Here is an 83,771-nt window from a genome sequence, read left to right as displayed (position 1 = left end):
ATCGATCGCGTCCTCGAGCTCGAAACCAAAGTGCAAATGGCTGCCTGAACATTCACGAAAGAGATGTGAGCCGGAGATCCAAGATGAAGACCTGTTTGGTGGTTGACGATTCCAGCATCGTACGCAAGGTCGCGCGCCGCATCGTCGAAGCGCTGGGCTTCCAAGTCATTGAGGCGGAAGACGGCGTCGAGGCGCTGGTCCATTGCAAGAAGGCCATGCCGGAAGCCGTCCTGCTGGACTGGAATATGCCCGTCATGGACGGCTTCCAGTTCCTGGGCACGCTACGCCGCATGCCCGGCGGCGACGAGCCCAAGGTCGTGTTCTGCACCACCGAGAACGGCATCGACCACATCACCAAGGCGATGGGCGGCGGCGCCAACGAATACATCATGAAGCCGTTCGACAAGGAAATCGTGTTGGCGAAGTTCCAGGAGGTCGGACTGGTCGCGCGCGAAGAAGAAACGGCAGCCTGAAAATCCACTGGTTAGTAGCGTCAAGAGGTATCCTGTGAACTCGCCCGACTACGAGTATCTGCGTAAGCTGCTGAAAGAGCGCTCCGGCCTCGACCTGTCCGCGGACAAGCAATATCTGCTCGAAAGCCGCCTGTTGCCGCTGGCGCGCAAGGCGGGCCTGTCCGGCATCCCCGAGCTCGTGCAGAAGCTGCAAGGCGGCTCGAGCGCGCTGATCACAAGCGTGGTCGAAGCCATGACCACGAACGAGACCTTCTTCTTTCGCGACAAGGTCCCGTTCGACCATTTCCGCGACACCATCATGCCCGAGGTCCTCAAAGCCCGCGCGGCTCGCCGCAGCGTGCGGATCTGGTGCGCCGCAGGCTCGACCGGGCAGGAGCCCTATTCGCTCGCCATGACCCTGAAGGAAATGGGCGCGGCGCTGACCGGCTGGCGTGTCGAGATCATCGCGACCGACCTCTCGCAGGAGGTGCTGGAGAAGGCCAAAGCCGGCGTCTACAGCCAGTTCGAGGTGCAGCGCGGCCTGCCGATCCAGATGCTGATGAAACATTTCAAGCAGACCGGCGAGACCTGGCAGATCAATCCCGAGCTGCGGGCGATGATCCAGCACCGCCAGCTCAATCTGCTGCAGGATTTCTCTCACCTCGGCACGTTCGACGTCATCTTCTGCCGCAACGTCCTGATCTATTTCGATCAGGAAACCAAGATCAACATCTTCAACCGCCTTGCCCGACAGATCGAGCCCGACGGCTTCCTGGTGCTCGGCGCGGCGGAGACCGTGGTCGGGTTGACTGATACGTTCAGGCCGCTCGCCGATCGCCGCGGCCTCTACCGACCGAACGATCCGCGCACTGCCGCGGCAAAGCCGGCGGTCGACGGTGTCGCAGCGCCGCGCGTGGCGGCAATGGCAGGACGATAGGCATGGCCGAGGATGGCAAGGGCGTAGAGCGCGTCACATTCAGTCGTGGTTATGATGTCTGCATCATGGCCATCGACGGCACGTGGCGGCGCGACTGTACGCTCAATGCAATTTCCGACACCGATGCCATCCTCACGGTTGAAGGCTCGATCCAGGGATTGAATCTGAAGGAGTTCTTCCTGCTGCTGTCATCGACCGGCCTTGCCTACCGTCGCTGCGAGCTGGTGCGCGTCAACGGCGCCGAGATGGACATCCAGTTTCTGCGCGGCAAGAACCGCAAGAAGCGCGGCGCGGCCAACGGCCATGACGCAGTGGCGTGATAGCCACGCGCTCCCTGCTGCCCTTTCCTGACGTGTTGCTTCACATTTTCTGAAAACATCCGACCGAATTCGCCGTCCCGGCTTTACGTCGTTTAAGCGCGGACCCTGTATCCATGACAGGTCGCAATTTCAGGGTCCGGCCATGCCAAGAAGCTCCCTCTCCCCCATCCCGTCAAACCTGCCCGACGTCGCCGAGCGGCGCGCGCTTCAGCTCCTGGTGGTCGATGACGACGCCACGCAGCGCAGTCTGATCACGGTCGCCGCCAAGCAGGCCGGCCATGAAGTGGCCGTTGCGCCGTCGGTTGCGGAAGCCATCGAAAAGCTGCGTACCGCGCGCTTCGACTGCGTGACGCTCGACCTCGTGCTGGAGGATGGTGACGGCGTCGACGTGCTGCGCGAGATGGCGGCAGCCAAATTCACCGGCTCGGTGATCATGATCAGCGGCATGGACGGCAAGCGCCGCAGCGCCGCTCGCAGCCTCGCCCGTTCCGTCGGGATCGAGCTTCAGAGCCTGCCGAAGCCGCTGGATCTTGCCGCGCTGCGCATCAGCCTCGCCAATCTCGGCAAGACCGCGATGGGGCTGCCGACGATCCATACCTGGGGCGGCGTTGCGAGCGACGCAATCGTGGAACGACACCGCGCCTAGAGGCGCGGAGCTGCCATGGTCGGCTGCGGCAAATCGGCCGCTCTGACTGCCATCTAGGCAGGATTGCCGGATTCCGACAGCAATTCCAAGGCGTGACCGAGCTCCGCCCGGCACGCATTGAGGGCGGCGCTCGCCGTGGCAAAACGGGGCGTCACATCGTCGAGCACGACGATCTCGCTGGAACCCAAATCGGCGCTATCGTCCTCCGGCTCCATATCTTCCGAGGACATGGCGGCGTCGATCAGGCGCATGCCGATCTCGATGCGCGCGATCAGGGAGCGAATTTCAGCCGCGATCAACTGACGGCTGTCCGTTTCAGCCATTGCGGCGAGCGGGGGTGTGCCGGCGTATTTTAGCATGGATATTCTCCGTCACCCGCAATAAGGCACCTCAGCGCTACTTGTGCGTTAAGTTCATGTCCCGTACAAATGCGGGTGGGCTGAATCTGCGCCGAAAGCCGTAAACATCAGGCGCGGACGCGGGTCCTTGAATGCCGGCGTGGCTTGGCGAATGGACATGGCACATGGTCGAACAAACCTCCCGTGGTGAGATCTTCGTGGTCGATGACGACCCTGCTGTTCGCGACACCTTGTCGATGGTGTTGAAGGCGGCGGGCTATGAGGTGATCTGTTTTGCGGACGGTGCGGCCCTGCTGTCCGTCGCGCGAAACCGGACACCGGCTGCGATCCTGCTCGACGTGCACATTCCCGGAAAGTCGGGCCTCGATATTCTGAAGGAGCTGCACGGCGAGGACTATCCGGCGCCGATCTTCATGATCTCCGGGCAGGGCGACATCGCGATGGCGGTGGGCGCGATCAAGAGCGGCGCACTGGACTTCATCGAGAAGCCGTTCCGAGGCAGCGAGATCGTCGGCCGGCTGGATGAGGCGATCGGCGCTTATGCACGCAGGCAGGCAGAGAACGCCTCGCCGAAATTCGGCTCACTGCATTTCCCCGGCCGCGAGCCGCTGACCCGCAGGGAGCGCGAGGTGCTCGAGCAATTCGCCGCCGGTGCGTCCAACAAGGAAGCCGGCCGCACGCTCGGCATCAGCCCGCGCACCATCGAGGATCACCGCGCCAACATCATGAAGAAGCTCGGCGCCCGCAATGCCGCCGACCTGATCCGCATCGTGATGACCGCAGCCCAGCGCGCGTCGTAGCGTTATATGTGAGATGCCGTAGGGCGGGCAAAGCGAAGCGTGCCCACGATTTTTACGTGATGTAGCAAGAGATCGTGGGCACGGCGCAAGTGCGCCTTTGCCCACCCTGCGAGAGCTCGCGACCCCGCTAAGTTCAGGCTCGTGCAGGCCGCAACACTGTCCCGGATTTCGCTGCGCTCCATCCGGGCTACGGACAGTCGCCTCAGCCGCTCAGCGCCCTGCGGATGATCCGCGCCAGGTCGGATTTGCGATAGGGTTTGGCTAGCAGCAGCACCCCCGAATCCAGCCGGCCGTGATGGATGATCGCGTTCTCGGTATAGCCTGACGTGTAAACCACCTTGAGATCGGGCCGCGTCTTCAGCACCTCGTCGGCAAGCTGCCGTCCGTTCATGTTGCCGGGCATGATCACGTCGGTGAACAGCAGATCGAACGGTGTGTCGCTGGCAACGATCGCGAGTGCCTCGGCGGCATTGGCGGCCTGCAGGGTGACGTAGCCCAGCGAATGCAATTGGGCCAGCACATAGTCGCGCACCAGCCGGTCGTCCTCGACTACGAGGATGGTCTCGTGCCCGCCCTCGATCGTAACCGGAGTCACGCCTTCGGCAACCACCGCAGGTGTCTTGCCCGGCGGCAGGTACATCTTGATCGTCGTGCCGTGGCCTTCCTCGCTGTAGATCTTGATGTGGCCCGCGGACTGCTTGATGAAGCCGTAGACCATGGAGAGGCCGAGGCCGGTGCCCCTGCCCGGCCCCTTCGAGGTGAAGAAGGGGTCAAATACGCGCGCCAGCATGTGGGACGGAATGCCGGTCCCGGTATCGCTCACCGCGATCAGCACGTAGTGACCGGGCGAGGCATCATTGGCGCTGGCATAGGCCTCGTCGAGATAGGCGGCGCCCGTTTCCACGATCAGCTTGCCGCCACCGGGCATCGCGTCACGCGCGTTGAGCGCGAGATTGAGGATGGCCGTGGTGAGCTGGTTCGGATCGACGATTGCGACGCAGCTCTCGTCCTCGAACACGGATTCGATCTGGATCTGCTCGCCCAGCGTCGGCCGCAGCAGCTTTGCGGTGTCGATGATCAGCGAATTGATGTCGATCTCGCGCGGCTGCAGCGGCTGCTTGCGGGCAAAGGCGAGCAGGTGCTGGGTCAGCTCTGCGCCGCGTCCGGCAGCCTCGTCGATCATCTTCGTGATCGCGGCAAGCCTGGGATCCTTGGCCACCGCGTCGGCCAGGATTTCGATGGTGCCGGTGATGACGGTGAGGATGTTGTTGAAATCGTGCGCCACGCCGCCGGTGAGCTGGCCGACCGCCTCCATCTTCTCGGCATGACGGATCCGCTCCTCGGAGGCGATCTTGTCGGTGAGGTCGCGGTAGAACCCGTTGAACAGCATGCCCTCGCGGCGCCTGAGCGCCGTGACGCTGAGCTCGGCCGTGAACTCCTTGCCATCGCGGCGTCGGACCATCAGCTCGCGGCGGCGGTTGATCGTCTGTCCATCGGCGGGTTGCAGGAAGCCTGCAATGCCGGCCCTTACCCTCTCGCGCTCGCTCTCGGCGATGATCAGGTCGAGCGCGTTCTTGCCGAGCGCCTCGTCCCGCCGCCAACCGAACAGCTCCTCGGCCCGCGAGCTCCAGTTCAGGATGGTGCCGTGTTCGTCGTTCTGGACGAAGGCGTCGAGCGCGGTCTCCACGATGTTGCGCGCAAGCTGCTCGCTGTCACGCAGGGATTCTGCGGCCAGCCTTGCCTCGGACATGTCGCGTCCGACAAAGAAGAAGCGCTTGGCCGGATCCGACCAGTTGCCGAGCCAGGACAGCCAGACCTCGCGGCCGTCCTTGTGGAAGCAGCGCGTGTCGGCGATCTTCGGATGCCCGCCGCGCCGAAGCTCGCGCATTTCCTCGCGGGACCGCTCGAGATGGGCGGGATGGATGAAATCCTCACCGCTGCGTCCGATCATCTCCTCGGGGCGATAGCCGAGGATGGTCTCGCTGCTCGGGCTGATCTGCGCGATATGGCCGCGCGAGTTTATGATCATGATCAGATCCTGCGAGGTGTCGAACAGCTGCCGCCGCTCCTCCAGCTGCTGCTGCAGTGCCCGCTCCGCCCGCCGCGCCTCGGTCAGACTGCGCGCGGATCCGGAGGCGCCGATGATCTCGCCCGACGGCCCCCTGATCGGCGACAGGCCGAGCGATATCTCGACCGGGGTGCCGTCCTTGCGCAGCCGGACCGTCTCGAAGCGTTCGACAGTCTCGCCCCTCGATATCCGCGCCAGATAGTCCTTGCCCTGCTCGCGGCGGTCGGGCGGGACAATGATCGAGGTGGACTTCCCGATCGCTTCACTGGCGGAATATCCATAGAGCCGTTCGGCGGCGGGATTCCAGCCGGTGATGATGGCGTCGAGCGATTGCATCACGATCGCATCGTCGGACGATTCCACGGCGGCGCTGAACAAGAGCTCGCGCGTCGCATGATGGCTTCGTGCGGCCTCGGTGCGGCGATGCTCCTGGACCTCGCGTTCGAGAGCGGCTGCTTTCGCGCGCGTTTCCTCGACCATCCGGGCAAAAGCCCGCGCCAGCGCGCCGGTCTCGCCGCTCGCGTCGACCGGAATGTCCGCTGGCTGTCCGTTGCCGATAGCCTCCACGGCCCTGGTCAGGCGGGTGATCGGGCGCGTCAATGAGCGTGCGAGCAGCACTGCGAGTAAAGCTGCGGCGAAGACCGCAAGCATGCCGACCAGCAAGGACGTTTTTTGAATCGCGGCCGGCACGCGGCCGAAGACGGCCGGAGGAATCGTCTCGATGATCCCAACCCAATCCGCATTCGCGAGCAGCGCCGGCGCTATTGCCGCGCCACTCGGCCGGCCGGCCGCATCGGTGCTGAGCTGCGTGGACACATCCCGCGTGCCGGCCAAGGCTGCAAAATAGGGAAAGTCATCGCGCCAGTTGGTAGAGTGGCCACGCAATGAACCGAATTCTCGTGCGCGATCGGGATGAACGAGATAGTCGCCGCGCGCGTCCACGACGTAAATCTCCCCGCCTGAGCTCGTTGTCGAGCGGATGCGGTCGAGCGGCGGACGCATGTCGATATTGGCGATGATGATGCCGAACGGCTTGCCGTCGGGTGTGAACAGCGGCGTCCCGACCCGGAGAGTTGGCGTGTGCAAGTCTGTGGTGCCGCCGCGGTGGGTCGCCAGCTCGATTGGCGAAACATAAATCTCGCCCGGCGCGAGCCGGATCGTTTCCTGAAAGTAGGCTCGCTCGCTCTTGCGCTCCAACTCGCTGTTGGGGATGATCCGCGCCGTTCCGTTCGGGCCGGAGCGATCGACGCGAACCAGCTCACGCTGATCGTCGTCAAGACCGATGATTCGAAACTGCGCGTAGCTGGGTTTGGCCTCGATTTCGGCTGCGAGCCGTGTCGCGATGCGATCGCGCCAGGTTTGCTCGGACACGCCGTCATCAGGGTCAATTCCCCCACCGGCGTGAGCACGGATCAGACCGTTGATAGCCGCGGCGGAGCGGTAGCCGACCAAATCGCCGCGGGCTCCGGCAACATAGGATTCAAGATTATTGGCGAGCAGGCGCGACTGCGCTTCGACCCGCTCCAGGACGCGGGGAATGACGGCCTGGGTGATGTTGCGGTAGCCCAGCCAACCGACCGCCGCCACCGTAACCGCCACCAGCAGAATCATCGCCACGGCCAGTCGTGTTGCGAGCGTCATGGGAATTCCTACGGGACTCCCTGGACGATCGCGCCTGTTCTGGCTCTTGGCGGCGGAGATGCTCCTATCACCGGCGGCTGGCATTGACATCGGGCCCCTCCGACTCGCCCGCCTTCAGGCAATTGTCGACCGCTGCCAGCAGCGCGTCGGCCCGGAACGGCTTCTGCAGACTCGCGACGGCGCCAAGCTTGGTCGCCATCTTCAGGAAATCCGGCTCGGCATAGGAGTCAGGCGTGATCGAGCGGCCGGAAATGACGATGATCGGAATGGCAGGTCTCAGGGCCCGGACGTGGCGCATCGTCTCCAGCCCGTCCATGCCCGGCATGTAGATGTCGAGGAACAACAGGTCGAACTCGTTGATCGCGAACAAAGCGAGCCCTTTGCGGCCGTCGCCGGCGACGGTCACATGGTGGCCGGCCCGCTCCAACAGCAGCCGGATTGTCAGCTGAGCCGCCGGATCGTCATCCACGATCAGGATGTTGGCCACTCTGAAACCCTCCGGGGGGTCGGATCGGATGCTCCCTACGACCCAGACCAAAGCTCCAAATGCGAAATTGTTGCGCGGATTCCCATCTGCCTGCAAGCACTTCGGGGCCTCGTTGAGATCAGCCGCCCGATATTGCGGCGCACCTTGGATCTAAGCACGTTTGCGTGCATATCAGGTAAAAACCGGTTGTCCCGTGCCTTGCGGGTCGTGAACATCCCATGAGAAGAGCGGGGCGGATTCCCTGACGGAGAAGGCAAGTGAGTAACAAGAAGAAAACACCCGACCAGCTCCGCAGCGCGCGCTGGTTTGCGCCTGACGACCTTCGCTCGTTCGGTCACCGTTCCCGCGCCATGCAGATGGGCTACGCCCCGGAGGAGTGGAAGGATCGGCCGTGCATCGCGATCATCAACACCTGGTCGGAGGCGCAGCCCTGCCACATGCACTTCAAGTCGCGCGTCGACGACGTCAAGCGCGGCATCCTGATGGCCGGCGGCCTGCCGGTGGAATTGCCGGCGCTGTCGCTGTCGGAATCGCTGCTGAAGCCGACCACCATGCTCTATCGCAATCTGCTGGCGATGGAAGCGGAGGAGCTGCTGCGCAGCCATCCGGTCGATGGCGTGGTGCTGATGGGCGGCTGTGACAAGACCACGCCGGCACTGCTGCTTGGCGCGACCTCGATGAACATCCCGGCGATCTACTTGCCGGCCGGCCCGATGCTGCGCGGCAACTGGAAAGGCAAGACGCTCGGCTCCGGCTCCGACGGCTGGAAATATTGGGACGAACGGCGTGCCGGAAAGATCTCCGACAAGGACTGGCTCGACATCGAAGCCGGCATCGCCCGCAGCTACGGCACCTGCATGACCATGGGCACAGCCTCGACCATGACGGCGATTGCCGAAGCGATCGGCATGACGCTGCCGGGCGCCTCCTCGATTCCGGCGGCCGATGCCAACCATATCCGGATGGCCTCTGAATGCGGCCGCCGCATCGTCGAGATGGTGTGGGAGGACCTGACGCCGAAGACGATCCAGACCCGCAAGGCGTTCGAGAACGCCATTGCGGTGGCGATGGCAATGGGCTGCTCGACCAACGCGATCATCCATCTGATCGCCCAGGCCCGCCGCGCCGGCCAGGATATCGGCCTCGACGATTTCGAGATCGCGAGTCGCAAGGTGCCAGTCATCGCCAACGTCCGCCCGAGCGGCGATACCTATCTGATGGAAGACTTCTTCTATGCCGGCGGCCTGCCGGCGTTGATGGGCCAGATCAAGCAGCATCTGCATCTCGATTGCATCACCGTCACCGGCAAGACCCTGGGCGAGAACATCGACGGTGCCGAGGTGCACAATGCCGACGTGATCCGCTCGGTCGCCAATCCCATCTACCAGGAGGGCGCGCTTGCGGTGCTCAAGGGCAATCTCGCGCCCGACGGCTGCGTCATCAAGCCGAGCGCCTGCGCGCCGCGCTTCCTCAAGCATACGGGCCCGGCGCTGGTGTTCGACGATTATCCGGCGATGAAGAAGGCGGTCGACGATCCCAATCTCGACGTGACCGAAGATCACATCCTGATCCTGCGCAATGCGGGGCCGCAAGGCGGGCCGGGCATGCCGGAATGGGGCATGCTGCCGATCCCGACCAAGCTGGTGAAGCAGGGCGTGCGCGACATGGTGCGCATCTCGGATGCGCGCATGAGCGGCACCAGCTATGGCGCCTGCATCCTGCACGTCTCGCCGGAATCCTATATCGGCGGCCCGCTGGCGCTGGTGCAGAACGGCGACCGCATCACGCTTGACGTCGCCGCGCGCACCATCAATCTCGATGTATCAGAAGCCGAGCTGGCAAAACGCCGCGCTGCCTGGAAGCAGCCGGAGCGCCGCTTCGAGCGCGGCTATGGCTGGATGTTCACCAAGCACATCAAGCAGGCCAATGAGGGCTGCGACTTCGACTTCCTCGAGACCGATTTCGGCGCGCCGGTCGGCGAGCCGTCGATTTATTAGGTTCACCGTCGTTCCGGGGCGCGAAGCGAACCCGGAACCTGGAGATTCCGGGTTCGGCTTCGCCGCCCCGGAATGACGATCAGAGAGAGCACACCAATGTCCAAACTGTCCGAAGCCACCCGCAACAAGCTCAAATCCGTCTCCACTGCCACCGTCGCCACCGCGCTGTTCAAGCGTGGCCTGCGCATCCAGATGATCCAGGACGTGCATCCCGTCGGCCCTGACAAGCCGACCATGGTCGGTGAGGCCTTCACGCTGCGCTACATGCCGGCGCGCGAGGACCTCAATACCATCGAGGTGTTCAAGGATCGCTCCCATCCGCAGCGCAAGGCGGTCGAGGATTGCCCGCCGGGCGCCGTGCTGGTGATGGACAGCCGCAAGGATGCGCGGGCGGCGTCGGCCGGCGCGATCCTGGTGACGCGATTGATGAAGCGCGGCGTCGCTGGCGTCGTCACTGATGGCGGCTTTCGCGATTCCGCCGAAATTGCAAAACTCGGCATCCCCGCCTATCACCATCGCCCGTCAGCGCCGACCAATCTGACGCTGCATCAGGCGATCGAGATCAACGTTCCCATCGGCTGCGGCGATGCGCCGGTGTTTCCCGGCGACGTCATCCTCGGCGATGCCGACGGCGTCATCGTGATCCCCGCGCATCTCGCCGACGAGATCGCCAACGAAACCTTCGAGATGACCGCGTTCGAGGATTTCGTCACCGAGGAGGTTGGCAAGGGCCGCGGCATTTTCGGCCTCTATCCCGCGACCGATCCGCAGACGCTGACCGACTTCGCGGCATGGCGGAAGAAGAACGGTCGCTGATTTCTTCGCCTCTCCCCGCGCGCGGGAAGAGGCGAAGCCCCGCAATCTGAGCTGCCGTAGGGTGGGCAAAGCGAAGCGTGCCCACCCCTCCCTCAAATATTTAGAGAGGGTGGGCACGGCGCTACGCGCCTTTGCCCACCCTACAAGGCTGCGGCCATCGCTACACCCTCGCCGCCGCCATTCCCGTTGCCCACAGCGCGAATGCATAGACGATCGCGACTTCATCGAGCCGGTCAAACCGGCCTGATGCGCCGCCATGGCCGGCGCCCATGTTGGTGCGCAGGAGCACCGGGCCGCCGCCGGTCATAGTGGCGCGCAAGCGCGCGATCCATTTGGCGGGCTCCCAATAGGTGACGCGCGGATCGGTCAATCCGCCCATCGCCAAAATCGCCGGATACTCCCTCGCCGCGACGTTGTCGTAAGGCGAATAGGACAGGATGGTGCGGAAATCCTTTTCGCTCTCGATCGGGTTGCCCCATTCGGGCCATTCCGGCGGCGTCAGCGGCAGCGTGTCGTCGAGCATGGTGTTGAGCACGTCGACGAACGGCACTTCCGCGACGATGCCCGCGAACAATTCGCCGGCGCGGTTGGCGACCGCGCCCATCAGCATGCCGCCCGCCGAACCGCCATGGCCGACAATGCGCTTGGCGCTGGTGTATTTCGCATCGATCAGCGCGCGGGCGCTGGCGACGAAATCGTCGAACGAATTGGTCTTCTTCTCGCGCTTGCCGTCGAGATACCAGCCCCAGCCCTTGTCGGCGCCGCCGCGGATATGCGCGATGGCATAGACAAAGCCGCGATCGACCAGTGACAGGCGGTTGGCGTTGAACGAGGCCGGCATCGCCATGCCGTAGGAGCCGTAGCCGTAGAGCAGCAGCGGCGCCGTACCGTCGAGCTTGAGGCCGCGGCGATGGAGGATCGAGACCGGTACTTCGGCGCCGTCATGCGCCTTCGCCATGATGCGCGTGGTGACGTAATCGGCCGCGTTATGGCCTGACGGAATCTCCTGACGCTTGCGAAGCACGCGCGTCCGCCTGGCCATGTCGTAGTCGTAGACCTCCGACGGCGTCGTCATCGATGAATAGGCAAAGCGCAAATTCGTGGTGTCGAATTCGTAGGAGCCCATCGTGTCGAGCGAATAGGCGGCCTCGTCGAAGGCGATCGCGTGCTCTTGCCTGGTGGCGAGATCGCGGATCACGATCGACGGCAGTGCGTTGGCGCGCTCCAGCCGCACCAGATGGCCGGCATAGAGATCGATGTCGATGATGTAGATGCCGGGGCGATAGGGGATCAGGTCGCGCCAGTTCTTGCGATCGGGCGAGCCAAGCGGCGCCGTCACGATCTTGAAATCGATGGCATCGTCCGCATTGGTCAGGATGAAGAGCTCGTCGCCGCGATCGGCGAGCGAATATTGCACGCCCTCTTCGCGCGCCGCGACCAGGCGTGGCGGCGCTTCGGGGTTGGCGAGATCGATCAGCCGCTGCTCCGACGTCTCGTGATCGCCGCCGGCGATCACGCAGAAGCGGCCGCTGGTGCTCTCGTGCAGATGGGTGAACCAGCCGGCATCCTGCTCCTCATAGACCAGCGTGTCGTCGGCCTGTTTGGTGCCGAGCCTGTGCCGCCACACCTGCATCGGCCGGTGATTGTCGTCGAGCTTCACATAGAAGAAGCTTTTGGCGTCCTTGCTCCAGACTACGCCGCCGTCGGTCTCCTCGACGATGTCGTCGAGATCTTCACCGCTCGCCCAGTCGCGGACGCGGATCGTGAAATATTCCGAGCCCTTGGTATCCGCGCTCCAGGCCTGCAGCTTGTGGTCGTTGGAGTGGCGGCTGCCGCCGAACTTGAAATATTTGTGGCCTTTTGCCAGTTCGTCGCCGTCGAGCACGATGTGCTCAACGCCGCCATCGCGCGGCATGCGGCCGAACAGCTCGTGCTGCCCGCCTTCGCGAAACCTGCGGAAATAGGCGAACGGCCCGTCCGGCGACGGCACGCTGGAATCGTCCTCCTTGATCCGCCCGCGCATCTCGCGCACCAGCGTCTTTTGCAATGGTGCGGTATGGCCGAGCAGGCTCTCGGTGTAGCCGTTCTCCTCATCGAGATATTTGCGGATGTCCGGATCGAGCACTTTGGGGTCGCGCAGCACCTCCTGCCATTTCGCGTCCTTCAGCCAGGCGTAGTCGTCGCTCACGGTGATGCCGTGCCGGGTGAAGGAATGCGGCCGGCGCGGGGCGACGGGGGGCTGGGAAGCTGTCTTGGCCTGGGTCACTCGATCCTCATTGAGAAGTGTGTTCCACCTTATATCGTTCCGATTCCACCAATTGCCAGCGCCGCTGCTTCACCTCGCCGGGTTGTTGATCGGTCCCTTCTATGCTTTAGGCTCGATATCCCGCCGCCGGTTCAGCCTGATGCTTTTCAACTCCTACCCGTTCATCCTGCTGTTCCTGCCCGTCGCGCTGGCCGGTTATTTCCGGTTGGGGCGGCGCAGCAATCTTGCGCCGGTGATCTGGCTGGCGCTGGCCTCGCTCGCCTTCTATGCCATCGGCAACGGGCAGTTCGTGGCCCTGTTGCTGCTCTCGATCGCCTTCAACTACGGCATTGGCCAGCTCCTCATCGTGGCGAAGCTCGGCCCCTCGCAACGAAAAGCCGCGGTCATTCTCGGCGTTGCCGGCGATCTCCTCGTGCTCGGCATCTTCAAATATGCCGGCTTCGCCACCGAGAACGTCAACGCACTGCTCGGCACGCATTTTGCGGTCCACATCCTGCTGCCCATCGGCATCTCCTTCTACACGTTCACGCAGATTGCGTTCCTCGTGGACGCCTATCGTGGCCAGGTCACGGCCTGCGCGCTGCCGCATTACGCGTTGTTCGTGACCTACTTTCCGCATCTGATCGCGGGGCCGATCCTCCACCACAAGGACATGATCCCGCAATTCGAGCGGAAGGAGACCAAGCATCCCGACGCGCATCTGATCCTGTGCGGCATCATCGTCTTCGCGATCGGCCTGTTCAAGAAGACCTGCCTTGCCGACGGCATCCAGCCGCTGGTCGCACTCGCCTTCGAGGCGCGCTCGCCGAGCTTTGACCAGGCCTGGCTTGGCGCGCTCGCTTACACCTTCCAGCTCTATTTCGACTTCTCCGGCTATTCCGACATGGCGATCGGCATCTCGCTGATGTTCGGCATCTTCCTGCCGGTGAATTTCAACTCGCCTTACAAGGCCACCAGCATCGTCGAGTTCTGGCGTCGCTGGCACATGACGCTGTCGCAATTCCTGCGCGACTACCTCTACATCCCGCTCGGGGGCAACAGGCGCGGCCCTCTGCTGCGCTACGTCAACCTTATGATCACGATGCTGCTCGGCGGCCTCTGGCACGGTGCGGCCTGGACCTTCGTGGCGTGGGGCGCGCTGCACGGCGCTTATCTCTGCGTCAATCACGCCTTCAATGCGCTGGTGCCAGGCATCCCATCAGCCCTAGCGCGCCCGGCCCGCATGGCCGGCGCCGTGCTGACGTTCCTGGCCGTCGTCATCGCCTGGGTGTTCTTCCGCGCCGTGAGCATCGACTGGGCGCTGCGAGTGCTCCGCGCCATGGCCGATCCTTCGAATATCGTCTTCGGCCGCGACGAGGTCGCCGCAATGGTGCTGATTGCCATCTATGCCGCTCTGGTCTGGCTGGCGCCGAACACGCAAACCATCATGGGCTATGATCACGGCAATCGTCGGGTGGGCGAGGCGTGGCGGGCAGGGCGCGTGCGGCCGCTGCTGCTCTACGGTGCATCGCTGGTGCTCGCCTTCGGCATTCTGGGCATCCAGAGCCACAGCGAATTCATCTATTTCCGGTTCTGATGCGCTGGGCCTTCACACATTTACGGCGTCTTCTGCTCGCGAGCGTCGCCTGCGTGCTGGGCGCGGCATTGCTCACCTTTCTCGTCGATCCCCTGCAGCTGTTCCGCCCCTCGCAGCTGGCCTTCTACTCCGACGACACGCGCGTGCAGAACGCCGGGCTGATCCGCAGCCAGGCGTTCGACACCGCCTTCATCGGCACCTCGCTCGCCATCCATTTCCGCCAGAGCGATATCGATCGCGCGCTTGGCGTGCATTCGCTGAAGCTGGCGATGACCGGATCCAATTCGCGCCAGCAAAGCTTCGTGCTGGACCAGGCGATCGCCCGCGGTGCCAAGCGCGTGATCTGGGAGATGGATGATTTCATCTTCGTCGATGCCGCCGACATCGAGGCCGATCCTTATCTCCCCGTCGATCTCTACCGCAGCACGACGAAAGGCATCGCGTCCTATCTGTTCAGCGCTGCGATGGCGAAGGAATCCCTGTTCACGCTGTTGCGATCGATGCCGCCGTTGAAGCAGCCGCTGACACAGGCGGCGCCTTATCTGCCGGTCAAGTTCGCGCTGCCTGATGTCGACGACATCTATGCCCTGCCGCGGGATGTCGACGTCGCACGTGACTACAACGCGAACAGGGCGCTTGCCGCCTTCGCTTACATCACGAGTCCCGTGCGCAGCCGTTTTCTCGGCGAAGGCTATGGCTATGAGGCCATGATCAGGCATTTCGAGCAGGATGCCGTGGGCCTGATCACGCGTCACCCCGACGTGACGTTTGACGTCTATTTCCCGCCATACTCCATCCTGCAATTCGTCGCGATGCGCGATGCCTCGCCCGGGACGTTGAAGATCGTCATGGATCTTACCGCGGTGATCGCGCAGCGCCTGACGCAGCTGCCCAATGTGCGCCTGCACGATTTCCGCGCGATCAAGGCGGTGACGCACGATTTGAGCAATTACGGCGACGTCATCCACCATTCGCCTGACGTGGATGCGAAGGTGTTGCAGTGGCTGGCGAGCGGGGAATATCGGGTGGACCCGAACAAGCCGCTTGCGTCGCTGCATGAGCTGAAGGCGCAGGTGGATGCGTATCGGCTGCCACAGCCGTAGCTCCGCCGGGACGACAGTGAATTACGCCCCCACCTGCTCGCCAAGATACGACACCGCAGCCTCGAGCCCGCCCTTGCCATGCGGGATCTTCAGCGCATTCAACCCGACCTCGATGACCCCGAGCGTGCCGAGCAGCATCGGCGCGTTGACATGGCCCATATGGGCGATGCGGAAGGCCTGGCCGGAGAGGTCACCGATGCCGGTGCCGAGCACGACGCCGCACTTCTCCTTGCAATAGCGTTGCAGCACCGCGGGGTCGTGGCCGGTGGTCATGGTCACCGTCGTCACGGTGTTGGAGCGCTCATGCGGTTCGGCAACATTGAAACCGAGCACCTGGCCTTCCGTCCATGCGCTGACCGCGCGGCGCGCGGCTTCGCCGAGCAAGGCGTGGCGACGGAAGGCGTTCTCCAGGCCTTCCTCGTGCAGCATGTCGATCGCCTTGCGCAGCGCGAACAGCAAATGCACCGGGGCGGTGCCGGCATATTTGCGGTAGTTCTCGGTGCCCTCGCGCTCGCTCCAGCTCCAATAGGGCGTGGACATGTTGGCCTTCTTGTGGACCTCCTGCGCGCGGGCGCTGGCCGCGACGAAGCCGAGGCCGGGCGGCGTCATCAGGCCCTTCTGCGAGCCGGACATCGCGACATCGACGCCCCATTTGTCCATCTCGAACGGCATGCAGCCGAGCGAGGCCACGGTGTCGACCATGTACAGCGCCGGATGGCCGGCTGCCTTGATCGCCTTGCCGATCGCCTCGATGTCGTTCTGCACGCCGGAGGCGGTGTCGATCTGGACAACGACGACAGCCTTGATCTTGTGCTCGGTGTCGCGGCGCAGCCGCTCCTCGACCTCGTGCGGGCGCACCGCGCGGCGCCAGTCGCCCTTAAGCACCTCGACCTCGGCGCCCATCAGCGCTGCCGCGTTGCCCCAGCCGATGGCAAAGCGTCCGCTCTCCAGCACCAGCACCTTGTCGCCGCGCGACAGCACGTTGCTCAGCGCGGCTTCCCACGCGCCGTGACCGTTGGCGATGTAGATGTAGGACTTGCCCTTGGTTGCGAACAGACCAGAGATGTCGCGGAGCAGGCTTTCGGTCAGCTCGAGCATCTCCCTGGAGTAGATGTCGATCGCCGGACGATGCATCGCCTGCAGCACCGCGTCGGGCATCGTGGTGGGTCCGGGGATGGCCAGAAATTCCCGGCCCGCGCGAACGGTCATTGCTATCTTCCTTGTGTCGTGAAGACTGTCTGGTGGGTCGCTGATTTGTTCTTCTACGCGGCTGGGCGCCTTGAGAAAAGTACGCAAAACGCAGGTCTGGGGCGGTTTTTTGTTGTGAGCATGGTCTTGCCGGAAAACCGCATCACACTTTTCCGGACCATGCTCTATCGTTTAGTCTCCCGGCAGCCGGCGGCCTCCGCCTCCTCGACCGAGCAGAACCAGCGGGTGCCCTTGCTGATCTTCATCTTGATCTGGGCGTACCAGCGGCTGGTGGGCTGATGGTAAATGCACTCGCCCGACGAATTGACGTTGCCCTTGATGGTGCAGTCAGGCGAGGGCGCGACCGGCCCGGAGGCCGAGGCGAGCAGCACCGCATGGGCGCCCTCGGGCGGCTTGGTGGCGCCCAGGATCGCAGTCTTCTTGTTGCGCACGCGCCAGTCCCAGGGCGCGATGAAGGCGCCCTGCCACATCCCGGCCTTGGCTTCACGCGCGGCCGCTTCGTCCGCCTCGTAGTCCTTGGAGACGCGGACATAGGCCAGCGCCCAGCCGTTGCGCACCAGCCATTTCTGGATGTCCTCGCCGCCGACCTCGCAGCGCGCCACGGTGCGGCCGCGCCGGTCGATCGAGCGGGCATGGCAGACCCAGGTCTTGCCCTCGGCGTATTTGGCGAGCTCGTCGCGCGCGGCGACGCCGCAAGTCCAGCGCTCGCTCTTGGTGTTGAGGCAGAGCTGGTCCGCCGAGGGCGCGTCGATGCCGCCGAGCCGGATCCGCGTGGTGCCGATCACGACGGAATCGCCATCGCGAACCTTGGCGGTGCCGGTGATGTCGGCGGCCAGCGCCAGTGAAGGCAAGCCGAGCAAAGACAGCGCAATCAGGAATTTTCGCAACGGGCCGGTCCGCATTGTCTCAAGAACACCTTGATAAGCCGCGCAATTGTGGTCGGCTTTGGGCTGCACGGCCAGCCTATGCCGAACAGCGAGGCTTTCAATTTCACGTCATTGCGAGGGAGGTCTCGTAGGGTGGGCAAAGCGAAGCGTGCCCGCCATAAGCAGATGGTGGGCGCGGCGCGAAGTGCGCGCCTTTGCCCACCCTACGAGACCGGTGCCCGCGGCACGCGTGCGACCAATCTCACCCCCGCGCCATCGCTCGCTTCGCCACGGCCAACCCCATCAGCACAAACGCCGACGTCACCTCCGGCCCCCCGACCAGAATCCGCGTCGGGGTCTTCATCTTGTTCCATTCATAGGCGCAGAACGGGCCGCGGCGGCCGCCCTCGCCGACGGCGTTGACGATCACGTTCAGCGCCGGCGCGAAGGCGCGCGGATCGGCACCGAGATGGCCGAGCGCGATCAGCGCCAGCGCGGCGTCGAACACGTTCATCTCCGCGGCCATCAGCTCGCCCTTGACGTAGGAGAGCACGCGATGGCGGATGAAGTCGAAATCGCCGGCGGGATCGATTGCGGCCTGCGCTGCCAACGGCAACGCCAGGAAGGCCGCATAGCAGCGGCCGAAATAGGCGCTGTAGAGTTCCGGCAGATAATAGATGTGCGAGCGCGGATTGGAAAAGGCGCCGCTCGCAGCCAGGCGCTTCTGGAAACCGATGATGCGATGCACGGTCGCGAGCCGCGCCGGCGTCTCCAGAATCTTCCAGCGTTTGAGGTTGCGGAAGCTCACCTCGAGAATGTCGAGATTGAGCGTCGGATCGAGATCGTTGCCGTAGGGACGCTCGCCTTTGAGATTGTCGATCCAGGTGGCAACGCCGCCTTCGTAGTCGATGTTATCGTTGAGCGGCACCGTCACGCGCGGCTCGTTGACGCCCGTATGCACCTGGTAGGTGGCGTAAAAATCCAGGAGCGGCTGGTCGATGATCGCATCAAGGCAGCCGGCCTGCGTCGCTGCCGAGATCGAGCACGCCGTGGTGTCGCAGTCGGGCACATAGACGCCGAAGCCGAGGTCCTGCTTGATCTGGGCGAAATAGCGCGAGAAGCGCGGATGCGGCGCCGGTGCCAGCGCGGTGATGACGTTGAAGCGCGCGCCGTCTGCCCCCTCGACTTCCTCGCGGCTGATATTGACGCAGAAATCGACCATGTCGGCGATGGCGCCCTCGGCCGCGATCTTCTCCGCCGGTGCGGCGAGCCCGCTCTCGACATAGCTGAGCAGCGCCTCGATGAAGAACGCATCGTAATAGGCCGAGCGGTGGCGGATCTGCACCGGCTCCCACATCGGCTCGGCGACCCCTCGCCAGGGCGGATTGACCACGGCGCGCGCGGGCGAGCGCGCGATGAAGACGCGGGCGAGGTTGAACAGCAGCGAGGAGTTCTTGTAGCCGCGCGCATTCAATCCTGACAGCGCCATGATCAGCTCGCGCCCGCGAAAGTCGGGATCGCCGATCAGGTTGAAGGCGGCATAGGTCGGCAGGAAACCGTTCTTGCGGTAAGAGCCGAGCAGATGCTGGGCGCAATCGCGGATGATGCCGTCGATCTGTGCCGGGGCAGGCATCGCGCCGACGAACGCGGCCGGCGGCGGTTGGGGATGGTCGAGCGCGATGGTGTCGACGAGCTCGGCGATGGGCGCGCCGACCGCCGTCCAGTCGGGCTCGGCATCGTCGCGGGCGCGGACCAGAGCCTCGCGCAACCGGGCGAGCTTCGCCTCGCCGCGCAGCTCGGGGAGGCCGGCACGGCGCAGCAGCAGGCGCAGCGCGGGATTGCCGAGCGCAGTCTTGTAGAATTTTGCCAGATGCGGATCGCCCCTGGCAGGACCCGACAATACGGGATCGCAGACGTCGTAAAGCGAGGGGCCGTCCTTGCGGGCTGTCAGCGCCCGGCACGCGGCACCTGCGAAATAATGAAAGCTCATGAAATACCTGGTCGCGGGGGACTTATCCGGAGGCAGGCCTGCGACCCGCCCCCGCAAGTCGTTGAAAAAGCTACCCGGATTCGCAGGAAATACAAATGTGATCAGCGTCACGAAAAAGGCGGCACGGGAGCTGCATGATCAGTCCCCGGAAGGGTACGGGGGAACCAAAAGGCGCGAATCTCGTTAGAGAAATCAGCCAATATTTTCAGCGGCTTAGGTCAAATTTGGGATGATCTATTGCCGGGCTGGCGATCTCGGGTTAAGGGTTTGTTTGGTGCGGCGCCGCAAATTGCGCGCAATTCGGGGGCACTCCCCCGGCCAATCCCTCAAACCTAAAGACGCCATCGCGCTACTCAAACAGTGTGCGCGCGCTTGGCAGGTCTTTGGCACTGACAGGAATGAAGCGAGATGAACCTTAGGCAGCTCGACATTTCCAGACGCTCGATTGCGTTCGCCGCGGCGCTGATCGGCACCGTGTCGCTGGCGATCGGCGCCCATGCTGCCCTCAACATGCGTGCGCTCGACGCAGCCAAGGCCGTTTCGACCGAGGTCACCGGCTCGGTCGGCCAGACCTCGCGTCTCGCGCTCGTCATCGGCAATGGTCATTACCCCGACGCCAGCGCGCCGCTGACACAGTCGATCAACGACGCGCGCGCGCTCTCCTCCAGTCTGCGCAAGAACGGTTTCGACGTCGACATGGTGGAAGACGCCAGCAAGGACGACATGGTCCGTGCCGTCAATCGGCTGAAGTCCCGGATCAAGCGCGACACCACCGTCATGCTGTTTTTCGGCGGCTATGGCGTGCAGGCCGGCCGCGAAAGCTACATGCTGCCTGTCGATGCCGTGATCTGGAAGGAAAGCGACGTCCGCCGCCAGGGCATCTCGATCGAGGGCGTGCTCGAGATGATGAAGGAGCAGGGTGCCAAGGCCAAGCTCGTCGTCGTCGATGCCTCGCGCCGTAACCCTTACGAGCGTCGCTTCCGGTCCTACTCGCACGGTCTCGCGCCGATCGGCACGCCCGACAATGCGCTGATCCTGACTTCGGCCTCGCCTGGCAAGGTCGCCGACGACGGCAAGGGCGAGCACTCGACGCTGGTCAGCGAGCTGCTCAACAACCTCAATGCGCAGGGCACCGCCGAAAGCGTCTTCAACAAGACCCGCGTCGCCATCTCCCGCGCTTCCGAGGGCGACCAGGTCCCGACCGTGTCATCCTCGCTGCTCGAGGACGTGCATTTCGACCAGGCCGGCGGTTAGTTTTTCTCCGCTCTCGTAGGTGGGCAAAGGCGCAACGCGCCGTGCCCCACCATCTCTCCGATATTTCGCGAGAAAGACGTGGGCACGCTCCGCTTTGCCCACCCTACGACATGCGTGTGTGACGCACGTCTGCCTCTCCACCGTCATTGCGAGGAGCTCTTGCGACGAAGCAATCCAGGATCTTTCCGCGGAGAGATTCTGGATTGCTTCGCTACGCTCGCAATGACGGATGACGCGCGCCCTTACTTCGCCGCCTCGCTCGCCATCACCGGCCGCACCGGATCGCCTTCGCGCAGAAGCGCGCCGGCGCGGGCGACGACGATGTCGCCTTCGACGAGGCCGTCGCGGACCTCGATATTGCCGCCCGACATCAATCCGATCTCGACGCGCTTGGTCTCGACGCGGTTGCGGCGGATCACCTGCACCACGGTGCCGGCGGATGAATATTGCACCGCTGTGAGCGGTACCGCGACATTGCAGCTCTGACCGGTCTTGATCAGCGCGCGGCCGCTCGCATTCAGCAGCAGCCGCTTCTGCGGGGAAGAGATGCCGATATAGACCATGCCCTGCTGGATGTTCGGCTCGACGGTCGGACCGATGCGGCGCACCTTGCCGTCGATATCGCCGGCGCCGGCAATGCGCACGGTGACAGGCTGATTGACCGCGAGCTTGCGCATGTCGGTGGTCGCGACCAGGCCGACGAGATCGTATTCGCTGCGCGCCACGATCGTGAACAGCGCCTCGCCCTTGGCCGAGGCGAGGTTGCCGATCTGTGCGGTCGAGGTGGCGATCACGCCGGCCACGGGCGCGGTGACCTGGAGCGTGCCGCCTTCGGGCAGCGCCAGCCGCGCCATCACCTGGCCGGCCGTCGTGGTGTCCCCGGCCTCGGCCAGCACCTCCGTCACCTTCAGCCCCGGACGCTCGGGCCGCACCGAGGTCTCCTCGCGCGCGATGATCGTGCCGGTGGCCTCGACGATGTCGGAGAAACAGGATTTGGCCGCCTTCAACACCGTGACCGCCGGCCCCTTGGGCGCGTCGTCATCGGCCGCGCGCACGGGCTGGACAGAAATCAGCGCCAGGCCGGCAAGGGCAATGAAGGTCTGGGACAGGGAACGCGCAGGCAATGAACGCATCGGTCATTCCGGTTGGCCGCAAGGAGGCTTGCATCGATAGCAGAAGCGGCAGCACTGGGCCATGGGCTGACCGGGTGAGAATTGCCGCAGCGCAGGCGGCGCAATGCCGCCCGTTGAATTGGTCGCTGCAAGAGCGAAGAGGTTCGCTGTCTGCGCCCCCTCTCCCGCTTGCTGGAGAGGGCTGGGGAGAGGGTGTCACCACGAAGGGACAATCCCCAAGAGGAAAGAACCCTCACCCGCCACGCTCTGCGAGCGTGCATAGCCGAGGCTACGCCTCGGCGTCTTTTAAGGACGGCCGCCGAAGGCGGCCTATGCTCTCCCGCAGGCGGGAGAGGCGGAGCAAGCCCGCGGACCTCACGCTTCACTGCAACGTCAAAAACTCCACCCAGTTCGGCTTCTTGCCGGTGGCATAGGACTTCAGCTTGCTGAGCGCGCCGCTGCTCTGATCGATGGCGTAGACCGTCATGGCGTCGGAGAGTTCGCCCACCGTGGCGAGATAGCGGCCGGTCGGATCGATGTTGAAGCCGCGCGGCTGCTTCTCGGTCGGCACGCTGCCGACGGTGGTCAGCTTGCCCGATGTCGCATCGACCTTGTAGGCGGTCAGCGTGTTGGTGGTGCGCTCGGAGGCATAGAGGAAGCGACCGTCCGGGGTGATGTGGATGTCGGCGGCCCAAGGTTTCTGACCAGAGTCTTTTCCGTTGAAGCCTTCCGGCAGCGCGGTGGTGCGCTGGATCTCGCTCCAGGCCCCGCTCCCTGCCTCATAGCTGTACGCCGCGACGTCGCCGTTCAGCTCGTGGATGAGATAGACGAACTTGCCATCGGGGTGGAACACGAAGTGCCGCGGCCCGGATTTCTCCGGCGTCTTGACAGCAGGCTCGCTCGGCGTCAGCGAGCCGGCGCTGGCATCGAACGCAAAGCGCAGCACCTGGTCCGAACCGAGATTGGTTGCGAACACAAAACGGTTGTCGGGCGAGGGCAGGAAGGCGTGTGCGTTCAGCCCGGTCGGGATCACTTGCTTCGGCTCGGCGACGACGCCGTTCGCAGGAAGCGGATTCAACGCGACCTTGTTGCCGCCATAGGAGGCGCTGAACAGCACCTTGCCGCCGCGGTCGGTCGCGATGTTGGCCATGCTGTCGGCGAGCGGCCCGTTGCCGATATGGTTGAGGAGGCCGGTCTTCGGGTCGATCGCAAAGCTCACCGCCTGGAAAGGCTGCGAACGGACGCCGGCGATCAGCACGCGGTGGTCAGGCGTGATCGCGAGCGGCGTCGAGGCGCCGGGCTTTTCGATGCCGGTGAAGGCGGCGGTCTCTACCAGCGTCATCTCGCCGTTGTCGGCGAGCTTGAACACGCTGATGTCGTTGCTGTCGGCATTGCCGACATAGGCGAAGGTTTCGGCCATGCCGGCACGGGCTCCCAAGACGAGGGCAAGAGCGGTGAAAAGGGTGGTCGCGATCGCAGCGCGCGGCAATTTCGATGTGACTTGGCGTCCCGGTCCGATCAAGGGCGTCCTCCTGCCGATGTGGCGTTATCGTTTTGCGGCAGAGGATAGCGGCTGGCATTCCCTTGCACCAAAATCCAGATGGGATCGATCGATGCCGAAATTGCATCGTTTCATTGGCTCGCCGCTAGCGCACCGCCGCCGTCAGGTCGTGCGAGTGCAGATGCGGGGCGGCCGCATGGTCGGGCGGTCCGAGCACGGTCCACACGGCGACCGCCACTATGGTGGAGGTGAGGATGGTCCAGGCGACGAGTTGCTTCCGCATCAGGCCAAATCCGTCGGTCGAGACATCGGTGCGCTCTGGCCATTCTGCACCGCAAAAAGCGATGCGGCTGTGAACTCGTTCACAGCGCAAATAGTGCGCGAACCATTGCCGGCGCTGTGCATTGACCCGGCATGCCCCGCGAAAACGACCTCGAAGGCAAGCCCGACATGGGCGGCAAGCACGGCGGCCAGGCCGGCCAGCCGAAGCCGCCGCCGCGCCCGCGCGAAGGCGCTCGCGATGAAGATGTCGTGGCAAAGCGCCACACCGGTCAAGCCGACCAAACCGGTCGTAAGGTCTCGCCGACCAACACATCAAAGCGCTAAGCTTTGCCTGCTATTGCTCAAGTCGCAGGCCCCGGCCACGCGATCGTCAGGGAACGGCAGCCCCTTCGCGCCGTTACCCCGGTCCTGCAGGCCGAGGACACAACGGAGGCTGGTAAAACGGAGGCTGGAAGTGTTTTGGATCTATTGGGACACCGCTTGGTCGCTGATCATCAGCGGTATCATGTTCACCACGATCGTGACCCACCCGGACGCCGAGTTCGCCGAGATCCGGGCCGGACGACAGTGACATTCCAGGCGAAAGCCTGAATAACGTCTGAAACATCCATCCGCGCGGGTGCCATTCAACGCGTCTCGCGCGTGGGTAAGCTGGTGAACCAAATCTTAGAGGCCGCGCGGTATTTTTCTGCATCATTTTCTGATTCAGAGGCCCGGCGCTCCCTATGGCATTGTTCGGCAATCCTTCGATTCGTTCTGTTCTCGGCGCCATCATCGGTGTCCTCGGCCTGTTCCTGGTCGGGCAGCTCGCAAGCGGGCTGTTCGGTGCGGTCGAGCGCAACAGCGCCGCGCAAAAGGTCGAGCGCTATGCCGGCACTGACCAGCAGCTCTTCACGGCTCTGCTCGGCTTCCGGATCGAGCGCGGCACCTTCCTGTCGGCGCTGGTTGCCGAAGAGCCGGCCAATTCCGCTGCCGATGACCGAATCGCGGCCAACCGGCAGACGTCGGAAGCGGCCTACAAGAGCGTGCTCGAACGCCTCGACGGCGTGTCCGATTCCCGCCTTGCCGGCCTCCTGGGCAAGCTCGTTGCGCTCCATGATGCCTTGATGCCGCTGCGGACCAAGGCCGAAGGCCTGATCCATCAGCCGAAGGCGGCGCGCGACACCAAGCTGGCCGACGAGTTCCGGAAAACGGCGGCGGACTATCTCGATGCCATCCTCGCGCTGACCGTCGATCTCGAGAACGCGCTCAAGCTCACCGACCCCGTCGTCGATCATTTGCTGGGCGTCAAGCAGTCGGCCTGGGCCGCACGCAATTTCGGCGGCCTCATCGCGATCCGTCTCGAGGCCGCGGGTGCCGCCGCAAAGCCCTGGACCGCCCAAGACATCGTCGGGGCGGCCGAGGACGGCGGCCGTGCCAAGCAGGCCTGGAGCCAGGTGCAGGATGCGGCCAGCCGCGCTGACGCCCCGGCGAGCCTCACGGACGTCATTGCGCGTTCGAAGGCTGGCGATGCCGTTGCCATGGTCGAGCGCCAGCAGGGTCTCATCAAGGCGCTGAGCAACAACCAGACCATCGACATCAAGGGCGTCGAGCTTGCCAAGCTCAACACCGCCATCCTCAATTTCTATGTCGAGGCCGGCCAGGCGGCGCTTGCCGAAATGGTCGCCCGCGCCGGGCAGCAGAAGACGGCCGCGATATGGAGCCTCGCCTTCAACGGCGCCATGATGCTGGTGGCGCTCGCCATCACGGTGTTCGGCTTCATCCTGGTTCGGAGCCGCGTCTCGACGCGATCCGCAAGCTGACGCAGGCGATGCAAAAGCTCGCCGAGCGCGACTATGAGATCGAGCTCGCAGGCATCGAGCGCGGCGACGAGATCGGCGAAATGTCGCGTGCCGTGTCGGTGTTCAGGGAGAACATGATCACGGGCGACCGCCTCGGCGAGGAAAAGGCGGCCGAGCAGGCCAAGAAGGAGCGGCGCCAGCTCGCGATCGACCGGCTGATCGAGCAGTTCGAAAAGACTGTCACGGAATCGCTGCACACGCTGGCCTCGGCCTCGGGCGAGCTGAATGCCACGGCGCAGTCGATGTCCTCGACCGCCGAGCAGGGCTCGTCCCAGGCCGCCTCCGTCGCGAGCCTGTCGGGCGATGCCTCCTCCAACGTGCAGACGGTGGCGGCGGCGACGGAAGAGCTGTCGGCTTCGATCAGCGAGATCAGCCGCCAGGTCGCCGAATCCTCCAGCATCGCGGGCGCCGCCGCCAGCGAAGCCGAGCGCACCAACACCGAGGTGCAGGCGCTGGCCGACGCCGCCCAGCGCATCGGCGATGTCGTCGCGCTGATCACGGGCATTGCCGAGCAGACCAATTTGCTCGCGCTCAACGCCACCATCGAGGCCGCGCGCGCCGGCGAGGCCGGCCGCGGCTTCGCGGTGGTCGCGTCCGAAGTGAAGAACCTGGCCACGCAGACCGCGAAGGCGACGGAAGAGATCACCGGCCAGGTCGCCGCGATCCAGGGCGCCACCAAATTGTCGGTGACCGCGATCCAGTCGATCGGCACCACCATCCAGCGCGTCAACGAGATCGCAGCCGCGATCGCGGCGGCAGTCGAGGAGCAGGGCGCCGCGACGCGCGAGATCGCGCGCAACGTGCAGCAGGCCTCGCAAGGCACCAACGAAGTCTCGCGGCATATCTCGGGCGTGTCGCAGGCGGCCGGGCAGACCGGTGCCGCCGCCGGCGAGGTGCTCGATTCCGCCAAGATGCTGGCGCGCCTGTCTGACGATCTCAAGCGCGACGTCGACCGCTTTGTCGGCGATCTCCGGGCGGCGTAGGTTCGTCGTTATCAGCCGTTAACGGTTCCAGTCCGAGGCGAAATCGCTTTGAAGTTTGTTAAATTTTGCTGGGTACCTCTCCCCTGGTAGCGTGATCCGGGGAGAGTCATGGGTAAACGGGCCAAGCGTGGAAAAGCGGAGACGATCGCACTCCCCATGGCCGCGCGAGTCGCAATCGGCGCCGTAGCTCTCGCCGCATTGGGCTATGGCTTGCTGTCCGGCCCGGAGAACGTTCAGCCGATACGGAAGCCGGCCGCGCACCAGGCTCTCGCGTCGTCGACGCCCGTCTACGTGGCAGCTCCAGCTCATGCATCAGCGCCGGCGCCGGCTCCCGCCCCAGCTCCGATTCCGACCCCGGCGCCTCTGGTCGAACCACCAAAAGCCGCTGACGGTCCCGGTGCACTCGTCCGGCAGGTGGTCGACTACGCCAGCCACCAGACGCCGGGCACCGTGATCGTCGATACCAAGAACACATTCCTCTATTTCGTCCTGAACGACACCCAGGCCCTGCGCTACGGCATCGGTGTTGGCCGCGAAGGTTTCACCTGGTCCGGTGAACAGACGGTGGCCCGGAAGACGGAATGGCCGGACTGGCGTCCGCCTGCAGAGATGCTGGTGCGTCAGCCTTATCTGCCGCGGTTCATGGCAGGCGGTCCCGGCAACCCGCTCGGCGCTCGGGCGATGTATCTCGGCGAGACCGAATTCAGAATCCACGGCACCAACAAGCCCGATACGATCGGCAAGCGGGTCTCGTCCGGCTGTATCCGGTTGACCAACGACGACGTCGTGGACCTCTATGAGCGGGTGAAAGTCGGAGCCAAAGTGATCGTGCTGCCGGCAGTCGCGCCGTCACCTGGACCGAAGGTCGCCGAGGTCCAGTAATTCGCGCCACTGTCCCCGCTGCGTATCACTGCATCATCGCCGCCGCGATCTTCTCCGCCGACATCAGCACCGGAAAATTGGTGTTGGCGCACGGCACCACCGGGAAGATCGAGGCGTCGACGACGCGCAGGCCCTGGATGCCCTTGACGCGGCCTTGCGTGTCCACCACCGCCATTGGATCGTCGGCCCGGCCCATGCGGCACGAGCAGGAGGCGTGCCACACGCCGATGGTGGCCTTGCGCACGAAAGCTTCCAGCGCCTCGTCATTGTTGATCACGTCATCGAAGGTGAAGCCCTCGACCACGAAATTGTCGATCAGATAGTGACGCAGCGCCGCCGGCCCATCCATCAGGGCCGCGGCGATCCTGGTCAGGATCTTGTTCTTGGTGTTGACCACGCCGATCTTGCGGACCCTGTCGGTGTAAGCGGCCGGAAACGGCTTGTCCGTCACCTGCCTGACGATATCGCTCATCTGAATGGCCGCCATCTTGCGGAAGCCGCTCATCAGGCGGTCGAGGTCGCGCCGGTCCGACAGGAGATTGAACTCGACGATCGGCTCGACCGTGGGATCGCGCGAGGCGAGCTTGACCTGCCCCGTCTCCGAATAGGTCTTGTTGACGAAGGTGAGCAGCGAGCCGATCTGCTCGCCGACCGCGTGCCAGGCCGATTTGGAGAGCACGATGACGAACATGTCGCCCTTCGGCACGCCCGGAAGCCCCGACGAATAGCGCAGGCCGAGCTGCACCTGCCGCCTGGTGTGCTCGTTCATGCGCGCGCCGCGGCGAACGAAGGACGACAGCGAGATCGAGGGATGGTCCATCAGGCGCTGGCCGACGCCGGCGAGCCCCATCCGCACCGGAATGCCCATGTCCTTGAGGTGGCCGACCGGGCCGATGCCCGCGCGCAACAGATGCGCGGGCGAATGGATCGCGCCCGCGGACAGAATGATCTCGCGACCCCGGAACTCCTGCTCGCGGCCATCGATCATGGCTTTCACGCCGACGCAGGCCGTGCCCTCGAACAGCAGCTCCCTCACCTCGGTGTTGGTGGAGATCGTGAGATTGGCGCGCTTGCGAGTGTCGCGGTCGAGATAGCCCATCGCCGCCGAGACGCGCTGCTCGGCCTCGTTGGAATGCGTCACCGGGAAATAGCCGTCGACGAACTCGCCGTTCTGGTCTGCCACATAGGGATGGCCGGCTTGATCGAAAGCATCGGCGACCGCTTGCGAATGCTTGGTCCAGTGCTCCCGGGGAATGCGGCGCACGGGAATCCGGCCGTTCTTGCCGTGATACGGCCCGTCGAAATCGAGGTCGCGCTCCACCTTCTTGAAGAAGGGCAGCACGTCGGCCCATGCCCAGCCCTCCGCGCCACGCCTCTGCCATTCGTCGTAGTCGGTCGGTGCGCCGCGATTGGCCATCTGGCCGTTGATCGACGAGCCGCCCCCGAGCACGCGCGCCTGCTCGTATTTGCGCATGGGCGGACGCGCTTCGTGCGGATTGTTGTGGCTAACGACCTGGGTCGTGACCTTGAGCTCGGTCCAGTGAAAGCGCGGGTCGAAATAGGCGGTGCCCGGATAGCTGTCCCTGATCTCGGCCGGCTCGTTGCCGGGTGGCGTGTCCTGTCCGGCTTCGCACAGCAGGACCTTGTTGGCACTCCCAGCGGAGAGCCGGTGGGCCAGCACGGACCCCGCCGAGCCGCCGCCCACGATAATGTAGTCGTACACGATTGGCGTTTCCTCTTGCTCTTGAGACAAGAGGGTAGCGTGGAAATATCGCGAGGTCACGCCCCGGCCGATGCAGGCGGGGGCTGCGTCAAGACGCTATTGCAAAACCTCTATTGCAAGACCTCTATTGCAAGACCTTGGGCATCACGACGACGACGTCGACCTGCTTGTTCAGCACGCGCGAGGCCACGGCGGCGATGAGCGGCGAGTAGCTGTCCTCGATGTCGGAGGCGACGTCCTCGTTCCTGGCGAAAGCGTAGAGCATCGTGCCCTCGATTTCGTCGAAGCGGATGCCCGCGAAGACGTGGTCGAACGCCTCGGCGCCGACAATGCCGGCCATCAGCGCCTGAATGGCGTGGTCCTGAACGCGTGTGAGCTTCATCATGCCGATGAGATATGGAAGCGCCGCGCGAATACAAGGTGCGGTGAAGCAGTCGCGGGCAGCCTGTAGGGCGGGCAAAGCATCCCGGCGCTCGCAGAGCGGCGCGCTTTGCCCAACCGAAAGCTGTCATTCCGGGGCGATGCGCAGCGTCGAACCCGGAATCCGTCGAGCCGCAGCGCCCGTGGATGAATGGATTCCGGGCTCGCGCCTCGCGGCGCGCCCCGGAATGACGACGGAGGATATGGCTGCGGCGGAGCTCTAACCCACCCTATGAGCTGAAAACCTCACGTCATGCTGCCGGGCATGAAGCAACGGATCAAGGTGCGACCGCCGACGTAATAAGGCCAGACCATGGTGCGCCCGACGCGGTTCGGCTCGGTGATCACGGTGTCATCGGGCACCTCGATCCAGTCGCCGAGAATCCTCACGCGATAGTGTCCACCTCGCGTCTCCCAATCGACGTCGTCGAGCGCCGTGCCGTCGGCATCGGCGCAGCAGGGACCGCCGCCCTTGCTGTGCAGGCTCTCGAACCAGCCCTTGAGGGGGGAGTTCGCAAAGCGACCGTCGTCGCGCGCCTGCGCGGCGAGGCCGACCATGGCTGCGGCTGCTATGAGAGGAATCATCCTGAAAGTCACGATCGCCATATCGCCTCGCTCGATGTGCACGCGCGCCCGTTCGCAGACGACAAGCCGCCTGCGATGCGCGTGATGCAATGTTGACTAATTCCCGATCGGCCGGAGTTCCCGGTCGCCTCAGCAGCGCGATAACGGCAATGTGCGAGGTTTGATCCTATTTTCGGAACGGGGGCGGCGATGGTCCGAAAACCGCAGGCGGGGCAACAGGCTCAAGCCGCGGCCGCCTGCTTCGACAGCAATTGCTTCAGCTTCGCCGCCGGGATCGCCGGGCTGAACAGCCAGCCCTGCATCTGGCTGCAGCCGAGCTGCCGCAGCACCTCGCGCTGGGCTTCGGTCTCGACGCCCTCGGCCGTCGTCGCCATGTGGCGGGCGGCGGCCATGTGCACCACGGCCTGCACGATCGGGGAGGAATCTTCTGGTTCGCCGATATCGCTGATGAAGCTGCGGTCGATCTTGATCTTGTCGAAGGGGAAGCGGTGCAGATAGCTCAGCGACGAATAGCCGGTGCCGAAATCGTCGAGCGCGATGCGCACGCCGAGCTCGCGCAGCTGCTGCAGGACGGTCAGCGCCTCCTCGTCGTCGCGGATCAGCACAGTCTCGGTGATTTCCAGCTCGAGCCGTTCCGGCGCCAGACCCGACTCGGCGAGCGCAGCCGCAACCTTCAGCGCCAGTGTCTTGGAGCGGAACTGGACCGGGGAGACGTTGACCGCAATGTGGATGTCGCCGGGCCATGATGCGGCCTCAAGGCAGGCCTGCTTCAAGACCCATTCGCCGATCTCGCCGATCAGGCCGGTGTCCTCAGCGACTGGAATGAAATCTGCGGGCGAGACCATGCCGCGCTCCGGATGACGCCAGCGCAGCAGTGCTTCGCAGCCGGTGACGACATTGGCGGAGAGATCGACCAGCGGCTGGTAATGCACCTCGAACTCGCCGCGGGCCAGCGCCTGGCGCAAATCGAGCTCGAGCTGGCGGCGCTGGCGCGCCTTGGCATCGTATTCGGGAACGAAGATGCGGAAGGTGCCGCGCCCTTCCGACTTCGCCGCATACATTGCGAGATCGGCGCGTTTGAGCAGCTCGTCGATGATGTCGCCATGGTCGGGCGCGATCGCGATGCCGATGCTGGCATCGGTCGTGATCTCCTGGCCCTTGCAATCGACCGGCATGCGCAGCGATGTCAGGATCTGTTCGGCCAGCGTGCTCAGCCCGGCCTGGTCGGAGGTGCCGGCCTTGACGATCGCGAACTCGTCGCCCCCTAACCGCGCCACCAGATCGTTGCCGCTGACGCAGGCGCGCAGGCGGCTTGCGACCTGGCGCAGCAATTCGTCGCCGACCTCGTGTCCCAGCGAATCGTTGACGCCCTTGAACTCGTCGACGTCGATATAGAGGATCGCAAACGGCTTGCCTTGGGCCAGCTCCGCGACGCGGCGCTCCAGATGGCCGCGCATCAGCACGCGGTTGGGCAGGTCGGTCAGCGCATCGTAATGCGCCATATGGGCGATGCGCTCGTCGGCCCGGACGCGCTCGGTGACGTCGTCATGAGTGGCGAGCCAGCCGCCGGCCGCGCCGGGATGGTTCTTGACTTCGATCAGGCGGCCATCGGAGGTCTCGACGATGCTGCTCTGCGTCAGCCCGACCTGGCTCAGGATCCTGTCACAATATTCGTCAACGTCGCCCTCGAACGAGCCGGTGTCGGCGCGATGCTGGATCACGTCGCGGAAATGGACCCCGGGCTTCACCGCATTGGTCGAGAGGCGGTACATGTCGATGTAGCGGCGGTTGCAGACGATGAGCCGTTCGTCCTGGTCGAACATCAGGAGCCCCTGCGTCATCGTGTTCATGGCGGTGTCGAGCCGCTGCTTCTCCAGCGAGAGGCGGTTGGTCACCTGGCGGAAGATCAGGAACAGGGTGAGCACGAGCAGGCCGATCGACAGCACGGCCACGGTGACGAAGAACTTGGTTTGGGTGCGCCAGGTGGCGAGCGTTGCGTCCAGCGACCTGGTTGCGATGATCACGAGCGGCTCGCCGCTCAGGAGGCGCGAGGCGACGATGCGGTCCTTGCCGTCGATCGGGCTGGTGAGCCTGGTCGTGATGGAGGTGTGCTGGAACACGGCCTTCTGCTCCGCCGAGCCGATGCGATAGTTCTGCCCGATCATCGCGTCGACATGCGGAATGCGCGCGAGCAGCTGGCCGCTCTGGTGGTACATCGCGACCGAGGAATCCTCGCCGAGCCCGGTCGAGGCGAAGAAGGATTCGATCTGCTCCGGCGCGATCGCGCGCGTGACGATGCCGAGGAAATCACCATGCGGACCCGACACGCGCCGCGCCATCACGATCGCCGGACCAGTGCCGAACCGGCCGGGTACGACCTCGACCTCTTCCTGCGCTGCAGGATCATTCCTGAGCCTGATGAAATAGTCGCGATCCGACACCGAGATGTCGGCGACGGGCCAGCGCTTCGTCGAGTTGATCAATACGCCGCGCGCATCGAACACATTGGCGCCGGCAATGTCGGACCAGCCGCTGGCCTTGGTGCGCAGCACCTCGTGCACGGCGAGCGTGCCCATCTCGCTGCGGAAGACATCGGCGGATTCGATGCCGTGGCTCTCGAGTTCCGCGATGATGCTCTTCTGGAGCACCGCGAAATCCTCGAACTCGCGGTCGAAATGGCGCGCCAGCAGGCGGACGGAGCTTTCCAGGCTGTCGCGACCGCTCTCGATGGCGTTCTGGCGGAAGCGGTCGACGGTGAGCGCGGTGCCGACAGCGGTCGCGGCCATCAGCACGAAGCCGCCGACGATCAGCCACGCCAGCGGCGCGCCGCGCCATTGGCGAAGCAGCACGCGCAGTCGCGCGGTCCATCGGATTGATGCGCCCATCCCAGCTCTCCCTTGGGATGCAGGATGCAGCAAAACCGACAAGACCCGGTTACCATTGAGGGTTAGGGAACTATGAATCGGAACAAGATCAGAGGCTTGAGCGCGGCGCCGTTAGACGCGGTCCTGTAGGGTGGGCAAAGCGTCAGCGTGCCCACGCCATATTCGCGATCGAGACAGATGGTAGGCACGGCGCTGATGCGCCTTTGCCCACCCTACAAAGCTAAGAAGCTGCCGTCACTCTCGCTTCACTTCCCATTTCAGCGCTTCCGCATTCTCCTTGGCGAAGATCTCAGGCAGGTCGAATGTCCCGGTCTTCAGATCGTAGCGGCATTGCCAGCCGCCCAGCCCCTTCATGATGGTGTTTTTCGGATGCTTGTCGTATTGGCCGGCGAGGCTGATCACGAGATAGCGGTTGTTGGGCCAATCCACGCCGAGCCAGCGATAGGCCTCTTCCGTGCCCTTCAGCAGGTTGGCCGAGATGTGGAAGTCGAGCTTGGCGAAGTGCTTTGTCTCGGGACGGCCGTAGAAATAGGCCCAGGCGAGATCGCTCAGCGATTTCCTGGTCGCGCTGACAAAGGTGCCGTTCTCGGCATGATAGAGAAACAGATCCTGCTCGCCCGAACCGGTCTTCTGCATCCGTACCAGCCATTGCGAGTCCGCGGTGAAGCGGAAGCCGGCCCCATAACCCTGCTCTGGCTTCAGCTCGGTCATCTGATCGCCGCGACGGGCCCAGACCTGCCATTTGACCTCCCAATCGCCGGCGTCCTTCACGTATTGTTCGAGCTTGGTGGCGCCGTCGGGCGAGGTGAAGGCGAGGTCGGCATCGTCGCTGAGGACAAATCCCGGCGGCGGGCCGGAGGCGGCAAGCGCCGGGGTGGCGGCGAGTGTCAGGGCAAGCGCCAGCCATGGCGCGGCGCGGCAAAATGCGATCATGACGAAATTCCTAAAAAATGGCCGCCAGAATAGGTTGACGGCCTCGCTGGTTTGACGCCGAGAGGGCCGGCTCGGTTCATCCCTTCGAACGTCTTGCTGCCGCAGCCAAAACGGCGCAATTTGCCGAGGCTGATTTGCGACCCAGGGATTTTTGATCAAGGCTTGAGGACTGATGATCACCGCAACCAAGGCCTTCATCGCATTCTGTCTGCTTGCTGTGGTCGGCACCGTGCTGGTGATCGGCCCGACCGAGCTGCGCCACATGCTGCCGGGCGGCGCGAACACCGAAATGGCAGGGGTCGCGAAGCCCGAAGCGAAGGCTGAGGGCAAAATCCAGCCCAAGGTCGAGGCCAAGGCCGAAACCAAGGCCGAAACCAAGGTTGAGGCCAAGATAGAACCGAAGACAGAACCGAAGACGGACGAACCGAAGCTGGCCGCGGTTGCACCCGCGCAGTCCGCCTCGCCTGTACCGGCCGATGCGCCGAAGGCGGGCGCGCTGGCCGAGACCCAGAAGCAGGTCGCCGCGCTCGCTGACCTCGCACCGGCCAAGCCGCAGCCTTCAGCTGCGGACACCGCTCCCCGTTTCGACGTCGCCCGCGTCGATGCTCAGGGCGAGGCCGCCGTGATCGCGGGCCAGGCGGCGCCGGGCGCCAGGGTAGAGCTGCTGCGTGACGGCCAGCCGCTCGACAGTGTGGTGGCCGATGCGTCGGGCCAGTTCGTGATGACCCCGCCAAAACTTCCCGCCGGCAGCTACGAGCTGACGCTGCGTGCCAAGGCACCCGACGGCACCGTCATGCAATCCAGCCGCACCATGCCGGTCACGATTGCCGAAGCCGCGCCGCCGCCGGCGCGTGTCGCTGTGGCCGCGAAGCCCGAGGCAAAGCCGCAAGACGCAAAATCTCAAGAAGCAAAACCCGTCGACAAGTCGGACGTCGTCGCCTCGCTCCCGGCGCCGCATCTGGCTTCGACCCCGGACCGGTCCTCGGCGCGGCCGCGGATGATGGGCACGGCCAAACCGAAGTCCATGGCGCGCGTGCCGGCGGCAGGTGCGACGGTTGCAGCGGCCTCGCCCGCGGAGGTGCTTAACACCACACCGGCAGAGACCAGCGGCACAAGGGTGATTTCCAAGGGCGACAGCCTCTGGGCCCTGAGCCGTCTCGCTTATGGCGACGGCGCCCGCTACGCGGTGATCTTCAATGCCAACCGCGAAAAGATCCACAATCCGAATCTGATCTATCCCGGCCAGACCGTCACGGTGCCGCAAAAGACGCAGTGACCGGCCGTCATTCCGGGGCGTCGCGGAGCGACGAGCCCGGAATCTATCGTGCCACTGTTGTCGCCGCCCAATGGATTCCGGGCTCGCGCCAAGGGGCGCGCCCCGGAATGACGGGGTCCTGGTCGGCGGCGCTTCGATCGTTACAATCACGCACCATCATCGCCCGTCTCGCCGCGGAACATTTGGTTCCCCAGCGCGTCTTCTCCTACGACGCGATGCGTGTGTGGGAGGACAACGCGGTGGTCAGCTCAGCGCTGATGTCGAGATCACGCTTGCGACTGGCGCTGGCCGGCGCGGTCCTTGCGATTGTGACAGTGCTGCTGCCCGATAGCGCCGAAGCACAGTTCGGATTGCGCGGCGGTCCCCTCGGCATTGCCCGCTTCGCCGTCGGCCATGTCATCGGCCTGTCGCGATTGCGCCACGCCCGCATGGCGGCGCGCGGCAGCCGCTATCGCTCCGCGGCCATGAGCCCGCAGAATCCAAACGGAGCCGAGCGCGGCCAGCCCACCAATCCTTACGTCTTGCGCGCCGCGCTCACGGCGCAGGCCGCGCTGTCGGGCTGGCACGGCGGCCGCCGGCCGCAGGGCTGGTGGCGTCATCCTGATGGCAGCTATGGCTGGATCGGCCCGGTGTTCTGGCCGTTCGCGCATGACGATCTCACCACGGCCATCATCTTCGGCGATACGACCAGCCTGTCGCTCTATGGCTATGGCGATATCTATGCCGCGATCTTCGCCCCCTATGCGGCGCCGGAGCTCGCCGCCTACACCGCGCCGCAAGGTCGCCGCGGGCGACGAGTCCCATCGGCGGAGATGGTCTGCGACAGCAGCGACACCGGCGGCTTGCCCGTCGACCGCATCGCTGCTGTCGTGCAGCCGAACGAGATGCAGCGCACCGCGCTCGATGAGCTCGCAGCCGCCTGGACTGCAGCGCGCGATACCATCCGCGCTGCGTGCCCGGCGCAAGCGCCGATGACCGCGGCGGAACGCCTCGGCGTGATGCAGGCGCGGCTGGATGCGATGATCAAGGCCACGGACGCGCTGGCAGCGCCGCTGAATAAGTTCGTTGGCCTCCTCGATGGCGGCCAGAAAGCAAAGCTCGAATCCCTTGCGAACGAACGCCGCGCCGCGCTGGCCTCGGCTCAGCACAAGGATGCGCAGGCGGCCCAAGCAGCGCAGGAGGCCAAGGCCTGCGATCCCAACTATGATCCCCGTTATGACGTGCAGGCCCAGCGCCAGTATCAGCAGCTCGTGCGACAGCAATGGCCCGCCTCGGACATCGTGTCCACCTTGAGGCTCGACGACACCGGCAGCGCCCGTCTCGACGTGCTCCAGGACACCACGCTGCGCACCATGCAGACGCTGAGCTCTTGCCCGATGAAGCCGGAAGCAACCCCGCAAGCCCGCCTCGCCGCCGTGAAGACGCGGCTGCAGACGATGCAGCAGGCCGTGGGTGGCGTCACTGATGCGCTCGACGACTTCGAAGCGGATCTCAGCGACGAGCAGAAGGCGGCGTTTGAGGCGATGGGCCCGAAGCGGGCGATGTGATTCGTTACTTGTCCCGACCGTAACCTCTTGAAGCGCAAGGGTAACTCTCGTATGATATACAGAGGCTTTTGTATATCATGGAGGTTCCATGCTGGTTTCCAAATGGGGGAATAGCTTGGCGGTCCGGCTGCCCAAGGCTCTCGTTGAAGCACTTAAGCTATCTCCAGGCGACGAACTCAATGTGGTGGAGGCCTCGAAGGGCCAAATCGCAGTTGAGAAGATCGACAAGCGAGCGGAGTTTCTCAGGCAGGTGGAGCAGTTTCGTTTTCCTCTGCCCGAAGGCTACAAGTTCGACCGCGACGAGGCGAATGAGCGGTGAGCGCGTTCTTTGACAGCAACATCTTGATATACGCCTATTCGAGCGATGCGAGGCGTCAGCGGGCGCTCACCACGATCGCTGGCGGCGGCGCGATCAGCGCGCAAGTGCTGAACGAATTCACCAATGTGTTGCGCAAGAAGCAGAAGCAAGAGTGGCCGGTCATCGAAGCCGCGGTGCAGTCCCTCCGCTTCCGCTTCCCTGACGTCGTGCCGCTGACGTCAGACACGCACGCTGCCGCGATTGAACTCGCTCGCGATCACACACTTGCCTTCTACGATGCCCTGATCATCGCCGCGGCGATCGAGGCTGGCTGTAACACGCTTTACAGTGAAGACCTGCAACATGGCCGCAGCATCGGTGGGCTCATCATCGTCAATCCGTTTCTCGGTGGTGGAACAGGGCGGTCGTAAACTCACCCGCACGCCCAGTCGAACTTCATATCCCTGAAGTCGAGCTGCGCGTTGCCGCCGCCGAAATTGTAGCCGCCGAAATATTCCTCGAACTCGATGTAGAACGGGCTCATCTCCGGCACCGCCTGGCACGGCCGCATGGTGCCGCCGAGATGGTTCGGCGCGTGATCCTTGCTCCAATCGTGCAGGCGGAAATTATCGCGGCTCACGACACCATCGACATAGTAATAATAGGGCTGATACCCGGTCGGAGACCCTCGCTTCACATGCGTATCCTGCGGGCCCTTGCCGGCATTGGGATCCTCCGCGCGGGGCGTCAGCACGATGGCACGGTTCTCGGCGAGCTCGGTGCGCGGCGTCGTCGGCAGCAGCTTCCTGGCGTAAGGGGCTGCGGATTCGTGGAAGGCGCTGGCGCCGCCGACATCGAGCCAGCGCGGCCGCTCCGCGGTCGCAAGTGCAAGCGGCGCCGGCGGCGTTGCGAAGGCGCCGTCATATTCGCACCTGGTCAGAAGGATCGCGGCATATTCGTAATCGAGAATGTCGGTCAAGCGCGACAGGCGCGGATGCGCGGGGCGCGCCGCCACCGCCTCGCGGATTTCAGGATCATCGGGCGCACCGCCGTCATTGTGATCAGGCGCGGTCGCAAAGAACGACACCGCAACGATGTCAGCGCCGTGCACGCGGTAATCCTCCGGCAGCAGGAGCGTAAAGCCGTGCATCAGCGGATAGCCGGTGACGGGATCGAGCGGCCATTGCTCGCTCGCAATGCCCGGCGGCAGGCCGAACACCCAGCCATGGTCGCGCGCACGCTCACTGGGACGGTCCTGCATCTGCAGGTCGTAGGCACGCGAAGGCATGGCAAACACCACAGGCCGTCTCCCGTCCGAATTCCCGCCTCGTCGTTGAGGCCTGGGTTGGTCGCGGTGAGCAGCAATGTGGTTCGGGGGCGGGTTATGGGGAAGTCAGCGCCACAACCTCCTTCGCCGGGACGACCGCAACCGGCGGTCACGCAGATGTCAGTGCTTGGTGAGATCAGGCACAAACGCCCGATGATGCCACCATACCACTGTTTTGCCCGACGCCTCAAGGCAAATTTCGTAAAATCCGCAACTGCATCGAAAATGCGCGGTATCCCCTTAGCCTTGGCTACTGTGCATGGGGTTGTTTTCTACGTCAGTGGCGATGATCATCCTCGCCGCCGCGCAGCGGCCGCGTCAACGACGTTATCCACCTCCTCACGCCACGACAAAATCTCCATCGCCAGCACGGGATGATTGAAGCCCTTGAGCTGGAGATCGTCGAGCGCGCGGGCCTCGACCCATGGCTCGACCATGCCGTAGACGCGGCGGCTGACCACGATCTGGTTGGGCTTGGCCTCGGCGCAGAGGCGCGAGGCGAGGTTGGTAACGCTGCCGATCGCGGCATATTCCAGCCGCTGCTCGAAGCCGACCTGGCCGAGCGTGGCATAGCCGAGCGCGATGCCGATGCCGAAGCCGAGGCTGTGCCCGCGGTTGCGCCAGCGCTCGGTCAAGGGACCGATCGTGTCGCGCATCTCCACCGCCATCTTCACGGCGCGCTTTGTGTGGTCCTCGAACTGGATCGGCGCGTTGAACAGGATCATCACGCCGTCGCCGGCATATTTGTCCAGCGTGCCCTCATATTTGAAGATCAGCTGGCCGAGCGCGGCGTGATATTCGCGCAGCACGTTCATCGCCTCTTCCGGCTCGGTCGCTTCCGTGAACGCGGTGAAGCCGCGCAGATCGCAGAACACCACGGTGACCTCGCGGCGCTGGCTGGTGAGCAGCCCCTCCGGGCTGTCGGAGGAGGCGATCAGTTGCGCCACCTGCGGCGCCAGGAAACGCTCGAGCTTGCGGATGCGCTCGATCTCGCCCAGCTGGGTCGCGACGCGCTCTTCCAGCGACTTGTTCCAGTTCTTCAGCTGCTCGGTCTGCTCGCGCAGCTTGTCGGCCTGGGCGCGCACGGTCTCGTTCGCGGTCTCCAGCGCGTGGCTCTTGTGGGCGACCTCGGTGAACAGGCGCGCATTGCGCATCGCCAGCACGGCCTGGTTGGCGAAGGTGCGCATCAACCCGGTGAGGCTGCCTTCGAATGCGCCGCTGGCACGGCGCAGCACCACCAGCGCGCCGAGCGTGCCCTGCTGGTCGACCAGCGGCACCACCAGCACGGAGTGGAAGCCGGCGGCGACCGCGACGTCGCGCAGCGGCTGCTCGGCGGCGTGGTCGAGATCGGCAATCGCGATCGGCTCGCCGCTTCTGGCGGCATCGCTCAGAACATTCTCGCCTTCGTCGATGCTGACATGGCCGCCGGTGGCCGATTTGTCGATGCCGTTGGCCTCGACCAGGTTGAAGCGGCGCGGCTCGGCCTCATAGCCGTAGATCAGCACCGCATCGGCATGGCTGATCTCCAGCGCGCGGGCGGCGATCGTCGGCAGCACGGCGTTGAGGTCGAGCGAGGACGACAGCGCGCGGCCGACCTCTTCCAGCACTTTCAGCTCGTTGATCGACTGCGCGAGGTCGCGGGTCCGCGCCTCGACCTTGGTTTCGAGGTCCGTATAGGTCTCCTGGAGCTGGCCGGCCATCCGGTTGAACTGGCCGGCGAGATCTTCCAGCTCGTCGGAGGTGTGCACGTCGATGCGGTGGCTGAAATCGCCCTCGCCGAGCTTGTGCGCGCCGTCGCGCAGCGCCGTGATCGGAATGATCATGCGGCGCGCCAGCAGCGTGCCGGCGAGGATCGCGACCAGGAGCCCCATCCCGATCAGAAGCGCGATGCGCACGAGCTGGTCGCGGATCGGCATCAAGGCCTGCGTGGTCGGCTGCTCGAACAGGACCGTCCAGCCGAGCTTGGGCACCGCGCTCGCGGCCGCCAGCACCGAATGGCCGTTGAAGTCCGTGCCTGACATATCGCCCTCGCCGCCGGGCGCAATCGCAGCTGCGACTTGCGGCAGCTTCGACAGATCCGTGCCGACATCGGGCCCCTTCGACGATGTCGCCAGCACGCGGCCGCGCGGATCGACGACATAGGCGAAGGCGGCCTTGCCGACCTGGTTGTCCGACAGGTAGTCGGAGAGGAAGCTGAGATCGACCTCGGCCACGGTGACGCCGGCATTGAAACCGGAATGCGCCACCGAGATCGACATCATCGGCCTGCCATCGACGAAACTGGCCGGCGAGAAGCTCACCCCGCGCGCCACCGTGTCGGTGAAGCGCATGTCGCGGGAGAGGTCGGCGTTGCCGCCTGATGTGGTCGACTGGCGCGAGACGCGCAGCACCTCGCGGCCCTCGCCATTGAGCTGGTACAGCTGGGTGACGACCGAGACCTGATGCAGCAGCTGGGCATAGCCGGTGCGGCGCTTCTCGAGCGTGTCCTGGCTTGCCGCCGTGACCCAGCTGATCTGCCGCTCGAGCTCGGAGATCGACTGCTCCATACGACGGGCGGCGGCCTGCGCCTTGTCCTCGAGCCCGCCGGTCAGCTGGGTCCTGGTGGCGCGATAGGAGATCCAGGTCTCCATCGCGCCGTTGACCGCGAGCACGAACACGACGAGGCCGACGAGGGAGACGACATATTTGGCGAACAGGCCCTCGCGCAGAACCCAGGTCTTGTCTTTCGCTCCCGCCATCCGGATCCTCTCGCGCCGCGACCGACGCCGGCGCTAAGGGGCGTACGGGCCCCTTGGCCCTTCTAGCACAATTTGGGTGCTTGGACCGGCAAGGGGCGAGGAACGGGCTGGTGTGGTTACCTATCGGGGAATGCCGGGCCGACCGGGCGGTGAATTGTCGCAGCTGGTTACGGGCGAAGTTCGACGCCTTGATCCGCCCATCACCGATTGAACAGCTGCCGCATCACGTCGTTCATCGGCTGGCTGTCCTGTTGGGCCTGGGGCGGATCCTGGATCGGCGGGGCGGGTGAAGCCTGCGGCGCCGGGGTGGTTGGGTTGCCTGGCAGGCCGCGGCTTCGGCCGCTGCCGCTAGCGGCGCCACTCGAGAGCCCCTGCTGGATCAGATTGCCGATCGCCTCGCCCAGCTGGCCGCCGAGCAGATTGTTCTGCCCCTGTCCTTGCCCGGGCTGCTGGACTTGCGGATTGGCATTGCCGGCCGCGTTCCCGCCGCCCGGCACGGTGCCGCCGAGACCAAAGCTGTTCAGGATGTTGCCAAGCCCGGCGCCGTCAGGGCCGAACAGGCCCTTGCCCATCTCGCGCAGCTTGGCATAGGCGGCCTCAGGATTGTCGAGCACGCCGGCCATGTCGGGATAGATCCGCGGCTGCGACCATGGGCCCGTGATCATCACGGGAATGCCAAAGCCGACAGGCTCGGAGGTGCGGCCCTGGCCTTCCGTCGTCATCACCAGCTTCGGTTCGACGCGAAAGCCTATCATCTTGGTGTCGAGCGCGATGGTGCCGGCGCCGGTGACGCGTACCAGCGGCCCGATCAGATTGAGATCGGTCGTCACCGCCTGGCCCTTGTCGATGCGGAACGAGGCGGAGAGTTGCGACAGATCCGTGCTCTGCTCCTGGCTGGAGCTTTGGTTGGGGTTCAGGTTGTCTTGCCAGCCGGTCAGCGTGCCCGAGGTCAGCGAGCGGATCATCTGCGCGATATTGATGCCGCGGATGGCGCCGTCCTGGAAATTGACGAAGGCGGTGCCTTGCATGTTCGCCATCAGCGCGCGCTGGCTGGTGCCGGCGCTGCGCAGGGCGAGCTTGGCCTGCAGCTTGCCGTCGATCCGGTCGAATTCGGCAAGGCCCTGGAGCAGCGGCAGCGCGCGCACGCCGACCAGGTCGGAATGCATCGCGAAGCTCGGCGCGCCGCTGGTTGCATCAAGGATCACCTCGCCCGAGACCTGGCCGCCATAGGCGCCGAGATTGGCGGTGCCGGCCTTCAGGATGCCGCCGGCGAGCTTCGCATCGAGTGCCAGCGGCGCAAGACGGGCCTCACCGATGACGGCTTCGTTGGCCGAGATCCTGAGCTGCGCGTCGACATAGTTGAGACCGGATACGTCGATCGGTGCATCGCTCCAGGCCTGTCCGGCCGCGCCGTCGGGCGATTTGGCCAGTGGGATTGCGAGGCGCTGGAAATCGAGATCGAGCTTCACCAACGGCTTGCTCGCGATATCGACCGAAGCCCAACCGTTGAAGGAGCCGTCGCCGAGGGTGCCGTTGACCCCGTTGATCATCACGACCGTGCCGTTCAGCCGCAGCTCGGCATGGCCGGCGAGCTGCGATTTCAGCACGTCGGGCATGTCGACGGCGAAATCCACCGGGACGGTCTGCCGCTCGATCGGCGGCGCCGGGCTGGTCGCCTTGATGTCGAACTTGGTCGGGTGTTCGCCGATGCGCGCGGTGCCGAGAATGTTCACCTTGCGATCCCGGCCGGTGACGACGTCCGCATTGATCGCGCTGATGCGGCCTTCGACGCGATCGCGTGCGCGCGAGAATGCGACTTCGCCATTGGTGATCTTGACGCGATCGATGGTTGCGCCGTCCATGTTGAGCGCGAGCGGTTTTGGCGACGCGTCCGCGTTGGGCAGGCGCTCACGCAGCAGCGGCTGGTACAGCACGGGATGGCTGACGACGATCTCGCTGATCTCGGGATGACCCGACCACACGCTTGCGAGCGACATGTCGGCCTGCACGGTGTCGATGGTCACGCGTGTCATGCCGCTGCGGTCTTTGGGATCGGCAAGCGTGAGGTCGTTCAGCGTGACGTTCAGCGTCGGCCACAGGCTGATCCTCGTGGTTCCGTCGATCGACAGGCGATATCCGGTCGCCTGCTCGACGCGCGAGGCGATCGTCGCAGCCAAAAAGCCCGAGGGAACCCCGATCACCAGCAGCAGAACGATCACGATGATGATCGCGGCCACCGCCGCGCCGGCGAATTTCACTGCTCTCATATCGACTTTCCAACGACGGACGGGCGGCTTCGCATCAGGCGGATGACCCGTCCTTTGCACCTTAAGTTTATCCCGGGACGGGATGCCGCACCAAGCGACTAAAAATATTCGAGAGGTGCTGCAAAGTTATGTGACTTATGACACACTTCTCCGGCGCGGTATTACGCGATTCTGACGTTCATGCTTCCAAGCGATTTGCCTCGGAAATTGACGAGTGAATTCACAAGGACGTTGAAATGAGCAAGCAGGCCGAATTTGCGGTCATTCTGAAAATGAATGCCATGTTCGCCGATCTTGGCGCGGACGAACTCCAGCGTTTGTCCAATCTCTGCCACACCCAGCATCTGGCGAGTGGTGAGGTGCTGTTCCAGAAGGGTGACCCGGGCAACGCGCTGTTCGGCGTGCGCCGCGGCCAGGTCCGCATCGAGACCGGCGCCTCCGACGGCAGCCGGCTGACGCTGAATTTCATGGGTCCGGGCGATCTGTTCGGCGAAGTCGCGGTGCTGGACGGCCAGAGTCGCACTGCGGATGCGACTGCGGGTGAGGCCAGCGAATTGTTCGTGCTGCGGCGCGAGGATTTCCTCGCCTTCCTCGAGCGCGAGCCGAAGGTCGCGATCAAGATCATCGCGCTGCTGTGCCAGCGGATCCGCTGGCAGAGCGAGCGCATGGAAGAGTCGATGTTGCAGCCGCTTCCGGTGCGGCTGGCGCGGCGGCTCTGCGCGCTGGCCGCCGATTTCGGCTCCGAGGTGCACATCTCGCAGGAGCAGCTCGGCGTCTTCGTCGGCGCCGCCCGCGAGAGCGTCAATCGCCAGCTTCAGGCCTGGCGCAAGGAAGCGATCCTGGACCTGCAGCGTGGCCGCATCCTGCTCAGGAACATGACCAAGCTGACCGCGATCGCCCGGAACGAGTAGGGGCGGAGCGCCGCCGCTACTCCGCGGCCGGATGCACAACGCTCTTCGGCATTGGCGGCGCCTCCGCCGGCGTGGTGCCGTGATGATCCCCCGACTCTGCATCCGCACTGTGCACGATCAGCCGCTTGCCGAAACGCCAGATCAGCGCGCCGATGTCGTCCATCACCATGAACATCGCGGGCACGAATACCAGCGACAGGATGGTCGAAAAGATCAAGCCGCCGATCACCGCGAGCGCCATCGGCGAGCGGAACTCGCCGCCGGCGCCGACCGCGAGCGCGCTCGGCATCATGCCGGCGGCCATCGCGATCGTGGTCATCACGATCGGACGGGCCCGCTTCATGCCGGCGTCGATCATCGCCTCTTCGCGCGGCTTGCCGCCGTGGATGGATTCGATGGCGAATTCCACCAGCATGATCGCGTTCTTGGTGACAATTCCCATCAGCATCAGGATGCCGATCCAGACCGGCGTCGTGAGCTGCTTGCCGGTGACGAGCAGCGCTGCGATCGCGCCGCCGATCGAGAGCGGCAGCGAGAACAGGATGGTGATCGGCTGCAGGAAAGTGCCGAACAACAGCACCAGCACCGCATAGACCATCATCAGGCCTGCGGTGATGGCGGTGGCAAAGCCGTCGGAGAGCTCGTTGAGGCTTTCGGCGTCGCCGGAGGGGGAGACCTTCACGCCCTTCGGCAAACTCTTCATGACCGGCAGTTCGTAGATCTTCTTGGTGGCATCGCCGAGCGCTGCGGAGCCGACGAGGTCGGCCGCGACGGTGGCCTGCCGCTCGCGGTCGTAGCGGTTGATGCTGGTCGGGCCCTGGTCGAGCTTGACGTCGGCGATGACTGCGAGCGGCACGCCGCCCTTCTCGCCGTGCTCACCGAGCGGAACACGCAGTTGCTCGAGCGTCTTGAGATTGCCGCGGGCGGCATCCTCGAGCTGCACGCGGATCGGCACCAGGCGGTCGCCGACGTCGAACTTTGCGAGCGCCGGACCGACGTCGCCGATGGTCGCGACACGGATGGTCTGCGACAGGCTTTCGGTCGAGACGCCGAGCCGCGCGGCAAGATCGGCACGCGGCTCGATGCGCAGCTCCGGACGTTCCAGCGAGGTTTCCGAGATGACGTCGGAGATGGTCGGAATCCGCTTCATCTGCGTCGCAAGCTCGCTGGCGACGTTGTTGACGATATTGGGGTCGACACCGGTCACCACCAGCGAGATCGCGCGCAGGCCGTTCTCGTCCAGGAACCAGAAGCGGATATCAGGGACGTTCTCCAGCTCCTGGCTGATCGAAAATTCGAGCTCGCGCTGGGTGATCTTGCGGTCGTTCTTCGGTGTGTAATTGATGATCAGAGAGGCGCGCCGGACTTCCTGCGTGCCCGGTGGAACGCGTCCGCCGTCAACGAAGATGCTCTTCACCTCGGGCCGCTGGCGCAGACGCGCGACGATGTCCTCGGTGACTTTCTCGGTATAGGCGAGCTGCGTGCCCGGAGGCAGTTCGAGGGCCAGCAGCGAGCGGGCGCTGTCCTGCGCCGGCAGGAAGCCCTGCGGCAGCAGCGTGATGCTCCAGATCGAGGCCGCGAAGATGCCGAAGCCGATCAGCACGGTGATGAAATAGTGCTTCACGGACCACGAGACGATGCTGTGATAGGTGCGCAGGATGCGGCCGGGCGGCGGCTCTTCGTGATGGCCGTGCTTGAGGAAATAGGCCGCCAGCATCGGCGTGACGAAGCGTGCCGCGAGCAGCGAGAAGAACACCTGCACCGAGACGGTGATGCCGAACTGCTTGAAGAACTGCCCGGCGATACCGGACATGAAGCTCGCGGGCGCGAAGATCGCGATAATGGTCAGCGAGATCGCGATCACGGCGAGGCCGATCTCGTCGGCGGCTTCCAGCGCGGCGCGGTAGGGCGATTTGCCCATGTTCATGTGCCGCACGATATTCTCGATCTCGACGATGGCGTCGTCGACCAGGATGCCTGTCGACAGCGTGATGGCGAGGAAGCTGACGAGGTTGAGCGAGAAGCCGAGGATGTCCATCGCCCAGAACGCCGGGAAGATCGACAGTGGCAGCGAGACCGCCGCGATGATGGTGGCGCGCAAATCGCGCAAGAACAGCAGCACGATGACGACGGCGAGGATGGCGCCCTCGAACAAGGTCGAGATCGCCGCTTCGTAATTGCCGTTGGTGTAGTCGACGGAGGTGTCGATCAGCTTGAGATCGACATCGGGATAGGCGGCCTTGAGCGCGTCGATGCGCTTCTGCACGGCTTCGGCGACCTTCACGTCGCTGGCACCCTTGGAGCGCTTGATGCCGAGCGCGACCACCGGCTCGCCGTTGAAGCGGGCGAAGGTGCGACGATCCGCGATGGTGTCGGTCACGGTGCCGAGATCGTCCAGGCGCACCTCGCCGCCGCCGAACAGCGGGACCATGGTGCCGGTGAGGTCGCTGAGCGTCTTGGCGCCGGCTAGCGTCCGGATCGCCTGGTCGTTCTTGCCGATCTCGGCGCGGCCGCCGGCAACATCGACATTGGTGCCGCGCAGGCTCTGGCTGACATTGACGGCCGTCAGCCCCATCGCCTGCAGGCGATCGGGATCGAGCGAGACCAGGATTTCGCGCTCGACACCGCCGATGCGCTCGACCTGCGCGACCCCGCGCACGCCTTGCAGCGCGCGCTTGACCACGTCATCGACGAAATAAGACAGCTGCTCCGGCGTCTTGCCCGGCGAGATGGCGGCATAGGTGACGATCGGCAAGCCGATCACGTCGACGCGCTGGATCAGCGGCTCGGTGACGTTCTGCGGCAGGTTCGAGCGCACGCGCGTCACCGCGTCCTTGACGTCGTTGAGGGCGCGATCGGTGTTGGTTTCCAGCGCGAACTGGATGGTGGTGACCGACACGCCGTCGGTAATCGAGGAGGTGATGTGCCTGACGCCCTCGACGCCGGAGACGGCGTCTTCAACCGTCTTGGTAACTTGAGATTCGAGCTCTGCCGGTGCGGCGCCGAACTGCGAGACGGCGACCGAGATGACGGGAATGTCGGCGGAAGGCAGCCGGGTGATGGCGAGCTTGGTGAAGGAGGTCCAGCCGAGGATCAGAAGGATGATCGAGAAGACCACCGACGGCAGCGGATTGCGGATCGACCATGCCGAGATATTGAGAGCCATTAGCGTACCCGCGTGCGATCGAGTTCATCGGCGAACATGGTCTTGATCTGGTCGCCGTCATGCAGCGAAGAGCCGGCGTCGGCGACGACGATCTCGCCGACCTCGACCCCGTCGAGGATTTCCGTTTGGCTGTCGGATGTCAGCCCGACGCGCACCCTTCGCGTCTCGACGACATTGCCTTTGACCACCTGCACGGTGAGATGGTCGATCGCGGTCTTGGGAACCGCGACGCCGCAGCTTCGCTTGGCGTCGATGGAGGCGCGGGCAAACACGCCGACCTTCAGCGAGGGATTATTGGCGACGCTGATGCGGACGCGGCCGAGCTGCGTGGCGCGGTCGATCTCGGGCGCGACCAGGCGGACCCGGCCGATCAGATCGGCAGCGTCGTCCCGGCTGATCCGCACCGTCGCGCCGGTGCTGAGCTTGGGCATGTGCACTGCCGGGACCTGCGCGTCCAGCTCGATCTCATTGTTGACGGCGATGCGGAACATCGGTCCCGCCTGCGGCGAGGCCGGCGCACCCACGATGGTGCGCACTTCCGTGATGAGACCCGGCGCCGGCGCCTTCAGGGAGATTGGACCCTGCGGCCCCGGCCGTTGCGGCTGGCCGGGGATCTGCGGCGGCGCCGTCAGCCGCGCCAGCTCCTGATTTTCGGTGACGATGGTGCCTTCGGTGACGAACAGGTCGGTGACCTTCGATCCCTCCTGATCGGCCATGACCACGGCCTCGCGCCGCGGCACGAAGAAGCCGGTCACGCGCACGAGGTCGGAGAAGCAGGCATTGGTCGACTTCGTGACGATGACGAGCGCCTCGCCCGGCGTCTCCTTCGCCTCGGGGCGATGCCGATGCTCGAACCAGTAATAGCCGACGCCGAGCACAAGAATGAACGCCGCGGTTCCTGCAGGCTTGAGATATTCGGAGATGTTCATCGCCGGATCATCCTGGCCTGGTTCGGGGTTGTCGGGAACGAATCCCTGAAACGAAGCGGCGTCCCGCAGGGCTGCGGGACGCGCGCTGGGACCAATAGTTTACACCACATCAGGACTTGTCGCCTTCAACCGATTGCGTCACTTCGATGCGGTGGTCTTGTTTTCCATATTGACGACCTGCACGCGCCGGTTCACCTCGGCCAGCGGCTGGCTCGGATCCTTCAGCTTGCTCTTGCCATAGCCGACGGTGACGAGGTCGGTGGCGGCGATGCTGTACTTCTCGACCAGATAGCGCTTGATCGAATCCGCGCGGCGTTCCGACAGATCCTGATTGTAGGCTTCGCCGCCGGCGGCGTCGGTGTGGCCTGCGACCACGAAGGTCGAGCCCTTGAGCTCGGGGCTGGTCAGCGCACGGCCAAGCGCCTGCACCGAAGGCAGCGACTTGGCGCTGATATCGGCCGAGTTGTAGTCGAAGGTGATTTCGAGATCGATATTCGGCTTGTCCTTGGCGGCGGTCGCGATCTCCTCGCGCTCGGTCGAGGAGAGCGAGCGCGTGGCGCGGCCGCGGACGGACTGGATCAACTTGGTCTCCGCCGCGCTCGGGACGGGATCCGCCTGCGGGCCGATCGAAAGGCCGCGGGTCAGGGGCTTTTTCGGCGGCGGCGCCAGGGCGCGGACAATCTCGTCCTCGGTGACGTTCTTGCTGTTGCCGTCGTCGCCGGCGAAGGCGGGCGGGAGCGATAGCACGGCACCGAGGGCGACGATGGACAGGATTGCGGTCAGTCCTCTTGCGGCCAAATTCATTATCTGTCCCTCCTGCGCGAGCCCGCGCGGTTCCAAAATTTCTGCAAGTGGCCCACGGCCAGGTCGCCTGCGGCATTCATTCGGTTAGTCTTGGCCGGGGCGCCAGGGTTCGAGGCGCCGTCCGTCCGAAATCAAAAAAATATCAACGCACTCCGTAACTTGCGAATTCCTGCACGATGTTCGGATCCATCGCCTTGGCATTGGCGATGTCGAGCGAGCCTTCCTGGGTCGAGCCGTTGCGCTGCTTGGCCACGCCGCGGCCGTAAAGCGAGGAGGTCAGGCGCGGGTTGATCTTCAAGGCGGCGTCGAAATCGGCGATGGCGTTCTTCACCGCGCCCGATTTGAGGTTCACCAGCCCGCGGCTATCCAGTGCATCGACGAAATTCGGCCGCAGCCGCAGCGCCTCGTTGCAGTCCTTCAGCGCGCCCTGGAGATCGCCGACCACGGTGCGGGTCCAGCAGCGATTGTTCAGGGCCTCGACGTCCTTCGAATTGATCCGCAGCGTGTCGTCGAAATCCTTGATGGCGAGGGTGTAGGCTCCCTTGCTGGCATAGACCTGGCCGCGCCGGTACAGCGCATTCACGTCGTCAGGATTGGCGGCGATCTTGGCCGTCAGGCTTTTGATGGTGGGGTCTTCCTGCAGTGCGGCCGCGCTCGGGCCGCCGTCCGCATTTGCCGGCGGAGCGGGCTCGGCCGGTTTGACCGGCGGTGGCGGCGGAGGCAGCGCGGCGTCCACTTGCGGTTTCGGCGAGGGCGGCGGCGGTGATGGAGGTGCCGGCGGCGCCGGCGGATTATTCGCAGCCACAGGGGCAGGCGGAGCGGGCGGAGTCGGAGGCGGGTTGCTGGCAACAGGGGCCGGCGGCGGTGCGGGAGGCGCCGGCGGCGTTTCCGCCGGGCGCGATCCGCTCGCACCTGGAATGAACGAGAAATCCTCGGCAAGCGAGGACGAGATCCAGGGCACCTGCTCGCCGCGCGAGGCGCGGGTGACGCCCATCTTGGTGCGGTTCAGCGTTTCCTCGGCCATCAGGTCGGGGACGCGGATTTCCTTGAGCAGCTCCTGGACGAACAGGCTGTGGTCGCCGCCGGCATCCGACACCACGGACGCCAGTGCGGCCGAATACATCACGAGCGTGCCGTTCGGCGCGATCACCGGCGTCAGGCCGGCCGAGAAGCTGCGGAAGCGGCGCTCGAACGGGTTGCGCCTGGAGGCGTCGATCAGCGCGATCTTGACGCCGGCGCCGCGGGTGTTGAGCTCGCCCAGGATGGCCTCGATGCTGAACCCGTCGCGGCGGACATCGGACTCGGTCCAGATCTGTGCATCGACCGGGATCAGGTAGCTCTGGCGCGCCGACTGGATGCCGAACCCGCTGTAGAATACCAGCGCCACCGCGCCCGGCTTGATCTTGCCATAGAGCTTGTCGAAGGCGCGGCGCATGGCGTCACCGGTGAGGTTCTCGCCGACCTCGACCGTAAAACCGTCACGCTTGAGCTCGTCGGCGACGTCACGGGCGTCGTTGATCGGCTCCTTCAGCGGGCTGTCGGCATCGGGATATTTGGCATTGCCGATCACCAGCGCGAAGCGGTCGCCGGCCGCATGCGACGCAGCGGTCGGGACCAACAAGACAAGCAATGGCAGAAGAAAAAGGAAGCGAGTTTTCATAATCAGCGCGGTCCAGCCAAAAAGGCGCCGTTCCCAGCTTGCGCCGCGGCGACCTTAACTTACGCAAAGGGCATTATCAAACCGGGGAGCGGGGGCGTCAACCGCTTGGAGAGTCTGCACTATCGCGACAATTGAGCGCGAGGCGCAGGCCGGCGGCGAGGGGAATTTTTCGACGATCAGGGCTCTCCTCGACGCAAGCTCGTTCAGGGTTCCGAATGCCATGTTAGGCCGGCACTCGCGACGAAAATGTGATTGGTCTCACATTGCTGCCGGGTTCGCTGCAACCGCGCGGTTTGACCTTTGCGGCCGGCGATGGCTTGGTGCGCCGAGGTCCACTCAGAAAAGCAAAAGCCGGGATCACAGCCATGAGCAAGCGAGAGGGAAACGCCTACGAAATCTACGCCTTGCGCTATGCGACGATGTCGCCGCGCACCCCCAGCATGAATTTTCTGGCGCCGGATCCGCATGACAGCGCGGCACAGGACCTCGACTACTTCGTTTGGCTGATCCGAAGGGACGGCCGCGATATCCTGGTCGATACCGGCTTCAATGCCGAGGAAGCGTCCTTGCGCGCGCGAAAACTGACGCTCGATCCGGTCGATGCGCTGGAGCGCTTCGGCGTCGCGGCGGCCGCCATCCGCGACATCATCGTGACGCATCTGCATTACGACCATGCCGGCAATCTCGATCGCTTTCCCAACGCGCGCTTCCACCTCCAGGAGCGCGAGATGGCTTACGCGACCGGCCGCTGCATGTGTAACGGACTGCTGCGTCATCCGTTCTCGGTCGAGCACGTCACCCAGATGGTGCGCCATGTCTATGGGGAGCGCGTCACCTTCCATTCCGGCGACGGCGAGGTCGCGCCCGGCGTGACCGTGCACCGCGTCGGCGGCCATTCCGATGGCTTGCAGGTGGTCAAGGTCGAGACCGCGCGCGGCCCGGTGGTGCTGGCGTCGGATGCAGCGCATTATTACGCCAATCTGCAGCGCAGGAGCCCGTTCCCGATCGTCTACAATGTCGGCGACATGGCGGCCGGCTGGGAGACGATCGAACGCCTCGCCGGGCATCCCGATCGCTACATTCCCGGTCACGATCCTGTTGTGACCGAGATCTATCCGCGCGCGAGCGACAAGGTCGACGCCTGGTCGCTGCATCTGCCGCCGACGCGGTCGTTTGCGAAGTGACGGTGCAGACGTCATTCCGGGGCGCCGCAACGCGGCGAACCCGGAATCCATCGCGCCACCGGTTACGTAGATAAATGGATTCCGGGTTCGCGCTGCGCGCGCCCCGGAATGACAGCGTTGCCTAATACGCCTGCTTGGCGTCAGCCTCTTCGCTGGTCTGGATCAAATCGAGGCTCTCCTCGATCTTGCCGAGCAGCGCCGAGAGCTGCTTGCGCTCCTGCGCGGAGAGGCAGGCCAAAATCTCGTCCTCGCGTCGCAGCAGCTGCGGGAACAGCTCCTCGTAGAGCGTGCGGCCCCTCTTGGTCAGTCGCAGGCGAAATTCGCGGCGGTCGGCTTCGTTCTCGACCCGCTCGATCAGGCCGTCTTGCAAGAGCGTGGTCACCGCGCGGCTGATGGTCGATTTATGCGTGCGAGTACATTGCGAGATGAATTGCGCGCTGCAGGCATCGTTGCGGAAGCCAAGCGTGGCGATCACGCGCCAGGCCGGGATGTCGAGGCCGTGACGTTCCTGATATTCCACCGCGAGCGCGGAGCTGACCTCCGCGGCAAGCCGGTTGAGGCGGAACGGCACGAACTTGAACAGATCGAGCCGCGATCTCGGCGGTGGGGAAGCCTCGCCGGCTTCTCTCGTCTTCAGCGCGATGTCGCTTGATGTCCTCGCCAAGGAGAGCGCTCCGAATTCCAGTTGACGGCCGGCCGGCTCCGGTCCAAAATAGTTGCACGTGAGACTATCTAGCAGATCAGTGCTCTCCTGACCAGAGCCGAGGTTAGTGTATGGCGCCAGCCAATACGCATCAGGCCAAAATCCAATTCGGCTATCGCCGCCACCCCGACCAGGACCGTCCCGGCCAAAGCGCGGCCGAGCATCCGGTCGTGGTCGTCGGGGCTGGCCCGGTCGGCCTGTCGCTCGCCATCGATCTTGCCCAGCGCGGCCAGCGTGTCGTCCTGCTGGATGACGCCGATCGCATCGGCGAAGGCTCGCGCGCGATCTGCTTCTCGAAGCGTTCGCTGGAATATTGGGACCGGCTTGGCGTCGCCGACCGCATGGTCGACAAGGGCGTGGTGTGGAGCGTCGGCCGCATCTTTCACGGCGAGTCCCAGCTATATCAGTTCAACCTGTTGCCGGAAGACGGCCACAAGCGGCCGGCCTTCATCAACCTCCAGCAATATTACGCCGAAGCCTATCTGGTCGATCGCATCAGCGAGCTGCCTGCGATCGACCTGCGCTGGCGCAACAAGGTGACCGCACTCGAGCAGCGCAATGATTCCGCCTTGCTGACGATCGAGACGCCTGAAGGCGCCTATCGCTTGCAGGCGCAATATGTCGTCGCCTGCGACGGCGCGCGTTCATCGCTGCGGCAGATGGTCGGCGCGGAGTTTGGCGGACAGGTGTTCGAGGACCAGTTCCTGATCGCCGACGTCAAGATGACCGCGGCATTCCCGACCGAGCGCTGGTTCTGGTTCGATCCGCCGTTCCATGCCGGCCGCTCGGCGCTGCTGCACCGGCAGCCCGACGATGTCTGGCGCATCGATCTCCAGCTCAATCGCTACGCCGATCCTGTCGTCGAGAAGAAGCCCGAGAACGTGCGGCCGCGAATCGCGCGCATGCTCGGCCACGACAAGTTCGAGTTCGAATGGATCTCGCTCTACAAATTCCAGTGCCGGCGGATGGACCGCTTCATTCATGGCCGCGTGATCTTTGCCGGCGATTCCGCACATCAGGTCTCGCCCTTTGGCGCGCGCGGCGCGAACTCCGGGCTTGAAGACGCCGAAAATCTTTCCTGGAAGCTCGATCGTGTGCTGCGTGGTATTTCGCCGGCGAGCCTGCTCGAGAGCTATCATATCGAGCGCAGCCTGGCGGCCGACGAGAACATCCGCGAATCCACCCGCTCGACCGATTTCATGGCGCCGAACTCGCATCAGGAAGCGCGGCTGCACAAGGCGGTGCTGGCGCTGGCCAAGGAGACCGAGTTCGGCAAGCGCATGGTCAATGGCGGCCGGCTCTCGGTGCCGTGCAGCTACGACTCGCCGCTGTCATCGCCGGACGCGGATGCATGGGCCGGAGGGCCTCGTCCCGGCTGTTCCATGCTCGATGCTCCCGTGGGCGAGGAGGTCTACCTGACGGACGCGTTCCGGAAAGGTGGAACGGACTTCGCCTTGCTGTCGTTCAGCAATGGCGCGGCGTTCGATGCCCCCGACGGCGTCAAGGACATCCGCATCGGCGGGGTGGGCGGATTGGCCGATCCCGCGGGCCTCGTCGCCAGCCGCTATGACGCCGCGCCTGAAACGGCCTATCTGCTCAGGCCCGATGGCTATGTCGCGGCACGCTTCCGCCATCCGACGCGCGCTAGCGTCGCGGCGGCATTGTCGCGGGCTCAAGGCTTGAATTGAGGTTTGGCATGCCGCTATCAACCAGCTCCAACTTCGCGCGGCCTGACGATGCCTTTCGCGCCATCGTCGAAGCGCATCGCGGCCTTACTGAAGAGCAGAGCGCTGATTTCGACGCGGCGCTGGTGCTGATCCTCGCCAACCATATCGGCGATATCGATGTGCTGCGGGAAGCGCTGGTGCTGGCGAAACGCCGCATGATCGATGGCCAGCAGCAACAGCAACAGCAACAACAATAACTTCGTAAGGATGAATTGATGGCGAAGAACTTCGCATCCACCGGCGATCTCGCCGAAAAGAAGATCACCTTCTCCGAGATCGGCGCCGATCTCTATGCCTTCACCGCCGAGGGCGATCCGAACACCGCTGTGATCGTCGGCGACGATGGCTGCCTCGTGTTCGACGCGCAGGCAACGCCCGCGATGGCGAACAAGGTGATCGAACGCGTGCGCAAGGTGACGGACAAGCCGATCAAATATGTCGTGCTGTCGCATTATCACGCCGTGCGCGTGCTCGGGGCCTCCGCTTATCACGCGCAGGGCATCGTCGCCTCGCAGGAGACCTATCGGCTGATCGAGGAGCGCGGCCAGCAGGATTGGGATTCCGAATACGGCCGCTTCCCACGCCTGTTCCAGGACGCGGCCAGCATTCCCGGCCTGACCTGGCCGACGCTGACCTTCGAAGGCGAGATGTCGATCTATCTCGGCAAGCGCGAGGTGCGGCTGATGCAGCTCGGGGCCGGCCACACCTCCGGTGACATCGTCGCCTGGGTGCCGGATGCCGAGGTGATGTTCTCCGGCGACCTCATCGAATATCACTCGGCCTGCTATTGCGGCGATGCGCATTTGCGCGAATGGCCGCTGACGCTGAACGAGATCCGCAACTTCAATCCCAAGGCGATTGCGCCGGGCCGCGGCGATGCGCTGAAGGGCACCGCCACCGTGCGCGAGGCCATCGCGATGACGCGCGATTTCGTCACCTCGCTCTATGGCGCCGCCGAAATCTCGGTCGCGAAGGGACGCACGCTGAAGGAATCGATGGCGGCGACGCGCGAGGTCATGGATCCGAAATTTTCCAGCTTCGCCATCTACGAGCACTGCCTGCCGTTCAACGTCTCGCGCGCCTATGACGAAGCGTCGGGCATCGACGATCCCGTGATCTGGACCGACAAGCGCGACCAGGAAATGTGGGCCGCCCTGCAAGGAGGAGGATAGTCATGAACATCAATACCTCGCCTGATCAGATCGTCCGCAGCTCGGGGCAGGTGACGCCGGGCTACATGTCCGGCTTCGGCAACAGTTTTGAGACCGAGGCGCTGCCGGGCGCGTTGCCGATCGGGCGCAACTCGCCGCAGCGCTGCGCCTACGGGCTCTACGCCGAGCAGCTCTCGGGCTCACCCTTCACCGCGCCACGCGGCAGCAATGAGCGCTCCTGGCTCTATCGCATCCGCCCCTCGGTGAAGCATTCCGGCCGCTTCGAAAAGGTCGACGCCGGCCTGTGGCGCTCGGCGCCGTGCCACGAATACGATCTGCCGATCGCGCAATTGCGCTGGGACCCGACGCCGCTGCCGAAGGAGGAGGTCACCTTCCTCCAGGGCGTGCAGACCATGACCACAGCCGGCGACGTCAATACGCAGGCCGGCATGGCCGCGCATGTCTATCTCATCACCAAGTCGATGGTGGACCAGCATTTCTACAATGCCGACGGCGAGCTGATGTTCGTGCTCCAGCAGGGAAACTTGCGCCTCGTCACCGAATTCGGCCGCATCGATGCCGAGCCCGGCGAGATCGTGGTGATCCCCCGCGGCGTGAAATTCCGCGTCGAGATTCCGAACGGTCCGGCACGCGGCTATCTCTGCGAAAACTACGGCGGCGCGTTCACGCTGCCGGAGCGCGGGCCGATCGGCGCGAATTGCCTCGCCAATGCGCGCGACTTCCTCACGCCGGTCGCAAATTACGAGGACAAGGAGACGCCGACCGAGCTTTACGTGAAATGGGGCGGCTCGCTGTTCAAGACGCAGCTCGCCCATTCGCCGATCGACGTCGTGGCCTGGCACGGCAATTACGCGCCGTACAAATACGATCTGCGCGCCTTCTCGCCGGTCGGCGCGATCAGCTTCGATCATCCCGATCCCTCGATCTTCACGGTGCTGACCTCGCCATCGGAGACCCCTGGCACCGCGAACATCGATTTCGTCATCTTCCCGGAGCGCTGGATGGTCGCCGACAACACCTTCCGCCCGCCCTGGTATCACATGAACATCATGAGCGAGTTCATGGGCCTGATCTACGGCGTCTACGACGCCAAGCCGCAGGGCTTCGTCCCCGGCGGCATGAGCCTGCACAATTGCATGCTGCCGCACGGCCCCGATCGCGACGCCTTCGAGCACGCCAGCAATGGCGAATTGAAGCCGGTGAAGCTCACAGGCACCATGGCGTTCATGTTCGAGACCCGCTACCCGCAGCGCGTCACGGCCCATGCCGCGAAGTCGTCGACCCTCCAGGACGACTATGCCGATTGCTGGAAGGGGCTGGAAAAGCGGTTCGATCCGAACAGGCCGTAGTTACTTCGTCATTCCGGGATGCGCCGAAGGCGCGGGCCCGGAATCCATTGCACCACCGGTTACATGGATGAATGGATTCCGGGCTCGCGCTACGCGCGCCCCGGAACGACGGCGGAGAAACCGTCGAGTTATCCGGCAGGAAACCCAATGCCCCACCCCAATGACCCCACCCTCCGCTCATTCATCGACGTCGATCCTTCTTCCGACTTCCCAATCCAGAACCTGCCCTACGGCGTGTTCTCGACCCCTGGCAATCCAACGCCGCGCGTTGGCGTCGCCATCGGCGATTACGTGCTCGACCTCTGGGAGCTCGAGCAGGATTCGCGGCTCGATGTCGGAGCGCTTGGCGTCTTCTCCGGACCCTCGCTCAATCCATTTATGGCGCTGGGACCAAAGATCTGGACGAAGACTCGCGCGCGCATCAGCGAGCTGCTCCGTCACGATCATCCGGAGCTGCGCGACAATGAGGAGCTGCGCAGCCGAGCGCTGGTGCCGATGCGCGAGGCAAAGCTGCATCTGCCCTTCGCGGTCTCCGGCTACACCGATTTCTATTCCTCGAAGGAGCACGCCACCAATGTCGGCGTGATGTTCCGCGGCAAGGACAATGCACTGCAGCCGAACTGGCTGTACATGCCGATCGCTTATAATGGCCGCGCCTCCACAGTCGTGGTGTCAGGCACCAAGGTGAAGCGGCCGCGCGGGCAGTTGAAGCCGCCGAACGTGGAGGTGCCGAGCTTCGCACCCTGCAAGCGGCTCGATTTCGAGCTGGAAATGGGTGTCGTCATCGGCCAGCCGTCGCCGATGGGCGGCATGCTGACCGAGAGCCAGGCCGAGGAGATGATCTTCGGCTTCGTGCTGCTCAACGACTGGAGCGCGCGCGATATCCAGCAATGGGAATACGTGCCGCTCGGGCCGTTCCTGGCGAAAGCGTTTGCGACCTCGATCAGCCCTTGGGTGGTGACGCGCGAGGCGCTGGAGCCGTTCCGGCTGAAGGGGCCGGAGCAGCAGCCGGTGCCGCTGGATTATCTGAAGCAGGTGAGGCCGCAGAACTACGATATCGCGCTCGACGTCTCCTTGCGCACCGCCGGCGCCAATGCGCCGGCGAGCATCAGCCGCACCAGTTTCAAATACATGTACTGGTCCTCGGTGCAGCAGCTCATGCACCATGCTTCAAGCGGTTGTGCGATGAATGTCGGCGATCTCCTCGGCAGCGGCACCATCTCCGGCCCCGAGAAAAACCAGCGCGGCAGCCTTCTGGAGATCAGCTGGAACGGTACCGAGCCGGTGGAATTGCCCGGCGGCGCCAGGCGCGCGTTCCTGGAAGATGGCGACAGCCTCGTCATGCGCGGCTGGTGCCAGGGCAACGGCTATCGAATCGGCTTCGGTGAGGTCGAGGGGACGATTGTGCCGGCGGAATAGCCGCTGTCATTCCGGGGCACGCGAAGCGTGAACCCGGAATCTCGAGGTTCCGGGTTCGATGCTGCGCATCGCCCCGGAACGACGACCTCGGATTCACCGTTTCTCCGGCGGCACGTCGCGCACCCGCGCGCAATGCGCGGCGACGTCGTCCAGGCTGTACTTCAAATGCACCCGCTTGTCCGACGGCGCCTGCTTGCTGGTGCAGACGCCCGGCCGCCATTCCTGCGTCGGGCGGATCGGGCGCGGCGCAAAGCCGCCGCCGCAGTTCGGACAGACGTTGAACAGCTTTGTCTCGACGCAATCGGCGCAAAAGGTGCATTCATAGGAGCAGATCCGCGCGTCGGTGGCTGATGGCGGCAGGTCGCGGTCGCAATATTCGCAGTTCGGTCGCAGCTGAAGGGCCATGCTAAAGTCTCCCGGATCGATCTCGATCATCGCAGACCGCGCGGGAGCCGCGAATGGCGTAGTTCCCTCGATTTCAGCCAGCCTTCAAATCCTTCAGCGGCAGCTTTGAGCTCTCTTTCAGCCGGTCGAGCACGATCGAGGAGCGCACATGCGCCACGCTCTGGTGCGGCATCAGGACGTCATTGACAAGATTGGAGAGGCCCTTGAGGTCACGCAGCACGGCTTTCAGCACGTAGTCGGCATCGCCCGTGAGCGAATAGGCCTCCTGGATCTCGTCGATCCGGTTCACCAGCGCGCGGAAGCGCTTTGAATTGTCCGGCGAGTGGGTCGCAAGCCCGACCTGGATGAAGGCGATCACGCCGAAGCCGAGCGCCTCGCTGGAGAGGTCGGCGTGATAGCCCGCGATCACCTTCTCCTGCTCCAGCCGCATCCGCCGCCGCGAGCATTGCGAGGCCGAGAGGCCGGCCAGCTCGGCGAGCTCCTGGTTGGTGAGGCGGCCGTCATCCTGGAGCGCACCCAGGATCTTGAGGTCGAAGGCATCCACCGGAATCATGCGTCATTTGTCCATTTCGTGCACAGATCGTGCATAGGATAGCGAAAACGCGTTCCGTTTGCACGCTCATTGCGCGCCCCATGAAGGATAGTTCTACCCAGCAGCAATTGGGAGAACCGCAATGGGTCCGTTTCCGCACGATGCACCGCCGGCCACGATCACATCAGACAATCCGATGGGCACCGACGGGTTCGAGTTCGTCGAATATGCACATCCCGATCCCGAGCAGCTGCACGATCTGTTCAAGCTGATGGGCTATGCGCCGGTCGCGCGCCACAAGACCAGGAACATCACCGTCTATCGCCAGGGCGACATCAACTATCTCGTCAATGAGGAGCCCGGCACCCACGGTTACGAGTTCGTGGCCGCCCACGGCCCCTGCGCGCCGTCGATGGCGTTTCGCGTGGTCGATGCCAAGGCGGCCTATGACCGCGCGATTGCGCTCGGCGCCGAGCCGGCTGGCGTGACATCGGCGCAGAAGACGCTGGATGTGCCCGCGATCAAGGGCATTGGCGGCAGCCTGCTTTATTTCGTCGATCGCTACGGCGCCAAGGGCTCGGCCTATGATGCCGAGTTCGAATGGCTGGGTGCGCGCGATCCGCGGCCCCATGGTGCCGGCCTGTTCTATCTCGATCACCTCACCCACAACGTCCATCGCGGCCGCATGGATGTCTGGGCCGGCTTCTACGAAAAACTGTTCAACTTCCGCCAGATTCGTTTCTTCGACATCGAGGGCCGCGCCTCCGGCCTGTTCTCGCGTGCGCTGACCAGCCCTGATGGCAAGATCCGGATTCCGATCAACGAGGACGCCGGCGATTCCGGTCAGATCGAGGAATATCTGAAGACCTATCGTGGCGAAGGCATCCAGCACATCGCCTGCGGTTGCCGCGACATCTACAAAACCATCGAAGGCCTGCGCGAAGCCGGCCTGCCCTTCATGCCGTCGCCGCCCGCGACCTATTTCGAGAAGATCGATGCCCGCCTGCCCAAGCACGGTGAGGACGTCGCACGTCTGCAGAAGAACGGCATCCTGATCGACGGCGAAGGCGTGGTCGACGGCGGCCAGACCAAGGTGCTGCTGCAGATCTTCTCGGCCAACGCGATCGGCCCGATCTTCTTCGAGTTCATCCAGCGCAAGGGCGACGACGGCTTTGGCGAAGGCAATTTCAAGGCGCTGTTCGAGTCGATCGAGGAAGATCAGATCCGCCGCGGCGTGTTGAAGGTGGGGAACGCGGCGTAAGGACGCTGCCGCCACCCTACGCGACTGACCGTCATTCCGGGGCGCGCGTCAGCGCGAACCCGGAATCTCGATGTGACAATCTCCGGATTCCGGGTTCGCTCGCGACGCGAGCGCCCCGGAATGACGTCAGCCCTTCCACGCCCTCGTCACCGCCCCGATCGCCGCCACCTCCGGCTCGCGCACCGCCGACGGCGTACGCGAGAAGCGCGGCGCCGGTGCCGGCTGTTTCACGCCATGGCGCTCGATGAAGACGTTGCGGGCGACCATGTGCGGATGCGCGGTCGCTTCCGACATGGTCAACACAGGCGCAAAGCAGATGTCGGTGCCTTCCATGATCTTGCACCAGTCCTCGCGCGTCTTGCTCTTGAACACCGCTTTCAGCTTCTCCTTCAGCGCGGGCCAGGCCTTGGGGTCCATCTGTGCATCGAAGTCTGCATCGTTGAGGCCCGCATGCTGGCGCAGCAGCGCGTAGAATTGCGGCTCGATCGAGCCGATCGAGACGAAATGGCCGCAGGCGCATTCATAGACGCCGTAGAAGTGCGCGCCGCCATCGAGGAAATTGCGGTTGCGGCCTTCGGTCCAGCGTCCCAGTGTCTTCATGTCGAAGAAGAACGACATCAGCGAGGCTGCGCCATCGCACATCGCGGCGTCGACCACCTGGCCCTTGCCGGACTTTGATGCTTCCAGCAGCGCGGCGAGCACGCCGACGACGAGATAGAGCGCGCCGCCGCCGAAATCACCGACCAGGTTGAGCGGCGGCACCGGCGCCTCGTCAGTGCCGATCGCGGCGAGCGCGCCGGTGATCGAGATGTAGTTGATGTCGTGGCCGGCCGCGTTCGCCAGCGGGCCTTCCTGCCCCCAGCCGGTCATGCGGCCGTAGACCAGCCTTGGATTGCGCGCGAGCACGATGTCAGGACCGAGCCCGAGCCGCTCCATCACGCCAGGACGAAACCCTTCGACCAGCGCGTCGGCGCTGGCAAGCAGGTCGAGCACCTCAGCAATCGCCGCCTTGTCCTTGAGGTCGAGCTCGATCAGCTTGCGGCCGCGCCCCGCCACCGACTTCATGCTCTTCTTGGCGCCGACACGGTCGAGCGTGACGATTTCGGCGCCCATGTCGGCCAGCATCATGCAGGCGAACGGGCCGGGTCCGATGCCGGCGAATTCGACGATGCGGAAGCCCGCGAGCGGGCCGGTGGCGCGGACGGATGAGGTGGGAGCTGCTTTGTCGAGCACGTTGTTGTTTCCTCGGGTCGCGGGCGAATGCCGGTGATCCGGCAAACGCCTCTGACGTTGCTCTTGGTGGCGAGTTAATCGGCTGATTAACTTTTCTCGCCTTCCCGCCAGCGAGGCAAGCGGTTTTCATTCCGCATGGGCAAAATAAAACGGCGCGCACCGAAGTGCGCGCCGCGGAAAATTTGTGTCGAGACGCTGGCGCGGGATTATCAGCCCGCGGCAGTCACCGCGCGCTGCGCCATCACCTTGACGAGGTTGGCGCGGTACTCCGCCGTGCCGTGGATGTCGGCCAGCAGCCCGCTCGCGGGAATGCTGACGCTGTCGATCGCCGACGGCGACCAACTCGCCTTCAGCGCGGACTCGATCGCGCCAACCCGCATCACGCCGCTTTGCGAGGCGCCGGTCGCGGCAACGCGGATCTCGCCCGCTTTCGTCTGTGCGACGAAGACGGCGGTCAGCGCGAAGCGCGAGGCGGGATGCCGCATCTTGGCATAGCCTGCTTTGGTCGGAACCGGGAACGACACGGCGGTGATGATCTCGCCGTCTTCAAGCGCGGTCGTGAACAGGCCCTTGAAGAAATCGTCCGCCGCGATCGACCGCTTGTTGGTCTTCACGGTGGCGCCGAGCGCGAGCAGGGCGGCCGGGTAATCCGCGGCCGGATCGTTGTTGGCGATCGAGCCGCCGATCGTGCCGCGATAGCGCACGGCAGGGTCGCCGATCTGCGAAGCCAGATAGGCGAGCGCGGGGATCGCCTTCTTGGCGGCATCGCTGCTCGCCACATCGTAATGCGGCGTGGCCGCCTTGATGGTCAACGTGTCGCCCGAGGCCTCGACGCCGATCAATTCCTTGATCTTGGCGACGTCGATGACATCGGAAGGCCCCGCGAGGCGCTGCTTCATGACGGGCAGCAGCGTCTGGCCACCGGCAAGGAATTTCGCCTCGCTGCTCTTGCCGAACAGGCTGGCGGCCTCATCCACCGAGGAAGCGCGATGATAGGTTGTCTGATACATCTTGGTTGCTCCTGAAATCTTTTCTCTGTCATTCCGGGATGCGCCGAAGGCGCAGACCCGGAATCTCGAGGTTGAATTCGTGGCTCCAGATTCCGGGTTCGATGCTTCGCATCGCCCCGGAATGACGATGATGAGGTGTCAAGCCGCGTGGATCGTGCGCCACACCCTGTCCGGGGTTGCGGGCATTTCCAGGTTGTTCTTGCCGATCGCATCCGTGATCGCGTTGATCACGGCCGCGGAGGCGCCGATTGCGCCGGCCTCACCGCAACCCTTGATGCCCAGCGGATTGCCCGGGCACAGCGTCGTGGTGTGGGAGAGGTTGAAGGAGGGCACATCGTCGGCGCGCGGCATGGCGTAGTCCATGAACGAGGCCGTGACCGGCTGGCCGTTGGCATCGTACATGGCGTGCTCGAGCAAGGCCTGCCCGATGCCTTGAACCAGGCCGCCATGGACCTGGCCCTCGACGATCATCGGGTTGATCAGCCGGCCGAAATCGTCCGCCGCGACGAAGTTGACGAAGCTCGTCTTGCCCGTACCGGAATCGACCTCGAGCTCGCAGATATAGGTGCCGGCCGGGAAGGTGAAGTTGGAGGGGTCGTAGAAGGCGCTTTCCTTCAGGCCCGGCTCCATCCCGTCAGGCAGATTGTGCGCGGTGTAGGCCGCGAGCGCGACCATCGGCAGCGCGATCGCCTTGTCGGTGCCCGTCACCTTGAACTCGCCGTTCTCGATGACGATGTCGGCCTCCGAAGCCTCCAGCGCATGCGCGGCGATCTTCTTGGCCTTGGCTTCCATCTTCTCCATGGCCTTGAGGATCGCGGTGAGACCGACGGCCGCGGAACGCGAGCCATAGGTGCCCATGCCGAACTGCACCTTGTCGGTATCGCCGTGGACGATCGAGACCTGGCTGATGGGAATGCCGAGGCGGTCGGCGACGAGCTGACAGAATGTCGTCTCGTGGCCCTGGCCATGGCTGTGCGAGCCCGTCAGGATCTCGATGGTGCCGACCGGATTGACGCGCACTTCGGCCGATTCCCACAGGCCGACGCCGGCGCCAAGGCTGCCGACCGCCTTGGACGGCGCGATGCCGCAGGCCTCGATGTAGCAGGACAGGCCGATGCCGCGCAGCTTGCCGTCGGCTTTCGCCTTGGCCTTGCGCGCGGGGAAGCCGGCATAGTCGATCGCCTTCATCGCGGCGTCGAGCGAGGCGTTGAAGTCGCCGGTGTCATAGGCCATGATCACGGGCGTCTGGTGCGGGAACTGGGTGATGAAATTGTTCCTGCGCAACGCCGCCGGATCGACGTTCAGCTGCCGCGCCGCCGTCTCCATCATGCGTTCGACCAGATAGCTGGCCTCGGGACGGCCCGCGCCGCGATAAGCGTCGACCGGCGTGGTGTTGGTGTAGACGCCGATCACCTCGGCATGGATCTGCGGGATGTTGTACTGGCCCGACAGCAGCGTCGCGTAGAGATAGGTCGGCACGGCCGACGAGAACAGCGACATGTAGGCGCCGAAATTGGCGTAGGTCTTCACCTTCAAGCCGGTGATCTTGTTGTTGGCGTCGAACGCCATCTCGGCATGGGTGACGTGGTCGCGGCCATGCGCGTCGGTGAGGAAGGCCTCGGTGCGGTCGCTGGTCCACTTCACGGGGCGGCCGGTCTTCTTGGAGGCCCAGAGCGCCACCATCTCTTCCGGATAGATGTAGATCTTGGAGCCGAAGCCGCCGCCGACGTCGGGCGCGATGACGCGGAGCTTGTGCTCGGGCGCGATGTTGTAGAACGCGGACAGCACGAGCCGGGCGACATGCGGGTTCTGCGATGTCGTGTAGAGCGTGAAATGCTCCTCCGCGGCGTCGTAGCTGGCGACCGCCGAGCGCGGCTCCATCGGGTTCGGCGCCAGGCGATTGTTGGTGAGGTCCATCGTCACCACATTCGCGGCCTTGGCGAAGGCCGCATCCGTGGCGGCCTCGTCACCGATCACCCAGTCATAGACCTGATTGCCGGGGGCCTCGGGGTGGAGCTGCGGCGCGCCGGCCTTGATGGCGGCACGGACGTCGGCGACGACAGGGAGTTCCTCGTAATCGACGACGACGGCTTCCGCCGCGTCGCGCGCGAGGTTCTTGCTGTCGGCGATCACGACCGCGACGGCCTGACCGACGAAGCGCACGGTCTCCGGCGCCATCGCCGGCCATGCGCCCATCTTCATCGGGCTGCCGTCCTTGGAAGTGATGGCCCAGCCGCAGATGAGGTTGCCGACCTTGTCGTCGACGAGCTCTTGTCCGGTGAGAACGGCAACCACGCCCGGCAGCTTCAGCGCGGCGGACGCGTCGATCTTCTTCACCTTGGCGTGCGCGTGCGGGCTGCGGATGAAATGGGCATAGGTCATGCCCAGCAATTTGATGTCGTCGACGTACCGGCCCTTGCCGGTGATGAAACGCTTGTCTTCCTTGCGCACGACGCGCGCGCCGATGCCTTCAACACCCATGTCTGGTCCTCCCGACCGGAATTGCTGTGCCTGCGCTTTCCACCGAAAGCTGCAGTGGTGATTGTTCGTTCGAGGCGGGCCCTTACTCGGCCGCCTGCGAGACCTTCATGCGTCCGGCCGCGTCCAGCACGGCTTTGACGATGTTGTGGTAGCCGGTGCAGCGGCAGATATTGCCTTCGAGCTCCTGACGGACCGTGCTCTCGTCGAGCTCGCCACCATGGCGTTGCACGATGTCGATCGCCGACATGATCATGCCCGGCGTGCAATAGCCGCATTGCAGGCCGTGATTGTCGCGGAAGGCGGCCTGCATCGGGTGCAGCTCGTCGCCCTTGGCGATGCCTTCGATGGTGGTGACGTTGGCGCCGTCGGCCTGGCCGGCGAGCATGGTGCAGGACTTCACCGCACGGCCGTCCATGTGGACGACGCAGGCGCCGCATTGGCTGGTGTCGCAGCCGACATGGGTGCCGGTGAGGTTGAGATGGTCACGCAAGAGATGGACCAGCAGCGTGCGGTCCTCGACCTCGACGGCAACGGCCTTGCCGTTCACCGTCAGTTTGACTGTAGACACGTGATACCTCCCGAATGTTTGTCATTATTCCAATTAGAGACAGCGCGAACGGAACTTTGCAACTGGGATTTTGCTCACCACGCGTCATGGAAAGGTCATTGTGACGGCTGCCGCAGCGCGCGATTCGGTCGCGATGTTCCGTGCCGCCGCCATCCGTGGCGCGGCCGTGCAGGAAGCTGTCGAACGATGTTCGCTTCGTCGGCGGCCTGTGCTCGGGCCGCACCTGCTTCGAAACGCCGGCCTTTGACGTCGACCCCTCGCGCCTCGTTTCTCCCTTTGCTGCCTTGTTCGTTGCGCGAATAGGAGCACGCGCCCATGCCGTTGTAACCGCGATCTTGGTAGTACGTGGCGGCGATCTAAGTCATTGATTCTGTTCGCTGCGATGCAGCGAACGGCTGCCAGCTGGAGGACGTGGAACGGCCGTCGGCGTCACAACACTCGAACGTCATTGCGGGGCCCGAGCGGAGCGAGGGAGCCCGGAATCCATCGCGCGGCAGAGCCCGCGGGCAAATGGATTCCGGGCTCGCGACTTCGTCGCGCCCCGGAATGACGTTGAGTGAATGAGACATCAGAACACGCAGCCCTAGTACTTCCTGGCGATTGATTGCGCACGCGCGCGCCCCTAGTCGAGCTGTACAGCAACAGCAAAGGGGTGGAAGCGATGCAGATGAACGACAGTCAGCGTATCCCGGCGTCGAAGGCCGATGTGTGGGCTGCGCTCAACGATCCCGACATTCTCAGGCGCTGCATTCCAGGTTGCCAATCGCTCGAGATGGCGTCGCCGACGGAGATGGTCGCGACCGTGGTGCTGAAGGTCGGCCCGGTGAAGGCGACGTTCAGCGGCAAGGTGACGCTGACCGATATCGATGCGCCCAACGGCTACCGCATTATCGGCGAAGGCGCCGGCGGCGTCGCCGGCTTTGCCAAGGGCGGCGCGAAGGTCAGGCTGGAAGAGGAATCTCCCGGCGTCACCATCCTGCACTACGAGGCCGAGGCGCAGATCGGCGGCAAGCTCGCGCAGCTCGGTTCGCGACTGATCGATTCGACGTCGCGCAAGCTCGCCGCGAATTTCTTCGAAAGTTTTGCATCTGTGGTAGCGCCATCATCGTGATGCTGCGCGCGGTGTTGCCCAATTCGAGGGTGCCGTAGGGTGGGCAAAGCGAAGCGTGCCCACGATCTCTTCATGATCGAGAGAGGTGGTGGGCACGGCGCGCGAGAAGCGCGCCGTTGCCCACCCTGCCGCTCAATCGTCCCGTGATTTGCAAAAATTCCAACGTCCATTTCGAGCTGCAAAACAAGGGCAAGACGCAAGCGTCGACAAAGAGATGAGCGACGAACGCGCCGATGATTTCGCACTACTACCTTCCGCCCATACTCAGCGCGGTCAGGCGATGTTGTAATTACGGTCGATGGCGCCGCAGACAAACTGCGCATCACGAGCGCCCAACGCGGCGCACACAACAACATCGGAGGGAATACATGACCTTTGCAACAAAGGGCTTCTTGGCCGGCATTTCGATGATTGCGATGCTGGCCGCCGCGACGCCAGGCGCTCGCGCCAACGACTCCCTGATCAAGGCGCAGTCCGATTCCAACCAGTGGGCCGTTGCCGGTCACGATTACGGAAACACGCGCTTCAGCCCCCTCAAGCAGATCAACACCGAGAACGCAGGCAAGCTGACGCTCGCCTATTCGTTCTCGCTGGCCTCGCTACGCTCGAACGAATCCTCACCGATCGTGATCGGCAACACGCTCTACGTCTCGAGCTCGTGGGGTCCGAAATACGTCTACGCGCTCGATGCGGCGACCGGGCAGCGCAAATGGACCTACGAGCCCGACATTCCCGATGATGTGCTGCAATATGCCTGCTGCGACGTGAACAGCCGCGGCGTCTCCTATGCCGACGGCAAGATCTTCGTCGGCCGCCTCGACGGCAAGCTGACGGCGCTCGATGCGGCGACCGGCAAAACGCTCTGGACCTCGAAAGTGGTCGACTACAAGCAGGGCTCGGTCATTACGTCGCCGCCGCTCGTCGTGCGCGACAAGGTCATCACGGGGTTCGGCGGCGGCGAATATGGCGTTCGCGGGTCGCTCCAGGCCTTCGACATCAACACCGGCAAGCAGGTCTGGCAGACCTACACCGTGCCGAACCCGGATGAGCCCGGCGGCGACAGCTGGAAGGGCGATTCCGCCCAGCATGGCGGCGGCGCCGCCTGGCTGGTCGGCTCCTACGATGCCAAGACCGACACGGTCTATTGGGGCACCAGCAATCCCGGTCCATGGAACACCGGGGTGCGCTCGACCGGCGACGGCAATTTCGGCAAGCTGACCAACCTCTACACCGCCTCGACGCTGGCGCTCGATCCCAACACCGGCAAGATCAAGTGGCACATCCAGACCACCCCGGCGGATGCCTGGGACTATGACGGCGTCAACGAAGCCGTGCTCGCGGATCTGAAGATCGGCGGCAGCACCGTTCCGGCGCTGATGAAGGCGGATCGCAACGGCTTCTTCTTCGTCGCCAACCGCGAGACCGGCAAGGTGCTGTCGGCGGAGAAATACGTCTTCACCAGCTGGGCGCAGAAGTGGGATACCGCCACGCTGCGCGCGGTCGAGGATCCCGACAAGCGTCCGGGCCCGGGCCATCCCGCCAAGGACATCTGTCCGAATCTCGTCGGCGGCAAGAACTGGCAGCCGATGTCGTTCAACCCCGAGACCGGCCTCGTCTACATCCCGTCCAACAATGTCTGCATGGACTGGTCGGTCGGCGATGTCGCCTACAAGCGCGGCGTGTTCTATCTCGGCGCCGAATTCCCGACCAAGGAAGGCCCCGGCGGCTTCCTCGGCGAGCTCATGGCCTGGGATCCGGTGGCGCAGAAGAAGGTCTGGTCGATCAAGGAAGACCTGCCGTTCAATGGCGGCACCCTGACCACCGGCGGCGGCCTCGTGTTCGCCGGCAACATCCATGGCGACTTCCGTGCCATCGACGCGAAATCCGGCAAGGTGCTGTGGAGCAAGAATCTCGGCTCCGGCATCGGCGCCGGCCCGGTGACCTACCAGGTCGATGGCAAGCAATACGTCGCCATCGTCGTCGGCCGCACGGCTGCGCTGCCTGCGTTCCTGGGCGAGGTGGGCAAGAAGATGACGGCCGCAGCTCCCGAGGGCGGTTCGCTCTTCGTGTTCTCCGTCCAGTGACCACTCGCGCGCGTATCTTTCAGAGGTGACGGGATACGCGCGCGCTTTTTCCAGGCGATCGTTGCGGCATCGGCTGATGGCGCGTGCCGCAGCGCTGGAGCATGATCCGGAAAAGTGCGCAGCGGTTTTCCGAAAAGATCATGCTCAAAATAATAACTGAAAGCGCGATGACATCGCGCTTGACCCAACAAATCTCAACTGCGGGAGATGAGGATGCGTCCGAATCATCTTGGAAGTGGCAAGAAGCCAAACCGTAGCATTGCAAACCGTAGCGTTGCAGGGCTCGTCGCGTGGGCGGCCGCGTCCGCAATGATCGCCCCCATCGCAACGGCTCACGCCGATGAAGCACAGCCGTTCCGTCTCTGCGCCGATCCGACCAATCTTCCCTTCTCCAGCGATAGTCCGTCGCAGCCGGGCTTCTATGTCGAGATCGGGCAGGCCCTGGCGCAGGCGCTCGGCCGGCCGATCGCCTATGATTGGTACAAATCCTATTTCGGCAAGCGTACCGTGCGCGTCACGCTGCTCGGCAGGCAATGCGACGCCATGATCGGGCTGCCGCGGTCCGAGGACTTCATGGGACCGGCCGTGATCTTCTCCGCTCCGTTCGCGAAGGAGGGCTATGCCCTCGTGGTCGCCAGGGAATCGGCCAAGGGGAAGGCCATCGGCGGCATCGCCGGCCTCAGGGGCAAGCGGGTCGCCGTGCAGTTCGCCACCACACCGCAAAACCTGCTCGCGAGCCGTGATGACGTTGAGATGGTGACCGTGCTGTCCCCGGAGGAGGGCATGCAGGCACTTGACCAGGGCAAAGCCGACATCGCTTTCATCTGGGGGCCGGTTGCGGGCTGGCTGAACAAGACCAGCTACAATGATCGCTACCAGATCGAGCTGACCGCGGGCGAAGGCCTGTCATGGGATGCGGCCATCGGCTTCGCCAAGACGTCCACCGAGCTTCGTGATCGCGTCGATGCCGTCCTGCCACAGCTGCAACGGACGATCGGCGAGCTCGCGGTGAAATATGGCTTGCCGGGCGGCGAGCCGGTTCGCTTCGGCGCTGGCCAGGCGGAGCCTGCGGGAACAACGACGGGCATGGCAGGCGGAGCCCGGACCTCAGTTCAAGTGACCGAGATCGCCAAGGTCGCCGCGACCGAGGTCAAGGGCGATGCGGCTGCGCCCGCCGCCGAGGCGGTCGGTGCGGGCAAGGAAATCTTCAATGGAACTTGCGCGCATTGTCACGGTCCCGATGCGATCCAGAGCGAGCGGAAGATCGACCTGCGGCTGCTCCGTCACCGCTACGGCGACGACATGCGCGAAACATACTGGACGACCGTGCATGAAGGACGCCCGAGCAAGGGCATGCCGGCCTGGAAGGAGGTCTTCACTGATGACCAGTTCGACAACATTTATTCCTTCCTGCTGACGGTCCAGTCCGAATCCGACGACTGAACGATCTTGACCAGACGCGATCGGGAGGATGTGCTAGCTTCCGTCCGGCATCATCCTGGCGCCGGACGGGTGCCGCATCAATGTGTCGCTTCCACTCTCGCGGTGGATGCCTGTGCGGCGCGATCCTGGGAAGGCGCCATGACCAGCTTCCTGATCATCGACGATCATCCGCTGTTTCGCGAAGCGCTCGGCAATGCGGTGCGGCTGGCGTTGCCGGAGGCGCGGATCTTCGAGGCGATGTCGATCGAGGATGCGCTGCATATCCTGCTCGCCGAGCGGGGCATCGACCTCGCTCTGCTCGATCTGTCGCTGCCTGATGCGACGGGCTTTTCCGGCTTTCTGCGTTTGCGCGAAGCCTATCCGCGCCTGCCCGTCGCCATCGTGTCGAGCGAGGAGGATCAGCACATCGTTCGCGAGGCGTTGGCGCTGGGAGCGGCCGGCTATCTGCCGAAATCGACGTCGAAGCGAGAGCTCGCGCAATCGATCGAGGGCGTGCTCAGCGGGTCGGTGTCGGTGCCGAAGGATTTCGTCGCGGCGCCGCGGCTGCGTCGGGCCGATGCCAGCAAGGCGCTCGAGGTCAAGCTGCGCGAGCTCACGCCGCAGCAGCTTCGCGTGCTTGATCTGTTGCGTCACGGCCTCCCGAACCGGCAGATCGCGCAGGAGCTTGCGCTCGCCGAATCGACGGTGAAGGCGCATATCACCGAGATCCTGCGCAAGCTCGGCCTGTTCAGCCGCAACAAGGCGGTCATCGAGATCGGCAAGATGGAGCTGCCCGATCCCAAGGGACGTCCTCATGCGCGCCTCGATCGCGGGAAGCCGCAATGACCCGCGGTGTCATTCTTGACCTGGATCAATTCGGCCCGCCCCGTCTGAGTCATTCTCGACCCATTGAATTCAACGTCGGCCCCGGCGACGTCCCGGGCCGGATCTTCAGCAAGATTTTCAGAGTGGCTCACGCGCGATGCGATTTCTGATTGTCGAAGACCATCCGTTGTTTTGCGAAGCGCTCGAAGGTGCGCTTCAGATGGTCGTGCCTGCGGCCGAGATCTTTCAGGCGACATCGATCGACGGTGCACTCGAGCTGTTGGCCTCGACGCCGGAGCTCGACCTCATCCTGCTTGATCTGTCGATACCGGGCACAACAGGCCTTTCGGGCATCATCCGCATCCGCAAGGCGTTTCCAAAAATTCCCGTCGTGATCGTGTCCGGGCACCAGGATCCGCAGATCATGTCCGGCGCCTTGTCGCTTGGCGTGTCCGGCTACATCCTCAAATCATCGTCCAAGCAGGATCTGTCGCAGTCGATCGGCGAGGTGCTGCGCGGCTCGGTCTGTGTGCCCGCCGCCTACCGCGCGCTGGTCCGCCCGCAGCGCGCCTCCGGCCCTGCGCAGGATCTGATCAAGCGCCTGCACGAGCTGACGCCGCAGCAATTGCGCGTGCTCGAAATGCTCAAGCGCGGCCTGCAGAACAAGCAGATCGCCTTTGAGTTGAAGATCTCGGAGACCACGGTGAAGGTCCATGTCTCCGACATCCTGCGCAAGCTCAACGTGCTCAGTCGCACCAAGGCCATCGTCGAAATGTCGAGGATCGATTTCGCGACCCTGGCAGCCGAGGGGACCGCGACGACGCGCGAGCGGGTCCGGCCGGATCAGCCGTGACGGGATTGTCTGCCGCCCTGTCGCGCCGGGCTGGTCTCCTAAAGCGTGATGAAATTGGGTTTGGACGGCGGTCGGTGGTTCACTTCTCCCTGCGGGAGAGGTGATTCGAGTTCCTGGCGCGCATCGATTCGTCCCGATCCCATCACACTTTAATGCAAGGCAACCGCGCGCGACGAGAGGAGCAACCGGTCACCGCACACTCGCGTGGCGATGCATGCGCTCGAGAGCTTCGCTTGATCCTTGCAGCAATCCAGGAACCAGTGTCGTCCCGCCAGAGATCTGCGGTGATCCGAGACGCCGCATCGGCCAGCCGGCCCGGTTGAGACCGTGTTCCGTTCTGAGATCGGTCATCATCACGATCGATTGTGCACTCAGGTTCCACATCGTCTCAATCATTGCCGCGAACAGGACGTATGCTACGCGACTGAGTCCATTGCGGTCGAAGTCTGAAGCACATTTGCTAGCTATGCAAAAGCGCGAGCTCTCCAGGATGGTGGGGCCGCTCGGGATCTGATTGGGCCCAAGACGTGTCGCGAGCGTATCGCGCAGCATGGTCGGGCCGGTGGTTGGCAACAGTCGTACGCAGCCGACGAGGTCTTCTTCCGACATGGCGAGCAAGTAGGTCGGCTTGAGCATATCGTAGATGTCGAATTCGACATCGCCGCTGACTTGTGTGTCGTAATGGCGATTGGCGAGAACCCGACGCCGCAACTCGAACATCTTGGTCAGCAGATCAAGATGGTGCCCAGCCAGCGTGTGATCGATAGCGACAGCGTACATAGACAATGATTCTCAACTATCCGCTCGGAAGAACAGAAAACGGAAGCGAGGCCTCCTGATGGCTCATGAGAGCGGGTCGCGGCGCTGAGCAACGTCGCTTTCGGGAGCAATCGCTGTCGAAGCGAGAGTTCCGAGGCCTCCTCGTTCGAGGACAACAGGTCGTCTGGAAAGATCTTCAGCCTGCCTCACCAGGTCGACTGCTTGGAGAAGCGGACTTCAGCAGCGCTTGCGCCGTCTCCAGCGCCTCTGCCTCCGAAGCGGCGAGCAGCATCGGGTATCCCCAGAACTTCTCTGACACGATCTGGAAGGCTCTCATGCCGAGCCGCTTCGTCTTTGAGGGCTCAACATAGATCAGGGCTTTCACAAATTCGCGCAATCGCGGTTTGTGCTTCTTTGACCAGAGCGCAAGCCTTCTCTGCTCACCCGGATCGTGCTCGTGTTCGTCGATGTCGGCGTTTGCCCCTTGCCCTATGATGACAAAGGGCTGGCCGCGATCGAGCAGTGCTTCGAAGGTGGCGAAGGCCTCGTCAGCCGTTCCGGCCGGGCCCTGATCGTAAGACAGCCTTACAATCGGAAAAGTCGCGGTATTCAACAGCATCTTCACCCCTATCGGTCAGGTTTGCGCAGCGTGGTTCAATTCGCGTGCGCATGACCAGATAGTTTGGATGATGCCTCAACTCATTCATCCAAGGCGCCAAAGCGTTACCCAAAACAGACAATCACTGCCCCCGGCAACCAGGTCCTGCATTGCCAGGTCCTGCGTTAAGGTCTTGGCGGCATTTTGGACGAATTCATTTTGGACGAATTCTTGGCCGTTGGCCGAATTGAGCAATGGTCTGGCCGGATTGCACGATGCAGCGCCGCACCGGGCTGCGGTAGCCATTCCGTTGAACCACGGCCTGCGCGAAGCGAAGCACGATGCCAATCCACCCACAGCCCAGAGCTGTTCCCGAGCGCCTGTCCAACAGGCCTCCAAATCCCTACGCCTCAGCAGCCTTGCCCCAACCACTCCTGCAAATTCGCGCGCAGCGTTTGACCAAGGCGCAGCTGCGTGACTTGCTCGTCAGCAATCCCCACGATGCGACGCAGTGGATCAAGGCAGCAGCCGAGGCCGATATCATTCCCGCACAGATCGTGTGGGGCCAGTTGCTGCTCGATGGGACGCGGGTAGCGCGTGATCCGGCGGCTGCCTTCGTCTGGTTCGAACGCGCCGCCCAATCCGGGGACCTCGACGGACAAAACATGGTTGGCCGGTGCTACGAACAAGGCTGGGGCGTCGAGCCAGATCCGAAGCTCGCGACGAAATTTTTCGAGCTGGCCGCAGCAGCCGGCCACGTCTGGGGGCAAGTCAATCTGGCGCAGATGCTGATGCGCGGCGGAAATCCGGCGGATCGGCCGCGGAGTTTCGAGCTCTTTCGGGCAGCAGCGGAAGGTGGCACCTCCAAGGCAAACCTGAAGGCAATGAACTCTCTCGCTCGATTCCTTGAAGAAGGCTGGGCCGTGCCGGCCAATCCGAGAGGCGCCCTGTATTGGTATAGCCGCGCAGCGGCGCTTGGCGATCACTGGGCTCAGTACAATCTGGCCACGATCCTGCATGCTGGCGGAGACCTCGCCGCTGCCGATGTTTGGCTGGAACGGGCGGTCTCCGGTAGCGATGACGGCTTTCGCCGGCGCATTGCGCCGCTGTTGCTGGCGCGCGGCGAACCTGCGTTACGCCGGCATGGCCTGGAGGCACTTAGGCGCATAGCAGCTTCCGGCAGTCCCGCTGACGTGCAGGCGTATGCCTGCGCGGCCAGCGAAGCTGCAGCCGCACCTTCTGACCTTGAAGACGCCAGGAGGCTGTCTGAGCTGCCGGCAACCGATGGACGTCCGGATTGGCGGATTTGTCCCCAGGCGTCGATCGGCCGACGCCTTGCTGGCTATCTCGGCGACCGTATCGCAGCGATGTCACGCCGCATCGCAAGATTATCCAACTCAACATCATCCTGCTCGAAGGGGGCTCTGTGACCATCATCGAAACCTTGCGACCGGCACTTTCCGGAATTGGGGCAGCCGCGAGCCTTGCAAACGGCTTTCTATTCGTGACCGCCGCCAACGCGGAAGGCCAGAACAATCAACCGACGTCGGCGCCTGCGGACAAGGCTACTGCGCTCCCGCCGGTCGAGGTGGACGCTCCTGTCACCAAGCGGCGACGAGCGTCGAGCGCCGGCGCCAAGCCGGCCTCGAGACCTGTCTCGGCCAGCCATCCGAGCAAGCCGGCCGAACCGCGTCCGCAGGCTGCGTCCTCGGCTCTTTCGCCCGGGAATTCGCTGCAGCGGACCACTGGTCTCAGCCGTCTTTCCGATTCTCTCCAAAGCACGCCGCAAACCGTCACCGTCATACCGCGCCTGGTGATCGAGCAGCAGCAGGCAGCCACCATCAATCAAGTGCTCCAATATGTGCCGGGAATCACCGTCGCCACCGGAGAAGGCGGCGGTGGCATCAACGGAGATCAGTTCCGCATCCGGGGCTTTGACGCCTCGGGCGACGTGTATGTCGACGGCTTACGCGATTTTGGTTCCTATGTGCGCGATAGTTTTGCAACCGAAAACGTACTGGTGCTGAAGGGGCCCTCGTCACAGAGCTTCGGAAATGGCACGACGGGCGGCGTCATCGAGATCGAGAACAAGAAGGCCCATCTCGGCGACCAATCAACGTTCGAGGCCTCGGCCGGGATGGGCCCTTACGGACGTGGCATTCTGGACATCAACAAGCAGATCAACGACACGACGGCGCTCAGATTCATCGCGATGGGCAACGGCCAGGATATTGCCGATCGCGACCATGTCTATTCCAACCGTGGCGGTTTCCTCGGCTCGCTGGGACTTGGCCTCGGCACCGACCAATCCCTGATCTTCAACTATCTGCACCAGGACAGCGTTCAACGCCCCGATTTCGGCGTTCCGGTCGTCAGCGCGCCGGGCGTCGTCGGCAAGCCCGTGACGGAGTACGGAGTTCCCCGCTCAAACTATTTCGGCCGGGAAAGTGATCGCGACCACGCGACCGCCGACGTGGCAACCGCGCTCTACAAGGGCGAATTCGGCGATTGGCTCACGTTAACGAACGACACGCGTGTCGGTTACTACACACGTGATCTGAAGTTTACGCCCGCGCTCTGCGCCTCTCCCGGCTTCCCTTTTCCAAGCAGCTGCGCAACGGACGTTCTCGCCGGAAATTTGGCGACACCTTACACAATCTGGTCTGTCGGCGGGACGAAGCAGGTCAGTCACGGCGGGGAAAACGTAACGACTGCCACGATGCGTTTCGACACCGGACCGTTTCGGCACAAGCTCGTCGCCGGCTTTGATGTCTATTCCCAACACGCGACGACGGGTTTCTACCTTCCTTCAGGCCCCGAGCCGGCAGGGACTCTTCTCGATCCCGTGTTTGCGAACTCGCCCGGCTTTGCACTGACGGTGTCGCCGGGCAATCAATTGTCGGCCACGAGCTGGGATATCGGCCCCTTTGTAAGCGACCGCATATGGTTGACGCCCATGCTTTCGATCCTTGCGGGTGTTCGATGGGATCACTATCGGGTCGAGGGCCAGGCAGGCGCGTCTCCGCTTGCGACGACGACCGAGTTCGCCAGCCCAAAAGCATCCCTGATCTTCGAGCCCACCACGCATCAAAGTTACTACTTCAGCTATGCACGTTCATTCACGCCGCCGGGCAACAACATCACTTCGCTGAGTTCATCGCTCGGTCTGTCCCAGGCGCCAAACGCCGCAAACCTTCAGCCGGAAGCGGATACGACCTTCGAGGTCGGTGCGAAGTGGGGCCTGTTCGAGGATCGGCTCGGCGTGACGGCAGCATTGTTCCGCGTCGAGAAGAACAACGCTTCCTATACCGACCAGGCATCGGGGATACAGACGACCACCGACGACAAGGTGCAAGTCCAGGGAGTTGAGCTCGGATTGACGGGCAAGCTCACGGAGAACTGGGACATTCAGGCCTCCTATTCCTACATGGACAGCAAGATCATCGCCTCGTCGATCAGCCCGTTCACGCCCGTCTCGGCCGCAGGCAACCGGGTCCCGTTCGTGTCTCAGCATGGCCTGGCGATCTGGACCACCTACGACATCGCTCCCCTGCTGCCAAACGTGCCGGGTCACATGCTCGTCGGGGGCGGGCTCAATTATCGTTCGGATTATTACCTCAACAACCTCAATTCGATGGTGATCCCGGCAGCGACCACGATAGATGGGATGCTCTCCTACGATCCCAACGAGCGACACCATGTTGCGCTCAAGGTTACGAATCTCACGAACAAGCTGACCTACAGCTCGGCTTTCGGAAGCGGTTACGCGACTCCCGTTGCAGGCCGCAGCGTCACCCTCACCGCAGCAATCAGGTTCTGAAGAAAATGCTCATCGAAATCCCCCAACTGCTATCCGCCGAAGAGGTAACCTCGGTGCGCGACATCATCGAGGGGGCGGATTGGATCGACGGACGGGCAACGGCAGGTGAGCTGGCATCGCGCGCAAAGCGCAACGCTCAGGTCCCCGAGGACTCGCCTCAGGCTCGCCAAGCGGGCGACATCATCCTGAGAGCTCTCGGACGGAATGCGCTGTTCAACAGTGCCGCTCTGCCCCTGCGCGTCCTGCCGCCCCTTTTCAATCGATACGACACCGGGATGTTCTTCGATGCCCATGTCGATGGCGCAGTGCGATCCGCGCCTGGACTCGGCACTCGCATGCGCGCCGACCTGTCTTCAACCCTCTTCCTCACGGCACCCGATGACTACGACGGTGGCGAGCTGATCATCGAAGACAGTTACGGCGTTCACGCCGTCAAGTTGGCGGCCGGGAGCATGGTCCTGTATCCGGCGGGGAGCCTGCATCGCGTGCGCGAGATCACCCGAGGCGCGCGCTTGTCATCATTCTTCTGGACCCAATCGATGATCAAGGACGAGGGGCTTCGCACGACGCTCTATGATCTCGACCGTGGCATTGTTGACTTGCGCAAATCCGTGTCCAGCGATGCACAGGGCATCCTCATGCTTACCGGTGTCTATCACAATCTTCTGAGACGATGGGCGGAGCTGTGATGTCGGCCGACCCTCTGCACGAACCCGGGATGCAAATCAAAATGTCGACTTCGAGGATTACGGCGATGACTGATCTGACGAATGAACTCGCCGTTCGATTTGCCCGTCAAAAGGTGGCGTTGCTGTGGTCGGTCTGTGGCCTCGGAAACACGATCTACGCGGTCATCCAAATCCTTACATGGGTCGACCATCAGATCGACAGCTCCGGCACGGCGCCGGCGGCATTCGATGCGACGGCTCTTTGGTACTTTGGCGTCGCATGTTCGATATGGATCATTCCTGCTCTACTTCCTCTCGTCACACCGCGACGCACCGCGATTCTTGGTTCGTTGCTGCTAGGTAGCCTTCTGATGGTCGCCAGCGTCGTAGGCGGCGTCTTCGATGGCATGCGTGACGGGCTTCATATAGCAGCGACAGCAATCATCGCTGTGGCTCTGCCCGGAGTTTATGCAGCTCATGCCTCCTGGCGGCTGCTGCGAGTTACGGAGATGCCTGCAACTCTTGTCAAGGAATCCGATATCTGAGCCAGCGCTTAGGGTGCCCCGCCAAAGCCGGTTTAGATTAGCTCAAAAAAGCCGCGTTTAGGATGGCCGCTCTCCTGTCGATTTGCGATGGTCGGCTTCGAACATCTCGGCAGGCAAGTCGCCGACACAAGATTTTGAAGGGCGGCGAGATGCTTCATCGCTTTGTTGACACCGACATCGACCGCGTAACCCGCGCCGTTGCACTCCGAAGCGGAATCCTGTCGAATGATTGGACCTATGATCGGCACCAGCATCGCAAATCTCAATTACTGTATTCCCAGCGCGGCATTCTTTGCTGCGAGACGGCCAATACCGTTTGGCTAGTACCGCCCGGATGCGCGTTATGGATCCCCGGTCAACTGGCGCACTCGGCCCGTGGCGCTGGTCTCGTCGAATGCCACTGCCTGTATATTGAACCGAGCGCCGCCAAGAGCCTGCCCAAGACGTGCTGCACGATCTCGATATCTCCCCTGATCCGGGAGCTGATCCTCAGAGTGGCTGAACTTCCGGAGTGCTATCCGCTCGGAGGTCGCGAGGATCGACTGGTGATGACCTTGTTGGACGAGCTGTCCGAGGCGCCGACCAGCAGCCTGAACCTGCCGATGCCAAGAGAGGCGCGCCTTCGGCGCCTCGCGGAGATGCTGATAGCCGATCCGAGCGCGAAGACCTCGTTCGCGAATTGGGCAAGTGCGCTTGGCATGAGCGAGCGCACCTTAAGCCGCCTGCTTCTCCAGGAAATCGGGATGAGTTTCGGACGCTGGCGACACCAGCTTCACGTCATTCTCGCAGTACAAAGAATCGCAAGCGGTGAAAGTGTAAAGACCGTCGCCCTGGAGCTCGGATACGAAAACGCCAGCAGTTTCGTCAATATGTTCAGGAAGACCCTGGGCAAACCTCCGGTTCGCTACCTGACCGAACATCGCGCAATTCTTGTCAGCGGCTGAACTGTGTGGGTCCCAAAAGCCCTGGGCCCGTTCGGGGCAGTCATTTCGGCATTTTGTGCATCATGGCGCTGCTGGCGTGTAAAATATTACCGCTACTGTGCATGGGGTTGTTTTCGACATTTGCTTGGCCGGTGCGGCGCTAGCTCAGCAGGAACGACAGCAGCGCCCGCATCTCGGCGGGCTTGATCGGCTTCTTCAGCACTTCGAGGCCGTGGAGGCTCGCCTCCTTCGCGGCCTTTTCTGAGTAGTCGGCCGTGATGATCATCGCCGGCGTGTCGAGCTTGAGATGCTCGCGGACGTCGGCGATGGCCGACAGGCCGCTCTCGCCGTGGTCGAGGTGGAGATCGGCGATCACAGCGTCCGGCGCACCGCCGAGTTCGCTGAGGCGCAGCAACGCGTCCGCGCCCGACCGCGTGGTGGCGACGTCACAGCCCCAGCCTTCGAGCAAGGCAGCCATCGCCTCCGAGCCCGACGGATCGTTTTCGATCAGAAGAATCTTGGCGCCTTCGAGCCCGCCATATTGCCGGTCCACAAGCTTGGTTGCATGGGCCTCGTCGCCGACGTCAGTGCGTTCGGCCGGCTCCATCTCGACCGTGAAGGTCGACCCCTGGCCGATCTGCGATGACAGGCGCACCTCGTGCCCGAGCACGGTCGCGAAACGGCGCACGATGGACAGGCCGAGTCCGAACCCGGCCTGATCGGTTGCGCTGGCATCGCCGCGCTGGAATTCGCGGAAGATCGCCTCCTGCTGGGCCTGCGGAATTCCAGGCCCGGTATCCGAGACCTCGACATAGACCCGATTTGCGCGATGCCCGCAGTCCATGGTGACGCGGCCCACCCGCGTATAGCGGATCGCATTCGCGATCAGGTTCTGCAGGATCCGCCGCAGCATCATCGCATCCGAGGACACCGTGAGGTCCGTCGTGCCGATCTGCAAAGCCAGGCGCTGCCGCGCGGCGATCGGCTCGAATTCGTTGCGCAGCTGCTCGAACAGCGGTGCCAGCGCCAACGGACACACGTCGGGCTTGAGTGCGCCGGCATCGAGCTTGGCGATTTCGAGCAAAGAGCGGAGCAGGTCTTCCAGCGTCAGCAATGAGCGGTCGACTTGATCAATCAGCAGGCCGGCATCCTGCGATTCCACCATCTCCGTCAGCGCCGACAAGGTCAGCCGCGCCGCGTTCAACGGCTGCAGCAGATCGTGTGTGACCGAAATCAACACCGAGGATTTCAGCGAGCTCGCCGCCTCCGCCTGCTGCTTGGCGCGGAAGAGACCCTCATTGGCGCGCTCGACCGAATGCAGCGCCTCCCGCAACTGGTGCGTCCGGTCGCGAACCTTGTGATCGAGCGCAATCGCGGTTTCGAACAGTGAAAAGGCGTTGAGCTGCTGGTCCATCGAGCGCTCGACGCGCGACATCAGCGCGGCATTGATCTTCTTCAGCTTCGCGGTCTCGCGCCGCAGCTGCTCGACCGTCGCAGGGTCCTGCCACGCCTCGGTCACGCCTGCCGCCTGCCGATGGCGACACCCGTGAATGTCTGGTTCACGTGCATCGAACCGAACTGTTCACCATAGGTGTGAAAACCGACCACCCGGTTCTGTCGATAGAGCTCGGACATGTCGCGGGCGAGCTGGTGCTGCTCGGCATCGAGCCGGCGCAACAGGCACTCGAAGCCGATATAGAGAGACACCTCGCCGATCTGATTCTGCATTTGCGCGAAGACGTCCTGCGTCGAGCCGACGAGGCTGCGCGAGGTGGCGGCGGTGAGCACCATGCCCTCGTCGATGGCGCAAAAGAAATGCAGTGAGCCGTCGGGCTCGACGCGCTGGATCGATCGCGCATAGTAGGAGCCGCCGACACGGACCAGCACGGGGTGGGACGCAAACGAGAATGGGTCGAGCTTGGCCTCATCCATGATCCCGACCATCCGGGAATATTCCTCGGCGGCGGGCTCCGCGTTCAGCTCCTTCACCGTCCGGTTCTCGATGTCGGCCTCGGTGACCACCATCTTCTGTGGCATTGGCTCGAAATTGTCGCACTTGAAGACCCTGAAAGGCAGCGACGTATTCAAAAGGATCAGGAGGGCGGCATTCGTATAGGCGTTGCCTTCGAAGAACACCCAGGTCTTTTCAAAGCGCAACCCGTCGCCCGCCGAGCCTCCGACGATCGGGATGTCGTCGAGCGAGGCGTAGATGGCGGACATCACCGCCTCTTCCCGGCGGCAGAGGCCGTCGATCAGGACCAGGCCGAACGAATTGCCCCGGTCCACCTGTGGGGTCACGCGCAGGAGCTCGTGGCATAGCTCGCCGCCGATGCGCCGCCCGTCCTCGACCCGGAAGCCGTCGAGATTAAGGATCGGCCGGACCACTGCGGTGAAATCAGCACGGCTGAATGCCAGCGCCACCACGCTGTTCTCGTCCCAGCCGTCGGGTGCGAGTTCGCCGGCGGTGGTGCAGCCGCAGACCGGAGTGGTGTCGAACTGCCGGCTGATCTCGGCGATGAAATGGTGGGGGTCGTAGTGAGGCGAGAGGAAGACCAGGATCAGGGCCAGGTCGTCCGGCGGCAGCTGCGCCGCAAGCTCGGCTACAGCTCCATCGACGGTCGCAGCCTTCGATTTCGCAACGGCAACGCCGGATGCGTCGCTAAACCGAAAGTCGGTTTGCCCCACTCCGTTTCTCCCTCCAGGCTCACCCCGGTCTCGCGCCGAGTGCAAGTGTCCAGACAGTAAGGTCTTTTCAGGGCTGCCGCAACTCGGCGACCGGGCTCAGCGGGCATCAATCTGGCCCGCAGCGATTGGCCCCGCCACCCTGACGAATTTACCGCCCTTTATCGTTTCTGCCTTAGTTTTGCGCATCCGGGTCTGGGGGCGGGGCGCCTCTGGATCGCCGTTGAATAGGGGGTTGGAATGTCCGGGCGTACCGCGTCGCCGTCCAAGCGCAGCATATTTCCCACCGTCCGGTTCCGCGCCAAGATCATCCTCGGCTTTGCCGTGGTGCTGGTGATCTCGGCCGGCAGCATGGCGTTCGCTTATTTCGGCTTCGAGCGGGTTTCATCCGGCGTCGGCTCCTATCGCCGCAGCGTCTCGGAGGCCGATCTCGCCCGCAACATCGACCGCGAACTGCTCGCCTACCGCTCGGCCGTCAAATACTTCGTGGTCACCGGCAAGGAAGACGACGCCAAGGCGGCGCTGGAGGCCGAAGTCAATCTGAAGAACGCCATCGACCAGGGGGTCAAGAGCGCCAAGACGCCGGCGCGTCAGGACAGCCTCGACAAGCTCGCCAAGGAATTCGCGAATTTCTCCGCGACCTTCGCCAAGGTCCTGCAGGCCAAGCGCGACAGCGCGCTGTTGGTGCAGAACCAGCTCTCGCGCCAGGCCAACCTGCTGAAATACAAGCTCGATGATATCGGCAACAATGCCTCCGATTCCGAGGCGCAGGCGATCGAATTCGGCACCAAGCAGGTCAACGCCCAGTTCCAGACTGCGAGCGCCGCAGCGACCAATTTCGTGCTGACCTCCGACCAGTCGATCGGGACCAGCGCGCTGGCGCGGCTGAAATTCGTCGAGAACTCGCTCAGTGCGGTCTATTCCATGGACGACAAGATCGTCGCCGGCCTGAAGGATGCCAAGACCATTCTTGTCGCCTATCGCGAGGCGCTGGAGAAGCTCATCGCGAACGCCAAGCTGGTCGATGATCTCGTGACCGAGATGAGCGGCTCGGCTGGTGCGATTCTGCGTGGCGCCTCAGCCATGAAGGCGGATCTGGTCGGCGAACAGCAGCGGCTGGATTCGGAATCGGAAGCGACCATCGGAAAGACCGAGCAATTGGTGCTGATGCTGGCCGTCGGCGGCACGCTGTTAGGTGCGGTCCTTGCCTTCCTGCTCGGTACCGGCATCTCGCGGCCGATGATCGCGATGTGCAAGGCGATGCGTGAGCTTGCCTCGGGCAATTTCGACGTGGTGCTGCCCGGCCTCGGGCGCAAGGACGAGATCGGCGAGATGGCCGGTGCGGTCGAGGAGTTCAAGCTCCAGGCCGTTGCCAAGGCCGAGCGCGATGCCGCCGCCAGCGAAGCCCAGAACAGGGAGCAGGCCGCAAGCCGCCGCGCGGAGCTGATCCGCTTTGCCGACGATTTTGAAAGCGCTGTTGGGGCGATCGTGTCCAACGTTTCGGCGTCCGCCGTGCAGCTTGAATCGTCCGCATCCACGCTGACCCGCACCGCCGAGACGACACAGACCTTGTCGAGCCA

Annotated in this window: 71 protein-coding genes; 38 read left to right on the top strand and 33 right to left on the bottom strand. The window is 64.0% G+C overall.

The annotated features are described in order from the left end of the window. Nucleotides 1–83: 83 nt before the first annotated feature. The 4 genes from XH80_RS08535 (at nucleotide 84) to XH80_RS08520 (ending at nucleotide 2,355) form a co-directional block, all read left to right on the top strand. Nucleotides 84–473, top strand: coding sequence for a response regulator (locus XH80_RS08535; protein WP_057748528.1), 390 nt, complete (start codon nucleotides 84–86; stop codon nucleotides 471–473). Nucleotides 474–507: 34 nt separating this feature from the next. Continuing rightward, nucleotides 508–1,389, top strand: a complete 882-nt coding sequence (locus tag XH80_RS08530) for a CheR family methyltransferase (RefSeq protein ID WP_057748531.1) — start codon at nucleotides 508–510, stop codon at nucleotides 1,387–1,389. Nucleotides 1,390–1,391: 2 nt separating this feature from the next. Next, the gene (locus tag XH80_RS08525) at nucleotides 1,392–1,709 is read left to right on the top strand and encodes a hypothetical protein (RefSeq protein ID WP_057748535.1); all 318 of its coding nucleotides are present in this window, start codon (nucleotides 1,392–1,394) and stop codon (nucleotides 1,707–1,709) included. Between the two features lie 142 nt (nucleotides 1,710–1,851). Then, nucleotides 1,852–2,355 carry a response regulator gene (locus XH80_RS08520; RefSeq protein WP_271598213.1) on the top strand — a complete coding sequence of 168 codons (504 nt, stop codon included), beginning with the start codon at nucleotides 1,852–1,854 and terminating at the stop codon, nucleotides 2,353–2,355. Between the two features lie 53 nt (nucleotides 2,356–2,408). On the opposite strand, the gene XH80_RS08515 is transcribed toward XH80_RS08520, so the two are convergent. After that, entirely contained in the window at nucleotides 2,409–2,714 is a 306-nt protein-coding gene (locus tag XH80_RS08515; RefSeq protein WP_271598212.1) for a hypothetical protein, read from the bottom strand. 164 nt (nucleotides 2,715–2,878) lie between these two features. Between XH80_RS08515 and XH80_RS08510 the strand changes: the two genes are divergently transcribed. Then, nucleotides 2,879–3,514 (top strand): response regulator transcription factor, encoded by a 636-nt coding sequence (locus tag XH80_RS08510; RefSeq protein ID WP_057748544.1) that lies wholly within the window; start codon nucleotides 2,879–2,881, stop codon nucleotides 3,512–3,514. A 202-nt stretch (nucleotides 3,515–3,716) separates the two neighbouring features. Here XH80_RS08510 and XH80_RS08505 read toward each other — a convergent pair whose 3' ends face one another. Next, nucleotides 3,717–7,313, bottom strand: coding sequence for a PAS domain S-box protein (locus tag XH80_RS08505; RefSeq protein WP_271598211.1), 3,597 nt, complete (start codon nucleotides 7,311–7,313; stop codon nucleotides 3,717–3,719). Next, a complete protein-coding gene (locus XH80_RS08500) occupies nucleotides 7,291–7,710 on the bottom strand; it encodes a response regulator (protein WP_271598210.1) in 420 nt (139 codons plus the stop codon). The genes XH80_RS08505 and XH80_RS08500 overlap by 23 nt, the downstream gene beginning before the upstream one ends. A gap of 257 nt (nucleotides 7,711–7,967) precedes the next feature. Between XH80_RS08500 and araD the strand changes: the two genes are divergently transcribed. Together araD and XH80_RS08490 are read left to right on the top strand one after the other, a co-directional pair. Further along, nucleotides 7,968–9,707, top strand: coding sequence for an L-arabinonate dehydratase (araD, locus tag XH80_RS08495; protein ID WP_271598209.1), 1,740 nt, complete (start codon nucleotides 7,968–7,970; stop codon nucleotides 9,705–9,707). A 96-nt stretch (nucleotides 9,708–9,803) separates the two neighbouring features. Further along, nucleotides 9,804–10,523: a ribonuclease activity regulator RraA gene (locus XH80_RS08490; protein WP_271598208.1), complete on the top strand. Its 720-nt coding sequence runs from the start codon at nucleotides 9,804–9,806 to the stop codon at nucleotides 10,521–10,523. A gap of 160 nt (nucleotides 10,524–10,683) precedes the next feature. Here XH80_RS08490 and XH80_RS08485 read toward each other — a convergent pair whose 3' ends face one another. After that, nucleotides 10,684–12,789, bottom strand: a complete 2,106-nt coding sequence (locus tag XH80_RS08485; protein ID WP_271598207.1) for a S9 family peptidase — start codon at nucleotides 12,787–12,789, stop codon at nucleotides 10,684–10,686. Nucleotides 12,790–12,928: 139 nt separating this feature from the next. Here XH80_RS08485 and XH80_RS08480 point away from each other — a divergent pair, with 139 nt between their 5' ends. Continuing rightward, entirely contained in the window at nucleotides 12,929–14,365 is a 1,437-nt protein-coding gene (locus XH80_RS08480; RefSeq protein ID WP_271598206.1) for an MBOAT family O-acyltransferase, read from the top strand. Further along, nucleotides 14,365–15,468 carry a hypothetical protein gene (locus tag XH80_RS08475; protein ID WP_271598205.1) on the top strand — a complete coding sequence of 368 codons (1,104 nt, stop codon included), beginning with the start codon at nucleotides 14,365–14,367 and terminating at the stop codon, nucleotides 15,466–15,468. The genes XH80_RS08480 and XH80_RS08475 overlap by 1 nt, the downstream gene beginning before the upstream one ends. 21 nt (nucleotides 15,469–15,489) lie before the next feature. Here XH80_RS08475 and XH80_RS08470 read toward each other — a convergent pair whose 3' ends face one another. The 3 genes from XH80_RS08470 to XH80_RS08460 all read right to left on the bottom strand — a co-directional run bounded on the left by XH80_RS08470 (nucleotide 15,490) and on the right by XH80_RS08460 (nucleotide 19,533). After that, nucleotides 15,490–16,677 (bottom strand): pyridoxal-phosphate-dependent aminotransferase family protein, encoded by a 1,188-nt coding sequence (locus XH80_RS08470; RefSeq protein WP_271598204.1) that lies wholly within the window; start codon nucleotides 16,675–16,677, stop codon nucleotides 15,490–15,492. A 164-nt stretch (nucleotides 16,678–16,841) separates the two neighbouring features. Continuing rightward, nucleotides 16,842–17,579, bottom strand: a complete 738-nt coding sequence (locus XH80_RS08465; protein ID WP_271598203.1) for a thermonuclease family protein — start codon at nucleotides 17,577–17,579, stop codon at nucleotides 16,842–16,844. Between the two features lie 226 nt (nucleotides 17,580–17,805). Then, nucleotides 17,806–19,533, bottom strand: a complete 1,728-nt coding sequence (locus XH80_RS08460; protein ID WP_271598202.1) for a hypothetical protein — start codon at nucleotides 19,531–19,533, stop codon at nucleotides 17,806–17,808. A 408-nt stretch (nucleotides 19,534–19,941) separates the two neighbouring features. Here XH80_RS08460 and XH80_RS08455 point away from each other — a divergent pair, with 408 nt between their 5' ends. Further along, nucleotides 19,942–20,787: a caspase family protein gene (locus tag XH80_RS08455; protein ID WP_271598201.1), complete on the top strand. Its 846-nt coding sequence runs from the start codon at nucleotides 19,942–19,944 to the stop codon at nucleotides 20,785–20,787. A gap of 242 nt (nucleotides 20,788–21,029) precedes the next feature. Here XH80_RS08455 and XH80_RS08450 read toward each other — a convergent pair whose 3' ends face one another. The 3 genes from XH80_RS08450 to XH80_RS08440 form a co-directional block, all read right to left on the bottom strand. Continuing rightward, on the bottom strand, nucleotides 21,030–21,920 hold the full coding sequence (locus XH80_RS08450; protein WP_271598200.1) for an efflux RND transporter periplasmic adaptor subunit: 891 nt from the start codon (nucleotides 21,918–21,920) through the stop codon (nucleotides 21,030–21,032). 361 nt (nucleotides 21,921–22,281) lie between these two features. Beyond that, the gene (locus tag XH80_RS08445; protein WP_442869130.1) at nucleotides 22,282–23,388 is read right to left on the bottom strand and encodes a lactonase family protein; all 1,107 of its coding nucleotides are present in this window, start codon (nucleotides 23,386–23,388) and stop codon (nucleotides 22,282–22,284) included. 157 nt (nucleotides 23,389–23,545) lie between these two features. Beyond that, entirely contained in the window at nucleotides 23,546–23,683 is a 138-nt protein-coding gene (locus XH80_RS08440; protein WP_271598198.1) for a hypothetical protein, read from the bottom strand. Nucleotides 23,684–23,814: 131 nt separating this feature from the next. Between XH80_RS08440 and XH80_RS08435 the strand changes: the two genes are divergently transcribed. The 4 genes from XH80_RS08435 (at nucleotide 23,815) to XH80_RS08420 (ending at nucleotide 27,388) form a co-directional block, all read left to right on the top strand. Next, a complete protein-coding gene (locus XH80_RS08435; protein ID WP_271598197.1) occupies nucleotides 23,815–24,006 on the top strand; it encodes a hypothetical protein in 192 nt (63 codons plus the stop codon). A 401-nt stretch (nucleotides 24,007–24,407) separates the two neighbouring features. Continuing rightward, complete coding sequence (locus XH80_RS08430) at nucleotides 24,408–25,484, top strand: hypothetical protein (RefSeq protein WP_271598196.1); 1,077 nt, start codon at nucleotides 24,408–24,410, stop codon at nucleotides 25,482–25,484. Between the two features lie 8 nt (nucleotides 25,485–25,492). Further along, nucleotides 25,493–26,506, top strand: coding sequence for a methyl-accepting chemotaxis protein (locus XH80_RS08425; RefSeq protein WP_271598195.1), 1,014 nt, complete (start codon nucleotides 25,493–25,495; stop codon nucleotides 26,504–26,506). A gap of 108 nt (nucleotides 26,507–26,614) precedes the next feature. Further along, a complete protein-coding gene (locus XH80_RS08420; RefSeq protein WP_271598194.1) occupies nucleotides 26,615–27,388 on the top strand; it encodes a L,D-transpeptidase in 774 nt (257 codons plus the stop codon). Nucleotides 27,389–27,413: 25 nt separating this feature from the next. On the opposite strand, the gene XH80_RS08415 is transcribed toward XH80_RS08420, so the two are convergent. The 5 genes from XH80_RS08415 to XH80_RS08395 form a co-directional block, all read right to left on the bottom strand. Next, nucleotides 27,414–29,111, bottom strand: a complete 1,698-nt coding sequence (locus XH80_RS08415; RefSeq protein ID WP_271598193.1) for a GMC family oxidoreductase — start codon at nucleotides 29,109–29,111, stop codon at nucleotides 27,414–27,416. 124 nt (nucleotides 29,112–29,235) lie between these two features. Next, nucleotides 29,236–29,496, bottom strand: coding sequence for a hypothetical protein (locus tag XH80_RS08410; RefSeq protein WP_057743561.1), 261 nt, complete (start codon nucleotides 29,494–29,496; stop codon nucleotides 29,236–29,238). A 281-nt stretch (nucleotides 29,497–29,777) separates the two neighbouring features. Continuing rightward, nucleotides 29,778–30,137 carry a hypothetical protein gene (locus tag XH80_RS08405; protein ID WP_271598192.1) on the bottom strand — a complete coding sequence of 120 codons (360 nt, stop codon included), beginning with the start codon at nucleotides 30,135–30,137 and terminating at the stop codon, nucleotides 29,778–29,780. Nucleotides 30,138–30,337: 200 nt separating this feature from the next. Then, entirely contained in the window at nucleotides 30,338–33,001 is a 2,664-nt protein-coding gene (locus tag XH80_RS08400) for a bifunctional diguanylate cyclase/phosphodiesterase (protein ID WP_271598191.1), read from the bottom strand. Nucleotides 33,002–33,235: 234 nt separating this feature from the next. After that, nucleotides 33,236–33,934 (bottom strand): hypothetical protein, encoded by a 699-nt coding sequence (locus XH80_RS08395; RefSeq protein WP_271598190.1) that lies wholly within the window; start codon nucleotides 33,932–33,934, stop codon nucleotides 33,236–33,238. Between the two features lie 172 nt (nucleotides 33,935–34,106). On the opposite strand from XH80_RS08395, the gene XH80_RS08390 reads away from it, so the two are divergent. The 4 genes from XH80_RS08390 to XH80_RS08375 all read left to right on the top strand — a co-directional run bounded on the left by XH80_RS08390 (nucleotide 34,107) and on the right by XH80_RS08375 (nucleotide 37,486). Further along, a complete protein-coding gene (locus XH80_RS08390) occupies nucleotides 34,107–35,210 on the top strand; it encodes a LysM peptidoglycan-binding domain-containing protein (RefSeq protein ID WP_271598189.1) in 1,104 nt (367 codons plus the stop codon). A 257-nt stretch (nucleotides 35,211–35,467) separates the two neighbouring features. Continuing rightward, nucleotides 35,468–36,757, top strand: coding sequence for a Spy/CpxP family protein refolding chaperone (locus tag XH80_RS08385; protein ID WP_271598215.1), 1,290 nt, complete (start codon nucleotides 35,468–35,470; stop codon nucleotides 36,755–36,757). A gap of 88 nt (nucleotides 36,758–36,845) precedes the next feature. After that, nucleotides 36,846–37,076 (top strand): AbrB/MazE/SpoVT family DNA-binding domain-containing protein, encoded by a 231-nt coding sequence (locus XH80_RS08380; RefSeq protein ID WP_271598188.1) that lies wholly within the window; start codon nucleotides 36,846–36,848, stop codon nucleotides 37,074–37,076. Further along, nucleotides 37,073–37,486 carry a PIN domain-containing protein gene (locus tag XH80_RS08375; protein ID WP_271598187.1) on the top strand — a complete coding sequence of 138 codons (414 nt, stop codon included), beginning with the start codon at nucleotides 37,073–37,075 and terminating at the stop codon, nucleotides 37,484–37,486. Before XH80_RS08380 ends, XH80_RS08375 begins: the two co-directional genes overlap by 4 nt. Before the next feature lie 2 nt (nucleotides 37,487–37,488). Here XH80_RS08375 and XH80_RS08370 read toward each other — a convergent pair whose 3' ends face one another. The 3 genes from XH80_RS08370 to XH80_RS08360 form a co-directional block, all read right to left on the bottom strand. Further along, complete coding sequence (locus XH80_RS08370) at nucleotides 37,489–38,343, bottom strand: hypothetical protein (protein ID WP_271598186.1); 855 nt, start codon at nucleotides 38,341–38,343, stop codon at nucleotides 37,489–37,491. Between the two features lie 329 nt (nucleotides 38,344–38,672). Beyond that, complete coding sequence (locus tag XH80_RS08365; protein WP_271598185.1) at nucleotides 38,673–41,120, bottom strand: adenylate/guanylate cyclase domain-containing protein; 2,448 nt, start codon at nucleotides 41,118–41,120, stop codon at nucleotides 38,673–38,675. A 200-nt stretch (nucleotides 41,121–41,320) separates the two neighbouring features. Then, nucleotides 41,321–43,387: an AsmA family protein gene (locus XH80_RS08360; protein WP_271598184.1), complete on the bottom strand. Its 2,067-nt coding sequence runs from the start codon at nucleotides 43,385–43,387 to the stop codon at nucleotides 41,321–41,323. Between the two features lie 236 nt (nucleotides 43,388–43,623). Between XH80_RS08360 and XH80_RS08355 the strand changes: the two genes are divergently transcribed. Further along, a complete protein-coding gene (locus XH80_RS08355) occupies nucleotides 43,624–44,298 on the top strand; it encodes a Crp/Fnr family transcriptional regulator (RefSeq protein WP_057743533.1) in 675 nt (224 codons plus the stop codon). Between the two features lie 16 nt (nucleotides 44,299–44,314). Here the strand turns inward: XH80_RS08355 and XH80_RS08350 are convergent, their stop codons facing one another. The 4 genes from XH80_RS08350 to XH80_RS08335 all read right to left on the bottom strand — a co-directional run bounded on the left by XH80_RS08350 (nucleotide 44,315) and on the right by XH80_RS08335 (nucleotide 50,857). Beyond that, a complete protein-coding gene (locus XH80_RS08350) occupies nucleotides 44,315–47,464 on the bottom strand; it encodes an efflux RND transporter permease subunit (RefSeq protein WP_271598183.1) in 3,150 nt (1,049 codons plus the stop codon). Then, entirely contained in the window at nucleotides 47,464–48,393 is a 930-nt protein-coding gene (locus XH80_RS08345) for an efflux RND transporter periplasmic adaptor subunit (protein WP_220005777.1), read from the bottom strand. The genes XH80_RS08350 and XH80_RS08345 overlap by 1 nt, the downstream gene beginning before the upstream one ends. A gap of 138 nt (nucleotides 48,394–48,531) precedes the next feature. Further along, entirely contained in the window at nucleotides 48,532–49,197 is a 666-nt protein-coding gene (locus XH80_RS08340; RefSeq protein WP_271598182.1) for an OmpA family protein, read from the bottom strand. A 142-nt stretch (nucleotides 49,198–49,339) separates the two neighbouring features. Further along, complete coding sequence (locus tag XH80_RS08335; RefSeq protein WP_271598181.1) at nucleotides 49,340–50,857, bottom strand: caspase family protein; 1,518 nt, start codon at nucleotides 50,855–50,857, stop codon at nucleotides 49,340–49,342. A 365-nt stretch (nucleotides 50,858–51,222) separates the two neighbouring features. Between XH80_RS08335 and XH80_RS08330 the strand changes: the two genes are divergently transcribed. Beyond that, nucleotides 51,223–52,041: an N-acyl homoserine lactonase family protein gene (locus XH80_RS08330; RefSeq protein ID WP_271598180.1), complete on the top strand. Its 819-nt coding sequence runs from the start codon at nucleotides 51,223–51,225 to the stop codon at nucleotides 52,039–52,041. A gap of 121 nt (nucleotides 52,042–52,162) precedes the next feature. On the opposite strand, the gene XH80_RS08325 is transcribed toward XH80_RS08330, so the two are convergent. Continuing rightward, entirely contained in the window at nucleotides 52,163–52,705 is a 543-nt protein-coding gene (locus XH80_RS08325; protein WP_271598179.1) for a MarR family winged helix-turn-helix transcriptional regulator, read from the bottom strand. 110 nt (nucleotides 52,706–52,815) lie between these two features. Between XH80_RS08325 and XH80_RS08320 the strand changes: the two genes are divergently transcribed. The 5 genes from XH80_RS08320 to fahA all read left to right on the top strand — a co-directional run bounded on the left by XH80_RS08320 (nucleotide 52,816) and on the right by fahA (nucleotide 58,411). Continuing rightward, nucleotides 52,816–54,432 (top strand): FAD-dependent oxidoreductase, encoded by a 1,617-nt coding sequence (locus XH80_RS08320; protein WP_271598178.1) that lies wholly within the window; start codon nucleotides 52,816–52,818, stop codon nucleotides 54,430–54,432. A gap of 8 nt (nucleotides 54,433–54,440) precedes the next feature. Then, nucleotides 54,441–54,668: a DUF2783 domain-containing protein gene (locus XH80_RS08315; RefSeq protein ID WP_271598177.1), complete on the top strand. Its 228-nt coding sequence runs from the start codon at nucleotides 54,441–54,443 to the stop codon at nucleotides 54,666–54,668. 18 nt (nucleotides 54,669–54,686) lie between these two features. Further along, nucleotides 54,687–55,643 carry an MBL fold metallo-hydrolase gene (locus XH80_RS08310; RefSeq protein ID WP_271598176.1) on the top strand — a complete coding sequence of 319 codons (957 nt, stop codon included), beginning with the start codon at nucleotides 54,687–54,689 and terminating at the stop codon, nucleotides 55,641–55,643. A gap of 2 nt (nucleotides 55,644–55,645) precedes the next feature. Beyond that, nucleotides 55,646–56,992, top strand: coding sequence for a homogentisate 1,2-dioxygenase (hmgA, locus tag XH80_RS08305; protein WP_271598175.1), 1,347 nt, complete (start codon nucleotides 55,646–55,648; stop codon nucleotides 56,990–56,992). 147 nt (nucleotides 56,993–57,139) lie between these two features. After that, nucleotides 57,140–58,411, top strand: a complete 1,272-nt coding sequence (gene fahA, locus XH80_RS08300; RefSeq protein ID WP_271598174.1) for a fumarylacetoacetase — start codon at nucleotides 57,140–57,142, stop codon at nucleotides 58,409–58,411. A 93-nt stretch (nucleotides 58,412–58,504) separates the two neighbouring features. Here the strand turns inward: fahA and XH80_RS08295 are convergent, their stop codons facing one another. Together XH80_RS08295 and XH80_RS08290 are read right to left on the bottom strand one after the other, a co-directional pair. Next, nucleotides 58,505–58,816: a DUF1272 domain-containing protein gene (locus tag XH80_RS08295; RefSeq protein WP_271598173.1), complete on the bottom strand. Its 312-nt coding sequence runs from the start codon at nucleotides 58,814–58,816 to the stop codon at nucleotides 58,505–58,507. 73 nt (nucleotides 58,817–58,889) lie between these two features. Continuing rightward, complete coding sequence (locus XH80_RS08290; RefSeq protein ID WP_057743490.1) at nucleotides 58,890–59,369, bottom strand: Lrp/AsnC family transcriptional regulator; 480 nt, start codon at nucleotides 59,367–59,369, stop codon at nucleotides 58,890–58,892. Nucleotides 59,370–59,490: 121 nt separating this feature from the next. Here XH80_RS08290 and hppD point away from each other — a divergent pair, with 121 nt between their 5' ends. Next, the gene (gene hppD / locus XH80_RS08285; protein WP_271598172.1) at nucleotides 59,491–60,609 is read left to right on the top strand and encodes a 4-hydroxyphenylpyruvate dioxygenase; all 1,119 of its coding nucleotides are present in this window, start codon (nucleotides 59,491–59,493) and stop codon (nucleotides 60,607–60,609) included. A gap of 126 nt (nucleotides 60,610–60,735) precedes the next feature. Here the strand turns inward: hppD and XH80_RS08280 are convergent, their stop codons facing one another. From XH80_RS08280 to XH80_RS08265, 4 genes are all read right to left on the bottom strand, one after another. Continuing rightward, the gene (locus tag XH80_RS08280; RefSeq protein WP_271598171.1) at nucleotides 60,736–61,842 is read right to left on the bottom strand and encodes a CaiB/BaiF CoA transferase family protein; all 1,107 of its coding nucleotides are present in this window, start codon (nucleotides 61,840–61,842) and stop codon (nucleotides 60,736–60,738) included. 209 nt (nucleotides 61,843–62,051) lie between these two features. Continuing rightward, complete coding sequence (locus tag XH80_RS08275) at nucleotides 62,052–62,852, bottom strand: FAD binding domain-containing protein (protein ID WP_271598170.1); 801 nt, start codon at nucleotides 62,850–62,852, stop codon at nucleotides 62,052–62,054. A gap of 138 nt (nucleotides 62,853–62,990) precedes the next feature. After that, complete coding sequence (locus XH80_RS08270; protein ID WP_271598169.1) at nucleotides 62,991–65,333, bottom strand: xanthine dehydrogenase family protein molybdopterin-binding subunit; 2,343 nt, start codon at nucleotides 65,331–65,333, stop codon at nucleotides 62,991–62,993. Between the two features lie 82 nt (nucleotides 65,334–65,415). Beyond that, nucleotides 65,416–65,901: a (2Fe-2S)-binding protein gene (locus tag XH80_RS08265; RefSeq protein WP_271598168.1), complete on the bottom strand. Its 486-nt coding sequence runs from the start codon at nucleotides 65,899–65,901 to the stop codon at nucleotides 65,416–65,418. A gap of 661 nt (nucleotides 65,902–66,562) precedes the next feature. On the opposite strand from XH80_RS08265, the gene XH80_RS08260 reads away from it, so the two are divergent. The 6 genes from XH80_RS08260 (at nucleotide 66,563) to XH80_RS08235 (ending at nucleotide 72,196) form a co-directional block, all read left to right on the top strand. Then, nucleotides 66,563–67,012 carry an SRPBCC family protein gene (locus XH80_RS08260; protein WP_128949285.1) on the top strand — a complete coding sequence of 150 codons (450 nt, stop codon included), beginning with the start codon at nucleotides 66,563–66,565 and terminating at the stop codon, nucleotides 67,010–67,012. Between the two features lie 88 nt (nucleotides 67,013–67,100). Then, nucleotides 67,101–67,301, top strand: a complete 201-nt coding sequence (locus tag XH80_RS08255) for a hypothetical protein (RefSeq protein ID WP_271598167.1) — start codon at nucleotides 67,101–67,103, stop codon at nucleotides 67,299–67,301. 79 nt (nucleotides 67,302–67,380) lie between these two features. Continuing rightward, complete coding sequence (locus XH80_RS08250) at nucleotides 67,381–69,096, top strand: PQQ-dependent methanol/ethanol family dehydrogenase (protein ID WP_228749826.1); 1,716 nt, start codon at nucleotides 67,381–67,383, stop codon at nucleotides 69,094–69,096. 309 nt (nucleotides 69,097–69,405) lie between these two features. Beyond that, nucleotides 69,406–70,539: a c-type cytochrome gene (locus XH80_RS08245; RefSeq protein ID WP_271598166.1), complete on the top strand. Its 1,134-nt coding sequence runs from the start codon at nucleotides 69,406–69,408 to the stop codon at nucleotides 70,537–70,539. 138 nt (nucleotides 70,540–70,677) lie between these two features. Beyond that, on the top strand, nucleotides 70,678–71,364 hold the full coding sequence (locus XH80_RS08240; protein ID WP_271598165.1) for a response regulator: 687 nt from the start codon (nucleotides 70,678–70,680) through the stop codon (nucleotides 71,362–71,364). A gap of 136 nt (nucleotides 71,365–71,500) precedes the next feature. Continuing rightward, nucleotides 71,501–72,196: a response regulator gene (locus tag XH80_RS08235; RefSeq protein ID WP_057743471.1), complete on the top strand. Its 696-nt coding sequence runs from the start codon at nucleotides 71,501–71,503 to the stop codon at nucleotides 72,194–72,196. A gap of 189 nt (nucleotides 72,197–72,385) precedes the next feature. On the opposite strand, the gene XH80_RS08230 is transcribed toward XH80_RS08235, so the two are convergent. Beyond that, nucleotides 72,386–72,976 carry an acyl-homoserine-lactone synthase gene (locus tag XH80_RS08230; protein WP_271598164.1) on the bottom strand — a complete coding sequence of 197 codons (591 nt, stop codon included), beginning with the start codon at nucleotides 72,974–72,976 and terminating at the stop codon, nucleotides 72,386–72,388. 175 nt (nucleotides 72,977–73,151) lie between these two features. Further along, nucleotides 73,152–73,574 (bottom strand): hypothetical protein, encoded by a 423-nt coding sequence (locus XH80_RS08225; RefSeq protein WP_271598163.1) that lies wholly within the window; start codon nucleotides 73,572–73,574, stop codon nucleotides 73,152–73,154. Between the two features lie 434 nt (nucleotides 73,575–74,008). Here XH80_RS08225 and XH80_RS08220 point away from each other — a divergent pair, with 434 nt between their 5' ends. From XH80_RS08220 to XH80_RS08200, 5 genes are all read left to right on the top strand, one after another. Next, complete coding sequence (locus tag XH80_RS08220) at nucleotides 74,009–74,983, top strand: tetratricopeptide repeat protein (protein WP_271598162.1); 975 nt, start codon at nucleotides 74,009–74,011, stop codon at nucleotides 74,981–74,983. After that, entirely contained in the window at nucleotides 74,980–77,373 is a 2,394-nt protein-coding gene (locus tag XH80_RS08215) for a TonB-dependent receptor (RefSeq protein WP_333968678.1), read from the top strand. Before XH80_RS08220 ends, XH80_RS08215 begins: the two co-directional genes overlap by 4 nt. Nucleotides 77,374–77,378: 5 nt before the next feature. Continuing rightward, complete coding sequence (locus XH80_RS08210; protein WP_271598161.1) at nucleotides 77,379–78,062, top strand: Fe2+-dependent dioxygenase; 684 nt, start codon at nucleotides 77,379–77,381, stop codon at nucleotides 78,060–78,062. 65 nt (nucleotides 78,063–78,127) lie between these two features. After that, complete coding sequence (locus XH80_RS08205) at nucleotides 78,128–78,586, top strand: hypothetical protein (RefSeq protein ID WP_271598160.1); 459 nt, start codon at nucleotides 78,128–78,130, stop codon at nucleotides 78,584–78,586. A 62-nt stretch (nucleotides 78,587–78,648) separates the two neighbouring features. After that, nucleotides 78,649–79,530 carry an AraC family transcriptional regulator gene (locus XH80_RS08200; protein WP_271598159.1) on the top strand — a complete coding sequence of 294 codons (882 nt, stop codon included), beginning with the start codon at nucleotides 78,649–78,651 and terminating at the stop codon, nucleotides 79,528–79,530. 139 nt (nucleotides 79,531–79,669) lie between these two features. On the opposite strand, the gene XH80_RS08195 is transcribed toward XH80_RS08200, so the two are convergent. Both XH80_RS08195 and XH80_RS08190 read right to left on the bottom strand, forming a co-directional pair. Then, on the bottom strand, nucleotides 79,670–81,028 hold the full coding sequence (locus tag XH80_RS08195; RefSeq protein ID WP_271598158.1) for a hybrid sensor histidine kinase/response regulator: 1,359 nt from the start codon (nucleotides 81,026–81,028) through the stop codon (nucleotides 79,670–79,672). Then, nucleotides 81,025–82,194 (bottom strand): FIST N-terminal domain-containing protein, encoded by a 1,170-nt coding sequence (locus XH80_RS08190; protein ID WP_271598157.1) that lies wholly within the window; start codon nucleotides 82,192–82,194, stop codon nucleotides 81,025–81,027. The genes XH80_RS08195 and XH80_RS08190 overlap by 4 nt, the downstream gene beginning before the upstream one ends. A 237-nt stretch (nucleotides 82,195–82,431) precedes the next feature. Here XH80_RS08190 and XH80_RS08185 point away from each other — a divergent pair. After that, on the top strand, nucleotides 82,432–83,771 hold a 1,340-nt coding region (locus tag XH80_RS08185), incomplete at its 3' end, for a HAMP domain-containing protein (protein ID WP_271598156.1).

The sequence above is a fragment of the Bradyrhizobium sp. CCBAU 45384 genome, from assembly GCF_028128665.1.
GTDB classification, from domain to species: domain Bacteria; phylum Pseudomonadota; class Alphaproteobacteria; order Rhizobiales; family Xanthobacteraceae; genus Bradyrhizobium; species Bradyrhizobium manausense.
The sequence above is the reverse complement of the archived record's forward strand: the minus strand, read 5'-3'. Positions and strand labels throughout refer to the sequence as shown.

Bases quoted from the DNA above. Each gene is read 5' to 3' on its own strand.
- XH80_RS08410 (WP_057743561.1), bottom strand. From the start codon at position 29,496: ATGATGAAGCTCACACGCGTTCAGGACCACGCCATTCAGGCGCTGATG.
- XH80_RS08465 (WP_271598203.1), bottom strand. From the start codon at position 17,579: ATGCGGACCGGCCCGTTGCGAAAATTCCTGATTGCGCTGTCTTTGCTC.
- XH80_RS08475 (WP_271598205.1), top strand. From the start codon at position 14,365: ATGCGCTGGGCCTTCACACATTTACGGCGTCTTCTGCTCGCGAGCGTC.
- XH80_RS08230 (WP_271598164.1), bottom strand. From the start codon at position 72,976: ATGTACGCTGTCGCTATCGATCACACGCTGGCTGGGCACCATCTTGAT.
- XH80_RS08275 (WP_271598170.1), bottom strand. From the start codon at position 62,852: ATGTATCAGACAACCTATCATCGCGCTTCCTCGGTGGATGAGGCCGCC.
- XH80_RS08515 (WP_271598212.1), bottom strand. From the start codon at position 2,714: ATGCTAAAATACGCCGGCACACCCCCGCTCGCCGCAATGGCTGAAACG.
- XH80_RS08435 (WP_271598197.1), top strand. From the start codon at position 23,815: ATGCCCCGCGAAAACGACCTCGAAGGCAAGCCCGACATGGGCGGCAAG.
- XH80_RS08335 (WP_271598181.1), bottom strand. From the start codon at position 50,857: ATGAAAACTCGCTTCCTTTTTCTTCTGCCATTGCTTGTCTTGTTGGTC.
- XH80_RS08245 (WP_271598166.1), top strand. From the start codon at position 69,406: ATGATCGCCCCCATCGCAACGGCTCACGCCGATGAAGCACAGCCGTTC.
- XH80_RS08490 (WP_271598208.1), top strand. From the start codon at position 9,804: ATGTCCAAACTGTCCGAAGCCACCCGCAACAAGCTCAAATCCGTCTCC.
- fahA (WP_271598174.1), top strand. From the start codon at position 57,140: ATGCCCCACCCCAATGACCCCACCCTCCGCTCATTCATCGACGTCGAT.
- XH80_RS08480 (WP_271598206.1), top strand. From the start codon at position 12,929: ATGCTTTTCAACTCCTACCCGTTCATCCTGCTGTTCCTGCCCGTCGCG.
- XH80_RS08315 (WP_271598177.1), top strand. From the start codon at position 54,441: ATGCCGCTATCAACCAGCTCCAACTTCGCGCGGCCTGACGATGCCTTT.
- XH80_RS08460 (WP_271598202.1), bottom strand. From the start codon at position 19,533: ATGAGCTTTCATTATTTCGCAGGTGCCGCGTGCCGGGCGCTGACAGCC.
- XH80_RS08450 (WP_271598200.1), bottom strand. From the start codon at position 21,920: ATGCGTTCATTGCCTGCGCGTTCCCTGTCCCAGACCTTCATTGCCCTT.
- XH80_RS08260 (WP_128949285.1), top strand. From the start codon at position 66,563: ATGCAGATGAACGACAGTCAGCGTATCCCGGCGTCGAAGGCCGATGTG.
- hmgA (WP_271598175.1), top strand. From the start codon at position 55,646: ATGAACATCAATACCTCGCCTGATCAGATCGTCCGCAGCTCGGGGCAG.
- XH80_RS08390 (WP_271598189.1), top strand. From the start codon at position 34,107: ATGATCACCGCAACCAAGGCCTTCATCGCATTCTGTCTGCTTGCTGTG.
- XH80_RS08425 (WP_271598195.1), top strand. From the start codon at position 25,493: ATGCAAAAGCTCGCCGAGCGCGACTATGAGATCGAGCTCGCAGGCATC.
- XH80_RS08470 (WP_271598204.1), bottom strand. From the start codon at position 16,677: ATGACCGTTCGCGCGGGCCGGGAATTTCTGGCCATCCCCGGACCCACC.
- XH80_RS08200 (WP_271598159.1), top strand. From the start codon at position 78,649: ATGGCCGCTCTCCTGTCGATTTGCGATGGTCGGCTTCGAACATCTCGG.
- XH80_RS08235 (WP_057743471.1), top strand. From the start codon at position 71,501: ATGCGATTTCTGATTGTCGAAGACCATCCGTTGTTTTGCGAAGCGCTC.
- XH80_RS08365 (WP_271598185.1), bottom strand. From the start codon at position 41,120: ATGGCGGGAGCGAAAGACAAGACCTGGGTTCTGCGCGAGGGCCTGTTC.
- XH80_RS08430 (WP_271598196.1), top strand. From the start codon at position 24,408: ATGGCATTGTTCGGCAATCCTTCGATTCGTTCTGTTCTCGGCGCCATC.
- XH80_RS08360 (WP_271598184.1), bottom strand. From the start codon at position 43,387: ATGAGAGCAGTGAAATTCGCCGGCGCGGCGGTGGCCGCGATCATCATC.
- XH80_RS08455 (WP_271598201.1), top strand. From the start codon at position 19,942: ATGAACCTTAGGCAGCTCGACATTTCCAGACGCTCGATTGCGTTCGCC.
- XH80_RS08380 (WP_271598188.1), top strand. From the start codon at position 36,846: ATGCTGGTTTCCAAATGGGGGAATAGCTTGGCGGTCCGGCTGCCCAAG.
- XH80_RS08535 (WP_057748528.1), top strand. From the start codon at position 84: ATGAAGACCTGTTTGGTGGTTGACGATTCCAGCATCGTACGCAAGGTC.
- XH80_RS08240 (WP_271598165.1), top strand. From the start codon at position 70,678: ATGACCAGCTTCCTGATCATCGACGATCATCCGCTGTTTCGCGAAGCG.
- XH80_RS08370 (WP_271598186.1), bottom strand. From the start codon at position 38,343: ATGCCTTCGCGTGCCTACGACCTGCAGATGCAGGACCGTCCCAGTGAG.
- XH80_RS08350 (WP_271598183.1), bottom strand. From the start codon at position 47,464: ATGGCTCTCAATATCTCGGCATGGTCGATCCGCAATCCGCTGCCGTCG.
- XH80_RS08440 (WP_271598198.1), bottom strand. From the start codon at position 23,683: ATGCGGAAGCAACTCGTCGCCTGGACCATCCTCACCTCCACCATAGTG.
- XH80_RS08295 (WP_271598173.1), bottom strand. From the start codon at position 58,816: ATGGCCCTTCAGCTGCGACCGAACTGCGAATATTGCGACCGCGACCTG.
- XH80_RS08330 (WP_271598180.1), top strand. From the start codon at position 51,223: ATGAGCAAGCGAGAGGGAAACGCCTACGAAATCTACGCCTTGCGCTAT.
- XH80_RS08405 (WP_271598192.1), bottom strand. From the start codon at position 30,137: ATGGCGATCGTGACTTTCAGGATGATTCCTCTCATAGCAGCCGCAGCC.
- XH80_RS08320 (WP_271598178.1), top strand. From the start codon at position 52,816: ATGGCGCCAGCCAATACGCATCAGGCCAAAATCCAATTCGGCTATCGC.
- XH80_RS08270 (WP_271598169.1), bottom strand. From the start codon at position 65,333: ATGGGTGTTGAAGGCATCGGCGCGCGCGTCGTGCGCAAGGAAGACAAG.
- XH80_RS08505 (WP_271598211.1), bottom strand. From the start codon at position 7,313: ATGTCAATGCCAGCCGCCGGTGATAGGAGCATCTCCGCCGCCAAGAGC.
- XH80_RS08250 (WP_228749826.1), top strand. From the start codon at position 67,381: ATGACCTTTGCAACAAAGGGCTTCTTGGCCGGCATTTCGATGATTGCG.
- XH80_RS08400 (WP_271598191.1), bottom strand. From the start codon at position 33,001: ATGGGCGCATCAATCCGATGGACCGCGCGACTGCGCGTGCTGCTTCGC.
- hppD (WP_271598172.1), top strand. From the start codon at position 59,491: ATGGGTCCGTTTCCGCACGATGCACCGCCGGCCACGATCACATCAGAC.
- XH80_RS08395 (WP_271598190.1), bottom strand. From the start codon at position 33,934: ATGATCGCATTTTGCCGCGCCGCGCCATGGCTGGCGCTTGCCCTGACA.
- XH80_RS08205 (WP_271598160.1), top strand. From the start codon at position 78,128: ATGACTGATCTGACGAATGAACTCGCCGTTCGATTTGCCCGTCAAAAG.
- XH80_RS08225 (WP_271598163.1), bottom strand. From the start codon at position 73,574: ATGCTGTTGAATACCGCGACTTTTCCGATTGTAAGGCTGTCTTACGAT.
- XH80_RS08520 (WP_271598213.1), top strand. From the start codon at position 1,852: ATGCCAAGAAGCTCCCTCTCCCCCATCCCGTCAAACCTGCCCGACGTC.
- XH80_RS08420 (WP_271598194.1), top strand. From the start codon at position 26,615: ATGGGTAAACGGGCCAAGCGTGGAAAAGCGGAGACGATCGCACTCCCC.
- XH80_RS08340 (WP_271598182.1), bottom strand. From the start codon at position 49,197: ATGAATTTGGCCGCAAGAGGACTGACCGCAATCCTGTCCATCGTCGCC.
- XH80_RS08355 (WP_057743533.1), top strand. From the start codon at position 43,624: ATGAGCAAGCAGGCCGAATTTGCGGTCATTCTGAAAATGAATGCCATG.
- XH80_RS08525 (WP_057748535.1), top strand. From the start codon at position 1,392: ATGGCCGAGGATGGCAAGGGCGTAGAGCGCGTCACATTCAGTCGTGGT.
- XH80_RS08310 (WP_271598176.1), top strand. From the start codon at position 54,687: ATGGCGAAGAACTTCGCATCCACCGGCGATCTCGCCGAAAAGAAGATC.
- XH80_RS08345 (WP_220005777.1), bottom strand. From the start codon at position 48,393: ATGAACATCTCCGAATATCTCAAGCCTGCAGGAACCGCGGCGTTCATT.
- XH80_RS08290 (WP_057743490.1), bottom strand. From the start codon at position 59,369: ATGATTCCGGTGGATGCCTTCGACCTCAAGATCCTGGGTGCGCTCCAG.
- XH80_RS08210 (WP_271598161.1), top strand. From the start codon at position 77,379: ATGCTCATCGAAATCCCCCAACTGCTATCCGCCGAAGAGGTAACCTCG.
- XH80_RS08510 (WP_057748544.1), top strand. From the start codon at position 2,879: ATGGTCGAACAAACCTCCCGTGGTGAGATCTTCGTGGTCGATGACGAC.
- XH80_RS08385 (WP_271598215.1), top strand. From the start codon at position 35,468: ATGTCGAGATCACGCTTGCGACTGGCGCTGGCCGGCGCGGTCCTTGCG.